At 39.3% G+C, this 115343-nt stretch carries 114 protein-coding genes, 1 tRNA gene, 3 pseudogenes and 1 other annotated feature (1 of these 119 running past the window's edge); of the genes and pseudogenes, 22 read left to right on the forward strand and 96 right to left on the reverse strand.

Going from position 1 to position 115343, the window contains the following annotated elements:
* Positions 1-67: 67 nt before the first annotated feature.
* The 32 genes and pseudogenes from nusG to ACLNCS_RS05465 all read right to left on the reverse strand — a co-directional run bounded on the left by nusG (position 68) and on the right by ACLNCS_RS05465 (position 32625).
* The gene (gene nusG / locus ACLNCS_RS05310) at positions 68-604 is read right to left on the reverse strand and encodes a transcription termination/antitermination protein NusG (RefSeq protein ID WP_004254102.1); all 537 of its coding nucleotides are present in this window, start codon (positions 602-604) and stop codon (positions 68-70) included.
* 50 nt (positions 605-654) lie between these two features.
* On the reverse strand, positions 655-831 hold the full coding sequence (secE, locus tag ACLNCS_RS05315) for a preprotein translocase subunit SecE (protein WP_004254104.1): 177 nt from the start codon (positions 829-831) through the stop codon (positions 655-657).
* 9 nt (positions 832-840) lie between these two features.
* A complete protein-coding gene (rpmG, locus tag ACLNCS_RS05320) occupies positions 841-993 on the reverse strand; it encodes a 50S ribosomal protein L33 (protein WP_001809375.1) in 153 nt (50 codons plus the stop codon).
* Between the two features lie 120 nt (positions 994-1113).
* Positions 1114-1806: a phosphoglycerate mutase gene (locus tag ACLNCS_RS05325; protein WP_070679035.1), complete on the reverse strand. Its 693-nt coding sequence runs from the start codon at positions 1804-1806 to the stop codon at positions 1114-1116.
* A 133-nt stretch (positions 1807-1939) separates the two neighbouring features.
* The gene (locus ACLNCS_RS05330) at positions 1940-2308 is read right to left on the reverse strand and encodes a hypothetical protein (protein ID WP_070679033.1); all 369 of its coding nucleotides are present in this window, start codon (positions 2306-2308) and stop codon (positions 1940-1942) included.
* Positions 2309-2408: 100 nt separating this feature from the next.
* Positions 2409-5201: an isoleucine--tRNA ligase gene (gene ileS, locus ACLNCS_RS05335; protein WP_424847632.1), complete on the reverse strand. Its 2793-nt coding sequence runs from the start codon at positions 5199-5201 to the stop codon at positions 2409-2411.
* Between the two features lie 46 nt (positions 5202-5247).
* Positions 5248-5460, reverse strand: a binding site (T-box leader).
* Positions 5457-6263 carry a DivIVA domain-containing protein gene (locus ACLNCS_RS05340; RefSeq protein WP_424847634.1) on the reverse strand — a complete coding sequence of 269 codons (807 nt, stop codon included), beginning with the start codon at positions 6261-6263 and terminating at the stop codon, positions 5457-5459. Its footprint overlaps the feature before it by 4 nt.
* A gap of 16 nt (positions 6264-6279) precedes the next feature.
* Positions 6280-6534, reverse strand: a complete 255-nt coding sequence (locus ACLNCS_RS05345) for a DivIVA domain-containing protein (protein WP_004254113.1) — start codon at positions 6532-6534, stop codon at positions 6280-6282.
* An 8-nt stretch (positions 6535-6542) separates the two neighbouring features.
* On the reverse strand, positions 6543-7328 hold the full coding sequence (locus ACLNCS_RS05350) for an RNA-binding protein (RefSeq protein WP_414256274.1): 786 nt from the start codon (positions 7326-7328) through the stop codon (positions 6543-6545).
* Positions 7325-7585, reverse strand: a complete 261-nt coding sequence (locus ACLNCS_RS05355) for a YggT family protein (RefSeq protein WP_004254129.1) — start codon at positions 7583-7585, stop codon at positions 7325-7327. The genes ACLNCS_RS05350 and ACLNCS_RS05355 overlap by 4 nt, the downstream gene beginning before the upstream one ends.
* On the reverse strand, positions 7585-8133 hold the full coding sequence (locus ACLNCS_RS05360) for a cell division protein SepF (RefSeq protein ID WP_004254130.1): 549 nt from the start codon (positions 8131-8133) through the stop codon (positions 7585-7587). The genes ACLNCS_RS05355 and ACLNCS_RS05360 overlap by 1 nt, the downstream gene beginning before the upstream one ends.
* Before the next feature lie 9 nt (positions 8134-8142).
* Positions 8143-8814, reverse strand: coding sequence for a YggS family pyridoxal phosphate-dependent enzyme (locus ACLNCS_RS05365; RefSeq protein ID WP_049495979.1), 672 nt, complete (start codon positions 8812-8814; stop codon positions 8143-8145).
* A gap of 5 nt (positions 8815-8819) precedes the next feature.
* The gene (gene ftsZ / locus ACLNCS_RS05370; RefSeq protein WP_424847638.1) at positions 8820-10073 is read right to left on the reverse strand and encodes a cell division protein FtsZ; all 1254 of its coding nucleotides are present in this window, start codon (positions 10071-10073) and stop codon (positions 8820-8822) included.
* 16 nt (positions 10074-10089) lie between these two features.
* Positions 10090-10275: a cell division protein FtsA C-terminal domain-containing protein gene (locus ACLNCS_RS05375; protein ID WP_424847961.1), complete on the reverse strand. Its 186-nt coding sequence runs from the start codon at positions 10273-10275 to the stop codon at positions 10090-10092.
* Positions 10266-11457 (reverse strand): annotated as a pseudogene (ftsA, locus tag ACLNCS_RS05380) (cell division protein FtsA); the annotation flags it as partial. The gene ACLNCS_RS05375 and the pseudogene ftsA, both read right to left, overlap by 10 nt.
* Before the next feature lie 392 nt (positions 11458-11849).
* Positions 11850-12905: a galactofuranosyltransferase gene (locus tag ACLNCS_RS05385; RefSeq protein ID WP_424847640.1), complete on the reverse strand. Its 1056-nt coding sequence runs from the start codon at positions 12903-12905 to the stop codon at positions 11850-11852.
* A gap of 15 nt (positions 12906-12920) precedes the next feature.
* Positions 12921-14018 (reverse strand): UDP-galactopyranose mutase, encoded by a 1098-nt coding sequence (gene glf / locus ACLNCS_RS05390; RefSeq protein WP_424847642.1) that lies wholly within the window; start codon positions 14016-14018, stop codon positions 12921-12923.
* A gap of 129 nt (positions 14019-14147) precedes the next feature.
* On the reverse strand, positions 14148-15296 hold the full coding sequence (locus ACLNCS_RS05395; RefSeq protein ID WP_424847644.1) for a polysaccharide polymerase: 1149 nt from the start codon (positions 15294-15296) through the stop codon (positions 14148-14150).
* Positions 15297-15513: 217 nt separating this feature from the next.
* Positions 15514-16929 carry a flippase gene (locus tag ACLNCS_RS05400; RefSeq protein ID WP_424847646.1) on the reverse strand — a complete coding sequence of 472 codons (1416 nt, stop codon included), beginning with the start codon at positions 16927-16929 and terminating at the stop codon, positions 15514-15516.
* Positions 16930-16935: 6 nt separating this feature from the next.
* Complete coding sequence (locus tag ACLNCS_RS05405) at positions 16936-17901, reverse strand: glycosyltransferase family 2 protein (protein WP_424847648.1); 966 nt, start codon at positions 17899-17901, stop codon at positions 16936-16938.
* Between the two features lie 5 nt (positions 17902-17906).
* Entirely contained in the window at positions 17907-18995 is a 1089-nt protein-coding gene (wecB, locus tag ACLNCS_RS05410) for a non-hydrolyzing UDP-N-acetylglucosamine 2-epimerase (RefSeq protein ID WP_424847650.1), read from the reverse strand.
* Positions 18992-20077 (reverse strand): glycosyltransferase family 4 protein, encoded by a 1086-nt coding sequence (locus tag ACLNCS_RS05415; protein WP_424847652.1) that lies wholly within the window; start codon positions 20075-20077, stop codon positions 18992-18994. Before ACLNCS_RS05415 ends, wecB begins: the two co-directional genes overlap by 4 nt.
* Entirely contained in the window at positions 20052-20774 is a 723-nt protein-coding gene (locus tag ACLNCS_RS05420; protein WP_424847963.1) for a WecB/TagA/CpsF family glycosyltransferase, read from the reverse strand. Before ACLNCS_RS05420 ends, ACLNCS_RS05415 begins: the two co-directional genes overlap by 26 nt.
* Positions 20775-20793: 19 nt before the next feature.
* Positions 20794-21579, reverse strand: a complete 786-nt coding sequence (locus ACLNCS_RS05425; RefSeq protein WP_424847965.1) for a LicD family protein — start codon at positions 21577-21579, stop codon at positions 20794-20796.
* Positions 21580-21583: 4 nt separating this feature from the next.
* Entirely contained in the window at positions 21584-22954 is a 1371-nt protein-coding gene (locus ACLNCS_RS05430; RefSeq protein ID WP_424847654.1) for a sugar transferase, read from the reverse strand.
* A 15-nt stretch (positions 22955-22969) separates the two neighbouring features.
* A complete protein-coding gene (locus ACLNCS_RS05435; protein ID WP_424847656.1) occupies positions 22970-23671 on the reverse strand; it encodes a tyrosine-protein kinase in 702 nt (233 codons plus the stop codon).
* Positions 23672-23681: 10 nt separating this feature from the next.
* Positions 23682-24374 carry a CspC family polysaccharide chain length determinant protein gene (locus ACLNCS_RS05440; RefSeq protein ID WP_070679008.1) on the reverse strand — a complete coding sequence of 231 codons (693 nt, stop codon included), beginning with the start codon at positions 24372-24374 and terminating at the stop codon, positions 23682-23684.
* An 8-nt stretch (positions 24375-24382) separates the two neighbouring features.
* On the reverse strand, positions 24383-25114 hold the full coding sequence (cps4B, locus tag ACLNCS_RS05445; protein ID WP_074324982.1) for a capsular polysaccharide biosynthesis protein Cps4B: 732 nt from the start codon (positions 25112-25114) through the stop codon (positions 24383-24385).
* Position 25115: 1 nt separating this feature from the next.
* On the reverse strand, positions 25116-26564 hold the full coding sequence (gene cpsA / locus ACLNCS_RS05450) for an LCP family glycopolymer transferase CpsA (protein ID WP_424847659.1): 1449 nt from the start codon (positions 26562-26564) through the stop codon (positions 25116-25118).
* A 195-nt stretch (positions 26565-26759) separates the two neighbouring features.
* Entirely contained in the window at positions 26760-28718 is a 1959-nt protein-coding gene (locus tag ACLNCS_RS05455) for a peptide ABC transporter substrate-binding protein (protein WP_424847661.1), read from the reverse strand.
* A 161-nt stretch (positions 28719-28879) separates the two neighbouring features.
* Entirely contained in the window at positions 28880-30847 is a 1968-nt protein-coding gene (locus ACLNCS_RS05460) for a peptide ABC transporter substrate-binding protein (RefSeq protein ID WP_424847663.1), read from the reverse strand.
* Between the two features lie 167 nt (positions 30848-31014).
* Positions 31015-32625 carry a glycoside hydrolase family 13 protein gene (locus ACLNCS_RS05465; RefSeq protein ID WP_424847665.1) on the reverse strand — a complete coding sequence of 537 codons (1611 nt, stop codon included), beginning with the start codon at positions 32623-32625 and terminating at the stop codon, positions 31015-31017.
* Between the two features lie 150 nt (positions 32626-32775).
* Here ACLNCS_RS05465 and ACLNCS_RS05470 point away from each other — a divergent pair, with 150 nt between their 5' ends.
* Together ACLNCS_RS05470 and ACLNCS_RS05475 are read left to right on the forward strand one after the other, a co-directional pair.
* Positions 32776-34260, forward strand: coding sequence for a DUF1846 domain-containing protein (locus ACLNCS_RS05470; protein WP_004250902.1), 1485 nt, complete (start codon positions 32776-32778; stop codon positions 34258-34260).
* A gap of 157 nt (positions 34261-34417) precedes the next feature.
* A complete protein-coding gene (locus ACLNCS_RS05475) occupies positions 34418-35893 on the forward strand; it encodes a M protein trans-acting positive regulator PRD domain-containing protein (RefSeq protein ID WP_004250901.1) in 1476 nt (491 codons plus the stop codon).
* A gap of 77 nt (positions 35894-35970) precedes the next feature.
* Here ACLNCS_RS05475 and ACLNCS_RS05480 read toward each other — a convergent pair whose 3' ends face one another.
* The 7 genes from ACLNCS_RS05480 to ACLNCS_RS05510 form a co-directional block, all read right to left on the reverse strand.
* Complete coding sequence (locus ACLNCS_RS05480) at positions 35971-36498, reverse strand: hypothetical protein (protein ID WP_070678996.1); 528 nt, start codon at positions 36496-36498, stop codon at positions 35971-35973.
* Between the two features lie 104 nt (positions 36499-36602).
* On the reverse strand, positions 36603-38411 hold the full coding sequence (gene glmS, locus ACLNCS_RS05485; RefSeq protein ID WP_414256290.1) for a glutamine--fructose-6-phosphate transaminase (isomerizing): 1809 nt from the start codon (positions 38409-38411) through the stop codon (positions 36603-36605).
* A gap of 248 nt (positions 38412-38659) precedes the next feature.
* Entirely contained in the window at positions 38660-38950 is a 291-nt protein-coding gene (locus ACLNCS_RS05490) for a DUF5960 family protein (protein ID WP_424847668.1), read from the reverse strand.
* On the reverse strand, positions 38943-39305 hold the full coding sequence (locus ACLNCS_RS05495; protein WP_414256292.1) for a hypothetical protein: 363 nt from the start codon (positions 39303-39305) through the stop codon (positions 38943-38945). Before ACLNCS_RS05495 ends, ACLNCS_RS05490 begins: the two co-directional genes overlap by 8 nt.
* The gene (locus ACLNCS_RS05500) at positions 39302-40717 is read right to left on the reverse strand and encodes a Y-family DNA polymerase (RefSeq protein ID WP_424847671.1); all 1416 of its coding nucleotides are present in this window, start codon (positions 40715-40717) and stop codon (positions 39302-39304) included. Before ACLNCS_RS05500 ends, ACLNCS_RS05495 begins: the two co-directional genes overlap by 4 nt.
* 3 nt (positions 40718-40720) lie before the next feature.
* Positions 40721-41407, reverse strand: coding sequence for an XRE family transcriptional regulator (locus ACLNCS_RS05505; RefSeq protein ID WP_424847673.1), 687 nt, complete (start codon positions 41405-41407; stop codon positions 40721-40723).
* A 143-nt stretch (positions 41408-41550) separates the two neighbouring features.
* Positions 41551-42063, reverse strand: coding sequence for a GNAT family N-acetyltransferase (locus ACLNCS_RS05510; RefSeq protein WP_070678984.1), 513 nt, complete (start codon positions 42061-42063; stop codon positions 41551-41553).
* Between the two features lie 125 nt (positions 42064-42188).
* On the opposite strand from ACLNCS_RS05510, the gene ACLNCS_RS05515 reads away from it, so the two are divergent.
* Positions 42189-42320: a hypothetical protein gene (locus ACLNCS_RS05515; protein ID WP_261674156.1), complete on the forward strand. Its 132-nt coding sequence runs from the start codon at positions 42189-42191 to the stop codon at positions 42318-42320.
* Between the two features lie 40 nt (positions 42321-42360).
* Here the strand turns inward: ACLNCS_RS05515 and ACLNCS_RS05520 are convergent, their stop codons facing one another.
* The 3 genes from ACLNCS_RS05520 to ACLNCS_RS05530 form a co-directional block, all read right to left on the reverse strand.
* On the reverse strand, positions 42361-42858 hold the full coding sequence (locus ACLNCS_RS05520; protein ID WP_414256295.1) for a DUF6287 domain-containing protein: 498 nt from the start codon (positions 42856-42858) through the stop codon (positions 42361-42363).
* Positions 42859-43306: 448 nt separating this feature from the next.
* A complete protein-coding gene (locus ACLNCS_RS05525) occupies positions 43307-44254 on the reverse strand; it encodes an AEC family transporter (protein WP_414256296.1) in 948 nt (315 codons plus the stop codon).
* 77 nt (positions 44255-44331) lie between these two features.
* Positions 44332-45957, reverse strand: coding sequence for a malolactic enzyme (locus ACLNCS_RS05530; protein ID WP_424847676.1), 1626 nt, complete (start codon positions 45955-45957; stop codon positions 44332-44334).
* Positions 45958-46315: 358 nt separating this feature from the next.
* On the opposite strand from ACLNCS_RS05530, the gene ACLNCS_RS05535 reads away from it, so the two are divergent.
* Together ACLNCS_RS05535 and ACLNCS_RS05540 are read left to right on the forward strand one after the other, a co-directional pair.
* Positions 46316-46666: a helix-turn-helix domain-containing protein gene (locus tag ACLNCS_RS05535; RefSeq protein ID WP_424847678.1), complete on the forward strand. Its 351-nt coding sequence runs from the start codon at positions 46316-46318 to the stop codon at positions 46664-46666.
* Between the two features lie 124 nt (positions 46667-46790).
* On the forward strand, positions 46791-47669 hold the full coding sequence (locus ACLNCS_RS05540; protein WP_424847680.1) for a LysR family transcriptional regulator: 879 nt from the start codon (positions 46791-46793) through the stop codon (positions 47667-47669).
* Positions 47670-48288: 619 nt separating this feature from the next.
* On the opposite strand, the gene ACLNCS_RS05545 is transcribed toward ACLNCS_RS05540, so the two are convergent.
* The 15 genes and pseudogenes from ACLNCS_RS05545 to pbp2b form a co-directional block, all read right to left on the reverse strand.
* Positions 48289-48573: a hypothetical protein gene (locus ACLNCS_RS05545; RefSeq protein WP_014334291.1), complete on the reverse strand. Its 285-nt coding sequence runs from the start codon at positions 48571-48573 to the stop codon at positions 48289-48291.
* A gap of 69 nt (positions 48574-48642) precedes the next feature.
* Positions 48643-48777: a hypothetical protein gene (locus ACLNCS_RS05550; protein ID WP_023024363.1), complete on the reverse strand. Its 135-nt coding sequence runs from the start codon at positions 48775-48777 to the stop codon at positions 48643-48645.
* Positions 48778-48820: 43 nt separating this feature from the next.
* The gene (gene cadX, locus ACLNCS_RS05555; RefSeq protein ID WP_000711078.1) at positions 48821-49159 is read right to left on the reverse strand and encodes a Cd(II)/Zn(II)-sensing metalloregulatory transcriptional regulator CadX; all 339 of its coding nucleotides are present in this window, start codon (positions 49157-49159) and stop codon (positions 48821-48823) included.
* A gap of 11 nt (positions 49160-49170) precedes the next feature.
* Positions 49171-49785: a CadD family cadmium resistance transporter gene (locus ACLNCS_RS05560; RefSeq protein WP_002911684.1), complete on the reverse strand. Its 615-nt coding sequence runs from the start codon at positions 49783-49785 to the stop codon at positions 49171-49173.
* A 299-nt stretch (positions 49786-50084) separates the two neighbouring features.
* Positions 50085-52148: a heavy metal translocating P-type ATPase gene (locus ACLNCS_RS05565; RefSeq protein WP_002893754.1), complete on the reverse strand. Its 2064-nt coding sequence runs from the start codon at positions 52146-52148 to the stop codon at positions 50085-50087.
* 1 nt (position 52149) lies between these two features.
* A complete protein-coding gene (locus ACLNCS_RS05570; protein WP_002893755.1) occupies positions 52150-52428 on the reverse strand; it encodes a DUF6110 family protein in 279 nt (92 codons plus the stop codon).
* A gap of 180 nt (positions 52429-52608) precedes the next feature.
* Positions 52609-53199: pseudogene (locus ACLNCS_RS05575) on the reverse strand (IS256 family transposase); the annotation flags it as partial.
* Positions 53200-53322: 123 nt separating this feature from the next.
* Positions 53323-53715 (reverse strand): 30S ribosomal protein S9, encoded by a 393-nt coding sequence (gene rpsI / locus ACLNCS_RS05580; RefSeq protein ID WP_061852918.1) that lies wholly within the window; start codon positions 53713-53715, stop codon positions 53323-53325.
* 18 nt (positions 53716-53733) lie between these two features.
* On the reverse strand, positions 53734-54180 hold the full coding sequence (gene rplM, locus ACLNCS_RS05585; RefSeq protein WP_219575130.1) for a 50S ribosomal protein L13: 447 nt from the start codon (positions 54178-54180) through the stop codon (positions 53734-53736).
* Between the two features lie 158 nt (positions 54181-54338).
* Entirely contained in the window at positions 54339-55046 is a 708-nt protein-coding gene (locus ACLNCS_RS05590; protein WP_070460365.1) for a YwaF family protein, read from the reverse strand.
* A 122-nt stretch (positions 55047-55168) separates the two neighbouring features.
* Positions 55169-55780, reverse strand: a complete 612-nt coding sequence (locus ACLNCS_RS05595; protein ID WP_424847702.1) for an NUDIX hydrolase — start codon at positions 55778-55780, stop codon at positions 55169-55171.
* Positions 55767-57140, reverse strand: coding sequence for a UDP-N-acetylmuramoyl-tripeptide--D-alanyl-D-alanine ligase (locus ACLNCS_RS05600; RefSeq protein WP_424847704.1), 1374 nt, complete (start codon positions 57138-57140; stop codon positions 55767-55769). Before ACLNCS_RS05600 ends, ACLNCS_RS05595 begins: the two co-directional genes overlap by 14 nt.
* Positions 57141-57193: 53 nt before the next feature.
* Entirely contained in the window at positions 57194-58237 is a 1044-nt protein-coding gene (locus ACLNCS_RS05605) for a D-alanine--D-alanine ligase (protein WP_424847706.1), read from the reverse strand.
* 165 nt (positions 58238-58402) lie between these two features.
* Positions 58403-58999, reverse strand: a complete 597-nt coding sequence (recR, locus tag ACLNCS_RS05610) for a recombination mediator RecR (protein WP_000966747.1) — start codon at positions 58997-58999, stop codon at positions 58403-58405.
* Between the two features lie 10 nt (positions 59000-59009).
* Positions 59010-61052 carry a penicillin-binding protein PBP2B gene (gene pbp2b / locus ACLNCS_RS05615; protein WP_424847709.1) on the reverse strand — a complete coding sequence of 681 codons (2043 nt, stop codon included), beginning with the start codon at positions 61050-61052 and terminating at the stop codon, positions 59010-59012.
* Positions 61053-61244: 192 nt separating this feature from the next.
* Here pbp2b and ACLNCS_RS05620 point away from each other — a divergent pair, with 192 nt between their 5' ends.
* Positions 61245-62096: a MurR/RpiR family transcriptional regulator gene (locus ACLNCS_RS05620; protein ID WP_414256302.1), complete on the forward strand. Its 852-nt coding sequence runs from the start codon at positions 61245-61247 to the stop codon at positions 62094-62096.
* Between the two features lie 87 nt (positions 62097-62183).
* On the opposite strand, the pseudogene ACLNCS_RS05625 reads toward ACLNCS_RS05620, so the two are convergent.
* The 24 genes and pseudogenes from ACLNCS_RS05625 to nrdR form a co-directional block, all read right to left on the reverse strand.
* Positions 62184-64292 (reverse strand): annotated as a pseudogene (locus ACLNCS_RS05625) (alpha-L-fucosidase); the annotation flags it as partial.
* 206 nt (positions 64293-64498) lie between these two features.
* A complete protein-coding gene (locus tag ACLNCS_RS05630) occupies positions 64499-65383 on the reverse strand; it encodes an ROK family protein (RefSeq protein WP_414256303.1) in 885 nt (294 codons plus the stop codon).
* Positions 65384-65398: 15 nt separating this feature from the next.
* A complete protein-coding gene (locus ACLNCS_RS05635; RefSeq protein ID WP_414256304.1) occupies positions 65399-66316 on the reverse strand; it encodes a dihydrodipicolinate synthase family protein in 918 nt (305 codons plus the stop codon).
* Positions 66317-66479: 163 nt separating this feature from the next.
* On the reverse strand, positions 66480-67130 hold the full coding sequence (locus tag ACLNCS_RS05640; RefSeq protein ID WP_414256305.1) for a YesL family protein: 651 nt from the start codon (positions 67128-67130) through the stop codon (positions 66480-66482).
* 19 nt (positions 67131-67149) lie between these two features.
* Positions 67150-67602 (reverse strand): YhcH/YjgK/YiaL family protein, encoded by a 453-nt coding sequence (locus ACLNCS_RS05645; protein WP_004250815.1) that lies wholly within the window; start codon positions 67600-67602, stop codon positions 67150-67152.
* Positions 67603-67802: 200 nt separating this feature from the next.
* Positions 67803-68642: a carbohydrate ABC transporter permease gene (locus ACLNCS_RS05650; RefSeq protein WP_004250812.1), complete on the reverse strand. Its 840-nt coding sequence runs from the start codon at positions 68640-68642 to the stop codon at positions 67803-67805.
* Between the two features lie 16 nt (positions 68643-68658).
* Entirely contained in the window at positions 68659-69525 is an 867-nt protein-coding gene (locus ACLNCS_RS05655; protein WP_033630848.1) for a carbohydrate ABC transporter permease, read from the reverse strand.
* Positions 69526-69761: 236 nt separating this feature from the next.
* Positions 69762-71078: an ABC transporter substrate-binding protein gene (locus tag ACLNCS_RS05660; RefSeq protein WP_424847714.1), complete on the reverse strand. Its 1317-nt coding sequence runs from the start codon at positions 71076-71078 to the stop codon at positions 69762-69764.
* A 116-nt stretch (positions 71079-71194) separates the two neighbouring features.
* The gene (locus ACLNCS_RS05665) at positions 71195-71893 is read right to left on the reverse strand and encodes an N-acetylmannosamine-6-phosphate 2-epimerase (protein ID WP_006152943.1); all 699 of its coding nucleotides are present in this window, start codon (positions 71891-71893) and stop codon (positions 71195-71197) included.
* 290 nt (positions 71894-72183) lie between these two features.
* Positions 72184-75861 (reverse strand): SIALI-17 repeat-containing surface protein, encoded by a 3678-nt coding sequence (locus ACLNCS_RS05670; protein WP_424847716.1) that lies wholly within the window; start codon positions 75859-75861, stop codon positions 72184-72186.
* A 353-nt stretch (positions 75862-76214) separates the two neighbouring features.
* Complete coding sequence (locus tag ACLNCS_RS05675) at positions 76215-77198, reverse strand: acetylxylan esterase (RefSeq protein WP_424847718.1); 984 nt, start codon at positions 77196-77198, stop codon at positions 76215-76217.
* A gap of 311 nt (positions 77199-77509) precedes the next feature.
* Positions 77510-79525: an ATP-dependent DNA helicase RecG gene (gene recG / locus ACLNCS_RS05680; protein WP_424847720.1), complete on the reverse strand. Its 2016-nt coding sequence runs from the start codon at positions 79523-79525 to the stop codon at positions 77510-77512.
* 24 nt (positions 79526-79549) lie between these two features.
* Positions 79550-80653: an alanine racemase gene (alr, locus tag ACLNCS_RS05685; RefSeq protein ID WP_424847722.1), complete on the reverse strand. Its 1104-nt coding sequence runs from the start codon at positions 80651-80653 to the stop codon at positions 79550-79552.
* Entirely contained in the window at positions 80643-81005 is a 363-nt protein-coding gene (acpS, locus tag ACLNCS_RS05690) for a holo-ACP synthase (RefSeq protein WP_424847967.1), read from the reverse strand. The genes alr and acpS overlap by 11 nt, the downstream gene beginning before the upstream one ends.
* 45 nt (positions 81006-81050) lie before the next feature.
* On the reverse strand, positions 81051-82082 hold the full coding sequence (locus ACLNCS_RS05695; RefSeq protein WP_424847724.1) for a 3-deoxy-7-phosphoheptulonate synthase: 1032 nt from the start codon (positions 82080-82082) through the stop codon (positions 81051-81053).
* A gap of 1 nt (position 82083) precedes the next feature.
* Positions 82084-83115 (reverse strand): 3-deoxy-7-phosphoheptulonate synthase, encoded by a 1032-nt coding sequence (locus tag ACLNCS_RS05700; protein ID WP_414314533.1) that lies wholly within the window; start codon positions 83113-83115, stop codon positions 82084-82086.
* Positions 83116-83195: 80 nt separating this feature from the next.
* Positions 83196-85709, reverse strand: a complete 2514-nt coding sequence (secA, locus tag ACLNCS_RS05705) for a preprotein translocase subunit SecA (RefSeq protein WP_254731139.1) — start codon at positions 85707-85709, stop codon at positions 83196-83198.
* Positions 85710-85888: 179 nt separating this feature from the next.
* Positions 85889-86482: a LemA family protein gene (locus ACLNCS_RS05710; RefSeq protein WP_004250792.1), complete on the reverse strand. Its 594-nt coding sequence runs from the start codon at positions 86480-86482 to the stop codon at positions 85889-85891.
* 38 nt (positions 86483-86520) lie between these two features.
* Positions 86521-87363: a TPM domain-containing protein gene (locus ACLNCS_RS05715; RefSeq protein ID WP_424847727.1), complete on the reverse strand. Its 843-nt coding sequence runs from the start codon at positions 87361-87363 to the stop codon at positions 86521-86523.
* A 192-nt stretch (positions 87364-87555) separates the two neighbouring features.
* Complete coding sequence (gene der / locus ACLNCS_RS05720; RefSeq protein ID WP_004250788.1) at positions 87556-88866, reverse strand: ribosome biogenesis GTPase Der; 1311 nt, start codon at positions 88864-88866, stop codon at positions 87556-87558.
* A 13-nt stretch (positions 88867-88879) separates the two neighbouring features.
* Positions 88880-89593, reverse strand: coding sequence for a nitroreductase family protein (locus ACLNCS_RS05725; RefSeq protein ID WP_049495356.1), 714 nt, complete (start codon positions 89591-89593; stop codon positions 88880-88882).
* A complete protein-coding gene (gene dnaI, locus ACLNCS_RS05730; RefSeq protein WP_424847730.1) occupies positions 89590-90486 on the reverse strand; it encodes a primosomal protein DnaI in 897 nt (298 codons plus the stop codon). The genes ACLNCS_RS05725 and dnaI overlap by 4 nt, the downstream gene beginning before the upstream one ends.
* A complete protein-coding gene (locus tag ACLNCS_RS05735) occupies positions 90487-91656 on the reverse strand; it encodes a DNA helicase (RefSeq protein WP_424847732.1) in 1170 nt (389 codons plus the stop codon).
* Positions 91657-92130, reverse strand: a complete 474-nt coding sequence (gene nrdR / locus ACLNCS_RS05740) for a transcriptional regulator NrdR (protein WP_004250782.1) — start codon at positions 92128-92130, stop codon at positions 91657-91659.
* A gap of 142 nt (positions 92131-92272) precedes the next feature.
* Here nrdR and ACLNCS_RS05745 point away from each other — a divergent pair, with 142 nt between their 5' ends.
* From ACLNCS_RS05745 to ACLNCS_RS05755, 3 genes are read left to right on the forward strand one after another with little or no spacing between them, the layout of a single operon-like run.
* Positions 92273-92638, forward strand: a complete 366-nt coding sequence (locus tag ACLNCS_RS05745) for a GntR family transcriptional regulator (protein ID WP_424847734.1) — start codon at positions 92273-92275, stop codon at positions 92636-92638.
* 3 nt (positions 92639-92641) lie between these two features.
* Positions 92642-93337 (forward strand): ABC transporter ATP-binding protein, encoded by a 696-nt coding sequence (locus ACLNCS_RS05750; protein ID WP_424847736.1) that lies wholly within the window; start codon positions 92642-92644, stop codon positions 93335-93337.
* Positions 93338-93352: 15 nt separating this feature from the next.
* Positions 93353-94084, forward strand: a complete 732-nt coding sequence (locus tag ACLNCS_RS05755; protein ID WP_424847738.1) for a hypothetical protein — start codon at positions 93353-93355, stop codon at positions 94082-94084.
* Between the two features lie 69 nt (positions 94085-94153).
* Here ACLNCS_RS05755 and ACLNCS_RS05760 read toward each other — a convergent pair whose 3' ends face one another.
* On the reverse strand, positions 94154-94849 hold the full coding sequence (locus ACLNCS_RS05760; protein ID WP_414287816.1) for an LrgB family protein: 696 nt from the start codon (positions 94847-94849) through the stop codon (positions 94154-94156).
* Entirely contained in the window at positions 94846-95220 is a 375-nt protein-coding gene (locus ACLNCS_RS05765) for a CidA/LrgA family protein (RefSeq protein WP_004250774.1), read from the reverse strand. The genes ACLNCS_RS05760 and ACLNCS_RS05765 overlap by 4 nt, the downstream gene beginning before the upstream one ends.
* A 180-nt stretch (positions 95221-95400) precedes the next feature.
* Between ACLNCS_RS05765 and ACLNCS_RS05770 the strand changes: the two genes are divergently transcribed.
* The 7 genes from ACLNCS_RS05770 (at position 95401) to queF (ending at position 98946) form a co-directional block, all read left to right on the forward strand.
* Positions 95401-95781, forward strand: coding sequence for a MarR family winged helix-turn-helix transcriptional regulator (locus ACLNCS_RS05770; protein ID WP_254731168.1), 381 nt, complete (start codon positions 95401-95403; stop codon positions 95779-95781).
* 96 nt (positions 95782-95877) lie between these two features.
* Positions 95878-96099, forward strand: a complete 222-nt coding sequence (locus tag ACLNCS_RS05775; RefSeq protein ID WP_424847741.1) for a DUF4649 family protein — start codon at positions 95878-95880, stop codon at positions 96097-96099.
* A gap of 14 nt (positions 96100-96113) precedes the next feature.
* Complete coding sequence (gene trxA / locus ACLNCS_RS05780; protein ID WP_001029581.1) at positions 96114-96428, forward strand: thioredoxin; 315 nt, start codon at positions 96114-96116, stop codon at positions 96426-96428.
* Between the two features lie 202 nt (positions 96429-96630).
* Positions 96631-97284, forward strand: coding sequence for a 7-cyano-7-deazaguanine synthase QueC (queC, locus tag ACLNCS_RS05785; RefSeq protein WP_004250769.1), 654 nt, complete (start codon positions 96631-96633; stop codon positions 97282-97284).
* Positions 97284-97727, forward strand: a complete 444-nt coding sequence (queD, locus tag ACLNCS_RS05790) for a 6-carboxytetrahydropterin synthase QueD (protein ID WP_000464566.1) — start codon at positions 97284-97286, stop codon at positions 97725-97727. Before queC ends, queD begins: the two co-directional genes overlap by 1 nt.
* Positions 97720-98436, forward strand: coding sequence for a 7-carboxy-7-deazaguanine synthase QueE (gene queE / locus ACLNCS_RS05795; protein WP_060955237.1), 717 nt, complete (start codon positions 97720-97722; stop codon positions 98434-98436). The genes queD and queE overlap by 8 nt, the downstream gene beginning before the upstream one ends.
* A gap of 18 nt (positions 98437-98454) precedes the next feature.
* Positions 98455-98946 (forward strand): preQ(1) synthase, encoded by a 492-nt coding sequence (queF, locus tag ACLNCS_RS05800; RefSeq protein ID WP_000082589.1) that lies wholly within the window; start codon positions 98455-98457, stop codon positions 98944-98946.
* 216 nt (positions 98947-99162) lie between these two features.
* Here queF and ACLNCS_RS05805 read toward each other — a convergent pair whose 3' ends face one another.
* Positions 99163-99831 carry an MIP/aquaporin family protein gene (locus ACLNCS_RS05805; protein ID WP_004250764.1) on the reverse strand — a complete coding sequence of 223 codons (669 nt, stop codon included), beginning with the start codon at positions 99829-99831 and terminating at the stop codon, positions 99163-99165.
* 272 nt (positions 99832-100103) lie between these two features.
* Between ACLNCS_RS05805 and ACLNCS_RS05810 the strand changes: the two genes are divergently transcribed.
* Positions 100104-100868: a (S)-acetoin forming diacetyl reductase gene (locus ACLNCS_RS05810; protein ID WP_004250763.1), complete on the forward strand. Its 765-nt coding sequence runs from the start codon at positions 100104-100106 to the stop codon at positions 100866-100868.
* A 313-nt stretch (positions 100869-101181) separates the two neighbouring features.
* Here the strand turns inward: ACLNCS_RS05810 and ACLNCS_RS05815 are convergent, their stop codons facing one another.
* The 5 genes from ACLNCS_RS05815 to ACLNCS_RS05835 are packed head-to-tail and all read right to left on the reverse strand — an operon-like array spanning position 101182 to position 104162.
* Entirely contained in the window at positions 101182-101925 is a 744-nt protein-coding gene (locus ACLNCS_RS05815) for a 16S rRNA (uracil(1498)-N(3))-methyltransferase (RefSeq protein ID WP_125391594.1), read from the reverse strand.
* 1 nt (position 101926) lies between these two features.
* Positions 101927-102877 carry a 50S ribosomal protein L11 methyltransferase gene (gene prmA / locus ACLNCS_RS05820; RefSeq protein ID WP_424847746.1) on the reverse strand — a complete coding sequence of 317 codons (951 nt, stop codon included), beginning with the start codon at positions 102875-102877 and terminating at the stop codon, positions 101927-101929.
* Positions 102856-103257: a hypothetical protein gene (locus ACLNCS_RS05825; protein ID WP_036758379.1), complete on the reverse strand. Its 402-nt coding sequence runs from the start codon at positions 103255-103257 to the stop codon at positions 102856-102858. The genes prmA and ACLNCS_RS05825 overlap by 22 nt, the downstream gene beginning before the upstream one ends.
* Positions 103254-103682, reverse strand: coding sequence for an NUDIX hydrolase (locus ACLNCS_RS05830; protein WP_075229766.1), 429 nt, complete (start codon positions 103680-103682; stop codon positions 103254-103256). The genes ACLNCS_RS05825 and ACLNCS_RS05830 overlap by 4 nt, the downstream gene beginning before the upstream one ends.
* A 9-nt stretch (positions 103683-103691) precedes the next feature.
* The gene (locus ACLNCS_RS05835; protein ID WP_424847749.1) at positions 103692-104162 is read right to left on the reverse strand and encodes a DUF3013 family protein; all 471 of its coding nucleotides are present in this window, start codon (positions 104160-104162) and stop codon (positions 103692-103694) included.
* A gap of 115 nt (positions 104163-104277) precedes the next feature.
* Here ACLNCS_RS05835 and ACLNCS_RS05840 point away from each other — a divergent pair, with 115 nt between their 5' ends.
* The 4 genes from ACLNCS_RS05840 to ACLNCS_RS05855 all read left to right on the forward strand — a co-directional run bounded on the left by ACLNCS_RS05840 (position 104278) and on the right by ACLNCS_RS05855 (position 107131).
* Entirely contained in the window at positions 104278-105549 is a 1272-nt protein-coding gene (locus tag ACLNCS_RS05840; RefSeq protein WP_371500416.1) for a replication-associated recombination protein A, read from the forward strand.
* 262 nt (positions 105550-105811) lie between these two features.
* A tRNA-Lys gene (locus ACLNCS_RS05845) sits at positions 105812-105884 on the forward strand.
* 96 nt (positions 105885-105980) lie between these two features.
* A complete protein-coding gene (locus tag ACLNCS_RS05850) occupies positions 105981-106397 on the forward strand; it encodes a helix-turn-helix domain-containing protein (RefSeq protein WP_260467130.1) in 417 nt (138 codons plus the stop codon).
* A 218-nt stretch (positions 106398-106615) separates the two neighbouring features.
* Positions 106616-107131: a DUF308 domain-containing protein gene (locus ACLNCS_RS05855; RefSeq protein ID WP_424847751.1), complete on the forward strand. Its 516-nt coding sequence runs from the start codon at positions 106616-106618 to the stop codon at positions 107129-107131.
* 701 nt (positions 107132-107832) lie between these two features.
* Here ACLNCS_RS05855 and ACLNCS_RS05860 read toward each other — a convergent pair.
* The 5 genes from ACLNCS_RS05860 to ACLNCS_RS05880 form a co-directional block, all read right to left on the reverse strand.
* Positions 107833-108177: a lipopolysaccharide assembly protein LapA domain-containing protein gene (locus ACLNCS_RS05860; protein WP_004250751.1), complete on the reverse strand. Its 345-nt coding sequence runs from the start codon at positions 108175-108177 to the stop codon at positions 107833-107835.
* Between the two features lie 746 nt (positions 108178-108923).
* Positions 108924-110012: an AI-2E family transporter gene (locus tag ACLNCS_RS05865; RefSeq protein WP_004250750.1), complete on the reverse strand. Its 1089-nt coding sequence runs from the start codon at positions 110010-110012 to the stop codon at positions 108924-108926.
* 9 nt (positions 110013-110021) lie between these two features.
* Entirely contained in the window at positions 110022-111311 is a 1290-nt protein-coding gene (locus ACLNCS_RS05870; RefSeq protein WP_261274733.1) for a DUF308 domain-containing protein, read from the reverse strand.
* Positions 111312-111956: 645 nt separating this feature from the next.
* Entirely contained in the window at positions 111957-112616 is a 660-nt protein-coding gene (locus tag ACLNCS_RS05875) for a hypothetical protein (RefSeq protein ID WP_281137496.1), read from the reverse strand.
* 76 nt (positions 112617-112692) lie between these two features.
* On the reverse strand, positions 112693-113391 hold the full coding sequence (locus ACLNCS_RS05880) for a hypothetical protein (RefSeq protein ID WP_142558723.1): 699 nt from the start codon (positions 113389-113391) through the stop codon (positions 112693-112695).
* Between the two features lie 220 nt (positions 113392-113611).
* Here ACLNCS_RS05880 and ACLNCS_RS05885 point away from each other — a divergent pair, with 220 nt between their 5' ends.
* A complete protein-coding gene (locus tag ACLNCS_RS05885) occupies positions 113612-114145 on the forward strand; it encodes a hypothetical protein (protein ID WP_373113815.1) in 534 nt (177 codons plus the stop codon).
* A gap of 59 nt (positions 114146-114204) precedes the next feature.
* On the opposite strand, the gene ACLNCS_RS05890 is transcribed toward ACLNCS_RS05885, so the two are convergent.
* Positions 114205-114873: a hypothetical protein gene (locus ACLNCS_RS05890; protein WP_223338310.1), complete on the reverse strand. Its 669-nt coding sequence runs from the start codon at positions 114871-114873 to the stop codon at positions 114205-114207.
* A gap of 164 nt (positions 114874-115037) precedes the next feature.
* Positions 115038-115343, reverse strand: the 3' portion of a protein-coding gene (locus ACLNCS_RS05895) for a thiol-disulfide isomerase (RefSeq protein WP_424847755.1). Its footprint extends 228 nt past the window's final position; only the last 306 of its 534 coding nucleotides appear in the window; its start codon lies beyond the right edge, outside the window; the stop codon is at positions 115038-115040.

A 115343-nucleotide genomic window follows, 5' to 3' on the forward strand; every position in this document is an offset into this window, starting at 1 on the left:
CTGTCAACTAGTTTTTTTAAAATTAGTTGACAGAATTCTAGATTCACAAGTAGATGAGTAACTGATATTACAATTCAGCAATTTGATTCAAGTTTACTTCTGCTACTGTATCATTACCAAACATTGAAATAATCATTTTCACTTTGTTATTATCAATTTCAGTAATTTTTCCTGTGTAATCAGCAAAGGCACCATCAATGATTCGAACTGTTTGACCAACTTCAACATTGATATCGAATTCTTGAACCGTTTGTCCCATTGATACCAAGATATCTCTGATTTCTTGTTCCAAAAGTGGAGTTGGTTTAGATCTGTTCCCGTGTGAGCCGACAAATCCCGTAACGTTTGGTGTGTTACGAACTACAAACCAAGCTTCATCAGTCATAACCATTTCCACAAGGACATATCCTGGGAAGCGATTTTCTTCAACTTCTTTTTTCTTCCCATTTTTTTCAACTTGCACAGTTTGAGTTGGTATTTCCACACGTAGGATATTATCCAACATATTGTATGTTTGTGCACGTTGCAAGAGATTTTCTTTTACTTTATTTTCATAACCAGAATATGTTTGTAGGACAAACCATCCTTTATCAAAACTATCCATCTTTTTTTCCTTTCTTAATGGTAAACTTCTTTCAGCCTATTTATATTATCTTAAAAAATGTTAATGAATCGAATCAATCCGCTAACGATTAACTGGTCAAAAATATAAATGATGACAACAAAGAAGGCAGTATATTCCATGATAGATTTGAAATCTACCCAACTTTGTTTTCGAGTTGGCCAAGTTGTATCTTTAAGAAGTGTAAAGATATCCTTAATAAAACCCATTCTTATCTCCTATCTCGTTTCTCGATGTGTTGTGTATTTACCACAATGTTTACAAAACTTATTTACTTCTAAGCGAGTCGGTTTTGGATTCCCACTAATTTTAATTGAGTAGTTTCTTGAACCACAAACCGCACAGGCTAAACTTGCTTTTTTAAGTGCCATAGCGCCTCCATCCTATCTATTATAACAAGAATCCTTGTCTTTGACAAGTTAAATTGCACTCTGCATTTTCCTATTTTCAAAATAAAAAAGCCTAGGAATCATCCTAGACTCTATTTTACATTATTTACCAAGGTAGTATTCAGAAACTACGTTCAATTTTTCGTCAAATTCGAATACCAATGGTGGGAAGTTAGGGATTTCCACATCCATGATTTCGTCGTCTGACAAACCTTTGATGTGTTTTACAAGAGCACGAATTGAGTTACCGTGTGCACCTACGAATACGTTTTTACCATCTTTAAGTGCTGGAGCGATTTTATCTTCCCAGAATGGAAGGGCACGTTCCAAAGTCACTTTCAAGTTTTCAGCATCTGGAATTACTGAGTCATCAAGTGAAGCATAACGACGGTCAGTGTGAGCTGAGTACTCATCATCACGAGGCATTGCTGGAGGCAATACATCGTATGAACGACGCCAGATGTGAACTTGTTCATCACCAAATTGTTCAGCAGCTTCAGCTTTGTTTTTACCAGTCAAACCACCGTAGTGACGTTCGTTCAAGCGCCATGATTTTTCAACTGGAACCCAAAGTTGGTCAGATGCTTCAAGTGCAAGGTTAGTTGTTTTGATTGCACGTTTCAATACTGAAGTGTAAGCTTGGTCAAATTCAATACCAGCTTCTTTGATCAATTTACCAGCATCGATAGCTTGTTGAGTACCTTTTTCAGAAAGATCTACGTCAGCCCAACCTGTGAAAAGGTTAGCTTTGTTCCATTCAGACTCACCGTGGCGAGCGAAAACCAATTTTACCATTAGTTGGATTCTCCTTTTATTTTTCGAGGTTTCCCTCGTTTATCTATTCTATTTTACACAATTTTTCACAAAAAAGCTAGTTAAAATCAACGAAAAAGAGAAGAGCGCTTGAACTCTTCTCTTAGACAATCATTTATCCTTCAATTTTAAATTGTTTCAAGCTTGCTAGGTACAGAGCTCCACCAATCACAAGAACAATTCCACCAATCCATCCAAAGAAAGGAATCAAGGCAACTACAGAACCAACGATAAATAGAATCGATGGTGCTAGCGAAATACGTTTGTCATCCTTATAATAGACAAGTGAGAGAATTCCAAGAATGAGGGTCGCAATTTTCACCAATGAGAACACAATGAAAATAATCCCCAATACCACTCCTGCAAAATCTTCATCCTCAGAAATAGCTGCAAGAAAAATAATAAAAAATGGTAAGAAAGCCAAAATAGCTCCTGCAATAATACCAATAAATCCATCTACTTGTGCAAGTGTTTTTGTCTTCATAAATGTCTCCTTTTATTTTGATAAAGTATATTATACCATATTTTTATTAAAGTTTTAATTTTTAAAAAAATACAGGAGTAACTCCTGTATTTTTGTTAGACTATTTAGCTTCAAATCCTTCTGCTACTGCATCCGCAAAGTTTTCTTCAACGATGCTTGCACAGTGATCGCAGATAGTTGCATGGTAGCTACGTTCTGCTGTACTTGGGTCGATACGACGACAACGGTCACAAACTTCACCAGCCGCACGGTCAACTGTGAAGGCTACATCTTCAAAGGCCACTGCAGCTTCTGGAGCTGATCCTTCAGCGATGGTCAATTCAGAGACGATCAAGAGTTGGGCTACATTGCTATCAACAGCTCCAAGAAGAGTTTTCACTACTTCATTTGGATAAACTGTCAAGTGAGCTTCAAGTGATTTACCAATCACTTTTTCATTACGTGCTTCTTCCAAGGCTTTTTGAGCTTGTCCACGGAAGTCCATAAAGGCTGCCCATGTATCCAAGATTTCCTCTTGGTTGGCAAAAGTTTGAGCTTCTGGTAATTCTGATAATTGAACAAAGTCTTCTGTTTCAAACTCGAGATATGACCAGATTTCTTCTGCAGTGTGAGGAAGAATTGGTGTCAAGAGTTTGGTAATTTTCACAAGGATGTCATAGAAGACTGTTTGCATCTGACGGCGTTCGAGAGATTTTGCACCTTCGATATAGACAACATCTTTGGCAAAGTCAAGATAGAAAGCAGACAAATCAACGTTGATAAAGTTCACTAGGGCTTTATAGATTGTCAAGAATTCGAAGTTTGCATAAGCGTCACGAATGGTCTTAACAAGCTGATTAAAACGGATAGTCATGTACTTATCAACAGAACGAAGTTCTTCGTAAGCTACTGCATCTTCAGCTGGGTTAAAATCAGAAGTGTTAGCAATCAAGAAACGAAGGGTGTTACGGATCTTACGGTAAGTTTCAGAAACTTGACTCAAGATATCCATAGAGATACGTACGTCGTTGCTTGAATCAACACTTGTTACCCAGAGACGCAAGATTTCCGCACCAAATTGTTTTTCAACATCGCTTGGAGCAATGGTATTCCCAAGAGATTTAGACATCTTCTCACCTTTACCGTCAAGGGCAAAACCTTGCGACAAGATTTGTTTGTATGGTGCTACACCATGATTAGCCACAGATGTGATGAGAGATGAGTTGAACCAACCACGATATTGGTCAGAACCTTCTAGGTAGAGGTCTGCTGGATATTTAAGTTCGGGGCGATTAACTACGACACCATTCCATGATGAACCTGAGTCAAACCAAACGTCCATGATGTCTGTTTCTTTCTTGAACTCGCCATTTGGTGAACCTGGATGTGTAAATCCTTCTGGCAAGAGGTCTTTGGCATCACGTTCCCACCAGATGATTGAACCATGTTCTTCAAAGAGTTGAGCTACATGCTCGATGGTTTCAGCTGTCATGATTGGTGTACCATCTTCTGCGTAGAAGATTGGAAGAGGAACTCCCCAAGCACGTTGACGAGAGATGACCCAGTCACCACGGTCACGAATCATGTTGTAAAGACGGACTTTCCCCCATTCTGAGTGGAACTTGACTTTTTCAATTTCGTCCAAGATTTCTTGGCGGAATTTAGATACAGAGGCAAACCATTGAGGCACTGCACGCCAGATGATTGGTTTTTTCGTACGCCAGTCAAATGGGTAGGAGTGAGAGATTTCTTCTTGAGCAAGAAGTAAATCACCAAGTTTTTCAATAACCGTTGGCACAACCTTGTCGTAGAATTGACCTTCGAACTCTGCACCTGCATTGGCCATCATGATCCCGCGTTCGTTAACAGTCACAGCAACTTCAAGTCCGTTTGCAATACCGACATTGTAGTCATCCTCACCAAAACCAGGGGCTGTATGGACGATACCTGTACCGGAGTCTATTGTAACGTGATCACCAAGGATAACGAGTTCATCTACTGCTGTATCCCATGGGTGCTCTGTCACGATGTGATTCAATTCTGAACCACGGTAAGTAGCCAACACTTGAACATCTGCCCAGCCAAATTTTTCAGACAAACTGCTCAACAATTCTGAAGCGACCACAAACTTACGAGCTTCGCCAGCTGGTTGCACCAAGACGTAATCAATATCTGCACCGACTGTCAAACCGCGAGAAGCTGTGATGGTGAATGGAGTTGTTGTCCAAACGACGATATAAGTATCAGTGTCTAGAACACCTTTGCCATCTTTGACCTTATTGGCATAGTAAAGGGATGTTGAAACCAAGTCGTGGTATTCAATTTCCGCCTCAGCAAGGGCTGACTCTGATGACCATGACCAGTAAACAGGCTTCGCTCCACGGTAGATATAGCCTTTATTAGCCATTTCACCGAAGACACGGATTTGCGCTGCTTCATAGTCAGGAGTTAGTGTTACATATGGATTTTCCCAGTCACCAGAAACACCCAAACGTTTAAAGTCTTCGCGTTGTTTATCTACTTGAGACAGAGCGTATTCACGGCAAAGTTTCAAGTATTCAACAAGGTCCATTTCTTTGCGTTTAACACCTTGTTTTGCCAAAACTTGCTCAATTGGCAAACCATGAGTATCCCAACCTGGGATGTAAGGTGCATAAAAGCCTGACATAGACTTAGAACGAACAATGATATCTTTAGAGATCTTGTTCATGGCATGTCCTACGTGGATGTTCCCGTTGGCATACGGAGGACCATCATGAAGCGTGAAATGCGGTTTTCCTTCATTTAATTCTTGACGACGTTGATAAAGTTTAGCTTCATCCCATTCCTTTTGCCAAACTGGCTCTTTGGTCGGAAGACCAGCACGCATTGGAAATTCTGTTTTCCCAAGATTGAGGGTTTCTTTAAGTTTCATGTTTACTCCTTTAATGTAAATTGATAATATAAAAACCACGACTCGCAAAAAGGACGAAAATCGTGGTACCACCTTTGTTCGGAAAAAGACCTAGTCTCTTTCCCTCTTTTCCCGTAACGTGGGCAACGTCAAATCTTACTATTTTCAGATTTGATACTAAGAGAGGATAAATTTACCAACAGGGATTGTAGGACTTCCACCATCTCCTACTCGCTAGAAATTTGATTGATAAATTCTTGTTCTCTAATGAGATTCTTATAAAATTAGAACTGATTCTTGTTGAGTGTCTGCATCATCTTGAGGTCCTTCCTCATGTGCTGGCTCAACAGGAGTTTCAGCAGCTGGCTGAACTTCAACTTCAGTTGACTCTTCAGCAGCTTGTTCAGCCTCTAACAATTCTTTGTTAGCAGCTTCAATACGCGCTTGAAGTTCTGCAACTTCTTCTGGAGAAAATTGACGAGTCATGTCAATTGGTTCTTCATCATGATATGAAGATACATCTTCACCTAGAACCTCTTGGACGACTTCCTTGAATGCTTCGTCGCTCGTTTGAAGATAAGTTGCAGTCGGACGCAAAATTTCTTCCCAATCTGATGAATCAACAATAGCCAACTGACTTTCGATTGTTGATTTCAAACGTTGGTGGAAGACGCGACTCTTGTTCTTCAACTCTTCAGTTTCTACAGCAACTTTTTTTGCATTATCTGTTGCTTGTCGCAAAATTTCATTGGCTTTGTATTTTGCTTCATCAAGTAAACGTTGAGCATCTTGCTCAGCCTGCTTAATGATATTATTAGAACGGTCATTCGCAGCTTGTTTTACACGTTCAGCTGTGTCTTGGGCAATCAAAACTGACTGACTCAACGAATCTTTGATTTCGTCAAAATAAGATAGACGCTCTTCTAAATTTTTAATGTGCTGATCTTTTTCATGATTACTACGAACCAAATCTTCATAGTCACGAACAACAATATCTAAAAATTCATCAACTTCTTCACGGTTAAAACCTCTAAACTGAACACCAAAGGTTTTATCCTTAATTTCTAACGATGTAATTGGCATATTTTTCCTCACTTATTTAATAAAAAATAGAATCATGAATTGCTTCTGGTTCTTGCTCGTTTGTTACTGTTCTTTTAGGAATATCAGTCGTATAGTCGGAAAGACGTTCTTCTAGTTTTTTGATGTAGAGTTCAGTTTCCTCTTTGTTTCGGATTAATTCCTCTAATTCAAAATAAATCTTATCTAGAAATAGGTCAACTTCTTCCTGATCGTAGCCTCTGAATTTTCTTGAGAATTCTTTATCAGTAATTTCTTGTGGTGTAATCGACATGTTTATTCTCACTTGCTTAATAGTAGCTGGACTGTTAATTTTTTCTTATCCTTTTTGGTTTGACCGTTTTCTTTAAGTAAGATAATTCGACCAAAGCGTCTGACGCTGATTAAATCACCAATTTTTACCGGATAGTCCGATTTTTCAACTATATGATAGTTGACTTGAACCAACTTTTTTTCAACCATGGCCGAAGTTTGGGAACGAGATGATTTCAATATGCTAGATAAGAAGGTATCCAGACGAAGACTTGAAACCAAGACTTCTTTTTCTTGATAGTCATCTTTGGATTCTATCATATCTGAAAAAGGACGTTCTACTAAACTTACAGGCAACTTGGAAATCTTTTGAATTCCATCTTGGAAAAGAGTGGTAAATCTTCGATCGACAATAATTTGGGCTTTATCTTCTGTCACCAGAATGTCTCCGAATAACTTACGGTCAATACCTAATCGATTGAGAACTGTACCCAATATCTTTGAATGGGTCAGTTGCTGAAACTTGCTGGGATACACGATCTCAAGCAAGGTCATTTCAAAATCTTCCAAACTTGGCGTGAAGTAATCGGGCGCTAAAATAACCCTAGCGTATTCCGAAGAGATATAACTCGTACTAGAGAAGACTTTTATCCCTCTATTATTTCCTAAAGTTTCCAAGATAAATACTTGGTGAGGATTTATAAAAGGAGATAAAATCGGTGCATAGTGCTCCTCGACTTGATTCAACCATTCCAAGCCCTTATCGATGAATGGAATATCCTCCGTTGCGAAATGTTGGTAAAGTTCCTTGCTCATAATATGACTAGCAAATTGATAAGATAGCGACTAATCATGCGCAAGAGAATTAGAGCTATCCAAACAGAGAAATCCAAACCTGCGATTTGAAGAGGTAGACGTTTTAGAGGTTCAAGAATTGGTTTACACAAAGTCTCTAAAAATTTCCCCAACTGTGTGTTATAGGCATTTGGAAACCATGATAATAGAGCAAAAGCTACAAGTATCAGTGAATAGATATCTGTAGCATTTTGGATAAAACGAATTATTAGAAACATTAACGTACTCTATTTCTCTTCATGTCAAAGTCGTATTCTTCGCTTTGAGCTTCTTCAGGTAAACGAATATCTTCAATGTTTACCACAACACCAACAGGTGTCAAAAGATACATTGTGTTCGCTACTTTTCTTAACTCACCAGCAAGGACATGACGTGCTCCATCCAAGTAATCCAAACAACGACGAGCTTGAACTTCTGTCATATATTGGAAGTCAATCAAGATACTTTCATTTCCAGCCAACAAATCAACAATATCTGTTGCATCTTCATAACGACGTGGGTAACGAACATCGATGGTTACTTTTTCAGTAGAGTGATGGCTTTCAATTGCTAGTTGTTGCTGACGGGCATGAAGTTTTGTAATATTTTTCTCTTTTGTTTCGACTGAAGAAGAATCTTGAGCAGCAGCTTGCTTTGGCAATTCTCTTTTTTGAGGAACCGAAGCTAGTGAACGTTCAGGTTGTGCAGCTACAACTTCTGAAGCAACTTCATCTCCATCTTCTGTAAAGTAATCTATAAATTTATCAAATTTATCTTTTAATGACATGATTATTTCCTATTTAAAAAATGCTGTACCAATCCGAACAAAAGTTGAGCCACACTGAATCGCTTCTTTATAGTCACGGCTCATTCCCATACTTAGTTCTGTCATTGGCATATTGGGGAATTGTTGTTCACGAATGTATTGTTGCAACTCTTGCGTTTCTTTAAAGATTTTTTGCAACTCTTCTGTTTGGGCCTCAAAGGGAGCCATGGTCATGAGACCAACATACTCGATTTGATCCAAGCTAGACAAGTCGGGCAAGACTGTCAATAGTTCTTCTTTTGAAAAACCATGCTTGCTTTCCTCTCCAGAAATATTGACCTGCAAAAAACATTTAACTGTTCGATCGGCACGTTTTTGAATCTCTTGAGCTAATTTCAAAGAATCTAAAGCGTGAAAATAATCAACAAAAGGAATAACATCCTTGACTTTTCTTCTTTGTAAGCTACCAATCAAGTGCCAAGTAACATCTTTATCACTTAAAGCATGATACTTTTCAAGAAATTTGTCAACACGGTTTTCACCGATGTGTTTGACTCCTTGGTCAATCAAATTTGCTGCAGTTGCAATATCAACATATTTTGTTACGGCAATTACAGAAACCGAACCGTCTTCACGGCCGGTTTCTTGAATTGCTTTTGTAACCTGTTGAAATACCTGATTTGTATTTTCTTTTAAATCCATCTCTATTAACGGTTTTTAAAGAATGGTGGTGTTTCCAACTCATCTTCGTCAGAAGATGGTGCTTCAAAACGCTCAACTGGTGATACGACTGACTCACCTTGACGAACAATTGAATCACGTCTCAAGTCCCAATCACCAAAAGCTGATGCTTTAGGCGCTTCAGTGTGACGTTGTGAAGGAGTTGGAAGTTCAGCTGTTTCTGCCAAATCAAAATGGCGGTCATAAGTGTGTGTATGTCCAGATTTTACTGGTTCACGGAATGACGCTTGTCTTGGTTGTGGCGCTACAACTTTTTCGACTGCATCTTGACGAACTCCAGTAGCAACAACAGTTACACGGATTTCATCTTTCATTGATTCATCAATAGAAGTACCGAGCCAGATATTTACGCCATGTCCAGCAGCTTGATTGACGATTTCAGAAGCTTCTTCCGCTTCAATCAAAGTCATATCCAAACCACCAGTTACGTTAACGATAACATCTTCTGCTCCATCAATAGTTGTTTCAAGAAGTGGTGAGTAGATAGCTTTACGAGCCGCTTCAATAACGCGCTCTTCTCCGCTACCGATACCAATACCCATAAGGGCATTTCCTTTATTGGCCATTACTGTCTTCACGTCTGCGAAGTCCAAGTTGATCAAACCAGGATTTGTAATCAAATCTGTAATTCCTTGAACACCTTGACGAAGAACGTTATCTGCTTCAGACAAAGCTTCAAGAAGTGGAGTTTTCTTGTCAACAATTTCTAATAAATTGTTGTTTGAGATAATCAAGAGAGTATCAACATGTTCGCGAAGTTCGTTGATCCCTTGGGCTGCGAATTGGCCACGTTTGCTTCCTTCGAAACCGAATGGACGTGTCACAACACCGACAGTCAAAGCACCTAAACCTTTAGCGATACGAGCGATAACTGGTGCAGCACCTGTACCAGAACCACCACCCATACCAGCAGTGATGAAGACCATATCTGCACCACTGATAGCTTCAGTAATCGCTTCTTCGCTTTCTTCAGCAGCCTTACGACCAACTTCAGGCTGTCCTCCAGCACCAAGTCCGCGAGTTAATTTTGGACCAAGTTGGATAACTGTTTCAGCTTTTGTACTGCTCAAGGCTTGTACATCTGTGTTGGCTGCGATGAACTCAACACCTGAAACGCCTTCGTCAACCATGCGGTTAATGGCGTTTCCACCGCCACCACCGACACCAATTACTTTAATTACTGCACCTTGTGCTGCTGCTGTATCAAATGAAAATGTCATATTTTATTCCTCTATCCTATTCATCAAACATGCTTCCGATTAAGCTACGGAATCGCTCAGTTAATTTTGGTTTTTCTTCTGATTGATTTGGAGTTGCTGATTCAGCAGTATAAGTTGGTTCTACTGATTCAGTTGAAGTTGTACCAAACACTGAACGTTGAGAAGCTGCAGGTTTTTCCTGACTTGAAGTTCTGAAATCAATTGGTTGTTGACGTAGAACTTGATCTCCTCTGATAGCTCTTTGAGCCAAAACATTCACTTCTGTAAGACTTCCAGCAAATTCTGACAAACTAATCACATGAGCAAATGCAGGATTGCGGATACCTACTTGGTTTGGAACATAAAGTTTCACACGAACTCCAAGTACTTCTTGGGCAAGCTCAACGATACCTGGCAGAATAGCATTCCCACCAATCAGAGCAATACCTCCTGGCAAGTCCAACAAATGTCTTCTTTCCAAATCTTGTTTGATTTGTTCAAAGATGTGTTTCAATCTAGCTGAAATAATTTGAGCCAAGTATTCTTCTGTAACTTCAACAGGTTCTACTTCACCAATCACTTCAACTTGGAAAGTTTCTTTGCTTGCAAGTTGCGGATAAGCTTCACCGTAGTTAAGTTTCAAACCTTCTGCAATCTTTTTAGAAGTTTTAAGAACTTTTGAAATGTCTTTAGTGACGTAATCGCCACCTTCTTGGTAAACATTTGTGTATTGAAGTTCTTGATTACGGATAGTAGCAACACTTGTTTGGCCACCACCCATATCAATAACAGTCGCTCCAAACTCACGTTCACCTTCGTTAAGAACAGAGTTTACAATTGCAAGTGGTGAAATAATCACATTATCAACTTGAACTCCAACACGTTCTACAGTTTTACGAAGGTTGTGAAGAATGGTTCTTGGACCTGTATAGAGAAGCCCACGCATTTCCAAACGAACACCCATCATACCACGTGGGTCACGAATACCTTGGAAACCGTCTACTACAAATTCTTCTGGCACAAACGTAATCACTTCACGATCAGGTGTCATGCTCTTAGTCAAAGCGGATTTGACAACATTCTCAACATCTTGATCTGTAATTTCTTTTGTATCTGATGTTACAGGAATCATTCCTTGAGTTGGTTCCACTTGCAATAAGTTTGCTGGAAGTCCAACGTTTACTGATTTGATTGAAATTCCTGCTTTTTCTTCTGCTTGAGAAATAGCAGATTTAATAGCCGTTGCTGCGGCTTCGATGTCAACGATAATCCCATCCTTGACACCTTTACTTTTGGCGTTACTAACACCGATTACATTTACTTCACCATCTACAAGCTCAGCAACTAACACTTTAATTGAGCTTGTTCCAATATCTAAGCCTGTAAAAAAACCATTTCTAGTCATTACATTGCGTCCTCTCTATCTTCCAAGTTTCACACTTTGATTTTTTAACAGCTACAAGAAGGCATAGCTATTCACAGAATATTATATCACAAAAATCCGATTCGTGCCTAATTTTTTGTGATTTTATAGCATCTTTTTGAAGAAAAAAAGGTAAAAATTTCTTAAAATGAAACTTTATTATAAAACTTAATTTAAAAATAATACTAAAATGTGTCAAATTATTATCAATTGGATTAAAGTTTGCTTTTTCTAACTGCGGGGAGCCTCTTTTTTTGATCTTGTTTTTTACGTAACTTTCAGCTGTTATTTTTGAAATTATTCGTTTTTTAGAAATGTGTCCTAAAGTAACTAATTACAGAACAATAAAAAGAAGCTAGGGTTTCTAACTTCTTTTAAAGGCTCAACTGTTTTAATGCAGTACGTAAATAATATCCTTCTCGAATCTCTTTTCCTACACGCTTGGTGTTTTCTAATAGAGTCTGGTAGTCATCTAAAGTTAACTCCTCTATTACTCGCGACAAGTCATGTAGTGACTCGACTGCGACACCACACTCTTTCTCTAGAACAAAATGAGAGAGAGCTGACTGCTTCCACACTACAAGCGGGAATCCAGATGCCAAGTAAAGGGATGCCTTGTGAGAGTTGTTGTAGCGAAGGTACTCACCAAAAACTCCACTACAGGTTTCAGCACTATCCCCATCCCATACGAGTCCAAATCCACCCTCAAGGGCTACAGGAAGCTCGTCAGGCAAGAAAGAACCAAAGTAAGTTTCATTCTCTAAAGCTCTACTCTCATCAAAACCTACACCATAGAGGTTATAGACTGGCGCTTCTGGAAGAGTATAAAGATAACCGGCTTTTTCCTGGGCCAAATTACCTGCCACAATCATCGGCTGGTCTTTTGTTTGACCGCTCTTCTCTTGGAAATCTGGAATCAGATAGTCGAAAATGCCAAGGCTGACAATCTTATCTGCCACAATTCCTTTATCCACCAAAACAGACTTCATAATTGGATTATGGGCGATAATACCATCAGCTGTTTTGAGAAAACTTGCTTCTTGAAGGTACATCCGAATTCTGTGTTTTAAAGGAAGTGAGGTCATGTTGGCATGGCGGAGGACTTCTAGGTCATGAATCAAAAGATAGACTTTAATCCCTCTTTTTTGCACTTTTTTGACCAAATGGGTGGAAAAAAAGCTATGGTGAAGCATTGGAAACTGGATCAACAACTCATCTCCTTGCTTTAGTTGATCCAAGGCTTGTCCAAAAGCCTTTGCCTTATGGCGTTGAGCCGCAAGGGTACTCATTTGATACCAATTGACGACGGACAAGACCAAAGGGTGATAGCCTTCTTCTTTCACAATACTTTCTACGTCATTGCGCGCTTTATTTCCCGCATTCTTTGCGTTGACATCATGCAGGAATTCTTCTTTTAAGTAGTATTTCATAGATTATTGTTTCTTTCAGTCAAACTCATTTGCTACGACTTCTAAGGCACGCTCAATGACCACATGCATATCATAGTATTTATAATCTGCCAAGCGACCACAGAAGATAACCTTGTCATTTTTGGCTGCTTCTTCTTGATACTTGGCAAACACGGCATTGTTTCTCTCATCATTGATTGGATAATATGGCTCATCTCCACGTTTCCAATCAGCTGGATATTCACGAGTGATAACCGTCTTTGGTTGAGTACCATACTCAAAGTGTTTATGCTCAATAATACGAGTATAAGGAATTTCACGTTCTGTGTAGTTAACAACTGCGTTTCCTTGATAGTTTTCCTCATCCAGAACTTCGTGTTCAAAACGAAGACTACGGTATTCTAACTCACCATGTTTATAATCAAAGTATTGGTCAATCATCCCTGTAAAGACAACCTTTTCAGCAGAAGCCTCTAATTCTTGACGATTGGCAAAAAAGTCAACGCCAAGTTCTACTTCTACATCCTTCAGCATATTTTCGATGATAACGTTATAACCCCCAATTGGAATCCCCTGGTAACGGTCGTTAAAGTAGTTGTTATCAAAGGTCAAACGCACTGGAAGGCGCTTGATGATAAATGGAGGAAGGTCTGTTGCAGAACGTCCCCATTGCTTTTCTGTATAACCCTTGATCAATTTTTCATAGATATCCGGACCAATCAACTTGATGGCTTGTTCTTCCAAGTTTTTCGGCTCAATATCTTTCATATCAGCCGTTTGCTGGGCAATCTTATCCTTGACTTCTTGTGGTGTCTTAGTTCCCCACATAGCGTAGAAGGTATTCATATTAAATGGAAGATTGTAAAGACTTCCCTTATAGTTAGCTACTGGTGAATTGATATAGTTATTAAACTCCCCGAATTGATTAACATAATCCCAAACCTTTTTATTGGAAGTATGGAAAATGTGGGCACCATACTTGTGAACATTGATACCTTCAACCTCTTCACAATAGATATTCCCACCAATGTGATCACGTTTGTCAATCACTTTTACTTTTTTGCCACGTTTTGTAGCTTCGTGTGCAAAGATTGCTCCAGACAAACCTGCACCTACAATTAAATAGTCATACATATTAAATTAAAACTCCGTTAATGAACTTTACATTTCTTATTATTGCCGACTCAGGATCAGCAAAAGTTAGTTGTTTTTTAGAAAGGTATCATATCATGTATTAGACCCACCTAAAATCTAGTATTAGAGCTAGGTCTCATTTATTGCAATAATATCATTTGATTTTTTTTTGCTAAAAGTATTTGTTGTAAATAGTAAAAACATGAATATATTATATGTAGGAACAAACCAGAAGGCTTCAATCATACAGTTAAAAGCAATCAATGATAAAATCGCAACTAATAAATATTGACCATCCTTATACTGTTTCTTTGAGGCGACAACATAAATTATTATCAATAGAACTACAGGCACTATTCCATATGTAAATAACATCTGCACATAAGAGGAATCTACATAGTTATACCCTATTACAGATTCTGTTTTTCCACCTGATCCTATAAATTGAACGTTTCTCGTCCCAAATAGATGGACTCCAAATGTATCAAATGCATTCCTACCTAGAGCTAGCCTTCCCGTGATTAATTTGTTTATCGATACCAAAAATGGATTAGACCAAGAAAACTTGTATGACAAATAGGTAACAGTTGATGCAAATACAACAGCCGAATAAGGCAACAAGGCAAATATTTTTAGTTTTTTCCCATTGCTATAATAAAAATAAATGAAAATAACTGTCGCTAACAAAATTGACAAAGCATTTAAACGTGCATCGCAGTATTTTATAATAAAAGCTGATAGCAAGACACCAAACAGAGATCTGGTCCATATAAATTTATCTTTTAAAAGATAAGAAATTGCTAAAAATAGATAGAAGCAATGTGATGCAAAATCCGTAGGATAAATAAACCCAAACGAATTTCGAATAACTCCCGCACGATTATATTGCAAGTTAGGAACCATGCCAACCAGCGATAAAAGAAAAACACCAACTACGAGAATACCAGCTACAACTACATAGTTCCTCAAAACTACTTTCATATCTACATTAACCAAGAGAACTAGTAGCATCGAATAGACTAGAAAATTAAGTCTGTTCGTTTGAAAATACACTAAAACCCCCGAAAGCAACAATAGAATAGAAAGTATTAGATATTTGTATGAGACCCGCATTTTATACAAAAAACGAAGCCCTAAAAGCAATACAACCAAAAATAGGAAATTTACTTTGACTTGAAAAAAAGTCCTATCCAGCATCGTAGTTGATATGGTATTAAAAAATACCACTACAGATACAACAATGCTGACTAGTAGGTTTTCAAATTTAATTTTTATCATATTTTTTGAAAAAGAATCATACAGAGTGAATGATAAGAAAAAGAAATATGGAATTGAATGAGAAAAAATAATATTTCTTTAATCTTCTAGTTCACTTATACTCTTCTATCCTCCCTTTCCTAACTATTTTATCAACCAAAGCGAATTTAATCTATACAAGAGTTCATTTTACAATAAGACTATAAGCTACTGAAATTTTTATTTATTCCTTTCAATTTCACTTATTCAATAACTGCTGTTTCAACTCTTTTGGACTAATTACCTTTAAGAATAGTATTTGAAAAATGTAAAGTATCGCTCCTATTGTAGCAAATACCATAACATTTATAACAGGCGTAAAATTCACTGTAGTTTTTACAACGAATAGTACACCGTACATAAGAGCTGATGCTCCTATAATTTTAAAAGTCGAAGCTAGAAGAGGCACTTCCTTTAAATAGTTTCTTGTAAAATACAGTTGAATAGCCCATACTAAGGCTTCTGTTAATACAGAAACAATGGCTGCTCCGATATAACCTAATTTAGGTAGTAATAATAAATTTAAACCGACACTCACAATAGCTGGAATAGTTGTCGAAATCATAAATTCTTTATTTTTATTATGTGGAATCAAGATTTGAATACCCATAATATTTGTCCAGCCAATAAAGAACATTCTAAAAATCATAATTGCTATCGCATATTTAGCATCTTGGAAATCCTGTCCTAAGAAAAATTGCACGAAATCATCATTAACAATTAACATTCCTGCTATTATAGGAAAAATGACTAAATTGTATATTAAGAAAGACATCTGATGCATTTTGTTTACAGCCTTGTGATCTCCAGTTGATAGGAGATTGGCAACACGAGGAAGCATTACGCTTCCTAACGAAGTCACTAGTGTAAGCAAAATATTGACCAATTTTAAGGCTTGGTCATAAATTCCGACGTCTTTAGTCGAAGCTAATGCCCCTAGCATAGTACGATCCAAAGTAACATATAGCGAAATAGCTATTTGCGGCAAAAACAAGAGAACAACTGGTTTCAAGTGTTGTTTAGCATAGGACCAATCAAAATGTGGTTTCCCGATAAATTCTCTAGCTGGCAACCACATACTAAACTGCCCCAATAATTCAAATATTGTTAGCAAAAACACATAAAGATATAAATCATTTGCTGATTTTACAAATAAGAAAATTGAAATAACACCGACCAGTTTAACAGTAATATTTCTAACTGTTATCTTGCGAAAATCCTCTAACCCTTGAAATAACCAAGAGATATCCATCCCCTTAGATACCAGACTCAAGCCCAAAATATATGCAACGGGATTTTGCATAAATGACAAGGACAGACATAAGAGAATGTATAAGCATATCGACAGAATGGTCGCACCAAATTGCAAGGTGTATATGCCCCAAAAGTTTTTTCTGATATCTTTACGATGGCCTGAAATTTCTTTTGTACCATAATTGGCCACGCCCAATGTCGCCAATAAAATAAAGTAGGTTACAATGGAATTGAAATAACCATAAGTACCTAAATCAGTTGAACTAAATACCCTAGTTACATAAGGTGTTGTTATAATAGGAAGAATTATCACTAGTAGCTGGTAAGAGAGATTATATGCATAATTTTTTAAAACCTTCATTCTTACCTAACTCATCTTCTCTCTAATTTTTTCATACAGTTTTGGAGAAACCAAAAGCATCAAGTATTTCACTTTATTTTTCCTTGTAACATTTGAATTCAGAATAACATCTTTGAAATATTGAATGTATTCTTTTCTAATTTTATTAACTTCAGCATACATATCTGAACTAAGCATAGCATGTACAATATGCAGACCATTAAAGACGTAGCGGACGTTTAAAGCTCTTCTCATTTCCTTATCATTAGGATAGTCTCGTTCGATATAACTTCTATTCCATTCCATGGCCTTGTAAAAATCTAAGAGACGATCACTATACTTAGAATTTACAATACTTCCTGGTCTTCGATAGTATTTATATAGATTAATGTCTCCTACCGCAATGTGTTTACAAGAAGCAATATGCTCGTAAGCTATTGCTAAGTCTTCGTAAAGCATTCCTTTAGGATAAGGGAAACGTGACAGAATCGTCTTCTTATAAAGTTTCCCACCCGAATGAGTCCCTACACGATTTCCATAGAACATCTCTTTTAAGGCTGTATAGCGATCTAATTTTTCAGAAGATTTCTCCGTTAAAGAGCCAGAGAAATCTTTAGATTCATAATCTCGAACTTCAATTACTGGAGTTGCTACTAGTTCAACTCCGTATTTATCTCTAAGTCCTACTAAATATTCTACAGTTCTTTTATCGTAATAATCATCTGAATCAACAAAGATAATCCAATCAGTTGAGGCTTCTTTAACTCCTGTATTTCGAGCATTGGATATTCCTCCATTTTCAATATGGAGTACTCGTACACGCTCATCTTCTTGAGCATGTTGATCACAGATTTCTCCAGAAGCATCTGTCGAACCATCGTCTACCAGTATAATTTCTATATTTTTATAAGTCTGTTGTCTTAAACTGTCTACACAATAACTTAAACAATCTTCGACATTGTATACTGGTACAACAATAGAAACCTTATCCATTATGCCTATCCTTCCAAAATGATATCGACGATTCTTTCACAAGCTTTTCCATCTCCATAAGGATTGCTTGCCTTACTCATCTTGTTGTATTCTGCTTCATCTTTCAAAAGTAGTTTAAAATTCGTATAAATATTTTCTTCTTCTGTTCCTACCAATTTCAAAGTTCCTGCCGCAATCCCTTCAGGACGTTCTGTGGTATCACGCATGACTAAAACTGGTTTCCCTAAAGATGGAGCCTCTTCCTGAACACCGCCAGAGTCTGTTAAAATCATATAGCTTTGGTTCATAAAATTATGGAAATCAATAACTTCTAAAGGTTCAATGATTTTCATGCGTTCATTATCCCCAAAGACTTTACTTGCCAACTCACGAACCTTAGGGTTTTTATGAATTGGGTAAACAACTTTTACATCTTCAAATTCATTTAAAATACGATTAACAGCATTAAACATATTTTCCATTGGTTGCCCAAGATTTTCACGTCTGTGAGCTGTCAGCATAATTAACTTACTGTCCTTAGCCCATTCTAAAATTGGGTGGTCGTAATTTTCCTGAACAGTTGTCTTCAAAGCATCAATAACGGTATTCCCAGTCACAAAGATATTTTTTCTTCCTTCTTTCAGAAGATTCTCCTTGGCCGTTTCTGTTGGTGCAAAATGATAATCCGCAATAATAGAAGTTGTTTGACGATTAAACTCCTCAGGAAAAGGGCTCTGGAGATTATAAGTTCGCAACCCTGCTTCCACGTGCCCAACTTTTATTCCCATGTAAAAGGCAGCCAAAGCTGTGGCAAATGTTGTGCTGGTATCCCCATGTACCAGAACAATATCAGGCTTTTCTTGTTCAAGAACTGCTTGAATCTTGTCTAGAATACTAGTCGTAATTGTAAAGAGAGTTTGATTGGCCTTCATAATCACCAAATCATAATCTGGAACGACCTTAAAGACATCTAAAACTTGCTCCAGCATTTCTTTGTGTTGGCCAGTTACACAGACAATAGTCTTAATTGAATCATTTTTCTTCAACTCATTTACTAATGGACACATTTTTATTGCTTCTGGACGTGTCCCAAAAACCAACATTACTTTTTTCATTTTGGTTCTCCCTGTATCTCTCTATACAACGCTCGATAATTTTCTAAAAACATAGGATAACTAAATTTTTCGTCATAGGTTTTTTTGGCTTGGAAAGCTAGACTATTTCTTAATGCTACATCTGTTGCTAATTTGTTTATAGCACCAGCTAGGGCAATCGGATCTTTTACTGGGACTAAGATTCCATTTTCATTTGTAACAACTTCGTTTAATCCCGGTATATCCGTGGCAACTAAGGTTTTGCTATTCATAAATGCCTCAATGGCAACTAAGCCAAATCCTTCAAATACTGAAGGCAAAACACAAAAATCAAAACTGTTGATACATTCCACAATATCCTTACGATATCCTAAAAATGTTACCGAATCTTGAAGATGAAGCTCTTTAACCTTATTCTCAAGTTCATTTCTAAGCTCACCATCACCAACGATAAACAATCGAATATCCTTAACGGTCAGTAGAGACATTGCATCAAGGAGATAAGTCAAGCCTTTTTGTTCAGATAGTCTAGCAATACAGCCAAGTTTAATCCCATCATAACTTATGATCTCATCGACCTGCTCATCCGTTTCTTTTAAAACGACTCCATTATAAATAACCCGGCTATCAGTAATGCCTACGTCTTCTTTTAAGTTTTTATTTACAGCTTCTCCCACAGCTATACTTTTTGCATTTCCTAAAGCAAATTTATATAGAGGTAATTTATCTTTGAAGACATTGTGGGCAGTATAAACGTGTTTTAATTTTGAATTAAAAAGCTTTAATAAACGGATATAAAAAGCAGCCATACGATGATGAGTATGAACTATAGTAATCTCATTATTTTTGATAATCTGGTGAATAGAATATAGAAGCTTTAATACTGTCAGTGGATTTTTACTATCAATATCTAAAATTTTATGATGTTGAATACCTTTAGCAGCAAGATCGCTCTCCCAAATTCCACCTGTAGATGCGACATGAACACTGTCAAACTCATCTTTCAAATCTGAGCTCAACTGGTAAACAATACGCTCTGCACCACCGATATCCATGGTACGTGAAATATGTAAAATATTATTTTTTTGATTTTCGTTTTTCATCTAAAACTCGCTTAATAAAAGTGGCATTCCCTACAAAATAACGTTTAAAGAGACGTTTAGGTTCATTTGCCACTCGGAACAGCCATTCAAGATGCACATTTTGCATCCAGAGAGGAGCTCGTTTAATATGGCCAGATAAAACGTCAAAGCTACCTCCAACTCCCATAAATACCGAATTTACACCATGATCCATGAACTTTTGGATAATGTATTCTTTCTTAGGAGAGGTAATCCCGACAAAAACAAAATCCGGATTTTTTGCTCGAATATCTTCTTGAATGCCATATTCATCTTCTTCAGAAAAATAACCATTACGATGTCCAAGGACTCGTAAATTTGGATAATCTTTCTTAAAGATTTCCAACATATCTATTAAAACTTCTTCCTTGGCACCAAAAAAATAAACCGAATATGACTTTTCATTGGCTAAATGGAGCAACTTTTGCATCAAATCAATCCCAGCAACTCTCTCAGGAACTTGATAACCCAAAAAGCGAGAAGCTAGAACAACTGAAGCTCCATCTGCATTAATGATCTCAGAATCGTTCACTATCTTTTTAATCGATTCATCTATCTGACATTGATTAATTTTGTCTGCGTTCACCCCCATTAGATGGAGTGGGCGTTGCTCAAGAACAAATTTTTCAACAGCTTGGACAGTTTCGTCCATTGTTAAGGGGTCAATTCTGACCCCCATTAAATCAAAACTATTCAATTTAATCTCCCCACGTAGACTCAAAATGACCCTTCCGTTCAGCTTCTTTTGGTAGTTGCATGTAATCACCATATATTTTTGTCAAATATTCATCAGGATTTGCATGACAACTTATTTGTAAATTTTCAAATTCTAGTAATTGTGGTTCCCCAAACACTTCTTTTCTTGCGAGTTCTCGCTCGCGGTAGGAACCCAAGACATTTCCGACTATGGTACTAGTTTCGTAATCATATTGTTTAATGATACTTTGTAATTTTTTGTTAATTTTTGAAGTGTTTAAGAGCTTATTTAATTTAAAGATTTTTGAAATTTTCACAATTGCATTTTCGAATGAACCCCTATCTCTCTCATGCAAACGATCGATGACAGAAATTTTAGACAAGGCACGATAGAACTTTATTTTATTTGTATGCACCCAGTAATGGATTCCGTCTTCTGGGTAACCGTCTAAGGGAAAGATATCAATAAAAGGACTACACCATTCATTGCCAAATTGAATTTGGATTGAAGTATCCATAATCGAAGTATTACCTAGATTATCATCGTGAAGTCTTAAAATAACACTTTCAGGAAGCTCTTTCTCACAAATTGACAAGAATTTTTCATAATCTTTTCTAGGCATTCCTAAATCCATATCGTCATCCCATGGGATAAATCCTTTATGACGAATGGCACCGAGTAATGTCCCACCCAAGGCGTAATAACGCAAATCATGTCTTTTACAAAGATCGATATAACTTTCTAAAAGAGTTAACTCTCCTAATTGAATTTCTCTCACTTTATTCATAGAATCATTTTGCTCCATCTCTCATCAGCACTACTTTTATTGTTTTTAATAAAATTTCGAAGTCTTTCCAAATTGTCCAATCATCGATATAAGCGACATCTAGTTTGACAACATCGTCAAAGTTGGTAATTCCACTTCGACCACTAATTTGCCATAGCCCAGTAATTCCTGGTTTAAAGCTCAATCGACGTTTCTGCTCAGGCGTATACTTTTCGTACTCATCCACTGTTGGAGGGCGAGTTCCTACTAAGCTCATATCCCCAATCAGTACGTTCCAAAACTGTGGCAACTCGTCAATACTAGTTTTACGTATAAAGCGACCAATTTCTGTAACTCGAGGATCATTATCCATTTTAAACATACCACCTTGCATGGTATTTTGATCCATCAATTGCTGCTTGATTTCTTCTGCATCTACCCTCATAGATCGGAATTTATAAAAAGTGAAATAGCGACCATTTTTACCGACTCGGGTTTGAGAAAAGATAGCTGGCCCGCCATCTTTTCGAATCATTGGAACAAGGACTATGCTTACCAGTCCACAGATGATTAGCCCAACAATTGCCCCTAAAATATCAATAATTCGTTTGGCAACTATGTGGCTTGGTTTATATAAGTTTGTAGAAAAAGTTACTACATTCAATCCAGCCATCTCATGGATCTGTTTATTTCTACCTAAATTCTTATCAAAGGCATTTAAATTTACAGTAACATCAATTCCCATTGTTTCAAATTGTGAAATAATGCTACCGATATCATAATCCTCACTAGGTAGATTCACAAAGACTTCGTCTACTACCTCATGAGTTGCATAATTAATAAGATTTTTTGATGGAACAGACTTAACTTTATCATGTCTAAAATCAGGTTTATCTAGTACACTTACAGCTACTAACTTACCCGTGACGTCACTAGCTGTTAAAAGACGCTCTATTACCTTCTCAATACGAGATGTCGCTGTTATCAAAAGAATTTTTCGGCTCCCTTTTAAATTATGATTAAATTGAACCCAATATTTTTTAATAACAAAACTAAGAATATAATTTAGAATCCCGTATAAAGAAAGGAAATAAATCATTCCCCTTCTAGAAATAACAAATTGATCTTTAAGAAAAAAACTAGAGAAACTAATTAACAAGGCAAAAAAGATGATGTATTTTACTGTCTCTATCAATTCAACCGACTGACTTCGCTTGAAAAAATCCTTACCATAGCCACTAATGTAGAAGGCAGCAAAGTGAAGAAAATAAAGGACAAACACAGTTTTTGCAACAATCTCTGTCTCTGTAACAGAAATCAGTATATAAGCTAATACACTAACGAGTATACTCTGCAAAAACGCTAGAGTTACGTTATAGAAACCCCTTCCTTCCATATTTCCTCCCTAAACTTATTTTTTACCGTAGACACCGTAATTCCCATATCCACCATATGTACCATAAGTACCATACTTTTCAAGATGGATATTGAATTTATTCAAAATAACTCCCAAAAACGGTACACCTGTTTGCTCTAATTGTGTCTTAGCTTTTTGAACTTCTCTACGTTTCGTAGCAGAAGCCTCCGTTACTAGAATAGAAGCATCGCATTTTTGAACAATAATCGCAGCATCGATAACTACTCCAATCGGAGCTGTATCTACAATGATGTAGTCAAAATACTTACGTAGTGTTTCTATCATGACTTCAAATTTTTCACTTTGAAGAAGGGCTGTTGGATTAGGAGAAATAGCTCCAGACTGGATAACAAACAAATTTTCCACATTTGTCTCACACAAACCATGTGACAAATCTTTTGTACCTGACAAGTAGTCTGTTAAACCAGTGATTTTTTCGGTTGACATGAAGACCCCAGACATAACAGAATTTCGAATATCTGCATCAATAAGGAGTGTTTTGTAACCAGCACGCGCAAAAGCCCAGGCAATGTTGGTTGATGTCGTAGATTTTCCTTCTCCAGGTCTAACTGAAGACACCGCAATAACCTTTAACTTATCTCCACTCAATTGAATATTTGTGCGTAGAGCGTTGTAGTATTCTTCTGCTTTTTTTACTAACGCTTGGCGTTTTTCTGATAATTCTAACTTTGCCATGTTTACTCCCTTACTTTAATTTCTCTAGATTTGGAATAACTCCCAAAAGTGAGAGATGCATTACTTCTTCAATATCTTCTGGACGTTTCACTCGATCATCCAATAGTTCAACTAATAGAGCCAATAGAATCACAACACTTGCTCCTGCACCTACACCCAAGATTGTGTTGCGACGAATGTTTGGAGAAGATGGTGATACAGCAGGACGAGCTTCTTCTAAGGTCGTTACATCTGACACGCGTGTTACTGAAATGATCTTTTGAGCAGCTACTTCTCTGAGGGCATTGGCAATACGGCTTGCTTCTTCAGGTTTACTGTCACGTACAGAAATTGACACAATACGTGTATCTGCCGGAACTGTTACTTGAACTTTTCTAGCAAGAGCTTTCGCATCAAAATTTAATCCTTGCTCAGCCACTACTTTTTCCAATACATCCTGAGAAAGGATAATCTCACGGTAGTCTTTTACTAAGTAAGAACCTGCTTGCAAATCTTGGTTAGTTAATCCAGGTTTATCAGCTTGATTTCTATTAACAACGTAGATACGTGTAGTACTTGTATATTCAGGTTTAACCACAAACGAACTATAGGCAAAAGCAATAGCTCCAGCAACAATAGCTGCTAAAGCGATAAATAATTTACGCTTCCACAATACTTTTAACATTTGTACTACATCAATTTCGATTTTATCTTTGTCTTTCATTATAACTCCTATAATATTTGATTTTTAATCAATTTTGCAGGATTGGTTGTGAAAAGCTCACGGGCTTTTTCTTGGCCGTACTTTTTACTAACCAATTCGTAGGCTTCCTTCATATAAGGTCGTCGATCAACTAGGTTATGCATGTCACTTGCCACGATATGAACTAGATCTCTATCTAGAAAATAGCGAGCTCGTTTTTTCATAAACTTATAGGTATCACCAAATAGTTTTGGCTTTAGAATACTTGAACTATTAATTTGCGTGTAACATCCCATATTGATAAGCTCTCTCACTCTTTTTTCATCATTTTCCAAGGCGTGGTAGCGTTCGATATGAGCAATCACAGGCGTTATTCCTAACATGAGAACCTTAGACAAGGCACTGTGAATCTCACGATAAGGTGTATTCATGCTAAACTCAATCAAAGCATAACGAGTGTCATTGAGTTTTGGGATGATATTTTGTTCAAGTTTTTCTAAAACATCACTAGAAAAGTAAATCTCAGCTCCGTACACGATATTCAAATCCGGTGCAATTTCTTGAGCCAACTGTTTGACTTCGCTAAAATTAGCTGCAATTTTGTCTTCTGGTGTTTCAAACATCCCTTTTCTACGATGAGAGGTCGAAACAATAGTACGTACACCTTGTGCGTAAGCTTCCTCAAGGAGGGCCTTGCTCTCAGCTTTATTTTTAGGTCCATCGTCAACATCGAAAACAATATGTGAATGAATATCAATCATCTTAGTTTCCTTCCATGGTATCTTTAATGGCCGCCTTAACAGTCTCCAAGTTTGTTGGATCGATTTCCAACATGTAAAGATTGCTATCTGGCATAGCGTAAGATGGAAGATCCATACGTCCAGTCCCTTTCAAATCTTGATTGGTAACGGTATATTTCCCACCACTTGCCAACTGAGTATTGACAAGACTAACCATTGTTTCTGGCGGCATATTGGTTTGAATCGAATCCTGCAAACTTTGAATAATATTGTCATAGTTTTTCAAAGATTCTGCCGAGGTTAATTTCTGGATAATCGCCGCAATAACTTTTTGTTGGTTACGACCACGATCCCCGTCACCATTAGCAAGCGAATAGCGTTCACGAACAAATCCCAAAGCTTGCTCAGAATCCAAATGAACATTTCCGACTGGAAAATGGTATTGTCCATGACGCGATGTAAATTCTTGGTCGTTATAAACATCAACACCGCCGAGAAGATCAATCAACTTCAAGAAAGAGGTGAAATTGAGACGAGCATAGTAGTTTAAGTCGATACCATAAAGATTTTCTAAGGTATGGATAGAAGCATCAACACCATAAATACCTGCATGCGTCAACTTATCATTTTTGTTGTTCCCTCCATCTGCTATCGGGACATAAGCATCTCGAGGAGTTGTCGTCAAAAGAATCTTTTTAGTATCTTGATTGACTGTCATGATGATATTAACGTCTGAACGCGAAACAGAACTGATAGGACCATAGGTATCAATCCCGCTGATGTAGACATTGAAAGAATTTCCTGTAGCTACCTTAGGTGCTTCCACTTTCTTAGTCAAGTCCTTGGTATAGATTTTCTTGATCTTTTTAGCGTGGTCGGGATATTCCTGCTCAATCAGATTTTCAAAAACACCATTTAAGACGATTGCTTTGGTTTCTCCATCTAACAAACTCTTATAGGTTGCTAGGTAAGACGAAGCTTCCTCAACTGTCAATTCCTTGCTTTGAGTTGTTTTAATGTCATCTATCAATTTTTGAATATTCTCAGCATCTGTTCCTGTTGGAGCAGTTACACTAGAAAGTTGAGAAACGTTATTAATCTCACTGTCTGCTAGCACTGCCACACTCATAGAGTAGCTTGAATAATTTGAAGTTGCATTAAATTGATTGGCGAGCCCTACAAATCGATTGACAGCTACTAATGCTACCGAACTAAATAAGACTGAGACTAGCAGTATTATCAAGGTAAAAATTTTAGCTTTTCGATTTACTATCAGCAACAGAGACAATAACGCGATAAGAACTAAAACCACTGCCAAGATAATATTAAAATAGCTAACCGCTAAAATCTGGTATTTAAAAATCAAAAACAATAAAAAAGAAGCTAGAACAGCATAGATTAGCAGCAAACCTACATTTAAACTTTGCTGAAATTTACCAGATTGACTTTTTTTTATACGTCTATTTTTCATGGAATACCTCTTCAAAACATTTTAGTTTAATTATATCATAAATTGCCTCTCAAGACCATCAACACCAATCAAGAAAGCGCTCGCTTTTGGGAAGTGTTTCGTTTTTTATATTTACTATAGTTTTTGCTGCTTTTTGTGTTTCCAAAATACAACTATAATAAAAAAATAGAGCTCTTAAAAAGCTCTATTTTTTTATTATTTAACGTGACTTTCGAATTCTTTTTGACTCTTTTCGACTGAGTTTTTACGTTCTTGTTCCCATTTGGCTTTAGCTTCGTCAAATTGAGCAGTTGTTACGACTTCGGTTTGCAATTTCATGTACTTGTAGTTACTTCCAGTACCTTTGATTCCGACAAGTGAGTAAGCTCGTGTAAATGGTGTCACACGTGTTACTGAAGCTCCACCACCGTTTGAATTTACAGGGAGCAATAGTGAACTATCAATCAGCCAAGCTTGTGCATCTGCATAATTTTCATAACGTTTGGCTACGTTTGTATTTTCTGCATCTGCCGTTTTCAATTTTTGAGTATATTGGTCCAATCCGATACTTGTAATCTTATCAGTATCCTTGCTTGGATCAAGTCCTAAAATCTTGAGATAGAATCCATCCTCAGCGTTGAAAGGATTGAGATAAGTCGATGGATCTTGGTAGTCTGCAGACCAACCATCCAAGTTCAAGTCATAGTCATGATCAGCTGTGATTGGCGCTTGGAATGTCGCATTGGCATAATCTTCTGTTGAAATTTGAACGACATCAATCACTACATTTTCTGCCCCAAGAGTTGATTCGACAGATTGTTTAAGCGAATGAATCTTTGGAAGCAAGGTTTTGTTAACTTGGTCTACAGGCAAGTCCAAATGAATTGGGAAGGTCACACCTTGTGCTTCTAATTCTTTTTTAGCCTCTGCAAACTGAGCTTGTGCTTTTTCTTTATTGAAGTAGCCGTCCTGGGCGTCTTCAAGATTCATATTCGACCACTGTGTACCATAGTTTACCAACTTAGATGAAACTGTCTCACCAAAAGTCTTGTCACCTACTTGCACGAAAGTTGGTGGCACAAGTGTGTTACGAAGAGTGTTTTTAGCTGCTTCTTCTCCATTAGACTGAGCCGAATAAGCTGTACGGTCAATTGCAAAGTTGATTGCTTGACGGAAATTTTTATTTAAAATCGCAGCTTGGGTAGCTTGTTTTTGCTCATCACTAGTCTTAGCTGTATGATTGTATGTTTGGCGATTAACGTTAAAATTATAGTACCAAGAAGTCGCATCCTGCAAGCTATAGACGATGTTGTCCTTGTATTTTTCCTTTGTCTTAGCAAAGTTTGAACTATTTGGGTAGACACCAGCAGACGAGTAGGCTCCGCTTTCGAAATTACGGATCGTCATATCTTGATCAGAACCATCAACATAAGCCAATTTAACTCTTTCAATCGTCACTTTTTCTTGGTCATAGTAATGAGGGTTCTTCATGTACTCGAGTGATGATTTTGATGTGAATTCTTTTAACAAATAAGGACCACTGTAGAGAATGCTATCTGGTTTCAATTCCCCAAATTCTTTACCTTTAGAAGTCAAGAACTCTTCATTGACAGGGAACAAGATACTATTGGTAGTCTTAGAGTTCCAGAATGGTTCTGGACGTGTCAAAGTATATTGGACAGTGTAATCATCTACAGCTTTCACACCAACATTTGAAAAGTCAGTATTTGCGCCTGTCACATAATCATCTAATCCCTTGATTGAGTTCTGAATCAAATCGAGAGCTTGACTCTTGTTATCAGCTGCATACTTGATACCTGTGACGAAATCTTGTGCTTTAATTGGGGCGTACTCTTCCCCGTCAGCAGTAAACCATTTAGCATCTTGACGAAGTTTATAAGTGTAAGTCAAACCATCTTTTGAAACACTCCAATCTTCTGCAAGAGCAGGAATGAGATTTCCATAATTGTCATTTTCAAGCAAACCATCTACCAAGTTGGTTACAACAGCGGTATTATCACCAGAGTAGTCCAACAGGTAGTTGAAGGTTGTCGGGTCGGCACCAAATGTTGACGAGTAGGTTTTAACATCTGATGCTGACTTCCCACACGCTGTCAATAAGATCACCGCGGCAAGCGTCAACCCCGTTCCAATCAGTCGTTTTTTGAGTTTCATGATTCATTTTCTCCTTAAATGTTAGGTTTTATGACATAAGTCTATTTTATCAAATTTCACCCTAAAAGTAAAGTTATTTAATTTTTTATCCATTCGTCAATAAAAGGAGAAAAGAAAGAAATCCTGCTTTAAAACAGGATTTCTTTCATCGTTATTTAAGATTATTTAACGTGGTTCGCTAACTCTTTTTGATATTTAGCATTTGTTTCAAGTTTCTCTTTTTGCCATTTCTTAAGAGCTTCTTCGTATTCTTTAGTGGTTACAATATCATTTTGCAACTCTAAACCTTTAAATACAAACGGATCTCCCTTGATACCAACTTGAGAGTAGGCTTTCGAAAATGGTACTGTACGACTAACTGTAGGAGAACCTCCTGAAGATGCTACAGGAATGAGGAGTGAGCTATCAGATACCCAAGCCTGTGCTTTCGCATATTTTTCATAGCGTTTGTTAAGGTCGGTTGTTTCTGATGCTGCATCATCCAAGAGTTTCTTGTACTCATCAAGTCCAACTTGAGCCATGACTTCTGGATCTTTACCTTTTGTGATACCCAAGTGTTTAAGGGCAGAACCCTTCTTAGCATCCAAGATATTTAGATAGGTAGCTGGATCTTGATAGTCTGGTCCCCAACCAGTTCCATTCAAGTCATAGTCTTTTTGAGAAGGAACCTTAGCTTGAGAAGTAATACTCATTTTCTCATTATCTGTCATTTGAAGCACATCGATGACAACATTTTCAGTTCCAAGCGCTGCTTCGACAGATTGTTTGAGGGAGTTGGTTTGTTGAACAGCAATGACATCTGTCTGTTCAACTGGAATATCCAAATGGATTGGGAAGGTTACACCTTTAGCTTGCAATTCTGATTTTGCTTTTTCAAAGGCAGCTTTTGCTTTTGTTGGATTGTAAATAGTATCTTTACCATCTGTCAAAGCTACATCTTTCCACTGGTCTCCGTATGTTACCAGTTGCTCTTGAGCCAGTTCACCGAAGGTCTTTTCACCGATCTGAACATAGTCATAAGGTACAAGACTGGTACGAATAATCTTGTCCGCTCCTTCTTCACCATTCATCTGAGCAGAGTAAGAATGACGGTCAAGAGCAAAGTTGATTGCCTGGCGGAAGTTTTTGTTGAGAAGCGCTTCTTTTGTAGAAGTCTTTTGTGCTTCATCTGTCTTTGCTGTTTTATTGTAAGACTGACGATTCACGTTGAAAGTAAAGTAATAGCTGGTCGCTTCTTGCGGACTATAGACAATCTTATCCCCATATTCTTGCTTAGTTGAATCAAAGTTTGAACTTGTTGGGAAGAGACGAGCTGTTGTATAGGCTCCTGATGAGAAACTACGAATCAATGATTCTTGGTCAGATCCATCGTAGAAAGTAAGTTTGACGTGGTCAATCTTAACATTGTCTTTATCCCAATAATTTGGATTTTTTTCGTACTCGATCACTGATTTTGAAGTGAAGTTCTTCAAAATATATGGTCCATTATAGAGAATACCTGAAGGTGTCGCTGCACCATAATCTTTACCTTGAGAATTCAGAAATTCTTCATTAACTGGGAGCATAGTCGCTGTTGTTACCTTGGAATTCCAGAAGCTTTCTGGCTGGTTCAAGGTGTATTGAACAGTGTAGTCGTCAACCGCTTTGACTCCAACTGTTGAAAAGTCATTGCTTTCACCACTGACGTATTCTGCCAAACCTTTGATAGAATCTTGGATTAGACTTAAGCCATCTGACTTACCATCAGCAGCATGTTTCAAACCAGTCACAAAGTCTTGAGCCTTGACCTCGGCGTACTCCTCACCTTCAGAAGTATACCATTTGACACCTTTACGTAGTTTGTAAGTATAGGTCAAACCGTCTTTTGAAACCGACCAGTCTTCAGCAAGAGATGGAATCAAGTTTCCGTATTTGTCATTTTCCAAGAGTCCGTCGACCAAGTTAGCAATGACGTCCGATGTTGAACTTTTACTAGTAACGCTATAGTCCAATGTTGATGGATCGATGGCATATACGTATGAAAATGTTGTAGGAGCATCTGCTTTTTTCTCTGTCTTGCTACAAGCTGCCAAAAGAAGAGCTGCACTCATCGTTATCCCTGCTACTGCGAGCAACTTTTTCGATTTCATCGGTATTCTCCTTTAAAATACTATTTTTCACCATTATACCCTATTTTTTTATAAAAGCAAGGGTTTTAAGGGTATTTTTTAGAAAATTCAAAATAATATTTTTTTAAGAAATTTCTACACTTATTTTAGAAAAACTCAAGCATCTTGGATACTTGAGTTTTTTAGGTTTAATTGGCCAATTCGACACAGAATGCATCCCAAGGAGCCAAGAGTTGTTTCTCTAAAGCATCTTCTACTGAGGTATTTTCAATCAAGATAGACTTGACTGGCTCTTCTACTGTAAACTCTTGCTGTTGGTTGGATAAATTGGCTATCACTAGGAAACGGCGTTCCCCGTCCTTACGGATATAGGCAAAGACTTTTTCAGCCGTTTCTAGCAGTTCAAAGTCAGCACGAATCAACCAGCTATTTTCCTTACGAAGTTTTACCAATTTTTGATAGGTATAGAAGATAGAATCTGGATTTGCTGAAGCCTCTTCTACATTAATCTTCGCATAGTTTGGATTGACTCCTAACCATGGTTTCGCGCTTGAAAATCCTGCGTAGTCTGTCGTGTCCCATTGCATTGGCGTACGAGCATTATCGCGTCCAATCACACGAATGCTATCCATAATTTGCTCTAGCGGTACACCTTGTTCTAGCGCTTCTTTGGCATAGTTGAGGGATTCAATATCTTCTACTTGCTCCAAGTTTTCAAATGGGAAATTGGTCATGCCGATTTCTTCGCCTTGATAAATATAGGGTGTTCCTCTCATAAGATGAAGCAAAATTGCATACGCTTTAGCAGATTTTTCGCGGTATTCTCGGTCATTTCCCCAGATAGAAACGATTCGTGGAAGGTCATGGTTATTCCAGAAAAGGGAATTCCAGCCATCCTCAACTCCTAACTCTGTCTGCCACTTGTTGAAAATCTCTTTTAATTTCCCTACATTTAGCTCTTTTTGGTAGTGCCACTTAGGTTGTCCTTCCTGATACTGAAGACAGATATGTTCAAATTGGAAGACCATAGACAACTCTTGACCTTCTGGATTCGAATATTTCTTGGCCTCTTCTGGATTTGCTCCCCAAGTTTCCCCTACTGTCAAAAGGTCTTTGCCGCCGAAAGTAGCCTGATTCATTTCCTTGAGGTAAGTATGAAGCATGGGACCATTGTTGACAACCTTCTGGTCAGGTATCTTCCCAATCATGTCAATAACGTCCATACGGAATCCACCAATCCCTTTATCAATCCAGAAATTCATCATCTCATAGATTTTATGACGGAGCTCTTCGTTTTCCCAGTTGAGGTCTGGTTGTTTCTTACTGAAAAAGTGCAGATAATATTGGCCAGACTTTTCATCGTATTCCCATGCAGAACCACTAAAAGTAGAGGTTAAATCATTGGGTTTATCTCGCCAAATATAGTAGTCACGTTCGGGACTTTGAGGATTTTCACGCGCTTCAATAAACCAAGCATGCTCATCGGATGTATGATTGACAACCAAGTCCATGATGATTCGAATATCTCGTTTTTTGGCTTCAGCAATCAGCTGGTCCATGTCTTCCATGGTTCCAAAGATAGAAGCGATGTCTTGATAATTGGCAATATCATAACCATTATCATCCATTGGACTGTCATAAACTGGAGAAAGCCAAATTGCCGTAATTCCTAGCTTAGCTAGATAGTCTAACTTGCTAGTAATTCCTGGTAAATCACCAATCCCATCTCCATTACTATCCTTGAAGCTTTTAGGGTAGACTTGATAGACAACTGCATTATGCCACCATTTTTCTTGCATATTTTCACCTCTTTTAAATTCACTTTACTCCATCATAGACTTTTTTCCTCGTTTATGCAAGCGTTTGCTTTATCTTTTTTTCTTACTTTTGTGACTCTCTAGTTTCTTATCTTCTATTTTTTTTATATAATAGAAGTCAGAGGTAAAAAAATGAAAAAACAAGCTTTTAGTTCTGAACAATATTTGAATCTGCAACGCGACCATATCTTGGAACGCATCAACCAATTTGACGGCAAACTCTACTTGGAGTTTGGTGGCAAAATGCTAGAAGATTTCCACGCTGCTCGTGTCCTTCCTGGATATGAACCAGATAATAAAATCAAACTCTTACAAGAATTGAAGGAGCAAGTTGAGGTTGTTATCGCTATTAACGCTAGCAATATCGAGCACTCAAAGGCTCGTGGTGACTTGGGCATTTCTTATGACCAAGAAGTGCTTCGTTTGATCGATAAATTCAATGAACTTGGTATCTTTGTTGGTTCAGTTGTCATTACTCAATATGCAGGCCAACCGGCAGCTGATGCCTTCCGTAATCAATTAGAGAAAAATGGGATCGACTCTTATCTCCATTACCCAATCAAGGGTTATCCGACAGATATGGACCATATCATCTCTCCTGAAGGTATGGGGAAAAACGACTATATCAAAACGAGTCGCAATTTAATTGTCGTTACTGCTCCTGGACCTGGTTCAGGTAAGTTGGCAACTTGTATGTCTAACATGTACCACGACCAACTGAATGGCATCAAATCTGGTTATGCTAAGTTTGAAACCTTCCCAGTTTGGAATCTACCTCTCCATCATCCGGTTAACTTGGCTTATGAGGCTGCTACTGCAGACCTTGACGATGTCAATATGATTGACCCATTCCATCTCCAAACTTATGGAGAAACTACCGTCAACTACAATCGTGATATCGAAATTTTCCCTGTTCTCAAGCGTATGCTCGAACGTATCTTGGGTGAATCTCCTTATGCATCTCCAACTGACATGGGTGTAAATATGGTTGGTTTTGCAATCACTGATAACGATGCTGCAATTGAAGCATCGAAACAAGAGATTATCCGTCGCTACTACCAAACAGTTCTCGACTTCAAGGCTGAAAAAGTTGCTGAGTCTGCTGTCAAGAAAATCGAACTTCTTATGAATGATCTCGGCATCACGCCAGCCGACCGTAAGGTTGCTGTTGCCGCTCGACAAAAAGCTGAAGAAACAGACGGGCCTGCTCTAGCACTTGAGTTACCTTCTGGTGAAATTGTCACTGGTAAGAACTCGGAACTCTTCGGTCCAACAGCAGCTGCCGTGATCAATGCTATCAAGAAGTCAGCGAACATCGATACCGAAACAAAATTAATTGAACCAGAAGTGGTGAAACCAATCCAAGGTTTGAAAATCAATCACTTAGGTAGTCGCAATCCACGTCTTCATTCTAACGAGATTCTTATCGCTCTTGCAATCACAGCTATGCAGAATCCTGATGCAGACCGCGCTATGAAAGAACTCGGGAACCTCAAAGGAAGCGAAGCTCATTCTACGATTATCTTAACAGATGAAGACAAGAATGTTCTCCGTAAATTGGGAATTAACGTAACCTTTGATCCCTACTACCAATACGACCGTTTATATCGTAAGTAGATTGAAGACTAGTAAGAACTTCTTATCAAGTATCACCCCTCTTCGATAGACTTCGAATCTCTCTTAAGGGGTGACTTTCTTTTATGCTAGAATTCTGACAATCTCCAATTATCTTCTTTTCTAATTATTCTAACATTACTTCGGGAGTTTATTAAAAATGAGAGAATTACTCAGTCAAAAAGAGCAAAGGCAATTAAAGATTTTAGAATATTTGTTTGAAAATCCTGATTGGATTTACCTAGATGATTTATCTAAAACCATTGGACACAATGCTCGCATCATTAAAAGTGATATCAAAGAATTACGTGAAATCTTTCCTGATTTTGATATTCGACACTCAACTGCGGGGATTATGATGGTGAATACGAAAAATAATGGCATCGAGCGAATTTACCAATATTTTTTACAGACGTCTGAGTATTTTCAAATTTTAAAAGCATTTTTCCTTTTGGACAGCCCCTTTACCTATGAGCATCTTGCCGAATCTCTGGATATTTCCCTTCCTTCTTTGAGAAAGAAAATTGCGGATATCAATAAGACACTTGATGGAACTTACCGCTTCAAGCTCAAGGTAACCCCAATCTCTATTATTGGAAATGAAAAAGATATTCGATTTTTCTTCTCCCAATTTTTCCACGAAGCTTATAATTTTCTGGACTGGCCCTTTGAGGAGGTTAAGGAAGAAAAAATAAATGATTTTGTCTCTTTCTTCATCAATTTGGCGAAATTCCCTGCAAAATATCAAAATCTTTACCAAATCAGAACGCAGGCTACAGTCGATTTGCACCGAATGAAGAGAGGATATTTCGTTCAGTTATCAAAACAAAACATTTCCTGGTTAAATCCTATTTTCGACCAACTACCCGATTTTCAACATCAGTTACAAGAATTGGCCCAAGCACTTAACATTGATATCAATCCGGAAAATCTCTATCAAATCTTCAGTCCATTTGCTGAACCTAGTCTCTTCTTCACAGTCGAAGACTTTCTAGCTGCTCGTCAATCTGACGAAAAAGTTAATTTGTCCTATCATGCTGCACGAGACATTCTGGACAACTTAACTCGAAGATTTAGTGTTCAATTTTCAAATACGGATACTTTAATTTGGAACTTGCACAATACTGCCTTACTCGAGCGAAGAGAAATCAACTCCGAATCGATCATTTCACAAAATAAAGACTATACACTTGGAAAGATTAAAAAATTCTTCCCTAATTTTTATGAAGCAACAGTCTTTGAAATGATGCGCTATAAGAATATTATGGGACAAAAGGAGAAGATACCTGCTCTTTCTCACCTGATCTACACGCTGTTCACTCACGCAGAGGGGCTTACAGATCAATTATTTGAACATAAAAAGAAAGTCAAAGTCTTAGTTCTCAGTGAGTATGACTTTGCTCATCCAGAATTCTTGATATCTCTCTACGAATTCCATACTTCAAATAACATCCAGTATGAAACTTGGGATAAAGAAACCCTAAATATCGAAGAAATTAGGCAAAGTGACTATGACGCTATTATCACTAATTTTGATATTAAAGAAATCGATAATAAGCGAATCATGAACATTAGCCGACTATCTATTCTGCAAGTTGTCAACGAACTCAATAAGATTTCTATGCAAGATTTATAATTTTAAAAACCTCCTAGAAAGAATCTAGGAGGTTTTTAGTAATCTATGTTTTTCTAAAGAATCATGAGCCAATCACATTATTCAAAATCAACAGTATTATTCTTAATCACAAGCTTGGTATGAGCTGTTATATATTGTCGGTCAAGGGTTGTTGTAACTTCCCCTTCACCATTTATAATATGCCAAGCTCCATCTTTATGAACCACCATAGCAACTTCTTGTTTGTTTTTATCTTCATTCTTAACAGCCAAGGCATAGGCGTCATCGACCCCTTCTAGCAAGAGTTCTTTGTTGCTACTGAGTGTCAGTAGATAATAGGCTCCGTCTCGAACACCAATATCGTATTGTTGATTCACAAATATGGTTTTGTCGTAGCTAGGTCTTGGTTCAGAAGTCCCTGATCCATTTCCAAGAATACTTTTAAAAGTACTTTTTTGTTTTTCTGACTCTGCCTGTTCTTGAGATTTGATAAATTCCTGAACTGCAGCAATCTTTTCACTCTCTTGTTTCTTTGCAGCTCTCATTTGATGAATAATGACAGTCCGAATCAAAAACGAACTTGCTAACAAGAGTCCTATGATAGATGAAATTTTCCCCTTTTTCATTTCCGCTCCAATCTCCTTATACTTCACTATTAACGACTTTTCTATAGTATAACAAGATTTTTATAGGATGACAAGAAATGTTGGCATTTAGTAACAGGACTTCCTTATTCTACCGTTACAGACTTAGCAAGATTACGTGGTTTATCCACATCGAGTCCACGGTGAAGGGTTGCAAAGTAAGCGACTAGTTGCGTTGGTACGACCATTGAGATTGGTGAGAGGTAAGGGTGTACGGTCGTAAGAACGATATCGTCTGTATCTTTGGCAACATTTTCTTCTGCGATTGTGAGGACCTTAGCGCCACGCGCTGCCACTTCTTGGATATTTCCACGAGTGTGGTTAGCAAGAACTGGGTCTGACAAGAGGGCTAAAACAGGTGTCCCATCTTCAATCAAAGCAATGGTTCCATGTTTGAGTTCTCCAGCCGCAAAACCTTCACATTGGATGTAAGAAATCTCTTTGAGTTTGAGACTGGCTTCCATAGCTACATAGTAATCTTGACCGCGTCCGATGTAAAAGGCGTTGCGTGTTGTTTCAAGAAGATCACGAACTTTGGCATCAATCAATTCTTTTTCTGAAAGGGTTGACTCGATAGACTGAGCCACGATAGACAACTCATGAACCAAATCGAAAGCTTGGGCTTTTTCATTGCCATTTGCTTCACCAACTGCTTTTGCAAGGAAGGCAAGGGCTGCGATTTGCGCAGTATATGCCTTGGTTGAAGCTACGGCAATTTCAGGACCTGCATGAAGCAACATGGTATGGTTGGCTTCACGTGACAGAGTTGAACCAGGCACGTTTGTAACTGTTAAGCTTGGGATTCCCATTTCATTGGCCTTGACCAAAACCTGACGGCTATCAGCTGTTTCACCAGATTGGCTGATAAAGATGAAAAGTGGTTTCTTGCTGAGAAGTGGCATCCCATAGCCCCACTCAGATGAAATACCGAGTTCAACTGGCGTATCTGTCAATTCTTCTAGCATCTTCTTAGAAGCAAATCCTGCGTGGTAAGAAGTCCCAGCTGCAAGAATGTAGATGCGGTCTGCATCTTGAACAGCCTTGATGATAGCTGGGTCTACCACTACTTGACCAGCCTCATCTGTGTAAGCTTGGATGAGTTTACGCATCACAGTTGGTTGCTCATCGATTTCCTTGAGCATGTAGTAAGGATAAGTTCCCTTACCGATATCAGACAAGTCAAGTTCAGCAGTGTAGCTAGCACGCTCACGACGATTGCCATCATAGTCTTGAACTTCAACGCTATCAGCTTTCACGATTACCAACTCTTGATCATGGATTTCCATGTATTGGTTAGTTTCACGAATCATAGCCATGGCGTCTGAGCAGACCATGTTATAGCCTTCTCCAAGGCCAATCAAGAGAGGTGATTTATTTTTCGCTACATAGATGACATCTGGATTTTCAGAGTCTATCAAGGCAAAGGCATATGAACCACGGATGATGTGAAGAGCTTTTTTAAAGGCTTCAAGTACTGACAATCCGCCTTCTTCCGCAAATTTTCCAATCAAGTGAACGGCGATTTCTGTATCCGTTTGTCCCTTAAAGTGGTGACCTGCAAGGTATTCTTCCTTAATTTCAAGATAGTTTTCGATCACCCCATTGTGGACCAAGACAAAACGTCCTGTCTCAGAGCGATGCGGGTGAGCGTTATCTTCTGTTGGTTTCCCATGAGTGGCCCAACGAGTATGTCCGATACCAGTTGTCCCCTCAACCCCAGCTGTCTTGGCAGACAATTCTGCGATACGACCAACAGCCTTGACCAAATGGCTTTCAGCACCACCTAGAACAAAAATTCCCGCAGAATCATAACCACGGTATTCGAGCTTTTCAAGCCCTTGAATCAAAATATCAGTTGCATTTGTATTTCCAACAACACCAACAATTCCACACATAGTATATACGACACAGACCAGCTGTGCTTTCTCCTTAAAATTGGTATAGTCTGATTTTCTGTTTTTAGAATCAGCGAAAACAGTATATACTTGTTTTTTTCACTTGTCAAGAATAAAAATTGGTATAGTTCAATTGCTTTTAAACAGCAAACAAAAAACCATTCAAGAAACAGCTCTTGAACGGCTGGAAATTATAGTTGTTTTCAGTGTTATTATTGCAACAAATATATCTAAGATAAGAATTTTTACTAATGATTTCGTCCCAGCTCAAGATAGGTATAGGTTCGAGTACGTGGACAGTCTTTTTCCATCCTCACTCTAAAATAAAACCGATGTTCCCTACCGTCCTTGGAATTTTCCTTGTTCAAGACAAAGTAGTCCTTTTGGTTCATAGCCATGGTTCGTAGAATGTCGTCAATCAAGAAAGTCAAGGGTACATTCATGGCAGAGTATTTTTGGAAATCTTCCTCAAAACGAATATAGTCATCTGAGAAGTAATCCATCTGCAATTTGTTTTCATATAACTCTTTTCTAGTCATCAACTTCCTCCTGACAAAGTTGGATTGTGAGAATATCATCTAGTCTGATTAATCGATAGCCTTCATCCGTTCTAACAGAGATTTCTTTAGGAGATAATTCTCTTACTTCACCCAATATCGTGCTTTTATGATTTTTCTCCTTGACCATAAAAGAGCCTTTTAGGCGTCCAACGTAGAGCTGGGAAAGTAGCAACAACTTCTCGACTGGATTCAAATCTGTTGATAAATCGACACGATTTTTTTCTGCACCGAGTGAACTGGTATGCTCCGATAGAAAAAAGCCCATCCACTTCTGCATGCCTGGATCCTGATAATCCCTCGCGGATTGGAAGGGCAAATAAGAGCGATCAATCATTTTAGTCCATCTAATCCTCCAGCAGAGTGCCCTCCGATGAGCTTACTTCTGGCAATACTTCTCGATGCGTCCTCTAAGGCAGTCGCCTTCAAAAGGGAAGTAAAGCCGAATTGCTCTCGAATAGAATCAATGGCAGTCTGGAGCCTTTCTTCTTTTTCTACTTTATCAACATCATCAAAAAGGGAAATCAAACCAAAGGATTCATCCACAAACCCTGAATAACTAACGGCAACACTCCTGACAGCCCCAGAAGTATATTTGCTATGGAATAATTTCAGTACATAACTGACCAAAAGACCGGTATTATTGGTCGGATCCACCTTCATCTGGGTATGGATGGAGCGTTTTTGTTCCTGCTTAGAAAAACCAAGATGAATAGACACAACTGTCGTCTTCTTTCTGGCCCGTCGAAGCCTGATAGCCACCTGCTCAGCCATCTCTCGAAGGATAATTTCGATGTCTCGCTGCTTGACATAATCTCTCGGTAAAATTTGCGAATTGCCCAAGCCGTGAGATTTGGCTTTATAGGGCTTATGAACATTACTCTCGTCTATTCCATTGGCATGAAACCACAAGCGAAGTCCAGCTTGGCCAAGTTCCTTCTTCAGGAAATCCGGATTGCTATTGGCTAATTCCTTAATCGAATAAATCCCCAAGCTATTCAAGCGCTTCTCCATCCGATGCCCAATCCCCCAAAAGTCGGTCATCTTTGGAATGGACCAGACCTTGTCTTCCACATCCTGGTAAGACCAATTGGCTCGCATAGTCGGTGTGTGCTTGGCTTCATTATCCAAGGCCAACTTAGCAAGCAAAGGATTGGCATTCGACATGCCGACCGTCGAGTAAATCCCCGTCTGCCGCCAGATATCTCTCTGGATCCGAGCCGAAAGCATATCTAGCTTATCTTTGCGAGAAATCTGCTGATCTGGGACAAAATAATTGAGCGAACTGGTTAGATCAATAAAGCCTTCATCAATGGAATAAGGATAAATATCATCTGGACTGCCATAATTCTGGAAAATGCGCTGAATTTCCATATTGACCGCGATATACTTATCCATCCGGGGAGGGACAATGACGGTCACCCGAGCCCAATCTTCGATAAATCTCACATAGGCTGGGTCTGTCCGTAAGCCTTGTTTTTTGGCATTATAGTAGGAAAATTTACGCGTCTTGATATCAAAGGGGAGGTCATAGGCACGCCCTACATTTGCTTTCCCAAAGACCTTTTTAAACATAGGTGAGGAGGCAAGAATAAGCCCAACAGAATTATCCGCCCGACTCATGACACAAAGGGAGGTTTTGAGGGGATGGAGCCCTCTTCCTACACACTCAACGCTAGCATAAAAGGACTTCATATCGACAAAGGCAATATCACTTTTGGGCTCTCTGGAATAATCAAAGTAGCCCATAGACTATCCCTCCATGGGGACAAAATTACCTACGATGATTCCCACAATCCGCGGATCTTCTTCGTAAGAAATGTGAATATCCTTATATTTAGGATTGATGGAGACCAAACGCAGACCATCTTCTTCTCGATAGACCCGTTTGATATAGGTCTGATTGTTGCAGACCACTGCATAGACAGCACCCTCATAATCAAATCCGGTCTCTCGAATCAGAGCTACTGAACCATTTTGATATTTGGGTTCCATGGAATCTCCAGACACCCAGGAAGCAAAATCGTGAGCCAGTTCTTCATTGAAATAAACCGTATCAAAGTTTCGATCATCATAAACCGAAGCACCAATCCCAGCTGACATGCGTTCATAGACATGATACTCGTAGAGTTTTTCTGAAATAGCAGTCACCTTCTTGGCTTGTTCTTCTTGAGCCAGATTGCGAGCATAGACTATCACCTTTTCTTTTCCTTTATTGGAAAGGCTATTATAGAGACGGACAATTTCGATTTGGGTAAAATAGCCTTTTGGTACTTTTAAAATCTCTTCTAGCTGTTTAACTTTTTCTTTAGAAGGCTCCTTGACTCCACGCTCCCAAGCCGAATAAGCCTGAAAACTAATCCCAAGTTGCTCTGCAATTTCTTTCTGTGTTAGCTTTAACTCTTTTCTCCGAGCTTTGAGTTTTTCTGGTTGGTACATGTTTTACCTCCTAGTGGGATATTTCATCGTAGGTTGAGTTTTTTCGAAACTCAATCATTTTGGTTTAGTTTTATTATATAAAAAAAGTAGACGAATGTCTACTAGAAATGTTGAGTTTTGGCAAACGACTGGTAATGATGATGCTATAGATTCCTTATCTCAAATACTGCCGTATGAATCCACTCGTTATGCATTTGAAAGTCATTCTCTATGATTCTACTAAAGGTGAAACCATTTTTTAAAAGCACTCTCTGAGAGATCAGATTGTCCGTTGCCGTCCCTGCGATAATCTTATGTAAACCATAAGTAGTAAAGGCCTTTTCTAAAACGAGTTTAACCGCTTCACTTGCATAACCTAAATTAGTAACATTTTCTCCGATCCTATATCCAAGTTCTGCTGTTTTTCGATCATCCTCTAAGACACTTAAATTGATTCTTCCGACCATAGTACCTTGTGCATCTCTAATAAGATGCATGTAGACATCATGATTCTCTTGTTCCCTTAACAATTCCCTTGTAATTTCTTTAAAACCTTCTGAATCAAAATAGGTAGCTGGTCTAGGAGGTAAATTCCGCTCAAAATACTCCCGATTTTCTTTTTCAAAAGAATAAACATCTATGCTATTTTCTTCAGACATCAGCTCTAAACTTATCATTGTAAACCACCTCCTATCATTCTATAAATTCAAATGTACTCATGTTCACACAAAGTGATATTTACAGAATTTACAGAGCTATCTTAATTTATTCATATCGTATCTACATTATAACACAACATACTATGAAGAAAAATAATACCCGTCAAGGTCCTCATAAATTCCAACATCTTGCTAAACAGGCTGGAACGCCTATGGAAGCTATTTTTGAAGCATACTTGATTAACCTTCATAAAATGATCACAACTCACAAATAAAGAAGAAAACCACCTCAAATTTGATGAGATGGTTAATCATTTAGTCTACTTTATAAAAAACTTGTTCTGAGCTAGTTGGAGCAGCTTGACCAGCAGTAAGTCTGTTTTTACTTAAGTCAGAATCTAACCCATCTATAATAAGTCCAGCAGGGTAAACACTCATTCCATACCCTGTAAAACCAGATCTAACACTGAATTCAATAGTTCCATGGTTACCCATGCTCACTTTCTCAATGTTCCCACTGTTTACTAATCCATTTTTATCAAATGTAAACTCTTGGCCAAGTCCATTTCTCCACGTTCCAACTAGAGTAGAGAAATCTCCATTTAGAATGGCTTGCTCATCTATTTTTTGTGATTTAGCATTCGTTTGCTCTTCTTGTGTCGAGATTTTTTCCTCAGTAGTCGTAACACTATCTTGAGTAGTCGTTGAACTAGTGGTTGTTGTACTAGTCGTTGTCGTACTAGTAGTAGAGACCTGTTCTGTTGTAGTATTTACTGCTTCTGCATCATGCTTCTTATGATTAAAGAAAAACATAAAACTTATCAGTACTATAGCAATTAAGCAACTTAACAGAATCAAAATCCAATTGATACCTTTTCCTATTCTCATTTATAACTCCTTTATATTATTCGTATTTAATTATATCATACTAAACTGATACTAGGAACAAATTATATAAGACAAAGACTAGTGGTGTGATTTTTGGGGGTGAACTCTCTTATTGAGGCTTAAAAAAGAACACCCCGAAAGGTGCTCTGTGTAAGTATAGTCATTCTTTCGAAGAACGTCTACTAAATTGTAATACTTTACAAGCTTTTTTCAATCCTGGTTTGAAAAGTCTGGCTTTTAGGACAGCTCAAAAGCGCTTGATAGGAAACGTCCGAAGAGTTTCTGCCGATTTTGATTTCAAGAAATAGGAATAGATGTATCTATGATAGTGCAATTTCTTAACGCAAAACTTTCAATCCTATCCTCTTCCTTCTTATCCTAACAAAGTTTGTAATATTGGAATAACAACGATAAATAGAACCGTACTTAGAGTCACCACATTCGTAGAGAATTCCACATCTCCTTTTCCCTGATTAGCAAGGATTGGGAGAACAGCTAAAGCTGGTGTAGCGGACTGAATCATAAAGGTCTTAAATTCTACTGTCTCCATATTTGGCGCAAAGAACTTCAATACGAGAAGCATGATTAGAGGAGCTAGGATAAAGCGTCCAACTAAAGTGACAATTGTATCTTTATCAAAAGTAATAGTATTCAAGCCTGCCTTTGCAAGAACGATACCAATATAAATCAGAGATAGGGGAGTGACGATATTTCCAACATAGGTTAAGATATTCGTTGCGAAATCTGGAATAGAGATTCGGAGAATCAAAAATAGCAGAGCCACAAGAAAACCTACAAGCGGAGCTGGTAGCAATTTCTTCCAGTCAAATTTACTTGTCTCCTTGCTTTGACCCGATTTACTGTCACTCGTCATCAAATACACGCCCAATGTCCAGGTGGAAATCGTGTTGGTGATATAGTAAATTAAGAAATATGGAAGAGCCTGATCCCCAAAAAGAGCAACGTTTAAAGGTAAACCAATAAAAATAGTGTTGGCATTCACAAAGGTATTAATCATGGTTCCTCGTCGTCCTGGACGAACCTTGAAAAGCCTAACTGCAATATAAGCTACGATATAGCCCAAGATAAAGGCCACAAATGTATAAAGGAGACCTCCAGAAAGACTGATTAGTTTATCTAGTGTTAGGTATTTCATCACCGACACAAAGATTGACGCTGGCAAGGCTACATTCATGATCAAACGAGATAGGTTAGGTCCAAAGGCATCTCCAAACCATCCCTTCACCTGAAGAATATACCCCAAAACAATAATAGCGATAATCGGAATGATACTCGTAATCGAGGTTAAAAAGAGTGACATAGGTATCCTTTCTAAATTACTTAAGTACACAGCCCATACAAATCTGTCGCTAGTGAAGGATAGACAGCAGCAATGAATTATTTATACTCTGGATACCACTTCAAATCACGAACTGCTTTAGCCATATCTGTTTCCTTAGCACGCGCAAGACCTTGCTCTTGTGCTTTTTTAGCGACTGCTTCTGCTACTTTAATAGAAACATCTGCTACATACTTGAACGGTGGCAAGACAGGAGCTCCTGGTTGGCCTGGATTGACAATACCACTCAATGAATGAGCCGCTGCTCCAATCATTTCATCAGTCAAAAGACTTGCTTCAGAAGCCAGCATACCTAGACCAAGACCTGGGTAAATCAAGGCATTATTGGCTTGACCAATCACATAGTCGACACCTTTATAAGAAACTGTATCAGCAGGAATTCCTGTTGCGACAAAAGCTTTGCCATCTGACCATTCAATCAAATCTTTGGCACTAGCTTCTGCTAGTTTGGTTGGATTTGACAAAGGGAAAATCATCGGACGTTCTGTGTTTTCACACATAGCCTCTACTATTTCTTTAGTGAAGGTATTAGGTTGAGTTGAAGTTCCTACAAGAATGGTTGGCTTCACAGTCTTCACTACTTCAAGCAGGTCAGTCAACTTGTCTGCGTTACTAAAGTCAGCACGTTTCTTAGCAAACGGTTTTTGCTCTGGTGTCAAGTCATCCATGTCATCAAAGAGAAGACCTTGTTTATCAACCATAAAGAAACGTTTATAGGCTTCTTCTTCAGAAAGACCTTCACTCACCATTTCACGAAGAACACGAGAGGCAATTCCTGCACCCGCAGTACCACCACCATAGCAGAGATAAACTTGAGCTGTTAATTTTTCACCACTAATATCCAGTGAACCAAAGATACCACCTAAGGTAACAATTCCTGTACCTTGAATATCATCATTAAAAGTTGGAATTTGTTTCCGATATTTTTCAAGAATATTGGCAGCATTCAAGCGGCCGAAGTCTTCCCAGTGAAGGTAGAGTTTAGGAAAGAGACGTTCTGCTGTTTGAACAAATTGGTCAATAAAGTCGTAGTAACAATTACCGCGAACCCGTTCGTGACGATTCCCTAAGTAATTAGGATTGTTACGAAGTTCTTCACGGTTAGTCCCTGCATCAATAACTAAAGGAAGGACCATCGAAGGATCGATTCCAGCAGCACCCGTATAGACCATCAATTTCCCAACAGAAATATCGACACCATTTGTTCCCCAGTCACCGATTCCAAGGATTCCTTCTGCATCTGTTACAACAATGAGACGAATCTCGCGATCCCCAGCAGCATTTTTCAAAGTGGCTTCAATATTTTCAGGATGATTGATATCAAGATATCCCGCATATTGGGGATCTACAAAGAGGTCACTATAGCCTTCAATGGTATCTGCAATGGTTGGATCGTATACAATTGGATTAAATTCCTCCAAATGTTGAGAAAAGAGGTAATAGAAAAGAGTTCGGTTGGTGTTAAAAATTTCCATTAGGAAAAGACGCTTTTCCAAATCATTGGCTTTTGTTTGCATTTGTGCATAAGTTTGCGCCGCTTGCTCTTCAATCGTTTGAACATACGGTGGCAGTAAACCAATAAGACCTAGTTCCTTTCGCTCCTCTAAGGTAAAGGCAGTACCTTTATTGAGGAAAGGGTTGTTTAAAATATCATGTGCAGTCATAGTGCAACCTCCTTTTTACTTCTATTATAACACTTAAAATGAATTGTTTGGAAAACTTTGTTGTCTAAAAAATACAATCATGTACGCATATGTTATAATGAGTCTACGAAGACAATTTTCTAATAAGCTCTTTATACTTAAAACACTATTGTTAATGGCACTTTAGGTTGTTATATTTTATAAAGTTCTGAACTCATAAAACTCTCGATGATCACTCTTTACTAAAAGTTTCGAGTAAAAGAAACTAATCATACAAATTGGCAATCCGAATTAAAATAAATATTATATAAGTTCGTTATACAATACTTTGTATTTTTTAAGATGTTTTTTTGTCATGCAAAACTTGTATTCTATTTATATGACGAATAAAAACTATTTACAACAATATATTTCCAAAAAAGTGAAATATTTTCGAACACAGAAAAAAATGAGCCATGAAGAACTTTCGGAACAAGCGGGGCTCGGGCTTAAGTATATCAATCAACTTGAAAACCAAAATGTGAATCTGACCATTCACAGTCTTGAAAAAGTGATTGTCGCCCTAGAGATGACCCCAGAGGAATTTTTCAATTTTGATAGCCTTGAATCAACCTCTGATAAGACCGACAATCTTTCACTCAAAAGAATCAACATGAAGATTAAACAGCTTCCTATTGATAAACGAGAAAAGATGTTGGTCATTTTTGAAAGTATCTTAGATAATCTTTGAGATTCCTGACTCACTTACATTTTAACCAGCGAATACTCGTATAGTCAAATTGTAGGATACGGATAAAATTTATTTATCTGGTGATTTCCACTTATGTTTCTCCAATTAATGAAAGTGAGCCCATATGAATTTAAAAGATCTACAATATTTTTATGACCTCTGCCAGCTTCAATCCTATACGGAAGTAGCAAAACTACATAAAGTCAGCCAACCATCTATTTCTTATGCCATCAAGCGCTTAGAGGAATCTTTTAATTGCAAATTGATTCACCATGATCCTTCACATCGTTCCTTTAAATTAACTCCTCAAGGTCAAATCCTTCTAAAGCATACAGAAAAGATCTTATCTGAGGTTATTTCTACTCGCAAAGAAATTAATCGCTCCTTGGCACAATACTCTACTGTAGGATTCCCTCCTATTATCATTCAGTATCTCTTTGCTGCCTTAAACGAAAAAGATAAATTCGATTTTTTAAAAAAAGTACGCCCTATCCGCGGTGGCTCCGTAGAGTTATTAAATCTTCTCCTCAAGGGAGACCTTGATGCAAGCCTACTCGGCTTGATTGAACCACTCAATCATCCTTCAATAGAGACACATGAACTCTTTCATAAAGAACTGTATGTCGTTTTATCAAAGAACCATCCTCTTGCTGCTGCTCCTTCCCTCACTTTTGAAGATTTAGTAGATCAATCCTTTATACTTTTAGACGAACACTTTGTTCACCTGAAAGCTTTTGAACTGCTTAATCAAAAGCATCAAAACAAGGCAGAAATATTCTTCAAGAGTGACGACATTGTCATCATTAAAGAACTTTTAAAGAAAGGGATTGGCCTTAGTTTACTGGCTGATATCGCACTTTCTGATGAAGATGATGACTTAATAAAAATCCCTCTAATACCGGAGGACCAGATAACATTTACAGTTTATTATGCTTATCTCAAATCAGCTACACTGTCATCAGAAGTAGAAGCCTTATTTAATCTCATTAAATCATATGAATAGAAAAAAACTCTAACTATCAACTACCTGATAGCTAGAGTTTTTTTACATTATAGGTATTAGACTAAAGCACGAAGAAATAGGATATAATCGCCGAATTTTTCATTTACCCGATACCCTTCAAGGAGATTTCTAATTATAAATCTACAAGATATCAATAAAAAAGAACACCCCGAAAGGTGCTCTTTGTAAGTATAGTAATTCTTTCGAAGAACGTTTTGAGTGCAGTGGTTGCCATCCAATCAAACATCGCTTCGCTTGTTTTCTTGGGGCAACTGTGCATAGCATATCTCTATGCGACTAAAGTCGCTAGAGCTATCCTAATTGAGCACCACCAATTCTCATAAAAAAAACACCTTGCAATATGCAAAGTGTTTTCGTTTGTATTCTGCTGTCCAGCAACGAATTAACGTTTAGAGAACTGGCTAGCTTTACGATCTTTCTTAAGACCTGGTTTGGAAAGTATGGGTTTCAGTTGGACTAAAAACAGCGTATTATCAAGGCTTTTCAGAACGATATCTACTGATTAATTTCATAAAATATGAATCAATAGATTATAAATAGGGGAATAGTTTAGGTCTCTAAGCATTAAAATAATACACCTAACTTTGGTCACCGTTTTTTAGTTATTCACTCTTTTTTCGGATAGTGTTTTTAAAGTTATGATGTAAAATGCCGCAATTAAAACACTATACATCATAATCGGAGGATAGAGAATTAAGGATAGAATCAATCCCACTCCTTTAATTATTAGGTCAGGTATCAATAACTTCCTATATTGTGCGGTAGCTTCAAGTAATTCTTTCTGATCTATATTGGGTTTATCAATTACTTTATGTAAAAACCAGTTTGCTACCGTTGAAACAATAACGATCAGTCCATAAAAGAGCTGTGCCGTATGATTCATGAAATGACTACTAACTATTCCAGTAGCATAGGGCATAAATGAAACAAAAAATAAAAGATACAAATTCTTTCAAATTTCTCCCTTTTCAATTTGCCTAACTTGACCTGCATTACCTAGGTCGCTTTGCTTTAAATTATACTTTTTTCTTAAACATTTAATACGAGTAGGTATTTCTTGTGAGTAATTTTCATCAAAAAATTTCATATATAATCTCCCTATAATCATGGAAAAGTAGTAAAAATAGTTGTTATCCTAGTTGATTAAAAAAATCTCTGATTTCCTCATCTTTTATAAAATAATATATAATTTTCCCCTCTCTTCTAGTGTCCAAGATGTTTTGATTGGCTAGTTTACGAAGATGGTGGGAGGCAGATGCCATACTGAGATTTAATAAACAGGCTATATCGCAGACACAGAGTTCTTCGACGGCAAGGAGATAAAAGATGATATTTATCTGTTTATTATCGGTAAATTTTGATAAAATGCGAAGTGATTTTTGGACTTTTTCCTTTTCAAGGTAGTTCGTTGCGGTTGTAACATTTTGTTGATTTATAACATCCACTTGACAGATACTATCTTTTTTCATAATTTTTTCTCCTAGCCTAACACAGCCCATAGCATGTCAAAGCTGTTGTTTTCAATCAGGATATACATCCCCAATCCTAAATAGACAACGGCAATAAACCATCTGCTATATTTTTCCAAAGTTTCTCCAACAGAAGGGACTTGTGCTAATTTTTGGGCAGAAAAAACCAAGAGATAAATCATGACTAGAAAAGTAAGTAAAGTCACTATCAAATTCGCTAAATTTAAGGTGGTAAAATATGGGACAAAGACACCAATATTGTCAGCGCCACAACTTGCAAAAGTAATCATAGCGACTAGAAAAATCAGGTTTTTATTGTCTTTTCGCAAACCATCTTTTGCAATAGCTTCTCCATCAGAATCTCCTAAAAGCAAAACTTTGAGGCCTAGGAAAATTGGAATCAAACCGAGTAAACCTAAAATCTCTTTACTAGGAATATAATTTAAGACAAATGCAAAAAGCAAACTTAGGAATATTAGACTAACAGAGCCTAGAAATTGTCCTAAATAGATGTTAATGATGTCCTTTCTGCTTTTTCTTTTGGCAAAAAATAACATTAGGATAATAAGTAAGTCTACGGCTGTCCCAGAATACAGGATTATTGAAGTAACAATATTTTGAATCATAAAACACCTTATTCAAATATATTTTTGAATGTATTCTAACATTAAACTTTGTAGATGTCAACTTAAAATCCACCAATTAATAATTGCATGTCAATATTTGTATTGTGAAACTAGTTTCAGAAATATATAGTCTTAAAGTATGTCCACTGCCAATGGTTTTTTCAATATTTAAAAGGAGAGAACCAATTTGGTCCTCTCCAGGGTATAATTTTCCATCAACCCACTACAGTTGACAAAGAGCCGTTATTCTCAAATGAGACAACTCCTTTTAGTTTTTATAACCTCAGCTTCTCGGTCTCTTACCTACTTTTAATAGAAAGACTACGAAGGACGATTCTTAAAGTAGTCAGATTGTGCAATATCGAAAGATTAGATGGGCTTAACCAATTTAACAACCCAAATCCAATTAAACTTCCATTTATTACAACTGTTTCTTGAATATTTCTTTGAATTAATTTCTGCAACGATTCAGATAAAGAATTCAATTCCTCGAAGAAATCTAAACGATTATCTAATAATAAAATATCACTCATCTGCTTAGAAATATCAGCACTTTCATTCATCACAACCCCAATATCTGCAAGCGTCAAGGCAGCAGAGTCGTTTAACCCGTCTCCAACCATCAAAATAGTTCGGCCAGCTTTCTGTAATTCCTGAACCAACTGAAACTTACCATCTGGTTTTAAATCAGTATAAACGTTGTCAAATGGCAGATCTTTAACCAACTCTTCTGTTCTAGCCAACGTATCACCAGTTGCCAGAATCAGTTTTTTCCCTTGGCGCTTTAGCTTTTTCAATGCAACTTTCGCCTCGCTTCTCAAGGGAGTGTGGATACAAAACATCCCAATTAATTCTTTCTTATAAGCCAAAAACAATAAATTGTAATGAGTCTTATATTGCTCAATCAAGGCCAGCTGCTCAGAACTAATTCTTACCTGTTCGTCTTGCATTAGTACATAATTTCCAATGACAACCGATTGACCATCAATTTGCGATTTAATCCCTTTGCTTGCAACATACTGAAGCTTGCCATGCATTTCTTCGTGTTCAATGCCTTCAATTTCAGCTTGTTTAACAATTGCATTGGCAATAGGATGATAGATATGTTCCTCCAAACATGCACTTATTCTTAAAATATCTTTCTCAGTATAATCTCCGAAAGGAAGAACCTTTTCAACCAAAGGATAACTCGTCGTGATGGTACCCGTTTTATCAAACAAGAAAGTATCCACTTCCAGATATTTTTCTAATACATCACCATCTTTAATAACCATTTCTCGATTTAGACCTTCCTTTATGGCCGTAAGGTAGGCTACAGGTGTGGATATTTTTAGAGCACATGAAAAATCCACCAATAAAAAGGAAATGGCTTTTGAAAACGAACCTGTTAACAGATAAGTCAAACCAGCACCTAAGAAGTTATATTTTACAACCTTGTCTGCCATCCTAATAAAATGACGTTGTTTTGTCTTCTTACTCTCTTCAGATTTTTTCATCAGATTGATGAGTTGCAAAATACGACTGTTTATCTGATTATCAGTCACACGAATTCTTAACTCTCCTGTTTCCAAAACAGTATTCGCACATACAGAATCTCCCTCTTTCTTTTCAACAGGGAAGCTCTCTCCAGTCAAGGAACTCTCATTGACCATGCCTAATCCTGAAACCACTTGGCCGTCAAACAAGATTTCATTCCCTTGGGAGACAACTAATACATCACCTACTTGAACATCAGAACTCTTGATGCTGATGACCATGTCTCCCCGCACTAAGAAAACATCACTTTCTTTAGCAAGAAGGCTTTGTTCCAAATCTGTTGCTGTTTTTTTTAAAGACCACTGATCCAGATGATTACCCAAATCAAGCATAAACATGATGTTGCTAGCTGTCTTGGATTGGTTCATAAACAAGGACAACAAAATGGCCGAACAGTCCAAGACCTCCATGGTTAGTTCCTTGCGCGCTAAAGTTTGATAGGCTTCTTTGACATAACCCAAAGCCTGATAACAAGTCCAAATATAACGAATAGGGTAGGGTACAAAACTTCGAAACAGCAAACGCTTAATCGCTGCACCCGATACAATTGAATAAGCACTCTCTTCTCTACGAATGGGAAGAGTCATCAAGTCCGAAACTTTCCCCTTGTCAATTTTTTTTAAAAAGGCCTCTGCATTTTCTAATACAGAGAAGCCTTCTTTCATACGTAGAGTAAAGTGCTGCTGATCCATATAAAACTGAATAGAGTCGATCCCTTTTTCATCTTTAGCCAAGGAACGAAGATAATCTTGAATATCCAAGGTCAGTGAAAACGAGGACGATAATCGGATATGTTGATATCCTCTGTGTAGCACTTTAAAAGACATATTATTCACCTGTCAGGCTATCTAATTGTTCTTCTTTCTTTTCCTGTTCGTATAAATATTTAGCGTCTTGTAAAACATCATCACCGTGTTGTTTTACAACAGAAACAGATGCATCCAGTCCATCTTTCAATTTGTAAGCTTTAGCCAAGGCCTTAGAATAGCCTTTCTTAGCTTCTTTACTTGCTAAGACTTTCAAGCCAAGCGTCCCAAATGCTACCCCTCCTAAGAAGAGAGATGATTTTTTCGCAACTTTTGCGACGTTTAATACTTCTTTTAACATGTTTATTTCCTCCTTGTAACTATTGTAGCGAAAAATGACAGCAAAAGCAATTGCTGATATCTGATATATAGATAAAATTCTCTATACTGATATTTAATTATATTATGATGAAAACAATATACTTTATTTTTTGATACTGTAAATAATTATGTGTAAACACTTAAGTAGAGTTACGGAGTGTTAATTAAATAAGCTTTCAAGTGTATCAGAACATTGACCAAACCCTTTATGGATTCGTTGACTTTGCTTGAAATTATAATCTTCAAACAACGTAACTAAGTAACGTTCCAGAGCCTCCTCATTAGGAAAAAGAACCTTCTTTTTCGTTTGATGTTTGATTTCTTTGTTAAGAGACTCAATGAGGTTTGTCGAATACATGCTGTGCCAAATCTGGTAGGGAAACTGATAAAAAGTTAAAAGATTATCCGTCTTCTCCAGACTTTCCATGACTTTCCTATACTTTGGTTTCCATTCGGCGAGAAAGTCCTCTAAAGCTTGTCCTGCCATTTCTAAATTTTCAGCACGATAAATCATTATAAATTGCCCCAGAATAACCGCTCTATCTGCTCGTTTCACTTTACTAGCTAGATTTCGACTAATATGAATTAAGCAACATTGTTGTTTAGCTAATGGGTGAGCCTGACTGATAATCTGCTCAAGCCCCTTAAAGCCATCTGTAACTACAAGAGAAATCTGTTGGATTCCTTGGTTTTGAAGCTTGTCTAACAGGGTGGACCAAGAAGCATTGTTTTCTTGAGGCAACTGTGCATAGCATATCTCTATGCGACTAAAGTCGCTAGAGCTATCCTAATTGCGCACCGCCAGTTCTCATAGAAAAAAACACCTTGCAAGATGCAAAGTGTTTTCGTTTGTATTCTGCTGTCCAGTAACGAATTAACGTTTACTAAATTGTGATGCTTTACGGGCCTTTTTCAAGCCTGGTTTCTTACGCTCAACTTTACGTGAGTCACGTGTAAGAAGTCCTGCGCGTTTCAATGAATCGCGGAAGTCTGGGTCTACTTGAAGAAGGGCACGAGCGATACCGTGACGGATAGCTCCTGCTTGACCAGCGTATCCACCACCTACAACGTTAACGAGAACGTCGTATGAACCTACAGTTGAAGTAACTGCAAATGGTTGGTTGATGACAAGACGAAGGTCAGCGTGTGGGATGTACTCTTCAACATCTTTTTTGTTAACAGTGATTTTACCAGTTCCTGGAACAAGGCGAACGCGTGCAACAGCGTTTTTACGACGTCCAGTACCTGCATATTGTGCTTGTGACATACTTTATTGTTCCTTTCCTTAGATAAGTCCTGAAATATCAAGAACTTCTGGTTGTTGTGCAGCGTGAGTGTGCTCAGCTCCAACGAATACTTTCAATTTCATACCTTGAGCGCATCCAAGAGTATTGTGTGGAAGCATACCTTTAACTGATTTCTCGATCAAACGAACTGCGTTTTTAGAACGAAGTTCACCAGCAGAGATTTGTTTCAATCCACCTGGGTGGTTTGAGTGAGTGTAGTAGATCTTATCAGTTGCTTTTTTACCAGTCAATTTAACTTTTTCAGCATTGATAACGATTACGAAGTCACCTGTATCAGTGTGTGGTGTAAATGTTGGTTTGTTTTTTCCGCGAAGTACGCTAGCAACAACTGCTGAAAGGCGTCCAAGAGGTACATCAGTTGCGTCAACAACGTACCATTTGCGTTCTACTTGGCCTGGTTTAGCCATGAATGTAGTTTTGTTCATGATTTCTCCTATATGAATATCGTTTTTGTTTACAGGGCGGATGTTCCGGTCCGCGGGGTATTTGAAAGGTTCCGGGGCCTTACAAATGGGGTAAACAATACCGCCTACTATTGTATCAAAATTATCAGATAAAAGTCAAGCGGTTGGGAAAATATTTTTTATTTCTGCCAGATTTTCAATCTTCTTTCTGCCTTCTCCTGAGTGATGACTTGAAAACCTTTAGAGAAGAGGAAAATAGCACAAGTCAAAAATAGAGTGACAATGATATAATTAACCACAAGACCATGGTCTCCCACCAATGGTGGTTTTGTCATAAAACCGTAATCTCCACCCGTCAATAAATTGACTATAAAAATCAAACCATTAAGTAAAGAGGTCAGTATAAGAATACCTTTGAAATCCAACAGACGAGCATCGTAGTTGTTTAAAAGATAAATCAAGGAATTTCCAAGAAGGGCTAGATGTCCGAAAATAAAGGACAAAATAACGATGTGTGGGAAAGAGTAAGCGTCTGGTATTGGATAAACAAAGGCTGCAATCGTCCCGAAGGTTCCAAGCAAAGCAAAATATTGTTTGGTTTTTGAAACACCTGGCAGTAGTAGAACTACAAACATGGCTAATCGACAATGATAAAAAGGCAAGCTTTCTGACAGTGGGAACTGATTGATCCAATACCAGCTGTAAAGCGAGATTAACTGTATTGCCTGTATAATCTGGAAGAATCGTTGACAAACCTTATTATCACGATAGCGATAAGCAAGATAAATTGTCAAAAACAGTAAGGCAAATGTGCTTGCGTACCAAGTAAATCCAAATTGGGGTGGTTCCGTCGGATGGGTGGTAAATAAAGCATCCCAAATATTCATATAACTTTCCTCATTTTCATATAAGCAGGCCTCTTACTTATCTCCATAGAGCCTAGCTTACATTTATTTCTTATAGTTTTGTGTTCAAAAGAAGCTATCGGCCTTAAGATAAAGCAAAGCTTCTAATCGATATATTGTTCCCGCTCACCCTTATAGACCTGCCATAGAATCTCCATTTGTTCCTTGGTTATTCTTTTTTCAGATAAGGGAGGGAGAGCCGAAATGTCGAAAAATCCTAATTCAGCAACTTCTTGATTTTCTTGAAAGTCCCCATCCAATAGTCGACAATCAAATACAAACTTGGCATACTGCTTACTCTGCATTTGAAAGCGATTGGTATCAAAAATAGCCAATAAAGAGCCTACTTCTGCAAAAAAGCCTGTTTCTTCCTGAACTTCTTTTCGGATATTTTCCTTAGGCGAATAGCCTACTTCACCAAAGCAACCAGGTAATGCCCAAGTATCTTCTCCTTGTCCCCTAACCAAACAAATCTTCTGGTCTTGAACAATCCAAGCCCGCACATCCATCAAGGGAGTTGCATAGCTACCTGTTGGTTTTAAAATTGCAGTCAATTCCTCTTGATTGAGCTCTGTTTGATCCTGCAAAACACTCCATAAAATCTGACGTAAATCCTCATAACGTTCACGATCAAATGGATCCTTTGTATAGGTCAATCCAGTATCGGTAATCGCTAACATTCTCTGCATAGCTTTGGCGAAATCAGTTGTGCTCATTTTCTAGACTTTCTACTAGCTTGGCTAGATTCATAGAGTTGGAACCTTTAAGTAGAATTTGGTCATTTGCACCAAGACTTTCCTTGACCTGCTTAACCATGGCTTCAAATTGGTCTTCCTCAGCTGTTTTCTTGAAGTAGTAAACATGGCCGATGGGGAACATTTGACTGGCTAATTGAGCCAATTCAGCAATGTCTTCACCGTAGAAAATAACGGTATCAAGGGCATCGGGTGTAATGCTCAAAATCATTTGATTGTGGAGTTGAACAGACTGGTCTCCAAGTTCTTTCATGTCCGCTAGAACTGCAATTTTCTTGCCACCTTCATTAGCTGGGATAGCAGAGAAAGTTTCTAAAATCAACTTCATAGCAGTTGGGTTGGCATTGTAAACATCTGATAAGATGTCTGCTCCATTGGCAGCCTTTTTCCACTCGGTACGATTGCGGGTCAATTCTAGATTCTGGAAGGCTTGAGCAATCTGCTCCTCAGTCACTCCTTCTTGCAGGGCAACATAAGAAGCAATCATAGCATTAGTCGCATTGTACTTACCTGTTACTGGTAAATCAAAGGATTTCTCCAAGAAATTAGCCTTAAAACTCAAGCTATCCTTGCGCTCAATTAAGTCTGTAATTTCGAGTTCTGCACCCGGACCAAAACGAACTACCTTTTGGTCAGCAGGTAGATAATCCTCTACAATGGGATCAGCTGGCGCCAAGAGCAAGCTACCGTTCTCCATTCCATCAGCAATCTGTAATTTACCTTTGGCAATCTCAGAACGATCCTTGAAGAAGGCCAAATGTGCTTCTCCGACCAGAGTCACAATAGCTGTTTTCGGATGAGCCAGTTCAGATAAAAGATGAATATCTCCCAAGTGATCCTGTCCCATTTCCAAGACTAACTTCTCAGTATCATCCGGCATATGGAGAACTGTATACGGCAGTCCAATCTCGTTATTGTAATTTCCTTGCGTTTTGTAGGTTTTGTAGCTTGTAGAAAGTAAATGAGCCAACATATCTTTGGTCGTTGTCTTCCCATTTGAACCTGTAACAGCAAAGACATCTACTCCTGTCTTTTGAAGGTAATAAGCTGCAAGAGCTTGAAAGGCTGTCAAAACATCCTCTACTAAAATGTAAGGATGACCTGCTACTTCCTTCTCTGACAGGGTTACAGTAGCGCCGTTTTCAAAAGCCGTCTCGATAAAGTCATGACCATCACGCGCCCCCTTGAGTGGCACAAATAAATCACCAGGTCCAATCAAACGACTATCAAACTCTGCCTTAACTAGTGGACTGTCCGCATAGCTTGTCACATCATTTTTTGCACCGACAACACGCGCAACTTCGTGAATCGTAAGTTTCATGTTTACTCCTTTAAAAAGGGGCAGGGAGTTTTGCCCCGCCCTTATAGCTATCTTTATAATAGATGCGCTTCACGCTTGTTAAAGCTTTCTTTAGCAAGCTCCACCAAACGCTCGATTAGTTCTGGATAGCTAATCCCCATATTGTCCCAGAGCAATGGATACATAGACCACTGGGTAAATCCTGGCATGGTATTGAGCTCATTTAGGAAAACTTCTCCCTTATCTGTATAGAAGAAATCACAACGTGAGAGACCAAGCCCGCCAATAGCACGGAAGGCAGCTTCTGCATTTCTACGCATGACTGCTACTACATTATCACTGATCTTGGCTGGAATATCCATCGTAATCTTGTTATCAATGTATTTTGCTTCGTAGTCATAGAAGGCTACGTCCTTGACAACTTCACCAGGTATAGTGCTCTTGACATCATAGTTTCCTAAAAGTCCAACTTCGATTTCACGCGCATTGACGCCTTGCTCTACCAAGACACGACTATCATATTTAAAGGCGAGTTCGAGAGCTTGATGGAGTTCCTCTTTATTTTCAGACTTAGAAATACCAACACTAGAACCCATATTGGATGGTTTAGTAAAGACTGGATACCTTAATTTTTCTTCAACTTCTGCAATCTTAGAAGCCAAGTCATCCCCTTCAACGATGGCTACATAAGGGACTTGGGCAATCCCAGCAGATTCCAAGACACGTTTAGTCGTGATTTTGTCCATAGCAAGGCTTGAAGACAAGATGTTGCAACCGACATAAGGCATTTTCAAGACTTCTAGGAAACCTTGAACGGAACCGTCTTCTCCCATAGGTCCATGAAGAACTGGAAAAACAACTGCGCTTTCTTCGTAGATGGCACTTGGAGCAATTTTCTTGTCCCAATCAATCGTTTCATTGGTCATGAGACGTTCATCTTGGCCAGGAGTTTGGGTAAATTCTTGGGTTTTGATGAAATCACCAGACTGGCTGATAAAGAAAGTTTTGACTGCAAAATGGTCATAGTTAACCGCACGCATGACACTCTCAGCTGACAACACAGACACTTCACGCTCTGCACTGCGTCCACCATATAATAGAATAATTGTTTGTTTCATATGATTGTCCTATTTCTACTAGAATACTCGCCTTTTAGTATATCACATTTGTTTATTTTTTTAAACTTGAATAGCACAAAAGAGACTGGATTAAAAATAAATCCAGTCTCTTGATTTCTTAAAGTCTTATCTGCTAACTAATTACCCGTTCTATATCCTTACAGACTAAAGTTCGGTACGATTTTCAATGGCTCTTAGGAGCGTTACTTCGTCCGCATATTCGATATCAGCTCCGACTGCTAGACCTCGTGCTAGACGAGTGACCTTAATCCCTGCAGGTTTAAGAAGTCGAGAGATATACATGGAGGTCGCCTCACCATCTGCTGTTGCATTAGTGGCCACGATAACCTCTGAAACTTCGCTATCCATGAGGCGAGTCATGAGACTTTTGAGATTGATATCATCGGGACTAATCCCATTCATAGGGGAAATCAAACCGTGTAAAACATGGTAAAGTCCGTGGTATTCCTGGATGTTTTCCATAGCAGCAACATCTCGGCTATCCTCCAGAACCAGAATCGTAGACTGGTCACGGCTAGGATCGGTACAGATAGAACAAGGATCATCATCTGTCAAGCGTCCACAAATAGAGCAATAGGTCAATTCTCGCTTGGCTGCAAGAAGATTTTTTGCAAATTCATTGACGTCATCATCCGACATCCCAATAGTATAAAAGGCCAGTCGGGTTGCTGTCTTAATCCCGATACCTGGAAGTTTAGAATAACTGTCAATCAGCTTTGCTATAGGTGTTGGGTAAAGCATGGCTTCCTTTCTAATTCATTGGATGGTGTTGATTATATAAATTGATAATGTCGCGAGCAATTGCTGGCCCAACATTTTTGGTTAAATTGGTATTATGAGGAAAGACTACTGCAACTGCAATTTGAGGATTTTCTGTTGGAGCATAGGCCACGGCATTGGTATTATTAGCTTCTTGACCACCAGCTACATAGCTTTCAGCTGTACCGGTCTTACCACTGATAGAAACAGTGGCGCCATCTGAAAACGCCCGTCCTGTCGTTAGGGGACTAGTTCCATGCGATACTTGGTAAAATCCTTGGTGCAGGATAGACATGTCAGACTCAGAAATATTAATCTTATTCATTTCTGTGCTGTCCGTTTGCTTAATGAGTTCTCCCAAACCACCTTGTTCATTGTTGTCGTAGACTCCTTCCACGATATGAGGAGCTAAGCGGACACCATTATTGGCAATAGTTGCTACATACTGAGCTAACTGCATCGGTGTGTAGTTGTCGAACTGTCCAAAGGCATTATTTAGATAGTTGGCCAAATCATAGTCTTTAGGGATAAATCCTGTTGATTCCTCGGGCAAGTCAATACCTGTAGAAGCACCCAAACCATACTCACTAAAAGTCGCGCGTAGTTTTCCCATGGCAGACTCAAGTTGGTTGGTTTTGACTGTCATATTTGGTTGATAGGTCTGACCCATCATTCCTAGCGCAGTTTGAACCATGTAGGCATTAGATGAATATTCTAGAGCCTCAACGGCTGTAACCGGAAAGGAACTGTAATAAGGGGTATACCAGGAATTGATAGGCGCAGAACCTTGGAAGACGATTGGTTGATCTGTCAAGGTTTGATTTCCTGACAAGACCCCATTTTCCCAACCTGAACTGATGGTAGCTGCCTTAACGACAGATCCTGGTACGAAGACATTGGTTACTGTACCAAGTGAGTCTGGTGTCAAGTCTCCTGTTTCTAGATTGTGTTTTATTCCTGACATTGCCAATACAGCACCTGTCTTAGGATTAAGGGCTACTGCATAAACACCTTCTGAGTATTTAGCACCACCATTTGTAAGTTCAGAATTAAAATAACTCTTCAAAAGGCTGTCTACGCTATCTTGGAAGGACAAATCAATGGTTAATTTGATGTTTTTCCCCTTGCTACCTTCTTCGATATTTTCTACGCTCTCCATGTCTCCGTGCTTATCCAAATGGATTTCCTTGACGGTCCGTTTCCCTTGCAAGACCTCTTCGTATTGCTTTTCAAGATAGGAAGTCCCGACTCGGTCATTGAGCGAATAGCCTTTTTTCAAATAAGTGTCTACTTCTTCTGCTGGAAGACCGGATTTTTCACTAGAAACAGTTCCGACAATAGATGAAAGAGAGGTTTCTAAGACTTTTCGGTCCCATGAAGTAGAGATGGAAATACCTGGTAATTCCTTAGAAGCAGATGCAATCACAGCTACCTGTGTATCACTTAATGGATCGGTTTGAATATTCCCGGTCGCAAAATTAGCAACTGCATTGAGCTGGTTAAAAAGGTAGATAATCTTCTTTTCATCCTCTGAATAGTTCAGCTGATCAGAAGTGATACTCTCAGCGGCATTGTTATAAAGTTGAGCTTCAGATAGCTGATTGCCATCTGAATCATACCGTTTATCTTTTGGAAGAGCTTCAACTGTTTTCTTATAAGCTTCGGCATCCGCCAAGTAGTAGTCTGCCATTTGTCGGTCCGTCAACTCTGGAGAGGTGACTGTGACATAGGTCAACAATTTTTTAGAAATATCCTTCAAATCAGCCGCAGTCATCTTATTGCTTCGTGTAAAGGAAACAACTTGTTTAACGGTATTTTGGACTAAAGGTTTCCCTGTTGCATCATAGATTTCTCCGCGAGCAGAACCCATGGTTACTCGAGTTTGGCTAGCAGAAGCGAGTTTGTTTTCATAAAAATCCTTATGAAGAACTTGCATATAAAGCAAACGACCAATAATTGCTAAAAAGAGCAAGATGACGATTGCAAATAACAAATTAAGCCGTGTCGGTATCGAGTGGCTATTGAATTTTCTCATACACATCAATCTCATTTCTAATCAAAATCACACTCTTCATTGTACCATAATTTAGGTAGAAAATTATGGAAAAAGAAAAGACTTTTCCTTTTTGGTCCAAAAATTAGTTTCTATGATATAATGGTAGTAAACGCTATTTTATTTGTTGGATTTGTCAAAGTAATTTTGGCAAATAGCTATAAAAGGAGTTCCATGAATAAGCAAGATATCTCTACGATTATCGACCTTCACTTTGAAGAGATGACCGATTTAGAGCAAGAAATTGCCCGCTATTTTCTGCAGGCAGATACTATAAACGATGACTTATCCTCTCAGCAAGTTACTCAAAAACTTCATATTTCCCAGGCAGCGCTCACTCGTTTTGCCAAGAAATGTGGTTTTAAGGGCTATCGAGAGTTTATCTTCAAATACCAACAACAAAAAGACACTCTTTCTGCTCCTCAACAGGATATGAATCCTTTGACTCAACGAGTTCTCAGAAGTTATGCAAATGTGCGAGATTTTTCTCAAGGATTGATTGACGATGAGCAGTTGGAACGTGTAGCTCAGATGATTGAGCAATCCGAACGAGTGTATTTTTTCGGAACTGGGAGTTCTGGTCTAGTCGCACGTGAGATGAAGCTACGTTTTATGAGATTGGGTGTCGTCTGTGAAGCCTTAACAGATCCAGACGGTTTTGCCTGGACGACTAGTATCATTGATGAAAAATGTTTGGTCTTTGGTTTTTCCCTCTCAGGAACAACACCGTCCATCATCGATAGCCTATTAGATGCCCAGGACATGGGAGCTAAGACGGTTCTATTTACAAGTTCACCGAATAAGGATACTCAAGCCTTTACAGAAACTATTTTAGTCGCAGGTCAAAACCAAGCCTCTTATATCCAACGAATTTCTGCTCAGATTCCAATGCTGATTATCATTGATTTACTCTACGCTTATTTCCTAGAGATTGATCGTGAAAGTAAAGAAAAAATCTTTAATAGCTATTGGGAGAATAATAGACTGAATGGTTATCGTAGAAATCACAGAAAGGGAAAATCCTAAATTGATTTTAACAATTTAGGATTTTTTATCATTCAAAATTTTTTGTATAAAATCTCGATAGACATTTATCTATACTCGCTAATTTTTCTAAAATAATTCAGCTTTCATCACTCGAATCGTAGCTTCTGAAGCAAAACCAAGAAGGGCATTGTCAGAAATGCTAGTCATTTTCACTTTGAAGTCAAAGATTGAATCAGCTTGCTCTGTAAAGTCGATCGTTGGAATCGTGATTGTTTTCTCAGTTTCACCATCTTGGAAGGTTAGGTCAGCTGTTGTGTCCTTGTACACTTTACCATGAACCCCTGTTCCTGGCTCTGTTACAACATGGACTGTTGCTGTTCCTTTGCTACCACCAACACGCTTAATTGTTACAGTAACCGGTTGACCTTTTTGAACTTCATAGGTCGTTTCTTTCATCTCAAACATACCTTTACCAGCATTGTTGAGCGTGTAGATACCTTCCGTTGCAATAGCTTTACCAGTTTTGTTAACGAGTTTGATGGTATGTTCACCTGGAGCCAAGTCTTCAGTTTCATAAACCATCTGGCTACGTTTACGAGCTGCATTATTGGTTTGTACGTCTGCAACCTTTTGACCATCCACGTAAACGGACATTTCACCGTGGTTTGAATCAACTGTAGACACTACATATGCTTTTGTTCCAGTGAAACGGTATGTAACACTAGCATCTTTTTGGTTAGTCCACATAGATGTTCCGCGGACGCCTTCAGATTCATCATACCAAGTTGTATTCTCTTTATCAGCAGTTGTATTTGAATGGTAATCTAGTCCTAGAGGGTAACCATCTGTTTTCTCGATACTACTTGGTGTCTTATAAACAGAGAAGTTTGTCAAGATTGGAGTCGCTTGTGCACCAGTAATGGTTACACGAATCTTTTGCGTCTCTACTGGTTGACCTTGGATAAGACGACGATAGCCAACAGTCGAACCTTCACCGTATGGTACCCAACGTCCATTAAGTTCAACTTCAACCTTGAAGCCAGAGATACGTTGACCCTTAGCGATATCTTCTTTGAGTTCGACTACGTCAAAACGTCTCTTTTGTCCAAGATCGACAGTAAATTCACCTGTCTTAGCATCATTTGCTAGTGCCCAGCTCGTATCATCCTTACCATCTGTCAAATGACTTGCTTGATACAAGTGATTCTTACGAGTAGAACTTGCAGTTACAGTTGCACCCTTAGCGAAGTCAGTCGCATACATTTGATCCAAGGTTGCTCGGAATTCTTGCAAGCGAGCGACATCTGCTTCTGCGAATTTACCTTCTTTATTAGGTGGAATATTGAGGAGAAGTGGCGTTCCACGACCAACAGACTTGAAGTAGATATCCATCAAATCTTTGATTGATTTTGGCTGTTGATTGTCATGGTAGAACCAACCTGAACGGATAGAAACGTCTGCTTCACCAACTGAGTACATGTCTCCTTCTGGATCTCCATGGTTGAGATATTCATTCTTCACATCATCAGTGATTTTAGCTTTCCTGACCTTATGCCAAACCGGATCTCCGGCGATACCACGTTCATTACCGATCCAACGGACACTTGTCGGTTGAGCAGAGAAGATAGCGATATCTCCTTCAGTTTCCTTGATGTACTTGAACCACTCATCAAAGGTATAAGTTACTTTTTGAGCTCCGCTACCACGCGCACCGTCCATCCAAACTTCGATAAACTTACCTTTGTTTCCGTATTTAGGATTGCCAAGGATTTCCTTGAGTTGGTTGAGGTAGTATTCGTTGTACTCTTTCTCAGTTGCAACACGATATTTAGGATGGTTGGCATCCCATGGTGATAGGTAAACACCCATATTCATGTCATACTTAGTCGCTGATTTAGAGATCTCTTCGAGAAGGTCTCCCTTACCATCTTTCCACGGACTAGCAGCGACCGTATGGTCTGTATATTTAGATGGATAAATCACAAATCCGTCATGGTGTTTTACAACCATGATTGTTCGTTTGAACCCAGCATCCTTCAAAGTCTTAATCCACTGATCTGTATCAAGGTTAGTTGGATTGAAGTACTGAGGATTTTCTCTACCGTTCCCCCACTCAGAGTTAGTATAGGTGTTCATACCATAGTGGATGAAGGCAGCCAATTCTTCCTTGTGGTAGTCCAATTGAGCCTTGCTTGGAAGTGGACCGTAAGCAGCAATTTCTGTTTCTTGATCCTCAAGGGAGCTTACTTTACTGTTATATTTTTCTTGTTGATTATAGGTCAATGATTGCTCTCCTTTAGTTCATATCTATTGGTATTACTGATATATATTTGAATTAACTTAAATATACTATATCGAAGTCAAAAATGCAAGATACCTTGCCAGCAGTAAGCAAGTTAGTATTTGCCTTTATTTAAAAATCCTAAATTGGCAAGGCCAATTTAGGATTGTTTTGTTTTGAAATGATAATAAGCACCGAGCATGCCAGCAGTATTCTGATGGTGGGCAAATTCAAGTCGAGTCTTGTCTGCTAAGCTTGGAACAAGCGAATCTTTCAAAGCCTTACGGATTTTTGGTTTCAAAATTGCTTCTTGCCCCATGATCCCACCACCAAGGATGACAACTTCTGGATTGGCAACATAACAAATATTTGCGAGACCCTTACCAAGGTAATCCACCATACGGTCAATCCCCTCCATACAGAGTTTATTGCCTTCGGTAGCTTCTTTGAAAATTCTGCGACCGTTCCACTGTTCCACTTCATCTCCATGTGCATCAGCCACATACTTAACAAGAGCTGTCGTAGACGCTAAGTCCTGGAAGGCTCCATCCTGCATGTGCAGATAACCAACTTCACAGGCAGAATTACTAAAGCCATGGAAAACTTGCCCATCAATGATTAAGCAACCACCGATACCAGTCCCAATCGTCAAGCAAAGGGTAATACTTGCACCCTTTCCTGAACCAGAGACAGCTTCAGCAAGCCCTGCACAGTTAACATCATTTTCAATTTCACAAGGAATGTTAAAGCTTTCTTCAATTTCCTTTTTAAATTTGGTTCCGGCATAATTTGGAATCTGTGGACCAGCGTAGAAAATCTCACCCTTATCAGGATCAACCATTCCCGCCGAGGAAATTGCTACACCTGACACTGGTCCTTTTTCTAGATAGCTAGCTACGATATCTTTTGTTTTCTGTAAGATGTGTGGACCACCCTTGTGAGCCTCAGTCGCTACTTCGTTAGACTCTACAAGTTGTCCATCCTGATCAATTAAACCATATTTGATATTAGTTCCACCAATATCAATTGCAACGTAATTAGTCATAAAGCCTCCTATTGATTAGAGGAAACGCTCCTTAGATTCACGAATCAATTGAGCAGCTGCTTCTACAACTGGACGATCTTCTTCGGTCACTGGTGTAAGTGGAGAACGAACTGATCCGATGTTAAGTCCTTCATTGATTTTCAAGACTTCTTTGATAACGCCGTACATATTTCCATGAGCTGCAGTTAATTTACCGATGATAGAGTTGATAGCGTATTGCAATTCACGTGCTGTTTCTAGGTCTTTATCCGCAATCAATTGGTTGAGTTTCAAGAAGAGTTCTGGCATAGCACCATAAGTACCACCGATACCAGCTTTTGCTCCCATGAGACGTCCACCTAGGAATTGTTCGTCTGGACCATTAAAGACGATATGATCATCACCACCAAGACTTACAAAAGTTTGAATATCTTGAACTGGCATTGAAGAGTTTTTAACACCGATAACACGTGGATTTTTCAACATTTCTGTATAGAGACTTGGAGTCAAAGCGATACCTGCCAATTGAGGAATGTTGTAAATAACGTAATCTGTGTTTGGTGCTGCAGCACTGATGTCGTTCCAGTATTTTGCTACTGAATATTCAGGCAAACGGAAGTAAATTGGTGGAATTGTTGCGATAGCATCCACTCCCAAACTTTCTGCATGACGAGCGAGTTCGATACTATCTTTTGTATTGTTACAAGCAACGTGAGCAATGATAGTCAATTTACCTTTAGCAACTGCCATAACTTCTTCCAAGATCAATTTACGGTCTTCTACACTTTGGTAGATACATTCACCTGAAGAACCGTTGACATAAAGCCCTTGAACACCTTTATCAATAAAGTATTGTACCAAGGCACGAGTACGTTCTGGGCTAACTTCACCCGCATCATCATAACATGCGTAGAAGGCAGGAATGACACCTTCATATTTTTTTAAATCTGACATAGATTTCTCCTAAGATTTCTTTTTTCTGCTTTGAGCAGATGATTTTTTACTATTTTAGTATACACCTTGTAAAAAGCGCTTTCAATACATCTTAGCCACTTAGATTTTAATTTCTATTCATCTCCCATAGCTTTTCTTGTTTGAAAGTAGTTTCATATCGTTTTCAATCTGCTTGATATTTAGCAAACAATTTTTCCATTAATCCAACTTGGCAAAAGGCAAGAAGACCAAAGCCAAAGAGTAGAAATGCTGAACCACCAAGCACTAGAGTAAAGCCTGATAGATAGAGAAGCATAATGATTAACAAAATAATCGCAAGCATCAAGAAGAACCAAACGAAGTTAAAACTTACCAAAAGTAAGCCCTTTTGGAGCACTTCTTTCCAAGTTAATTCATAGCGTGCAGCAATTGGATAGCTAGCCAACATAACTAGTGTTAAAAATATCAGAATTCCCAAGCAAATAGCTTTAATGAGCTGAAAGGCAACACCAGTTTGACTCCAAAATAGTGATAAGTCAATCACACTGATCAAAAAGATTCCTAATTCCAGCAAACCTAACTGAAAACCTAATTTCAAATTTTGCTTAAAGGCTCTAATATAGATTTTGAAAACAGGAATACGACGGCTGCGCTTCACTTCAAAGATTGTCTGATAGAGACTGATTTTAGCTACTCCAATAGTTACAATAGGTAAACAAGACACAACAAAGAGTAGGTTAACCGTCACGATATCTAAAACTTTCTCGCAAAAACGCATCAGAAAGTTATCCGTATCGAATGCCGCTTTTATCAATCCAGATCCTTTATGTGCCATTGTTTCTCCTCCTAACTGACTAATCGATTAAAATTTTAAATAAATATTTGCGAACTTTATCTTCCATACCTGCATAACCGTTAGGCTGATGAGGTTCTCCTGGGAAGAAAACTGCAAAATTGTGATATCCCAACAAGAGTGGGTATTGTTCGTGACAATGAACAAAGCCAATATCGCTAGCTTCATCAAAGGCTACAGCCTCATCTTTTATACGAGAACCGTAGCTAGAATACTCATGTCCTTCAACTAACAAATGTAAGTCTGCATAGTTTTTATGATGCTCAAAGCGATCATTTTCTTCTTTGTTGAGAACATTTTCTTGCACAACTAAGAAGACCTTATCTCCATCAATATCGTATTTCCCTAATTCAAAGTTATCTTTACGATGCTCATAGAGATAATCGATGGCCTTATCGAGATTTGGGTGAATTCCCTTGTAAAAGCTAATGTTTTTTAAATCATCAAAAATCATAGTAATTTCCTTTACCTGATTGTTATCTTCAGACACAAAATGTCTAGCCAGTAAGTTTATAAGTGTCTAACAAAACTTCGTGAAGTAACCAACTCCTCTCCATTTTGTAGACACTTATATATCCTGTATTCTCTTAGTCTATCAACTATACTTCTGCATACTGATAAACAGATTGTACTATATTCAATTTTCGCAGAGTATTAACCTTTAACGGCTCCCATAGTAATACCTTGAGTGAAGGATTTTTGGAAGACAAGGAAGACTGTTACGATTGGCACAGCTGCAAGAGCAGCCCCTGCCATAATTAAACCATAGTTGGTTGCCATCTCAGCCTGCATAGTCGCAACCCCGAGTGAGATGGTCAAGTTGTTACGAGATGTCAACATAACCAACTGCATAAAGTAGTCATTCCATGTATTGATGAAGGTAAAGATTGCAAGAGCTGCAAATCCTGGCTTCACGATTGGGAAGGCTACGCTCCAGAAAGTACGAATCTCACCACATCCATCAATCTTAGCAGATTCGAGCAATTCTGTTGGAATGTTTTCACTGAACTGTTTCATGAGGAAGACCCCAAATGGCCATCCGATTAAAGGCAAGATAACCGCCCAAAGAGTGTCATGGATTCCCATGAAGTTGACGATACGTACCAATGGTACTAGGACAACTTGTTTTGGAAGAGCCATGGCAGCGATAAAGATAGCGAATAGAATGCGTTGTCCATAGAAACGTTTCTTAGCCAATACATAACCTGCTAGGGAAGAAGTTGCACAAACCAAGAACATAGTTACCAATGAAATGAAGACTGAGTTCCACATCCATTGTAAGGCTGGGTTTTGCACCATCAATTGTTGGAAGTTCTCCATTGTTGGAGCTTTAGGGAACCATTGTGGTGGAATCATAATGGTATCTGGTTGTGATTTGAATGCACCTGTCAAAATCCAGTAGAATGGAAAGATAAACAGTACAGTCAATAAAAGCAAGAAGATGGTTGAAATAACAGTGAAAGCTGTTAAAGGTTTCTTTTGTGTAGATTGCATAGCTGTCTCCTTTCTATTAATATTCTACGTCGTTTCCAAGTACTTTAAATTGAACAAAGCTGACAATTGCGATCATAACTGCCAAGAATACACCAATAGTATTGGCATAGCCATACTCAGTCAATTGGAAGGCTTTCTCGTATAGGTAGTACATAAGTGTACTTGTTGAGTAGTTTGGACCACCTGAAGTCAAAAGCTGAATCAAAGCGAAACACTGGAATGAGTTGATGGTTGTAATGATTGCGATATAAAGAGTTGTTGGAAGGAGGCTTGGCCATTTAATCTTCCAGAAAACTTGTAACTCAGTAGCTCCGTCGACACGCGCCGCTTCAACAAGTGAGTTATCAATATTACCCATTGCAGCGATGTAAAGGATGATTGGCTGACCAACTGATGTTGTCAAAAGAATAATCATAATCGCCATCAAAGCCCAGTTTTTATCACCCAACCAAGAAATGTTTTGGCTAATGATATGGCTTGACTTAAGTACGAAATTCAAAATACCTGATAGAGGATCATAAATCCATTTCCATACAACCGTTACAGCAACACTACCTGTTACAACAGGAAGGAAGAATACGAAACGATAGAAGGATCTAGCAACTGCATTTTGTTGGTAAGTTTGTGATGCCACAAATAGTGAGAAGAGTACAACGACTGGTACAGAACCGATAACTAAGATTACGGTATTAATCAAAGATTTTGTAAAGACAGGGTCTTTAAACATGCGGATGTAGTTGTCCAATCCCACAAACTCAAAGCTAGTCATCGAGTAGTTAAAGAAACTAGTGATGAATCCCATGATCATTGGAGCTAGGACAAAGACGATAAAGAAGATTAATACTGGTGCTAAGAATGCATAAGAAACAATTGTTTCTCTCATGCGAATTTTATTGACTTTCACAGTCGGCACCTCACTTTCAAATAGTTTTTGTTTTTTGATTGTTATCTGACATTGATGTAAAATCAAAATGAAATTTTTTCCAAGAAAAGCCTATGTAAGAACTTCATTTTAATTTTGACCTGTCAGTTCCTTACTTTTTTTAAACAAAACCCCCCTTTTCGTACACAGATGTGCACAGGGAAAAGGGGGTGATTTTACTTTTTATTTAGGGCTTATTATTTAGCTGCTTTTTTGATTGTTTCATTCGCTTTTTCAGTGAATGTCTTCAAAGCTGCAGCAGGTTGTTCGTCACCGTTAGACACTGATTGCAACATTGGGAACCATAGAGTTCTCATTTCAGCAAATCCGTCGATTGTGTTGTAGTATGGAGAGTAGTATTGAGTCCAACTACTGATTGTTTCCATACGTTTGTCGTCGTAAAGTTTTCCAAATGAAGTGCGAACTGGGAAGGCACCTGTACGAACTACGTCTTTAGGACCCCACTCTTTATCATCTGCGATGAATTGGATGAATTTCTTAGCAGCAGCAACTTTCTTTTCATCCTTGTTGTTAAATACTGCAAATCCGTTTACAAGGTACTCAAGAGCTGGTTTGCCTGAATCAGATGGGAATGGTACTTCTACCACTTCAACTTTACTTGCTTCCAAGAGTTTAGCTTGGATACCGTTTTGAGCTGGTGCCCAAAGGATTGTGTATGATGTTTGACCGTTTGCAAAGTTTTGGATGTCTGCTCCACCGTCAAATTGTGAACCGTTGTTCAACAAACCATCTTTAATCCAGCTAGTTGCTTTTTCAAGACCTTTGACGAACTTAGGATCGTCAGTTGTGTATTTAGTAACTTCTTTGTCTGTTACAGAACCGCCGTATAGGTTAGCGATGAAGGCACGTGTTCCTTGGTCTCCCCCTTGACCAGAACTGAACAATGAACCTGGAGTGTATCCTTTGTCTTTAAGTGCTTTCAAGACTTTTTCAAAATCATCTGTTGTCCAACCTTCTTTAACAAGGTTAGCTACACCAGCATCTTCCAACATTTTCTTGTTCATAGCCATGTAGAATGGTGCAGAACTGATTGGATACATGTATGCTTTATCACCAGCTTTACTTGCTTGAATGATGTTTTCATTGTTAACATCTTTAACAAATTCATCTGTAAAGAGGTCATTCAACTCAGCTAATTTACCATTTTTACCGTAATTAATGATACGACCTGGTGCATCGAAAAGTACATCTGGAGCAGTTCCAGCTTCAATAGCTGTCGTGATTTTTTCTGGACCAGATTTGAAGTCGATTGTTTCTAGTTTAACTTTGATATCTGGGTTTGCTTTTTCGAAAGCTTCGATGATAGATTTTTCATAAGTTCCTACACCGTCACCAGATTTTTCTTGAGTGAAGACTGGGAAAGCCCACCAAGTGATTTCAGTTTTCCCTGCATCACTTGCAGCGTCTTTTTTAGCGTCTGATTTGCCACAAGCAGCAAGAGATAGAACAGCAGCACCCGCAAGTACTGTACAAGCTAGTTTTCTAAATTTCATTAGTATTCTCCTAAATGATGATATGCGTATCCGAAACGGATAATGAGTATTGACAACTTTGTATACGTTTACATTTTATTTTACTAATCAACCACTCTCCTCGTGTTTTAATTGTCTTATTTGAGACCTGCAACAAATCGTTCCGTGATCTCTTTTGGTCTAGTAATAGCACCACCAACTACGATGCCTCGCACTCCGTAACCTAGGATTTGCTTAGCCTGTTCTGGTGTATGAATTTTTCCTTCTGCGATGACGTCTACACCTGCATCGCATAGTTTCTTGATGAGTTCAAAATCTGGACCATCCACTTTTGGACTATAAGATGTGTAGCCTGACAAGGTTGTTCCGACAAAATCGATTCCCGCCTCAACTGCTGTTAGTCCTTCTTCAAAGGTACTTGTGTCAGCCATCAAGAGTTGGTTTGGATATTTTTCTTTGATTTGACGGATAAATTCTTGAATCTCTAGGCCATCATGGCGTTCTCTCTTGGTACAATCTAGAGCGATTACCTCAATATCTAGAGCTGCTAGTTCATCAACTTCTTTCATAGTAGCTGTGATGAATGGTTCCTGTGGTGGATAATCACGTTTGATAATTCCGATAATCGGAAGATTTGTGACCTCTTTGATTTCCTTAATATCTCGAACACTATTTGCTCGGATACCGACGGCTCCACCTTGCTCAGCCGCTTTGACTAGCAAGGGCATTACACCTCCCGCTTCTGTATAAAGCGGTTCGTGAGGAAGTGCCTGACAAGAAACGATGATCCCATCTTTAATCTGCTCAATCAAAGCTTCTTTACTGATCTGTGGCATCCACTTTCCTCCTTTTCTTTTTTCTTATGAGCCTATTATATATCATTTTTAAAGCGCTTTCAACAACTTGTGCTAGAATAGATTGAAGTTTCAAAACAATTTTATGAAATAGAATCTCCTGAAAGTAGTTTCAGGGGAAAATACCCGAATTTGAATTGCCTCCCATCCGCTTATTTCCACTAGAATCTTTGCTTTCTGCAAATAAAGAGCCTGTAACGAATGAACGTTACAGACCCTTCTAATATAAGTCTAAACCTTTTTATAGAGACTTTTTAGATTCAATGTTGCCATTAATCTTCTTTTTTCTTAGCCATTCCAAACAAACCGAGAAGCATTCCAACCATTCCTACAGATACTAGAGAAGTTGAAACCTCACTTCCTGTTGCAGGGAGGGTTGGTTGTTGTGCTTGAGCTGCTGGAGCTTGATAGGTCTTGTCTTGCTGTGCTACAAAAGTGACAAGCGATTTTTCTTCAAACTTATATTCCGGAAGTTCGTTTTTGGCTGCTTCAACTGCATATACTCCGCCTGTGAATTCTGAAAGTTCATGCTTAAGGGCTTGAACTGCATTTGCTCCACCTGCAAATTCTGGAAGCTCATGCTTGAGCGCTTCAACTGCGTTTACTCCGCCTGTGAATTCTGGAAGCTCATGCTTAAGGGCTTGAACTGCGTTTACTCCGCCTGTGAATTCTGGAAGCTCATGCTTAAGGACTTGAACTGCATTTGCTCCACCTGCAAATTCTGGAAGCTCATTTTTGAGCGCTTCAACTGCGTTTACTCCGCCTGTGAATTCTGGAAGCTCATGAACTGCAGCTTCGACTGCATTGACACCACCTTCGAATTCTGGGACTTCTACTGTTGGCGCTGCTTCGTCACCTACTGTTCCAATAGGTTCAGTGTACTCAGGGAGCTCTGTTACAGCCGCTTCGTCGCCATTTACACCACCTTCAAACTCAGGGACTTCTACTGTTGGTGCTGCTTCGTCACCTACTGTTCCAATAGCATCAGTATACTCTGGAAGCTCTGTTATAGTTGCTTCTTCGCCATTTACACCACCTGTGGATTCCGGAACTTCTACTGTTGGTGCTGTTTCCTCACCCGCTGTTCCAATGGCTTCTGTATACTCAGGCGCCTCTGTTACAGCTGCTTCGTCACCATTTACACCACCTTCGAATTCTGGGACTTCATGTACTGCCACTTCGTCACCATTGACGCCTCCAGTGAACTCTGGAACTTCATGAATAGCAGGTTCTTTACTATTAATTCCACCAGGAATTCCTGCCTCATCAAGGCTAACTGGCAAATTATGCATGCTCTCAATCGCACCATCAACTATCTCTGTAACTTCTTGGCCAATATCTTCTTTTTTGACAACAAATAGCAGTGTTTTTGTATCGTACTGAGTTAAGAAGGTTGCTAGGTTTCCATTCGCTAATTTAAGAACAGGAGCTTGGTTTACCAAGACTTCTGAATCAAATTCTAGTGCAACAATATTGTTACCCATATCTACTGCACTTTTTACTTTTGCTTTAGTTGGAGCAATCATATCCTTGCTCAAGAAATCCCAGTTGAATTTCTTATAAGACAAAGTATATTCATTTTGATTGGCATCTGCATGCTCATAAAGTAAGCCAAATTCACCATTACCAAGATCTTGCAATGAGTTATAGGCAAATTTACCGCTTTGAATTGGATTGTGTTTAAGCCAAGTTAATTCTCCGTTAGCTTCCACACGTGCCAAGTGTACCAAACCGTTGTAACGTCCTGGCCCACCTGCGTTACTGAGGACAATATATTCCTTACCATCTTGTACAGTATGAATAGCTGACATTTGAACATATACATCTTTGACATCTGAATAGCGTTTTACATCTTTTTCCCAAGTAGCTCCGCCATCTTTACTTGTTGCAACCTGCAAATCTCCTGTCAACCCACGCATGAAGAGTTTGAGGTCTCCGTTGTTCAACTGAACAACAGTTGACTCAGTATTTTGAGCAACTGGATTATTCATAGTTGAAGAGTGAATTGTTTGGTTACCTACTGGGCGGTTATCATTGACAGCTTCACCTGCTTGCCAAGTTTCACCATGGTCATCCGAGTAAATGACGCGTGAAGACTGAGAACCACTCAAGTAAGATACGTTATTTGTAGTATAGACTGGGATAACGAGACGACCTTTGTGAGGTCCTGAATGCAAGGCGATCCCTGTACCAGGTCCAGTACCTAAGAAGTGCATCCAGTTCTTGCGGATACCGTATGTAATATCTTTAGGTGCAGACCATGTTTTTCCATCATCATCACTATAAGACATCCAGAGATAGTTGGTATTTGAAACTCTAAAGATATTCTTGTCACTGTATTCGAAATAGACATTACCAATTAGTTCTTCACCCTTGTATAAATCACCCTTATCGCTATAAGCTGGTTGTTTAGGAGCAACTACAACACGGTATTCTGTTTTTCTATTTTCAGGGTCAAAAACTTCACCATTTTCACGGATAGTATAACGTCCCGCATCACCTTGTTTGTACAAGACTTGGTAAACCTTATCACCGATTTGCTCATAGGCTTGTGGTGCTTTCCCTGGTAGAGAGAATACTGCCTTCCCTTCGAGGAACATATCATAAATTGAGAAGATTCTCTTAGTTTCAGGATCTTGGACTAAAGCCATGTCAATATTAACTGGTGATGGCCATTCTGGATTTTTAGCTTTCTCATTGTCACGAGGATTAGAGATGGTAATTCTATCTCCCCATGTCTTCCCATTGTCATCACTACGACGAACGACCATACCGATATCACCCCAGTCAGAGTGATGCAAGCGTCTTTCATCCGTTCCGGCAATCAAGGTACCTTTATCTGTCTTAAGAAGTGCAGGTATACGGTAACTTGCAATACCATCTTTATTTGGCTTGCGGTTCACACCACCTTCAAATACATCCAGTTTATCCGTAACTTTTGCTCCTTCAGGAAGTTTCTTCTCTAACTCTCCTCTTTCAAAAAGTTGGCTACGTTTTTTAACTTCTTCTGGAGAAAGGGCACGATCATAAACAGTTAGATTACGAACATTAAGATTTGATCCCCAGAAGTTTTTGCCTGTACGTTTTGTTGTACCGATTTGAACATGATTAACATCTGGCATATCTTGGATAAAACGACCAGACTGAGGACTTGTTCGAGACAAGACACCATTTACATAGACGCGAACTTGACCTTTTGGTTGGTCTACATTTGGTCTTTCAACTGTAAAGGTTACAGAGTTCCACTGACCTGGCTTAATCTTCAAAGGAGCAGTTTTATAATCACCATAGAATTGGTTTCCATTTGCATCACGACCTTCAACGATAGCCGTGTTATCAAGGATGGCCATTGTGAAGTACTCATTTACTTTGGTATCACTGGAGACTGAGAAGAGGTTGTAAAAACGTGGAGCAGACGTATCTGGCTTAAACTCCATATGAACGGTAGCATTCTGAAGTTTTTTCAGTTTATCAAGTTCATCATTCAAATCAACTCGTTGACCATTTGTTGCATTGGTCTCTACATCTTCTTTTTCAACGACAACATTGGCATTTCCCAATTCTCTTGAGTAATAATCACGAGCGATAGCTTCTTGTTTCTCAGTTTCTTCTGTCTTATCAGTTTCAGCTGATGGAGTTTCAGTTTCTGTTGGGTTTTCAGAACCTGGATTTGCTTGCAGCTCCTCACGGTTTACCTCAGTTCCTTTATCTGTCGCTGCTGCCAACTTATCAGCAAGTTCCTTATCTATGTTAGCCAGATTTCCTGATTCTACTTCTTTTGGCAATTCTGGCAAAGCTTGTCCAGTTGTTTCACCACCGGTTGCTGGGGCTTCTTGGGCTAAAACTGGTGAAGCACCAAAAACAACTGCTCCAATGACAACTGATGCAGCTCCTACTGTAAATTTTCTAATTCCAAAACGTTGTTTCCGTTCAAAATCTCTCTGTGTCATATATTTCCTTCCGTCTTTCACAAAAAATAAAGCGCTTTCTTTTTTATTGAAATTTTTTTGCCTCCAGGGCATAAATCATGTAAAGAAACTGTATTGTTGATGGGTTTTTCCCATTCTTTTCATCTGAATTTCTGTTGCATTTTTATACTTTATATCTTAAAGCAAGCAACAATTTTACTCCTTTCAAATTGATACTACACTTATTATATAATAAATATTCTAAATAATAGCCTTAGTAATCTATAATAGAATTTACTTTCATATATATTTCTATGCTTCAAACTTTTCGAAACTACTTTCTTTAATCTCTCAAAAAGAAAGCCCTGTTTTAGCAGGGCTCTTTTTACATATTTCTAACGACCTACATAGGTAAAGGGAATCTCACTACCACATAACCAGTTGTAAACCTGGTCATTGACATGGACATTCATAGCCTCGTGGGCGTATTCTGGCATGAGACGATAGCTCTTTTCACAAGTCAAACGATTGTAAATAGCAAACTGGGTGATTGGATAGCAGACATCGTCATCAAGCCCTGTAATCATTCTCACCTCACCTTTAATACGATGGGCAAGATTTTTCACATCGATATAGCCAAGTGTCTCCATAATCTGTTCTTCTGTCTCATGGAAAGGATCATGAAACTTAAAGTAACGAAAAAGCTCATCATAAGCTTCGCTGGTATTCCCAATTTCTAGCACTCGTCTAAAGTCTGACAAGAATGGATAGATGGCAACTGTTCGCTTGATACGTGGATTGAGACCAGCAGCCACTAAAGCCAAGGCTCCTCCTTGCGAAGCTCCATAACTAGCCAACTGCTCCTCATCCACTTGTGGTAAGCTAGCGACGATTTCAACCAATTGATAAATATCTAGATAGACATCTTTATAGAAGAGTTGCTCTTTTCCTTCTACTACACCTCGAATGATTTGACCCTTAACTGTATTTCCGAGAGGCGAACGCAAGCCATCTTGTGAGTAACCAGATTGCCCACGAACATCCATCGATACAACCCCATAACCAGCGACGGTAAAGGCTAGCATATCTGTCCAATCCCAGCAACGTCCCATATAACCATGGAAGTGGAAAATAATCGGTACTTTATTTTCTGATTTTGGTAAGACTACACGTGCATAAACAAGTCCATCACGTGTACCTTTAAAGGTTAACTCATAGCACTTAACATTTGGAATATGAAAGTCACCTTCCTCTAGTTGGTAATCTGGCAAGACCGAAACCTTGTCAATCTCCCCATTCCAAAAAGCATCAAAATCCTGAGGGACTTCATCTCTTCCTTGATATGTTTTCATTTCTTCTACTAATGCTGGATTTCTCATAGAATTCTCCTTTGTTTTGTAACCGTTATCATAACTGTAGCACATATGGGGAAGCAATGCAAGAAAGAAAGGGAAACGGAAAGTGGATTTAATGTCCGACCCCAGCAAGAATCCTCTTGAAAGTAGTTTTAGATATATAAAAAAGAGCGTTGCCACTCTTTTTCTTAGTATTTAGGAGAAGGTTGAGTTTCCTTTTGAAATATCTTTTGGTAATTTACTTTAATAGTCATGAGAGAGTCCTCATTTCTTTTTGATGACTCAAGTATAGATACTCACCCTAAAAGCAAACTTAGCATTTTCTTAGAAAAAGCTTAATCCAGATATTCTTTCTTCTCTAGATGTAAGGCAATCATGTGCCACTCTGGGTCCTCTCGCCAATTTGGGAGGGAGCTGATATAGCTAGCTACCTTTCTAGCTTCCTCAAGGATTGGGAAGTCTTCGATGATATCAGCTACATGGAACTCTGGTAAACCTGACTGTTTGGTCCCAAAAATTTCACCAGAACCCCGCATTTTCAAATCTTCTTCTGCAAGGACAAAACCATTGGTCGTTTCCGTCATGATACGCATGCGGTCTTTCCCAGAGTCAGTTTTTGGATTGGCCACTAGAACTGCATAGGACTGCTTGTCTCCCCGACCGACACGACCTCTGAGCTGGTGAAGTTGACTAAGTCCGAAACGGTCAGCATCCATGATAATCATGACTGTCGCATTTGGCACATTGACCCCAACTTCGATAACCGTTGTAGAGACCAGGATATCTGTCTTTCTCTCTTTGAAATCCTGCATAATCTGATCTTTTTCATCACTCTTCATCTTTCCATGTAAGAGGGCAACTTTTGCTTTCCCAGCAAAATGAGTTGTTAACTCCTCTGACAGAGCGATAGCATTTTTAAGGTCCAGAGCTTCAGATTCTTCAATCAGAGGAGAGATAACATAGACTTGGGAGCCTTTCTGAATCTCACCCTCCAACCAAGTCAAGACCTGTGGTAATTGCTCATGCTTGATCCAACGAGTTACGATCGGCTTACGCCCTGCTGGCATCTGGTCAATAATAGAAACATCCATATCCCCAAAGGCAGTGATGGCTAAGGTCCGTGGTATGGGAGTTGCCGTCATCATGAGGACATCTGGATTTTCACCTTTTTCCCGTAAAATACGCCTTTGCCCTACACCAAAGCGGTGTTGCTCATCGATGATAATCAAGCCGAGTCGGGCATAGTCCACGCCGTCTTGTATAAGAGCATGGGTTCCGATAATCACATCGGCTTCCCCCTTAGCAATGGTTTCCAAGACCTTTCGTTTTTCTGCAGCTTTCAGTGACCCTGTCAGGAGAGCTAATTTCAAATCTGGAAAGAGACTCTCTAAACTTTCAAAATGCTGCTCTGCAAGAATCTCTGTTGGAACCATGAGGGCAGCCTGATACCCTGCCGTTACAGCTGCATACATAGCAAGACCTGCAACCACTGTCTTCCCGCTACCGACATCCCCTTGTAAGAGTCGATTCATGTGATGGTCCGACTTCATATCTGTTAGAATTTCTTGCAGGCTTTTTTCTTGGGCTTGGGTCAAGGCAAAAGGCAATTTCTCTTTAACTGCAGTTAATGTTTTCTGAGACCAGTTCAAGACCAGACCACTTCCATGGACCTTATTTTCAGACTTGAGGGTCTGTAATTGCATTTGGAAATAGAAGAGTTCCTCAAATTTGATTCGACGGAGCGCCTGTTTGTATTCTGCCAAATCCTTAGGAAAATGCATGGCACGAACAGCCTGACTACGAGGCATGAGTTTGTATTTATCTAGCAAGGACTGGGGGATGTTTTCTTCTATCAAGAGGTCCAGTCCTTGATCAAAGGCTGTCTTGATGACTTTAACAAGTCCTGCTTGACTGACGCCTTGCGCTAGGCGATAGACAGGCTGGAGATCATCCTCAACTTGGGCTAAAACCTTCATACCTGTGAGACTAGCTTTAGCACGATCCCACTTGCCAAAGACAGCCAAGGTTGCTCCTAGTTCAATCTTGTCAGCTAGGTAGGGTTGGTTGAAGAAATTAACTGCAAAAACAACCTCCCCCTGCTTGAGGCTAAAACGTAAGCGATTACGCTTAAAACCATAATACTGAACACTGGCTGGTGTCACTACCTGACCAGATAAAACAGCCTTTTCACCGTCTTCTAGCTCTAGCACCTGCTTAGTCTTAAAATCTTCATAACGGAAAGGGAAGTAGAGCAAGAGATCTTGCAAGTTTTCAATTCCTAGTTTGGCATATTTCTCTGCTGATTTAGGTCCTACTCCTGGTAAGACATGCAAGGGTCGATGTAAATTCATGCTCTACTCCTTTCCTTCTATTTCTTAATAATATTCTCTTGGAATTCGATCACTGAGGAGACAAACCACCTCATAATTGATGGTTCCTCGGTAAACTGCTACATCTGTTGCAGTAATTTCTTTATCACCGTCTGAGCCAATTAAAGTTACCTTGGTACCCAATGGGTAAAGCTTAGGTAAGCGAATGGTGATTTGGTCCATGGATACACGCCCTACAATGGGACACAATTGGCCATTCACCAGAACTGAAAAATTCTGCATGTCTCGTGTCCAACCATCTGCATAACCGATTGGCAAAGTGGCAATGACTTGCTCACTGTCTGCCTGATAAGTCGCTCCGTAGCCCATACAAGCACCAGTCTCTACTGTTTTTATATGAACAATAGCTGTTTCTAAGGTCAAGGCTGGTTTTAATTCATAAGGCAATTCCAATACTTGTCCACTTGGATTGAGACCATACATGGAATCTCCCATGCGAACAGCATTAAAAATCGTTTCCGCATGCCATAAAGTCGTTGCGGAGTTACTAGCATGAACGAATTTGGGCAATTCTTGCAAATCATCTAGGATTCCCTTGAAATACTCTAGCTGTTGCTTAAAGTAGCTATCTGACTCTTCATCTGCAGTAGCAAAGTGCGTAAAGATTCCCTCGACAGAAGCACCATGGTTTTTGAGCATAGCTTGGGCTTGTTCGATCTCACTAGCGCTTCTAAAACCAATTCGTCCCATGCCTGAGTCAATTTTAAGGTGAACGGTTAAACCAGCTAAGTCTGACTCAGCAGCAAGGAGATTATCAATCCATTCCAATCCTGCCACTGTCAAGGTAATATCAAAATCCTTAGCCAATGAAAAAGATTCAACCTCAGATACTCCCAAAATAAGAATTTTCTTAGCGATACCTGCCTGACGGAGTTCGATGGCTTCATCAATATTTGACACACAAAAGCCATCTACATCATCCTGGATAGCTCTTGCAACAGCTATCGCTCCATGTCCATAGGCATTGGCTTTCACAACCGCCCATTTGAGGGTGTCTTTAGGAATATGTGCTCCCATCTGTTGGATATTGTAGCGGATTGCTTCTAGATTAATAAGGGCCTTGGTTGGTCTATGTGGACTAGTTTTCATGATTTTCCTCCAAAATAACACTAGCTGTCACAAACTGTTCTGTATGGCTAATCGATAACCAAACATTTCCTGAAAATGGGGATTTGCTGAAGTAGGGAGCTCCCTTCTCATTGTTCAAGACTTCCAAATCCTGAAAGCCTAGCTTCCCAATTCCCGTTCCCATAGCCTTTGAGAAAGCCTCTTTAGCTGACCAACGACCAGCCAAATACTCGACCTGTCTGCGACCTTTGAGACTGGTAAAGCGCTCCATTTCCTTGTCTGTCAAGACACGCTGCGCAAAGCCTTCTCTTTTTTCAACTGCATTTTGTATTGATGCTAATTCTTCGATATCGATTCCGTGTCCAACTATCATTTTCATCAAAAGGAGTTGAGATTCCCCCAACTCCATCCTTTTCACTTATTTTGTTAAGGTAGAATAGATTTCTTCTACTAAAGCTACTGTATTTTCCCAGCCCAAACATGGGTCTGTAATAGAACGTCCAAAGATTTCTGGCTGGTTTTGGCGCCCATCTGCTAAGTAAGACTCGATCATGAAGCCTCGAATTGTCTTCTTAATCTTTTCATTCCAGGCACGGTTGAGAAGAGTTTGGCGAACAATGCGAACTTGCTCCATATATTGTTTCCCTGAATTATCATGGTTGGTATCAATCATGATAAAGGGATTTTCGAGCCCCATAGACCCGTAACGCCCAATAGCATCTAGAAGAGTTTCATAGTAGAAGTTAGGTTCATTTTTCCCATATTCATTCATAGCTCCACGAAGGATGACGTGAGCCAAGGGATTTCCTGAAGTTTCAACTTCTTGACCATGAAAGAGAAAGGTTTGTTTGTTTTGTGCAGCATAGATGGCATTAAACATCACAGATAGGTTTCCAGATGTTGGGTTCTTCATTCCAACTGGTGCATCAATTCCCGAAGCTACAAAACGGTGTTCTTGGTCTTCTACTGAACGCGCACCCACTGCATGATAACTTACCAAGTCATCAACCAAGACGAGATTGGCTGGATAAAGCATTTCATCTGCTGTAGTCAATCCTGTTTCTGTAATCACCCGATAATGAAGCTGACGAACAGCCTGTAAACCATTGATTAAGCTTGGGGCTTTAGAAGTATCTGGCTGATGAACCAAGCCCTTGTAGCCATCTCCATTGGTACGTGGTTTGGCCGTGTAAACACGCATAACCATGAAAATCTTATCTGCCACTTTTTTCTGCAAGTCTGCTAAACGACGGGCATACTCTAGGACTGCTTCTTCATTATCAGACGAACAAGGCCCAATGACCAAAAGGATACGATCATCCTTACCTGAAAGGATATCTGCTAATTCTTGATCACGATTTTCCTTATGTTGCAAGGTTTCTGCAGATAGCCGTGTTTCCGCCTTAATCGCTTCAATATCGATTTCTTGACCTTTCTCGATAAATGCCATATTATTCTCCTAGTCTTTGGTAGATTTCGCGAACAAGAGCTTCCGTATTTTCCCATCCTAGACATGGATCGGTGATAGATTTGCCAAATACCTCTGGTTCATTTTGACGACCGTCTTCTAGATAAGACTCAATCATGAATCCACGAACATATTTTTTAATCTTTTCATTCCAATCACGGTTAATTAAAGTCTGGCGAACGATACGAATCTGCTCCATATACTGTTTACCTGAGTTATCATGGTTGGTATCAATAATGATGAATGGATTCTCAAGTCCCATCTTTTCATACTGAGCAATAGTATCCATCAAATTATCGTAGTAGTAGTTAGGAATGTTTTTCCCGTACTCGTTAAGAGCTCCACGGAGAATAGCATGCGATAGAGGATTTCCAGTAGTTTCGACTTCTTTCCCTAGGAAAAGAAAACTCTGCTTGTTTTGAGCTGCATAAATACCGTTGAACATCACATTGAGATTTCCAGAGGTTGGATTTTTAAAACCTGTCGCAAAATCTGCTCCACTGGCTACAAAACGGTGTTGTTGGTCTTCAACTGAACGGGCTCCAACTGCCATGTAAGAAATCAAATCATCTACCAAGGGAAGGTTCTCTGGGTACAACATCTCATCCGCTGTCGTCATTCCTGTTTCAGAAATAACACGGTAGTGCAGATGACGAACCGCCTTGATCCCATTGATGAGGCTAGGCGCTTCTTTGGCATTTGGTTGGTGAATCAAGCCCTTATATCCATCACCATTAGTACGTGGTTTAGCAGTATAGACACGCATGACCATAAAGACGCGGTCTTTGACTTCTTCCTGAAGTTTTGACAAACGCTTAGCGTACTCTAGGACTGCTTCTTCATTGTCAGACGAGCAAGGACCAATCACCAACAAGATGCGTTGGTCTTCCCCACGAATAATTGATTCAAGCTCTTGATCACGTTGGAGTTTGTTCGCAAGTACTTGTCCTTCTAGTTTAGACAAACTACGAACTTCATCAATATTAATTTTAGGGCTTTTTGCTGTAAATACCATTATCCATCTCCTTATAAAGCAAACGGACGCCAAGCGAAAATTCACTTTTCACTAGGCATCCGCCTGAAAATTAATCATTCTTAACGTCGTTTACCGTGACAGTTTTTAAATTTCTTACCAGATCCACATGGGCATAAGTCATTACGTTTTACTTGACTGAGATCCAAATCAGCTGGAAGATCTTTCTGTTGCGCAGCAATATTTCGTGTTGCTGTCGTACTGATATGATGCTCAGTTTGTGGTCGTTCTTGTTCATGAATTTGTGCTTTCATCATCAAGCGAGTCACATCAAACTCAATCGAACCAATCATATCATTAAACATACGGAAGCCTTCCGCTTGATATTCCACGACAGGGTTGTTTTGGGCATAACCACGAAGACCAACTGCATTTCTCAACTGATCAAGGGCATCGATATGGTCAGTCCACTTGTTATCTACAACACGTAGAATCAAGACTTTTTGGAATTCTTTCACAGCTTCTTCATCACGAAGTTTAGCAACTTGGCTATCGTAGACTTTCAATGCACGTTGGTATAGTTCATCTTTGATAGCTTGGTCAGACAAACCTTCTAGGTCTGAAAGTGAAATCGAATCTTCTGGAAGCAAGTTGTACTTGGCAAAGTTCAAGATCGCTTCAAGTTTTTCATCTTGTTTAGAACGAGCATGCCCATCGACAATTCGTCCAATCGTACGGCGAATCATGGCGTGAATTTCAGGAGCCAAGTCACGTTCTGCAGTGATAACATCATAGCGTTGTGCGTAGATGATCTCACGTTGTTCACGCATAACGTCATCATATTGGAGGACTTGTTTACGAGTATCATAGTTATTTCCTTCAACACGTTTTTGCGCTGCTTCGACCTGACGTGTCAACATACGAGATTCGATGGCTTCGTCAGACATATTTAGACGTTCAAAGACACCTTTCAAACGTTCTGAACCGAAACGCTTCATCAAATCATCTTCGAGTGACAAGTAGAACTGTGACTCACCTGGGTCACCTTGACGACCTGAACGTCCACGAAGCTGGTTATCGATACGACGGCTCTCATGACGTTCTGTACCGATGACACAAAGACCACCAAGTTCACGAACTCCTTCACCAAGCTTAATATCGGTACCACGACCGGCCATGTTGGTTGCGATAGTGATCGCACCACGTTGACCAGCGTTCATGATGATTTGCGCTTCTCTGTAGTGGTTTTTAGCATTCAATACTTCGTGTGGTACGCCTGCTTCAACCAATTTCTTAGAAAGAAAATCACTGGTTTCAACAGCAACAGTACCTACCAAGACAGGCTGACCTTTTTGGTAACGCGCCTTAACATCTTCTACTACAGCCTTGAATTTTGCATCAAGACTAGCGTAAAGAAGGTCTGAATGGTCGATACGTTGGATCGGACGGTTAGTCGGAATTGGAATAACACGAATGTTGTAGATTTCGCGGAATTCTTCTTCTTCTGTTTTACCAGTACCTGTCATCCCTGCCAATTTTTTATACATACGGAAAAGGTTTTGGTAGGTAATCGATGCTGATGTCTTGGTCTCATCTTGGATTGGCACACCTTCTTTAGCTTCAATCGCTTGGTGCAAACCATCAGAGTAACGACGACCTTCCATGGTACGACCTGTAAATTGGTCGACAATCAAGATTTCTTGTTCTTCGCTGACCACATAGTCAATATCAAGAATCATGATGTAGTTGGCACGAAGGGCGTTGTCGATAAAGTGAGTCAAAGCCACATTTTCGATATCATAAAGATTTTCTAGTTTGAAGAAGCTTTCAGCCTTGTCGATACCAGAGTCAGACAAACCGATTGTCTTAGACTGAATATCAATGATGTAGTCATCTTTATCCAAAGACTTCACAAAGTGGTCAGCCATATGGTAAAGTTGGCTTGTTTCAACTGCATTAGCTCCTGAAACGATCAATGGTGTACGAGCTTCGTCAATCAAAATAGAGTCAACCTCATCGACCAAGGCATAGTTGAGCGGACGTTGAACCATGTTCTCTGCACGAACAACCATGTTGTCACGAAGATAGTCGAAACCAATTTCTGAGTTCGTTGAGTAAGTAATATCACAGAGATAAGCTTCTTTTTTCTCCATTGGAGATTTCGCAGCCAAGTTGATCCCTACTGACAAACCAAGCCATGAGTACAACTCACCCATTTCAGTCGCGTCACGTTCTGTAAGATATTCATTGACGGTAACTACGTGTACACCTTTTCCTGAAAGGGCATTAAGGTATACCGGCATTGTCGCTGTCAAGGTTTTCCCTTCACCTGTACGCATTTCTGGAACGTCACCGTGGTGAAGAACGATACCACCCATAACCTGAACCTTGTATGGGAAAAGTCCAAGAACACGCTTAGCTCCCTCACGTACAACCGCAAAGGCTTCGTACAAGAGTTGATCAAGCGTTTCACCATTTTGATAACGTTGCTTAAATTCTTCTGTCTTAGCTTGCAACTGCTCGTCTGTCAAAGCAGCCATTTCATCTTCGTATTTGAGGACTTTATCAGCCATCTTTTCTAAGCGGCGAAGTTCCCCTTTATCATTTTCGATGATTGTTTTTAATAAATTTGCCATTTTTTTCCTTACTTTAAATTCTGAATATTTTAGAATGTTCTTTTTATTGTAGCATATTTGCCCAGCTTTTTCAAGAAAGAATCCGTGTTTATACAAGCTAAAAAAGGCTCATTTAGAGCCTTTTGTTGTAAATGTTCAAACTATTGCTAATCATTGATTTTCTTTTAGAAATTTCAAGCCTATTCTTTGGTTGTAGAAGTACTAAAGTCAACCTTTGGAGCTGTCTTAGCTTCTTCGCTTTCTTTAAAGGTTTCTGCCTCTTTAAAGTTCATCATATTAGCGAAAAGAACTGTTGGGAAGCTTCTTAATTTTTGATTGTATTCTGTTGCCACTTTGTTGTAATCCTTGCGGGCTACAAAGATTCGATTTTCACTTCCAGCCAATTCCGTCATGAGTTGTTCCACATTTTGATTGCTCTTGAGTTCTGGATAATTTTCTGTTAGCGATATCAAACGTGAAATAGCTGAGCTTAACTCTCCTTGAGCCTCTTGATTCTCTTTTGAAGTCACGGAGCCATTCCCAATTTTAGCGCGAGCTTCCGCAATCTTGGTGAAAACCTCTGTCTCATGGTTCATCTGGCCCTTTACAGACTCTACCAAATTTCCAATCAAGTCAGAACGACGTTGAAGAGCTGTCGCTACATCAGCTTGCGCTTGTTCGACCTTGGTTTGTTCAGAGACAAGACCATTATAAGTGCCTACTACTGAGCAACCGCCAAGCAAGATAATAGCCAGCAAAATGCTCAACACATAAATAATTCCTTTATTTTTCATATCTAAACCTACTTATTTCCTTAAATTTTATACGAGCATCACCAATCATCGGATGAACCACCGCCATCGAAGCCGCCACCGTCCCAGCTACTAGAGGAGTCTGATCCTGAGTCGGACCAAGATGAACCTGAGTCAGATGAGTCACTAAACCACCATCCTCCGTCAGAGGAATCTCCTCCTCGGCCACCGCCGCCTCCTCTAATAATGGCTATAAATACGATAATGAAATAAATGATTATCCCGACTCCGAACACATTGTCCATAGGGTCACTGTTCTTACGATGACTAGACGAGCTACTATTGCCACTCGATTTTTTGCCACTGATACTTTCAGAATAACGTTTGATATCAGAGGAGTCATCATCAGACGAGAAGGTCCCAGTTCCTCTATAAAACTGATTGTCCAAGCCTTTGGCAATTGCTAGAATTCCTTTACCATAGTCACCAGTTTTGAAATCTGTACGGCTGGCTGCCAAGATCTGCTTGGTTTGATAGTCCGTTATTCTAATGGCGGTGTTATTACTGGTTTCAATTCTTGATTTTCGGTCTTGAACGGCTACTACAATAAGACTTCCAAAATTATCTCCTGAATAGCCAATCTTCCAAGCCCTGGCAGTTTCATTAGCCACCGTTTCAATGCTTTCTCCTTCCAGACTATCTACGATATAGACACCTATTTGAAGCTTTTCTGCCTTTTGACTATTAGCTTCATTCAAATCACGAATCTGAGTAACTACTTCCTCTGTCAAAAAATGATTTGGGTCATAGATACCATAGTCTGGTTTCTCAGGTGCTGTGAATGCTGATAGGAAGAAAAATGCCATCAGCAATCCAAGTAGACGCACCAAGAAAGGATTCTTTAACAATCTATCTTTTTTCATAATAACCTCCTTATGCAAGGAAAATTGTTTAGAGCATTATAGCATTTTGAATCTTACAAAGAAAGTACGTTTCCATTACAAAACCGTGACAAGGACTAGGAAAATGATGTTAATTTGATGACAAATTTAGATCTACGCTCTTGGTATCATCTACAAAAAAGAAGGTCTGTTAACCTTCTTCTTTTTATCATTTTATTTCCGTTTTCTTGCGATCAGATGAATTGGCGTTCCTTCAAAGACGAAGGCCTTGCGGATTTGATTTTCCAAGAAACGCAAGTAAGAGAAGTGCATCAGTTCTTCTTCGTTGACAAAAATCACAAAGGTCGGTGGTTTAGTTGCCACTTGAGTCGCATAGAAGATCTTGAGACGTTTCCCTTTGTCTGTCGGTGTTGGGTTGATGGCGATAGCATCCATAATGACATCATTCAAGACTGCTGATGGGATACGGGTATTTTGACTCTCGCTGATTTGTTTAATCATCTCTGGAAGTTTGTGGAGACGTTGCTTGGTCAAAGCCGAAACAAAGATAATCGGTGCGTAAGGTAGATATTGGAACTGTTCACGAATATCCTCTTCCCAGTTTTTCATGGTGTGGTTATCTTTTTCAAGAGTATCCCACTTGTTAACTACGATGATCATCCCTTTACCAGCTTCGTGGGCAAATCCAGCGATACGCTTATCATACTCACGGATGCCTTCTTCGGCATTGAGGACCATCAAGACTACATCTGAACGGTCAATAGCTCGCATGGCACGCATGACTGAGTATTTCTCTGTGTTTTCATAGACTTTACCAGACTTACGCATACCAGCCGTATCAATCATGGTAAATTCTTGGCCATCCGCATCTGTAAAATGTGTATCAATGGCATCACGAGTTGTACCAGCAACAGGACTAGCAATTACGCGGTCTTCTCCCAAAATGGCATTAATCAAGCTAGATTTTCCGACATTCGGGCGACCAATCAAGCTGAATTTAATGACATCTGGATTTTCATCTTCGACTTCATGTGGAAGATTTTCGACGATGGCATCTAGTACATCCCCTGTACCAATCCCGTGCACAGATGAAATTGGCAATGGTTCTCCCAATCCAAGAGCGTAGAAATCATAGATATCATTTCGCATTTCCGGATTGTCAACCTTGTTAACTGCAAGGATAACAGGTTTATGGGTTTTATATAGTTTACGGGCTACGTATTCATCTGCATCCGTAATTCCTTCTTTACCGGAAACTACAAAAACGATGACATCAGCTTCTTCCATGGCAATCTCTGCCTGGTGCTTGATTTGTTCCATAAACGGAGCATCAACATCATCAATCCCTCCAGTATCAATCATACTGAAAGAACGGTTGAGCCATTCACCAGTAGCATAGATACGGTCTCGTGTTACTCCTTCGACATCTTCTACGATTGAGATGCGTTCCCCTGCAATACGGTTAAACAGGGTTGATTTCCCAACATTGGGACGTCCTACGATGGCAACAGTTGGTAAGGCCATGTTTTCTCACTTTCTATAATAAGTTCTTTTGTTCAAGATTTTCTCTAGTTGAGCTTGGTTCAGGCTGACCGAATTGCTCTGCAAGACGTTGACTCCAAGTGGTAGTCGCACGAGCTCCTGCATATTCAGTCTGCACACGGTCATAGGCTTCAATAGCCTCAGTTGTTTGTTCTTGGTATTCTTCCTCAAAAACAACATTCTCTAGTGGCAATCTTGGTTTTACATCATGTTTTTGGTTCGGCACACCGAGTGCAATCCCAAAAACTGGGTAGGTATAGTCAGGCAGCTTGAACAATTTTGCCACTTCAACAGATTTGTAACGCACCAAACCGATGATTACTCCACCATAGCCAAGGCTTTCTGCCGCAAGCAAGGTATTCTGTCCAGCCAAGGCTGCATCTACTGAAGTAATGAGGAGTCCTTCCACCCCTTGAGGTTGGAAAGTATCGGTATGGAGACGAGCCCCTTTTTCTGCACGGTTTAAATCTCCTACAAAGAGGAGGAAGGCGGCAGACTGACGAATCGCTTCCTGAGGAACTAGCTCAAAAAGAGCATCTTTCTTTTCTTGACTTCTGACTAGAATCACAGAATAAGATTGGAAATTTTTCCAAGAAGAAGCCATTTGAGCAGCTGATAAAATCTCATTCAAGTCCTCTTGAGGAATCGCTTCTTCTTTAAATCTGCGAACCGAAGCATGAGATTTCATTAAGGTGATTGTTTCACTCATCGGCGATTCTCTCCTTCTAGCCGTGTTTCTTCTGCTAAATAACGGATACGCTCCATAACGCGTCTAGCTTCCCATGTTTCATCGTTTCCGTTCTTGCCTTTAGCAAAATGTTTTTCCAAATCTTCAAAATTGAAATTTGAGGTAAAGAAGGTTGGCAAATCTTCCTGCATACGATACTGGAGAATGACTTGCAAGACTTCATCACGAACCCAAGGTGTTGATTGCTCGGCGCCAATATCATCCAAAATCAAGACTTCAGCTTGCTTGATTTCATCCACCAAGGTCTTAACATTTCCATCTCCGATAGCATTTTTGACATCAATGACAAAGCTAGGATAGTGAAGAAGAGTTGATGAAACCCCACGTTTTTCTGACAAATCATGGGCAAGGGCAGCAACCATAAAGCTCTTCCCAACACCAAAGTCTCCATAGAGATAGAGACCTTTACGGATTTCTGGATATTGCTCAACAAAGGTAAAGAGCTTTTCAAAAACTGGCAAACGTCCCAAATCATCCAAATCAACTTGAGCCAAACTAGCTTTTTTAAGACTAGCTGGAAGATTAATCAGTTTGAGACGGTTCTTGATAGCCGCTTCTTTTTCAGCCGCAATCAGTTCCGGAGTTTCCTCATAGGATACATCTGCGTAACCATGATTCATAACTAGAATGGGCTTATAACCACGCGCGATATAGTCAGTATCTCCGCGAAGAAACTTATCTCGCTCGGTGATGTATTGGTTAAACTTAGAGATACTACGATTCAATTCCTCTTGACTGAGAGATTCCTTCTGGATAAAAGCCGCAACATCAGGATCTTTTACAATCTGCTGAACCAAGTCTTGGTATTGAAAACGGCTGGGATGATCTTTAAGCACATCTCCTACACTTTCCATCTAGTCTCCTCCTTTTCCTAATCGATCTAACATTTCTTTTTTCTTACGTTCTAACTCCAAGCGAGTTTCTTCGCTGGTTTCATTTTTATATTCTGGATTACTCCATTTTGGGACATTGCTTTTGGCTTGGCTTGGCTTCGCTGATTTTTGTTCTTGCCCCTTTTGATTCTTCTCTCTGATTCGAAGCACAGCTTCTTCAGCAGAACGAATCTTGTTATAAGAGTAATCATTAGCCACTTTCATGGCATATTTTTCATTGAGATTGGCCGAGTCAACCTTGTTGAAGGTCAAAAGTATAACAACATTAATGACTTCATCAAGCAAGCCCAAGTCTGCCATCTGTTTTAGCAAATCGCGTTCGGCTTGGATAATCCCAGCATTTCGGGTTTGTTTGATTCCCGCTAAGAATTGCAAGGCAGTTTTACTTTTAGCTTCTCGGATAATGGTCGCTTCTTGGGGACTAAAGTCCGATGAAACAGGCTTTTGCGCTAATTTTTCACGCATACGTTTGACAGAAATAACTTGTGAAACAGCTGTTGATTTGGCCAATTGATAAGTCTCAAACCAGGTCCATTTTTTCTCATCAGCAATTTTAAATAACTCTAAGACATCTGACTGTTCATCTTGGAAACGGAGATTATCTCTCGCCATGAGCTGACGAAAATGCTCCAAATCAAAATCATTTTTAAAATCAGATTTTACTGATATCTCGTCATGACTAGCCAATTCTTCTATCTCTGGAAAGGCCTGACTCAAAGGAACAGTCAAAGGCTCTCCGCCTGCCTGCTCTTGGCGCAAATCAGAAACTGCTGGCTCACCAATTTTTTTCTCCAATAAGGTACGATAAACCGTATGACGCAAGAAATCCGAGCTAGAAAGCATTGGATGAATAGCAAGTTCATAGCCGTCACCCTTTTGATAGAGGGTAACCAAATTGAAGGCTGATAAGATTTTAAAAGCCTTTAACAGCCTGTCCATCCCAAAATTGAGATGATTGAGGATAGTTGCAAACAGGTGTTCTTTTTGTCCATCATCCCAAAAAGCTAAGGTATAAAGGTAAAGACTCAGCGCATCCTGACCGATAATCGGGAGGTAGCACTGCACCAAAGTTGTGGGATCTTGCGACACCCGATTATTCTTTAGAAAAGAAAAACGATCATTAGGCTTCATTTATTTTTCCTTTTTCTTCTTTGAAGATTGCGTAATTTGTTTGAGAAGATTTTCGAGCTCACTCACGTCTTTAAAGCTACGATAGACGCTAGCGAAACGAACGTAAGTGATTTCATCCAGTTCAGCCAATTCTTCCATGACCAGAGAACCAATATCTTCACTTTGAATTTCATTATCATTGCGACTGAGGAGTTTTTGTTCGATACGATTGACCACCATGCCAATCTCATCACTAGACACCGGACGTTTTTGAGCCGAACGAATAATCCCGTTAAAGATTTTATCTCTGGAGAACTGTTCCCGTGTGCCATCTTTTTTGACTACAACCAGCGTTCTCTCTTCTACACGTTCATAGGTCGTAAAACGATGCTGACATTCTTCACACTCACGTCTTCTTCTAATCGTATTTCCTTCTTCAGCCTGACGGCTATCGATAACACTTGATTTTGTAGCGCCACATTTTGGACAACGCATGCCTTCCCCTCCTTGTCGTTTTCTTTTCATTATACCATTTTTTAAGCAATTCCCAAAATAATTCTCCTTTTGGCTTGACAAGTTTTTTGTTTAGTTGTATTATTTAAGTGACACAAAAAGAAATTGTTGAAAGGAGACCGTGATGTCCTGGACATTTGATAACAACAAACCCATTTATTTGCAGATCATGGATAAGATCAAACTGCAAATCGTTTCTCATAAACTAGAACCCAACCAACAACTTCCAACTGTCAGAGAACTGGCTAGTGAGGCTGGCGTCAATCCTAATACCATCCAACGTGCCCTATCAGACCTAGAAAGAGAAGGCTTCGTATACACCAAGCGGACTGCAGGGCGTTTTGTCACCGAGGATTTGGACCTAATCCTCCAATCCCGAAAGCAACTATCTGAAGAACAACTGCAGCAGTTTGTAACAGGCATGGTAGATTTTGGCTATGAGAAAGAAGAACTACCAACTGTTTTGAGAGATTATATTGAAGGAGTTTAGACTATGACCTTGTTAACGTTTGAAAATGTTTCAAAATTCTATGGAGCAAGCCCTGCTCTTCAAAATGTTTCCCTTGAAATTCCAGCAGGAAAGATTGTGGGTCTCCTTGGCCCAAACGGCTCTGGAAAGACAACCTTGATTAAACTAATCAACGGTTTACTCCAACCAGAGCAAGGGCGTATCCTCATCAATGGCATGGAACCAAGCCCAGCAACTAAGGCTATCGTTTCTTATCTACCTGATACGACCTATCTCAACGAACAGATGAAGGTCAAAGAAGCTCTTACCTTTTTCAAGACCTTCTATAAAGATTTTAATCTGGAACGTGCTCAAGGTCTTCTTCGTGACCTTGGTATCGACGAGAATAGCCGTTTCAAGAAACTCTCAAAAGGGAACAAAGAAAAAGTTCAGTTGATCCTTGTCATGAGTCGTGACGCTCGTCTATACGTGCTTGACGAACCTATCGGTGGAGTCGATCCCGCAGCTCGTGACTACATCTTGAACACCATCATCAACAACTACTCTCCAACTTCGACTGTCTTGATTTCAACTCACTTGATTTCCGACATCGAACCAATCTTGGATGAGATTATTTTCCTAAAGGATGGAAAAGTTGTCCATCAAGGGAATGTGGATGATATTCGTTACGAGTCAGGTGAATCAATTGACCAGCTCTTCCGTCACGAATTCAAAGCCTAGATAAAGGAGATTATTATGTTTTGGAATTTAGTTCGTTATGAATTTAAAAATGTCAACAAATGGTTTTTAGCCCTCTATGCAGCTGTACTATCCTTATCTGTCATCATAGGTATTCAGGGCAGTAGCCTCTCAAACACCTATTATCAAGATAAGGGCGTTGTCATGTTAGTGTTTCTATCTCTGGTTTTTGGGGGTCTGGTTATTACTTTGAGTATCTCAACCTTGATTTTGATTATTCAACGATTTAAGGGAAGTGTTTATGATCGTCGTGGCTATCTAACACTCACCCTGCCAGTATCTGAACACCAGATCCTCTCCGCTAAACTGCTTGGAGCCTTTGTTTGGTCTTTGGCGAGTACAGTGGTCTTTCTTTTTAGTCTTTACATCATCATTGTCATGGTTTATCCAGGCGCTTACCTATCTACCTTTGCCGAGTATATTCTAAAAAATTATCAAGATAATTTCTGGTTAGCCTTGATTTCCTATATTTTTAACACTCTTGCAAGTATCCTTTGTATCTACTTGTCTATCTCTATCGGTCAACTCTTTAATGAGTACCGTACAGCTCTTGCGGTCGTCGCCTACATCGCCATTCAAGTTGTTCTTGGATTTATCACCCTCAATCTTCGCATCGATTTCGACTACAATTGGGTATTATCCTTTGAAATTTTCAAAGACTTAATCCTTAGCGTCGGTTTCTATCTCGGAACCTACTATATCTTAAAGAACAAAGTAAACTTACAATAATGAATAAAACCCCTAGCAAATAAAGCTAGGGGCTTCTTTTTACACAAAGAAATATAACATTCTTATTTTTTAACTCAATATCAAACCTGCTACGATGGGACTTACAAATACATAGAGAATACCGGTGACACCGATAGCCAGGCCACCCATAGCCCCCGCAACAGCTCCATAGCGAAAAGCTGTTCCAGTCCCAACTGCGTGACCAGTTCCTCCAAGAGCAAGACCAACAGCTACTGGATCGTCAATTTTTAGCCATTTTAAAAGTGTTGGTCCAATAACGCTAGTCAAAATGCCAGTTGCTACCACAACTACCAAGGTGATCGTCGCTATCCCTTGTAGCTTATCCGTAATTCCAACTGCCATGGCCGTCGTTACAGACTTTGGGAAAAGCGAAATCGCCAAGAAGAAATCCATGCCGAAAAATTTTGCAACTAAAGCTGTAAAAACTGTATTTACAACAACAGCAAGGAAACTACTGAGTAGAATACTTCTAACATGGTGTTTCATGAGGTGAAAACTCTTATAAAGAGGAATTCCTAAAGCTACTGTTGAGGGAACAATCAAGTTATTGAGGTAGACCCCACCTTGATAATAGGCAACATAAGAAATACCAGTCAGTTTTAGAAAAATAATGATAAATAAAGTTGCTAGCAGCAAGGGAGTGGTCAGAGGATGAGGGTACCGTCTAAAGATAATCATGCCTCCAAGATAAGCCAAAATAGACAAGGCTATCCCAAAAAGTGGATTGGATACAAATTCGCTCATTTGGCACCTCTTTCTTCGTAATCACCTTCATAACGCTTTTTGATAAACTGAACTACAAGCGCAATCAAGATAATATTGATAACTGCTGCAAAAAAGACAATCAAGACAATGGGCAATAAATAGGGAGCAATCACATCAAATTTCTCCATAATCCCAACTGCAGGAGGCAAAAATAGAATAGTCATATTAGCTAGGAGAAAATTCCCAACCATGTTGACATGACGTACCCGCAACCACTTGAACTGTAAGGCTAAAAATAAAATAATCAAACCGATAATGCTTCCAGGAATAGGCAAATGGAAAAAGCTAGAGATTCCCTCACCAATCAGTGAAATGACAAAGAGAATCATTAACTGAACATATAATTTCATCGTTTACTCCACAAATAGACTTTCTGCATACCAGTTTACTCTTTTTTCAGAAAATTTCAAGGAAATACACAAGAAACATCCTTCTTGCTATCTATTCCAAAAAGTTGTATACTAATTGCGTGCGCAAGCATCTCAGATAGGCAAATCTGTTTATAACTACTATATAGAAAGGAGATTGATATGACTTACTTAGAAAAATGGTTTGACTTCAACCGCCGACAAGTAGAGCTAGAAGCTCTTTTAGAGCAAACGATTGCTGAGCAGAGTGACCAAAGCCTAACGCTCAAAGAATTCTATCTCTTGCACTTTTTAAATCAGGCTCAAGAAAAATCTTTGAGACAGATTGACCTGCCGGACAAACTCCATCTGAGTCCAAGCGCAGTATCACGAATGGTGGCACGCCTAGAAGCCAAAAACTGTGCTTTACTTAGTCGGAGATGTTGTGACCAGGATAAGCGAGCTAGTTTTATCTGCCTCACTAAGGAGGGTCAGACAACTCTTGCCTGTCTACAAAAAGCTGTAGAAGAAAGCCTTGAAACAAAAGCAAGTTGGCTTTCCTAAAATTTTTACAAAAAAACTTGCGTGCGCAAGCAATTTTCTTGACATTCCTTTTTCCAAGGAGTAAAATGAAGATATGATTTAGCAAAGGAGAATCCTATGATTGAAATCACTTATCTTGATGCCAGCAAGCAAGAGAGAACCATGACCTTCGAGTCATACGAAGAATTTGAACGTTCTCAACATGCCTGCCTGATTGGTGTCGCAGACTACTACCCTGTCCAAAAAGTGACCTACAAGGGACATGATTTGGACTACCATGGGACTTATGGAGATGTTTTCTTCTATCTCATGAAACAAAATTTAAGCCAATATAATTAAAAAGGAGAAATACTATGGCAAAAGCAATTACAGATGCAACATTCGAACAAGAAACTAAAGACGGATTGGTCTTGGTAGACTTCTGGGCAACTTGGTGTGGTCCATGTCGTATGCAAGGTCCAATCTTGGACAAATTGTCTGAAGAACTTTCAGAAGATGTCTTGAAGATCGTTAAAATGGATGTTGATGAAAATCCAAACACAGCTCGTGCATTTGGTATCATGTCTATCCCTACTCTTCTCTTCAAGAAAGATGGACAAGTTGTTAAACAAGTGGCTGGTGTCCACACAGCTGAACAAATCAAAGCCATCGTTGCTGAATTAAGCTAATCAAAAAAGAGACCAAGTGCATTCATTTGGTCTCTTTTTTCTTGCCCTTTGCCATTTTTCAAAAAATATGCTAGACTGTAACTAGAATATTACGATGTTTGGGACATGCCATCGCTAAAAAAAACCTCTACTTGGTATTTTTTAGCTCCCTCTAGGGAGCTTTTTGCGTGCTCTGAACATTTCCCATTTTGGAAGGAGTACTATGAAACGTCAATCAGCCTTGGTCGTCTTTAGTGGCGGTCAAGATTCAACAACCTGCCTTTTCTGGGCCAAGCAACACTATGAAAGGGTCGAAGCTGTTACCTTTGCCTACGGTCAACGCCACCATTTAGAAATTCAAGTGGCCAAAGAAATCGCTGAGGAACAAGGAATTCGTCATCATATCCTAGATATGTCTCTGCTAGGACAAATTACTGAAAATGCCTTGACTTCAGATTTAGAAATTGAGCAAAAAGAAGGAGAGGTTCCTAATACCTTCGTTGACGGTCGCAATCATCTCTTTCTGTCCTTTGCGGCAGTCCTTGCCAAGCAGCGTGGAATTACGGATATCGTGACAGGAGTGTGCGAAACAGACTTCTCAGGTTATCCTGACTGTCGGGATGTCTTTGTCAAATCACTCAATGTCACGCTCAACCTTGCTATGGATTACGACTTTGTGATCCAAACGCCTCTCATGTGGCTAGACAAGGCTGAAACTTGGGAATTAGCTGACCAACTTGGTGCCTTTGACTACGTTCGTGAGAAGACCTTGACCTGCTACAATGGGATTATTGGTACTGGTTGTGGAGATTGTCCTGCCTGCCATCTACGCCAACATGGTTTAGAGGTTTATCTCTCTCAGAAAGGAGAGGCCTGATGTTTTTTGCCCCCAAAGAAATCAAACAAGAAACTGGGGAATCTCTTGTCTACAATCCTCACAGAACCTTAGTCTCAAAAGAATTTACCTTCGATGCTGCCCACCACCTCTTTCACTATGAAGGAAAATGCAAATCCCTACACGGTCACACCTATCATCTACAAATCGCTGTCAGTGGATTTTTAGATGATAGAGGTATGACCTACGATTTCGGAGACATCAAAGCTATCTACAAGGACTACTTAGAGCCCCACTTGGATCATCGCTATCTCAATGAAACCCTGCCCTACATGAATACGACTGCTGAAAATATGGTTTACTGGATTTTCCAAACTATGAGCCAGGAGTTGCCAGACGAGCGCGGTCTCCGTTTGGAATATGTTCGTCTCTATGAAACTCCGACTGCCTTTGCAGAGTTTAGACGGGAGTGGTTAGATGACTAAGGAACGTGTCCTCAAACTACCAGTTCTAGAAATTTTTGGGCCTACCTTTCAAGGTGAAGGTCGTGCTATTGGCCAGAAAACCATGTTTGTCCGCACTGCTGGTTGCGACTACCACTGCGACTGGTGCGATTCTGCCTTTACTTGGGATGGTTCTGAAAAGCCAACTCGCATGACAGCTGATGAAGTAATCGCTGAGTTAGACAAACTAGGAAGCTACGACTATGTCACCCTATCTGGGGGAAATCCTGCTATCCTAGCAGCCAATATGGCTCAACTGGTCACCAAACTCAAGGAACGTGGGGTCACTCTGGCTGTTGAGACCCAGGGATCCCGCTGGCAAAATTGGTTAAAAGATATCGACCAAGTCACTCTGAGTCCTAAGCCTCCTTCCTCCAAGATGGAAGTCAACTTTGAGACCTTGGACTTTATCGTTTCCCAACTAGATCCAGACAAAGTAACCTTTAAAATTCCTGTCTTTGATGATGCAGATCTAGCCTTTGCCAAAGGTATTCAAGAACGCTACCAACCAGATGTCCTCTTCTTATCGGCGGGAAATCCTGAGCCCAAGGCTACAGGCAATATTGTCCAAGACCAACTGGACCGCCTCAAAGAACTCTGGGAACGTGTCGCTGCCGACGATAGCTGGGGCAATGTCCGCGTCCTTCCTCAACTCCATACCCTCCTCTACGACAACCAACGTGGTGTTTAAGATTAGAAAGAAAAAATCATGTCACAACAAGAAGAAATGAAAAACCTCAGCCTCCTCGGCAACAAAGAAACCAACTACATTTTCGAATATCAACCCGAAGTCCTCGAATCCTTTGACAATCGTCATGTGGAAAATGACTATTTCATCAAGTTCAACTGCCCTGAATTTACCTCACTTTGTCCCATCACTGCTCAGCCAGACTTTGCAACTATTTATATTTCCTACATTCCTGACAAGCTCTGTGTCGAGTCAAAATCCCTCAAACTCTACCTCTTTAGCTACCGAAACCATGGAGATTTTCATGAAAACTGTATCAACACTATCGGGAAAGACTTGGTCAACTTGCTAGACCCTCGCTATTTAGAAGTCTGGGGAAAATTTACACCTCGCGGTGGCATTTCAATCGACCCCTACTACAACTACGGTAGACCTGGAACCAAGTATGAAGGATTGGCAGAACAACGCCTCTTCCAACATGACCTCTATCCAGAGAAAATTGACAACCGTTAAACTCATACTCAATGAAAATCAAAGAGCATACTAGGAAGCTAGCCGCAGGTTGCTCAAAGCACTGCTTTGAGGTTGTGGATAAGACTGACGAAGTCAGCTCAAAACACTGTTTTGAGGTTGCAGATAGAGCTGACGTGGTTTGAAGAGATTTTCGAAGAGTATCATACGAAAAAGCCCTGTTCCTCAAGATGAGAAGCAAGGCTTTTTAAGTTTCAATTATTCTTCAGTTCCAAGGAAGTTTTTAGCAACAAGGGCTGCAAGAACTCCACCAACGATTGGTGCAAGGATGAAAATCCAAACTTGTTGAAGAGCTGCGCCACCTACCAATACAGCAGGAGCCAAGCTACGAGCTGGGTTTACTGAAAGTCCAGTGATGTTCAAGCCAGCTAGAATCAAAGCTGTCAATGATAAACCGATCACCAAACCAGCGATTGCGCCATTTCCTTTGCTTGCTGAAGTTACAGTCATAATCACCAAAACAAACAAGAAAGTTGCGATTGTTTCAAACAAGAAACCACCAAAGACAGTTACACCATTTGCCAAGGCATTTTCACCAAGACTTGCAGTTGACATACCTGAATTTGCCAAGAGGAAGAATACAGATCCTGACGCAAGGAAAGCACCGACTACTTGACCAAGGATGTAGTTTACAAGCTCTGAAGATGACAAACGTTTGTTAACAAACATAGCGATAGAAACAGCTGGGTTCAAGTGAGCACCTGAAACAGTTCCGATTGAGAAAGCTGCAACTACGATTGCCAAACCAAAGGCAAGAGCAATTCCAAGGTGTCCAAGACCTTCAACACCATTTCCAAAAACAACAGCTCCTGTTCCGATGAACACAAGCATAAAAGTACCGATCAATTCAGCAACAAATTTTTTCATGTTAAGTCTCCTTTTTTCAAACTATGTATTAGTCTATCAGAAGAAGGAAAGGGTTTCAAGAAAAGTGCTTAGAAAATATCGTGCGCTTTCCCCTTTTACACGATAGTTTTATTTTTCTAAAAAACAGTCTTTGTTTGACACAAATTTCACAAAGGTATATACTAAAAAGTGATAGGGATTCTTTTAGAAACCTATCACGACTCACTTATAACCCTTTTGCTGTTCTTTTATGAACGTTTGAGTGGTATCACGGATACCAAAGGAGGAATCATATGTCTAAAGTAGCTATTGTTACAGGTGCAGGTCAAGGAATCGGTTTTGCAATCGCAAAACGCTTGGTCCAAGATGGTTTTAAGGTTGGAGTATTAGACTACAATGCTGAAACAGCTGAAAAAGCAGTTGCTGAGTTGTCAGCAGAGAATGCTTTAGCTGTTGTAGCAGATGTGTCTAAACAAGCGGAGGTTGCTGCAGCTTTCCAAAAAGTTGTAGACCATTTCGGAGACTTGAACGTTGTGGTAAACAACGCTGGTGTCGCTCCGACTACACCTCTAGATACGATTACAGAAGAACAGTTCAATCGTACCTTTGCTATTAACGTCGGTGGGGTAATCTGGGGCGCACAAGCTGCTCAAGCTCAATTCAAAGCACTTGGTCACGGTGGTAAAATCATCAACGCTACTTCTCAAGCAGGTGTTGTTGGAAATCCAAACTTGACTGTTTATGGTGGTACAAAATTCGCTGTTCGTGGTATTACTCAAACATTGGCGCGTGATTTAGCTGACTCAGGCATCACTGTTAACGCTTATGCTCCAGGTATCGTTAAAACACCAATGATGTATGATATCGCTCACGAAGTTGGGAAAAATGCAGGAAAAGACGACGAATGGGGTATGCAAACATTCGCAAAAGATATTACATTGAAACGCCTATCTGAGCCAGAAGATGTCGCTGCAGCGGTTAGCTTCCTTGCTGGACCAGATTCAAACTACATTACAGGTCAAACCATTATCGTCGATGGTGGTATGCAATTCCATTAAGATAAAAAAAAGAGGTTGGATAATAATCCAACCTCTTTTATCATCTCTATGATTTCAATTTCCAGAGTCATTTTTTTGTTAGTTAAACTAATCTTTCATCAAGACTAGGAATACTCTCCTGCTCTATATAGTATGATTTTCCCTGTTTTAATAGAACACAAGATTAGGAACAGTTTGGATATCCATTTTTTCTGCGAAATCATCAAAAAATTAAAGATTCCCATTGCCGCCATGGATACGTTTATTGACTCTTTCGCGCGCCATTTCAAGAGCATAAAAAATCACCTTTTCTAGGTGATTTTTTCATAGTCTCTTATTTTTCCAATTCAAGCAAAACACTAATGGCTGATAGAGAATAAAGTGGCGCTGTTTCTGCTCGTAGAATGCGAGGCCCAAGTCCTGCAAGGACTGCTCCTTTGGCTTCAAAAGATTCAATTTCTGCAGGGGATAAACCACCTTCTGGACCAAAGATAAAGAGCAGTTTAGCTCCCTTTTCTAACCCAGCAACAGCTTGGATAAGCGCAGCTGATTCTCCTTCTTTGGCTGACTCTTCATAAGCAACCACGACACGATCAAACTGATCAAGTTGTGCTAAGAAGTCTGATTTTCTCTCAAACAGCTTTATGCTCGGTACCAAATTCCGCTTGCTTTGTTCTGCTGCTCCAAGGGCAATTTTTTCTAGTTTCTCAACCTTTTTCCCCAATTTCTTGCCATCCCACTTGGCAACTGACCAGTCGGCAGGAAAGGCCCAGATTTGGCTAGCCCCCAGTTCCGTCACCTTTTGAGTGATAAACTCCAGCTTGTCCCCCTTGGGAAAACCTGATGCGATGGTCACTTGGACTGGCAGTTCCACATTGTCAGCTAGTTCTTCAACCAATTCAAACTGACGAGCCTCTACATCTAGCACGCGCGCCAAATGCTTGATCCCGTCATTAAAGACTAGGGTCACTTGGTCATCCTCTTTCAAGCGCATAACTTGAAACATGTGCTTGCTGGTTTCCTTGTCCTCGATAGTGACTGGTGAGCTAGCACTGCCTTTGACAAAATACTGTTGCATTCTAACCTCCAATCACACCAGAAATATCCTTGGTCTTCTTGAAGACACAGGCATTCCACTCCCCTTGGATCATATGGGTTTCAAGGAAAAATCCAGCTGACTCCGCCGACTCGCGCACCATGTCCCACTTGTCCTTGATAATCCCACTCATGATGAGGTAGCCTTCGTCCTTAACCAAACGATAAGCATCCTCTGTCAGATGAATGAGGATATCCGCCAAGATATTAGCTACAATCACATCTGCTTCAATCTCAACACCCTTAAGCAAGTCTCCTGCTGCTACATGGATGTTTTCCATGCCTGGATTGAGTTCAATATTTTCCTGAGCGACCCGAACTGCTACATCATCTAGGTCATAGGCAAAGATTTCCTTAGCACCAAGTAGAGAGCTAGCAATGGAAAGAACCCCTGAACCTGCCCCCACATCGATCACCGTTTCACCACCACGAAGGACCTGCTCCAAGGCAAAAAGACTCATCTTAGTGGTTGGATGCGTACCTGTCCCAAAGGCCATACCTGGATCTAGCTTGATAATCTTTTCGCCCGCCGTCGCTTCATAGTCCGTCCATGATGGCACGATGGTCAAGTCATGGGTAATGCGAGCTGGTTCATAGTATTTCTTCCAGTTGTCCGCCCAGTCTTCCTCAGCCAAGGCAGTCGTTCCCATCTTGACCTCTCCCAAATCCATAAAATCGGTCAATTCTGCTAAGCGAGCCTGCAAATCCGCTTCAACCGCTACCACATCAACCGTTTCGGGATAGTAAGCTGTCACCACGATTTCTTCTTGTTGCTCCACCTCAGGGAAAATCTCACCGAAGCGATCGACATTGCCCACATAGTCCTTGCTGTCTTCAATAGCAACCCCTTGGGCGCCTAACTCGATCAAGAGATTGGAAACTAATTCCTCTCCCTCACGCTTAACCGTTACTTTTAACTCTTGCCATGTTTCCATTTTGTATTTTCCTTATTCTTCTTAAATTCTTCAATCACATCTGTATAGTGTTCTTTCATTGCGCTATGAATCTGCTGTTTAAAAATACCAAACATAAGATAATAAACAAATAGAACAATTCCTGCAAGCAGTAGCAGTAATAAAAAATGTACTGAAAGGGGCAGTACGAGACCTTCACCACTCAGTAAGGGTAAAACAAGCATTAATCCCCAAATAACAGCCATAGAGATCCCAGCTACTTTCGTACCACTTTCTCTCTGCTTCTTTAACTTTAAATATTCCATGTAAATGAATGTAGCTTCTTCCCTAGAGTATTGTCCAGTTTTTAGTTTGCGTTTAACTTCCTTGTTTAACGTGGTTGTTGCAATCGCAAAAATCATTTCACTTCCTCCAAATAATCCCTCAATCTACCCTGCAACTGCGGAACTACTTGACTGGATGTCAAAAATTCCTCAATGTTCATCAATTTATAGCCCTGCCCTTCATCTCCAAAGGTGATACTGTCAAACTGTTCTTGACTTAGTTGCCCGACCATAAATACTGACTGTCTGCCTTCATAGAGCATGCTGGGATAGACCTTACTCCAGAGCAGGCAATCTTCGGTCAAGTGAATGCCTAGTTCCTCATAGACTTCACGCGCCGCGCATTCAAATGGGCTTTCGTCCCCTTCACAGCCACCACCTGGCAACTCCCACATATTGGGCCAAGGAATGCTGGACTTGTCATCACGCAGAATAGTTAGGACACTATCTCCACAAAGTAAGGCAATCTTGCAGCCTGTGAAATCAGAAATCTCTAGCTCCATGCTAGACTCCTAATATCTCGGATAAGGATAAAATTCTCCTTCTTCCAAGCCAACTTTTCCTTCTTCAAAGACTTCTTGGTTCCATTCCATGACAAATTCTTCTGCTTCTGGGTCTTCCAAAAAGTCCATGAGGGCATCTAGTCCAACCTCTGCAGTATCTTTGAGGAATAGTGCAAAATAAGCTAAAAATTCACGAGAAAAACCTTTCTTCGGCAGATAAGGGATGGCTGTGAGATACTCTTCTGCATTAACTGTTGACTTGGCAGGGTTATAAAAAAGCACCGCTTCTTCAAAGAGGATATCGTCTGATGACACCTCTCCATCCTCATCTAGCATCTCCACTCCTGCAGGATTTTGCGCCTCTAGCAGAAAACTCACTTCAACCGCATGATTACGCTTGTCCCAACTAATCTCATAATCAAAAGGAAAGTTCTTATCCAACTCTTCTTGTAAAACATCTAAAAATCCGTATGTTGCCATTTTGTCCTCTTTCTATACGACTCTTAAATCGCCCCGAATACTCGGAAATATGCTAAAATAGATACTACCATATTACCACATTAGTATCAGAAAATCTATGTTAGAAAGGACTGCTATGCCAGACAATCTCGCGCTTCGTATGCGCCCCAAAACCATCGACCAGGTCATCGGTCAGGAGCATCTGGTTGGCCCAGGTAAAATCATCCGCCGTATGGTGGAAGCCAATCGCCTATCCTCTATGATACTCTACGGACCTCCAGGAATTGGTAAGACCAGTATTGCCTCAGCCATCGCTGGAACGACCAAGTATGCTTTTCGGACCTTCAATGCCACTGTTGATAGTAAAAAACGTCTCCAAGAAATCGCTGAGGAAGCTAAATTCTCAGGTGCCCTTGTACTGCTACTAGACGAGATTCATCGCCTTGACAAGACTAAACAAGACTTCCTCCTTCCTCTCTTAGAAAGCGGTCTAGTCATCATGATCGGGGCGACAACTGAAAATCCTTTCTTTTCTGTCACGCCAGCCATTCGTAGCCGTGTTCAGATTTTTGAGTTGGAACCCTTGTCTAACCAAGATGTCAAAGAGGCCATTCAAATCGCCCTGACTGACCCTGAACGAGGCTTTGATTTCCCTGTTGAGTTAGATGATGATGCCCTTGATTTTATCGCAACATCTACCAACGGTGATCTCCGTTCTGCCTTTAACTCGCTGGATTTGGCAGTTCTCTCCACTCCAGCTAATGACAAAGGTATACGTCATATCACGCTTGACATCATGGAAAATAGTCTGCAACGGAGTTACATTACTATGGACAAGGATGGAGACGGGCACTATGATGTTCTATCTGCCCTTCAAAAGTCTATTCGCGGATCAGATGTGGACGCTAGTCTCCACTATGCTGCTCGCTTGATAGAGGCCGGTGACCTTCCTAGCCTAGCTCGTCGTTTGACTGTGATTGCTTATGAAGATATCGGTTTGGCCAATCCCGAAGCCCAGATTCATACCGTGACTGCTCTGGATGCAGCACAGAGGATCGGTTTCCCCGAAGCCCGCATCCTCATTGCCAATGTTGTGATTGATTTGGCCCTTTCTCCAAAATCCAACTCAGCCTATGTAGCTATGGACAAGGCTCTGTCTGACCTTAAAACCTCAGGTCACCTACCAATCCCACGTCACCTGCGAGATGGCCACTATAGTGGTAGCAAGGAATTAGGCAATGCCCAAAACTACCTCTATCCACATAACTACCCAGGTCACTGGGTCAAACAAGAGTACTTGCCAGAAAAAATTCGCAACCATAGCTACTTCTCACCAGAAGATAGTGGAAAATACGAACGTGCCCTGGCTCAACGCAAGGAAACCATTGATAAATTACGAAACTTATGAAATCCTTTTCAAAATTTTTAATTTTCCCTTGATTTTTTTTGAAAAAGTGGTATCATATAATCATAGAAACGCTGTGGTGTACGACTTCACATTTAAGTGTTGACCGACTATTTTTTGTATTATTAGGGAAACAAAAGTCTTCTAACAGCATGTAGGCCGTCTCACACGGAAACAGCTTCAGTTAGAGCGAGTTGCCCACCTGCTTAATTGCGCGGGTTCAATACAAACCGTGAAGTTTCGGCACCAATACAGCTTTTTATTTGCCTCCTTAGCTCAGTTGGTAGAGCAGTAGACTCTTAATCTATGGGTCACAGGTTCGAGCCCTGTAGGGGGCATCTAAATCAACAGGAAAAAGCCTTGATTTATAAGGCTTTTTTGCTTGTCTATAACTGATTTGCCCCATCATTTGCCCCACATTTTTTTTATGAGCAATCTTTCCAGACATCTCTGATTATGAAAAACAAAAAAGCTATCCTACCTTTGCAAATTTGGATAAGATAGCGGAATATTTTAATGCAACTCCAACCCAACTCTTTGGAACGAGTAAAGAGATTGAGTTAGAAAAGAGTGTTCTTGAATCTAATGAATACTCTGATAAAGTAAGTGAAATCTTAAAAGCTGTCAAATACATCGAGCATTTCCTACATACTGATGGACAGTACTTAGAGGATTTACTTTACTTAACAAGAGGCAACCAACTATACACAGAAGATGGAGATGAGTTGTATATTGATCCAACTTCTCAGAAAAGAACACTTCATAACCAATATGAACCTGGTTTTATTGAAGCAAGGGATAAATCTCCACTAGAACTCTTAATTGAAAATAAGGAATTGTTTGATAAATAGAAAAAGCGAGGATAACCTCGCTTCAGATTGAAGTTAAAATCTTTAGAAGACACTTTTATAAGGACTTTGTCTTCAATCTGTGAAAAGGAGTGAAAACTCCTTTTCTTTTTGTAAGTCAGACTGAAACTTCCAAATTGTTTATTTATTTTATTGACATTTTCTATAAAAATAAGTACAATAGTTTTATTAGAAAACTATACTATATAGGGGGTATTGAAATGAAATTTTCTAATCGTTTACTGCTATTCCTTGCAGGAGTTGTTTTTGTCCTTTTAGGACTTTTCCTATTTACAAACCCAGTAGCTAATCTTGTTGCTTACAGCTGGTGGATTTCATTTGGTTTACTGGTTTCTTCTATAGCAGCTATTTTAGGCCATTTCTCTGCACCAAAAGAGCTTCGCTCACCTGTTTATCTTTTCCAAGGATTTGTTAGTCTTCTCTTAGCTCTTTACCTCGTTGCTTATGGCTTTGTGACCCTGCCGGTCGTCATTCCGACCATTGTAGGAATTTGGTTAATTGTAGAAGCCATTATTGCTTTCTTTAAAGGCAATCGTCTAAGATTGATTTTCCCTATTATTGGTAGCAATATCACGTGGGTAGCCTTGCTTGAATTTTTACTAGGTCTAGTGATTCTGTTCAATCCAGTGGCTACAGGTGTCTTTGTCGTTTATGTCATTGCCTTTTCAGTTTTAGTTACTGGCTTCACCTACATTATTGAGGCCTTTCGTAAATAGTCTAGTTGCTATTTCTATCGCATTCAAAAAAGCTGGGAAATCATATTCTCAGCTTTTTTGTCTCTTTAATTATCACTTTTTCGCATTCCATTCTGCGTAGAAATTTGTTTTTCCATTTTATTCTCCAATTTGATCTCGCACTGACATTTATTTATAACAAAACTATATATCTAGAATAGCATAATCATTAGGTATTATAGGTTTTCAAACAAAATACGAGTCATTCGTTTTTGCCCCACTTTTGCCCCATTTTTAAATCCTGACATTGAAAATACCTAAAAGTATTTCCCTAAAATCAGCTATATTTCAACATTTTTGTTTATTTTCAATATGAAAAGTTCTTACAAATTCATGTCGTTATCCTGAGAATAGTTAGAATAAATTAAAATAAGGTCTTTATCTAACACGAAAGCCACATATGTTTATTTTTCATTAACTTGTGTAATGAAAAATAACTGAAAATCTTTTGCATCTTTCTGAGTCGGAAAGTCAATTATAATATTGTCCAACGCAGTACCAAACCACCTATTTGCCGACCTTTTTCTATTGCTTTTACAGATAGGAGTATTCTTCCCTTAGCCAGCCAACGGTTTATCGACTTCATCCTTGCTAATAAACACCTGCTCTGTTAAGACGGGACACTCTTATCCCAAAAAAGTTCCAAAGTCTCACCTGACTCTGGAACTTTTTGATTTCTACACTTATTGTTTGGCTTCCTGTTTTAATTGTTGCACCTGTTCCTCGTACTGGACAAGCTCCTTGTCTTTTATATTGATAGTCGCTTCTGCTTCAGCAATGCGGCTTCTCAGATCTTGAGTCTTGCTATGGTGATAGCTAATACCAATAACACTACCAGCAATGATTCCGATTACTAGACAAGTAAAAATCACCAAAATCAAGGAAGCAGATAGTTGTGTAAAGACAAGACTGACAGTTACTGTTTGACGATTGAGCAGACCAAAGCAGATCACAATGACTAATAAGATCAAACCGCCAATTAGATAAGCCTTATCTTTCAGTGACAATTCATTAAATTTTTTTAGCATAAGTTCCTTTCCTCCTGACTATGTTGATAGAAAACTACACAACATTTAGACATTAACCGAAGCCATTCTACCAGAAAAATTCGATACTGTCAATAATTATTTGATTAACACTCCGTAACTCTACTTGAGTATTTACACATAATTATTGACAGTATCCCGATTTGAACTCGCACTGACATTTATTTATAACAACACTATATATCTAGTATGGCATAATCATTAGGTATTATAGGTTTTCAAACCAAATGTGAGTCATTCGTTTTTGCCCCACTTTTGCCCCATTTTTAAATCCTGACATTGAAAACACCTAAAAGTATTTCCCTAAAATCAGCTATATTTCAACACTTTTGTTTATTTTCAATATGAAAAGTTCTTACAAATTCATGCAGGGGGCATCTAAACAACAGGAAAAAGCCTTGATTTCAAGGCTTTTTTGATGTCAAATAACTTTTTGTAGCAAATCATTATAAAGGTTTTCCAACCTTATCAAACTTATCATTTATTCTCAATCAATTGCTAGCAATATTTGATAAGACCAACTGTTTTTTACAGTACAGAGCTAGTCTATAATTAACTAAACTATACTAATTTGTGCCCATATTACATGGCCAATCCGCATAGAGATTAAAATGGGCTATTATGAATTCATAAATTTTCGCAACAGAACAAGAGCAAGTCATTTAGAAATAAAAGAGAAGAGAATCTTTCACTCTCTTCTTAGTATATCTTATTAAATTCAGTCTTTCTCAATCTACCTGATTTTCCTTTGCAACGACAAATTCTTTAACCAATCGATAGATAACAGCAAATATGGGTGTAAAGAATATCATCCCAAGTAAGCCAAAGAGATTGCCTCCAATACTAGCAGCCGCAAGCGTGAAAAGGGCTGGCAAACCAATAGACTGACCTACAACTCTAGGATAAATAAGGTTTCCTTCAATCAGCTGTATAACTTGATATAGAAGAAGAGAAAGTAAGGCTTGAGTAGGACTCACTGTGAAGATAAAAATCGCTCCCACAACACAAGCAATCATAGGCCCTACATAAGGAATGAACGATAGCACTCCTGCAAAGATACCTGTCATTACTCCATAGGGTATCCCAAACACGCTGTAACCAACCGCTATCATAACTCCTATGATAACTGCTTCAATCAGCTGACTCATCAAAAATTGGTCATAAGTCTCTAGTGCTACTTGTCCAATGTAAGTCAACTTTATCACCACCTTCTCTGGAAGAAAAACTTTTAGAAGTCGACTCGTCATCGCTGCCAAATGTTCCTTACTGGATAAAAATAAAAAGGTGAAGACTATAATCAAAAAGGCATTCATCAAACTTGAAAAAATATTGCCGATATTACTAGTCAGACCTGATAAAAAACCTATCAAAGCTTGGCTAATAGAGCTAGACTGTCCCTGAATTCCTGATACGATAGTTGACAACATGTCTTTGGTTACAAATTCCGAGCTGCCTAGCAATTTCCCAAGTTGAGTAAGGACTGTTGAAAGGACTGTTCCCAGCTGACTAATAGTCTGGGCTAGGGTTGGCAGCACCAAAACCAAAAGAGCAATCACGATTAAGATAAGAGCTAGGAAAACAAGTACCATGGCAATCGGACGACGCAACTCTGCCTTTACCTTCAATTTAACTAAGTACTGTTCAATTTTTTTCATGGGAACATTGAGCACAAAAGCAATAACAGCACCATAAATCAAGGTTGATATTACATCAAAGAGAGAGATTGCTCCTGATATAAAGCTCGATGCATTCAGAATTACAAGAGCAACCAGCCCTATAAAAAGTATTAACGGGGTGTATTTTTTTACTAAGTTCATAAATTCTCCTTAATAAACATGTTTAGATACGACTATACTATTTGGTTTTTCAAACTCTCGATTAAGGTAGGCTTGGTAAGTTCCTGGAGCGATAAATCCTTTGGGTGAGAGGATATCGGTGCCAGCCTGACCGACTATGGTATCAGCCAAGAGCACACAGTTTGTAGATAAGACAAAGTAGGATTTAAACTTAGATTTGATAAATTTATAAAGTTCCCCATCCGTCTCATGTCTGATTTTATAAGCGTAGGTGTAGTCTTCCTTACCATCTTCCGTTTTAATTTTATCTGCGCTTGGCTCCCAAGGAATCGTTAGTTGTTTTAATTCAGCTAATTTTTCCTGAACCGCTTCTTCCATTTCCGGTGTCAAATCTATTCCGTAACCAAATAGCGTTTTTTGACTCTCCCGTTTACATAAGTCAATGTACTTATCACGGTCGCAAAAATATAAAACACCATCTCCAACCATACCAAATAAGGTCTCAGATGACGGATCATAGTTTCCATAAGAAATCACACGTCCTTGATAACAAAGGTCCACATGACCAATAGCTGAAAATAGAGAAGTCTCCGCTGTATGAACGAAAATTTCAAGATCTGCTGTCTTACCAAACTTCACCATTCCAAGATAGATTTCCTCTTCCTCATCAGCATTTTCCTGCATGAATTTATTGATTTTTGCTAAAGTACTTGCAGGGATGAGAGCGGCTAGGGCAATAGGTAAGCTCATTCTGACACGACGTTTGAGATGGTTTTTCCCAATTTCCTTTTCAAATAAGAAACCGTCACGGATATTGGACACACCATAAAGGAAAAAATAAGCCCCTAATACAAAGAGTTGAAAGACAGAATTTCCTGTAGAGGACAAAAGACTAGTCCCACCAAGAAAAACTAGTACGAGACCATCTAGTAAGAAACGAAAACGAGGTCGAATTTTGTTTTTGCGGTAGAGAACATAGGTGACAAGGTTGATACTAGCATGAAAAATCTGAGAAATTCCAATCACAAGAGCCAAAATATAAATTGGCACATCAGTAGCAAGATTCGAGCCTAGCAAATATCCCATCACTAACAATTTAACCAGTGCAACTCCCAAGGTGTCCGTTGACTGACTTTTTTTGAAAATACGTAATACTAAATCTAAGACCGTTGCTATCCAAGCTAAAAACAGAACCAGTCGAATAACCGTCACTGGCAACCAAGTTCCCGTGACCATCAAGATAAGACCTAGCAGAACAAACAAGAAACCCTGAACAAGTAATTTCTTACCTGTCAGACCTAAAGAAAGAATTTTTTCCATAAAAGACCTTTCAAAAATAATAATTAAGCCCTTTGATCAAATTGACTGGTAAATAGCTGACGGCACAAACAGCCTGTGCCAGCAAGACATGGCGACTGACTGTAGCAATGTCACCATCTTGTCTTTTGCACTTCTGAAATTTGTTTTATTGATTCGAAAACAGAGCTTATAAAAACTAGCTAAACTTGAGAGATAAGTACAATTGAGACGAAAAAATGTCTAACCAATACTACTTGTAAAGGTAAGAAAATATTATTTCTATTCTATTAATGATTTATATACTATCTATTATGACACAATACTCACTATAGTTCAACTTTTTACCTATTTAAAACCATAAAGCCTACATAACTCTTTGAAGAGAACAAAAATCTGAATGTAATAAGATAGTACCCATTACCCATATTATAATTAGATTATGAATTGAAGCTTTTTGGAACTAAAATTAGGAATAATTGAGAAAGTAGGGAGGGAAATTTTGCTTTTACCCCATTTTGAAATAATTTCATTTTAGATTTTTCTAAGTTTCTTTCAAAGAGCCTGCAGGGGGCATCTAAACAACAGGAAAAAGCCTTGATTTACAAGGCTTTTTTGTTTTTCTAAAAGATTTTCTCTAGATATTTAGCAGAATCCCAAGATAGTTTCTCAATGTTCCACTTCTTCCTTAAATCGTACTTTTCCTTGGCTGTATAATCTCATAATCTTCACAAAGCGAACTGGATTGTTTTGGTTATACAAAAGAAATACTGAAAAGAATAACAAGCCAGCAAACCACAAACCATAGCCTTCATCACCAATCGGTTGGCCAAATTTTAGAGGAAGAATCAAGAAATACAAAAAGTAATAGATAGACACTATATTTACTACAAAGCGAGCAAATCGAAAAGGTAAAGCAGACAGTTGTCTAGGATCAAACTGGTTTTTCACAAACAAATTATGAGATGCGGCATAGTAAAAGGCTTTCTCTGTCGTCGGCTGTGCTCTGCGAACATTTTTATAGAGTGCTCGTTCAAGTAAAGCAACCAGCGAGAAAAACTGCATCAACCAAAATAGAAAAATACAAGCTAGACTAAACCAGTTATAGACACCAATAAACTTGAGGGAAAAGAAGCCCGAAATTGCAGGCCCACCTGCTAGTAAGAGAATTACCAATTGAGGAATAAAGGCATTCGTGTCACCAGCTTTTTCAGTATTGAGCAACCTACTCTTTGGAGCAGCTAGAGCCTCTCCTGTCTTTTGGTCATAATAAACAGCCTGTCCATCACATTCGCCGATAAAGACACGACGGCGTCCGAGAAAAAACATATTGACCTCTTTCTATTTATGAAAACAAATTCTCAAAGTCTCCTAACCATTAGGAATAAATCTATAGACGAGAATCCTACTCTTCATATTCTGGGTGTTTGCGTACATAACGCGCCGCCTGAACTCCATCCACTATGAGAGCTGGTAAAAAGAGGTTCATCAAGATGCCTAAGAACACACCAAAGATATTCTCAATGTAACCAGTAAGAATGACTGGCGCTAACACGACAGCAACAGAAGCAACACCAAAGTTGAACGATCGTTCGTGCTTCTTGTCATTGTCATCGCCACCATAAGTCTCCCATCTGTTGAAAGTCCAGATTTTCCCCTGATTTTTAGGAAGATAATACCAGGAGTAGAGACCAGTAGAAAAAAGCAGGATACAGAGAGCTACAAGATTGTAAATAAGTGCCCAGACTGAATAGATTCCGTCATTACCAACTAGCATAAGCAAGCCAATAAATGTCATGTCAACGTTTAAAATCAAAACAAGTATAGAAACAAAAAGATAGATAAAACTCTTAAATCTCACAATAAAACGATCGAAGAATGAGAGTGGGATTGCTACACCACTAATAAACATGCAAATAATGAACAAGATTTTATATATGCCAATACGATCGATATAGGTCGTCCCAAAAAATCCTATAAAAGAGACTCCTAGTGTAATCCAAGGTAGAAGCTTGATATAGCCTAAACTAACCCCATTTGTAATCAAAGGGCCATGGTAACGTTCTTCAATTACTACTTTCTTTTTCTTTGAAGCTTTTGACATAAATACACCTACTTATCTGGTCTGAATGATATTTTAACACTAGTATACCACAAACTATATGCTAGGCCATAGGATAGCTAAGGTTGCAGATTACTAAAAGGTTGACAGAACTTCGCTCCATAGGATATGATGGGAATACCTAGAAATTTTACTCTCCACGACCTATACTACTTCTACTGAAAAAGCGGTGGCGAGTTCAATTCTATATCTGGAGGTTTCTATGAAAATCTATTATTCAAAATTTGTCGGTGTCGGTTATCTAGTCTTTGCGGCGGGTGTATTCTTTCAATTTTTCTTTTTCCTTGCGCATGGATTGATCGACTTTTCCCAGCTTAGTCTTCTCACTGTGGTTCCAACCATCCTCTTTTTCGCTGCTATCTATTCAACGATTGCAGGCATCAAAAGACTGACTAGTCGTAGACTCTCCTTTGAATTCACCTTTGAAGGTATTTATGTCTATCCCGGGCTCTTCTTTTCCAAGGAAATTTTCATCCCCAAAGAAGAATTGTTGCGAGCATCGTATGTCGAAGTGGATGTCAGTGACCCCGACCATGTCAACAGCAAGGCTTGCTATTTAGACTTCGATCTGAGAGAGGTGACCCAGCTAGAAGATATTTCTAAGTCAAACGTCATCATCGATACAAGTGTTCTAATATTGCGGCTCGCCCTTAGCCTCTGTCGATTTAGAGAGGAAGAAAAAGCCGAGTTGGCGACCTATCTAAAAGAAAACTACGGAATTGATTTCTTATATTAGAAAGCAATAAAAAAAGCCCTGTTGTAGGGCTTTTTGTGTTGTTAGCGATTTAGCATATGCTACGTTCCGCTTTCATCCTGTTCTTTCTTAAATCGCACTTTTCCTTGGCTATATAATCTCATAATCTTCACAAAGCGAACTGGATTGTTTTGGTTGTACACTAACACGAGTGCAAAGATTACTAATCCAGCTACCCAGAATTCATAACCAAGTTCAATCTCCTGACCAAACTTTTGAGTGTAATTATAAAAAATATATAGCAAATAGATATTAGTGGCAACTATTAGAAAACGAACAATTCGGAAGATTTTAGTAGACAACTTAGCTGGATCAAAGTTATCTTCCCCCACCATCAGGTTATGAGAAGCTGCATAATGAAAAATCTTTTCTGTCGTCGGCTGGGCCTTGCGTACATTTTTATATAGAGCTCGTTCGAGTAAAGCAACCATAAACAAAAACTCAGCCAACCAAAATAATAGGATAAAGGTCAAACTGGTCCAGTTATAGACCCCGATACTCATAGCCGCAAGGAAGCCAAAGCCACCCGTTCCACCGGCCATGAAGAAAATCACCAATTCAGGAATGTAGGCGTTGGTCTTCCGAGCCCCTTCAGTATTGAGTAGGACACTCTTGGGAGCAGCTAAAGCCTCTCTCGTCTTTTGGTCATAATAGACCGCCTGACCATCACATTCGCCAATAAATACTCGACGCCGTCTAAGAAAAAACATTCTAACCTCTTTCTATTTCCTTTGTTATATTTACTTCTTAACTCGACTATTTCTGTACCGTTCCACTGCCTTCAGCCATCGGATCAACCAGACAATGTGTTTTCGATTTCCACGCGCAACATCTGTATTTAAGAGCTTACTTTTAGCAGTACCTATATCTATACTTAAGCATATAAGATCCGATACATATTTTCCATGAAGCCATCAATCTCTCCTCGAACAATTTTCAACAGACGATCTTCTTCGGATTGCGAGATAGAGACTCCTTCTCTTTTTCCACTGTCGTTATCCTGAGAATAGTTAGAATAAATTAAATTAAGGTCTTTATCTAACACGAAAGCTACATATGTTTGTTTTTCATTAACTTGTGTAATAAAAAATAACTGAAAATCTTTTGCATCTTTCTGAGGAGGGCTGATTTTCAAATGTACTTCTCCTTCTATTTCAAGCGGATAAATAACTCCATCTAG

The sequence above is a fragment of the Streptococcus sp. CL9.43 genome (assembly GCF_049737935.1).
In the GTDB taxonomy this organism is placed as follows: Bacteria; Bacillota; Bacilli; order Lactobacillales; family Streptococcaceae; genus Streptococcus; species Streptococcus infantis_I.

Coding starts and splice junctions, on each gene's coding strand:
- nusG (WP_004254102.1), bottom strand. CDS start 604: ATGGATAGTTTTGATAAAGGATGGTTTGTCCTACAAACATATTCTGGT.
- secE (WP_004254104.1), bottom strand. CDS start 831: ATGGGTTTTATTAAGGATATCTTTACACTTCTTAAAGATACAACTTGG.
- rpmG (WP_001809375.1), bottom strand. CDS start 993: ATGGCACTTAAAAAAGCAAGTTTAGCCTGTGCGGTTTGTGGTTCAAGA.
- ACLNCS_RS05325 (WP_070679035.1), bottom strand. CDS start 1,806: ATGGTAAAATTGGTTTTCGCTCGCCACGGTGAGTCTGAATGGAACAAA.
- ACLNCS_RS05330 (WP_070679033.1), bottom strand. CDS start 2,308: ATGAAGACAAAAACACTTGCACAAGTAGATGGATTTATTGGTATTATT.
- ileS (WP_424847632.1), bottom strand. CDS start 5,201: ATGAAACTTAAAGAAACCCTCAATCTTGGGAAAACAGAATTTCCAATG.
- ACLNCS_RS05340 (WP_424847634.1), bottom strand. CDS start 6,263: ATGCCAATTACATCGTTAGAAATTAAGGATAAAACCTTTGGTGTTCAG.
- ACLNCS_RS05345 (WP_004254113.1), bottom strand. CDS start 6,534: ATGTCGATTACACCACAAGAAATTACTGATAAAGAATTCTCAAGAAAA.
- ACLNCS_RS05350 (WP_414256274.1), bottom strand. CDS start 7,328: ATGAGCAAGGAACTTTACCAACATTTCGCAACGGAGGATATTCCATTC.
- ACLNCS_RS05355 (WP_004254129.1), bottom strand. CDS start 7,585: ATGTTTCTAATAATTCGTTTTATCCAAAATGCTACAGATATCTATTCA.
- ACLNCS_RS05360 (WP_004254130.1), bottom strand. CDS start 8,133: ATGTCATTAAAAGATAAATTTGATAAATTTATAGATTACTTTACAGAA.
- ACLNCS_RS05365 (WP_049495979.1), bottom strand. CDS start 8,814: ATGGATTTAAAAGAAAATACAAATCAGGTATTTCAACAGGTTACAAAA.
- ftsZ (WP_424847638.1), bottom strand. CDS start 10,073: ATGACATTTTCATTTGATACAGCAGCAGCACAAGGTGCAGTAATTAAA.
- ACLNCS_RS05385 (WP_424847640.1), bottom strand. CDS start 12,905: ATGAAATACTACTTAAAAGAAGAATTCCTGCATGATGTCAACGCAAAG.
- glf (WP_424847642.1), bottom strand. CDS start 14,018: ATGTATGACTATTTAATTGTAGGTGCAGGTTTGTCTGGAGCAATCTTT.
- ACLNCS_RS05395 (WP_424847644.1), bottom strand. CDS start 15,296: ATGATAAAAATTAAATTTGAAAACCTACTAGTCAGCATTGTTGTATCT.
- ACLNCS_RS05400 (WP_424847646.1), bottom strand. CDS start 16,929: ATGAAGGTTTTAAAAAATTATGCATATAATCTCTCTTACCAGCTACTA.
- ACLNCS_RS05405 (WP_424847648.1), bottom strand. CDS start 17,901: ATGGATAAGGTTTCTATTGTTGTACCAGTATACAATGTCGAAGATTGT.
- wecB (WP_424847650.1), bottom strand. CDS start 18,995: ATGAAAAAAGTAATGTTGGTTTTTGGGACACGTCCAGAAGCAATAAAA.
- ACLNCS_RS05415 (WP_424847652.1), bottom strand. CDS start 20,077: ATGAAAAACGAAAATCAAAAAAATAATATTTTACATATTTCACGTACC.
- ACLNCS_RS05420 (WP_424847963.1), bottom strand. CDS start 20,774: ATGGGGGTCAGAATTGACCCCTTAACAATGGACGAAACTGTCCAAGCT.
- ACLNCS_RS05425 (WP_424847965.1), bottom strand. CDS start 21,579: ATGAATAAAGTGAGAGAAATTCAATTAGGAGAGTTAACTCTTTTAGAA.
- ACLNCS_RS05430 (WP_424847654.1), bottom strand. CDS start 22,954: ATGGAAGGAAGGGGTTTCTATAACGTAACTCTAGCGTTTTTGCAGAGT.
- ACLNCS_RS05435 (WP_424847656.1), bottom strand. CDS start 23,671: ATGGCAAAGTTAGAATTATCAGAAAAACGCCAAGCGTTAGTAAAAAAA.
- ACLNCS_RS05440 (WP_070679008.1), bottom strand. CDS start 24,374: ATGAAAGACAAAGATAAAATCGAAATTGATGTAGTACAAATGTTAAAA.
- cps4B (WP_074324982.1), bottom strand. CDS start 25,114: ATGATTGATATTCATTCACATATTGTTTTCGATGTTGACGATGGACCT.
- cpsA (WP_424847659.1), bottom strand. CDS start 26,564: ATGAAAAATAGACGTATAAAAAAAAGTCAATCTGGTAAATTTCAGCAA.
- ACLNCS_RS05455 (WP_424847661.1), bottom strand. CDS start 28,718: ATGAAACTCAAAAAACGACTGATTGGAACGGGGTTGACGCTTGCCGCG.
- ACLNCS_RS05460 (WP_424847663.1), bottom strand. CDS start 30,847: ATGAAATCGAAAAAGTTGCTCGCAGTAGCAGGGATAACGATGAGTGCA.
- ACLNCS_RS05465 (WP_424847665.1), bottom strand. CDS start 32,625: ATGCAAGAAAAATGGTGGCATAATGCAGTTGTCTATCAAGTCTACCCT.
- ACLNCS_RS05470 (WP_004250902.1), top strand. CDS start 32,776: ATGAAAAAACAAGCTTTTAGTTCTGAACAATATTTGAATCTGCAACGC.
- ACLNCS_RS05475 (WP_004250901.1), top strand. CDS start 34,418: ATGAGAGAATTACTCAGTCAAAAAGAGCAAAGGCAATTAAAGATTTTA.
- ACLNCS_RS05480 (WP_070678996.1), bottom strand. CDS start 36,498: ATGAAAAAGGGGAAAATTTCATCTATCATAGGACTCTTGTTAGCAAGT.
- glmS (WP_414256290.1), bottom strand. CDS start 38,411: ATGTGTGGAATTGTTGGTGTTGTTGGAAATACAAATGCAACTGATATT.
- ACLNCS_RS05490 (WP_424847668.1), bottom strand. CDS start 38,950: ATGACTAGAAAAGAGTTATATGAAAACAAATTGCAGATGGATTACTTC.
- ACLNCS_RS05495 (WP_414256292.1), bottom strand. CDS start 39,305: ATGATTGATCGCTCTTATTTGCCCTTCCAATCCGCGAGGGATTATCAG.
- ACLNCS_RS05500 (WP_424847671.1), bottom strand. CDS start 40,717: ATGGGCTACTTTGATTATTCCAGAGAGCCCAAAAGTGATATTGCCTTT.
- ACLNCS_RS05505 (WP_424847673.1), bottom strand. CDS start 41,407: ATGTACCAACCAGAAAAACTCAAAGCTCGGAGAAAAGAGTTAAAGCTA.
- ACLNCS_RS05510 (WP_070678984.1), bottom strand. CDS start 42,063: ATGATAAGTTTAGAGCTGATGTCTGAAGAAAATAGCATAGATGTTTAT.
- ACLNCS_RS05515 (WP_261674156.1), top strand. CDS start 42,189: ATGAAGAAAAATAATACCCGTCAAGGTCCTCATAAATTCCAACATCTT.
- ACLNCS_RS05520 (WP_414256295.1), bottom strand. CDS start 42,858: ATGTTTTTCTTTAATCATAAGAAGCATGATGCAGAAGCAGTAAATACT.
- ACLNCS_RS05525 (WP_414256296.1), bottom strand. CDS start 44,254: ATGTCACTCTTTTTAACCTCGATTACGAGTATCATTCCGATTATCGCT.
- ACLNCS_RS05530 (WP_424847676.1), bottom strand. CDS start 45,957: ATGACTGCACATGATATTTTAAACAACCCTTTCCTCAATAAAGGTACT.
- ACLNCS_RS05535 (WP_424847678.1), top strand. CDS start 46,316: ATGACGAATAAAAACTATTTACAACAATATATTTCCAAAAAAGTGAAA.
- ACLNCS_RS05540 (WP_424847680.1), top strand. CDS start 46,791: ATGAATTTAAAAGATCTACAATATTTTTATGACCTCTGCCAGCTTCAA.
- ACLNCS_RS05545 (WP_014334291.1), bottom strand. CDS start 48,573: ATGAATCATACGGCACAGCTCTTTTATGGACTGATCGTTATTGTTTCA.
- ACLNCS_RS05550 (WP_023024363.1), bottom strand. CDS start 48,777: ATGAAATTTTTTGATGAAAATTACTCACAAGAAATACCTACTCGTATT.
- cadX (WP_000711078.1), bottom strand. CDS start 49,159: ATGAAAAAAGATAGTATCTGTCAAGTGGATGTTATAAATCAACAAAAT.
- ACLNCS_RS05560 (WP_002911684.1), bottom strand. CDS start 49,785: ATGATTCAAAATATTGTTACTTCAATAATCCTGTATTCTGGGACAGCC.
- ACLNCS_RS05565 (WP_002893754.1), bottom strand. CDS start 52,148: ATGTCTTTTAAAGTGCTACACAGAGGATATCAACATATCCGATTATCG.
- ACLNCS_RS05570 (WP_002893755.1), bottom strand. CDS start 52,428: ATGTTAAAAGAAGTATTAAACGTCGCAAAAGTTGCGAAAAAATCATCT.
- rpsI (WP_061852918.1), bottom strand. CDS start 53,715: ATGTCACAAGCACAATATGCAGGTACTGGACGTCGTAAAAACGCTGTT.
- rplM (WP_219575130.1), bottom strand. CDS start 54,180: ATGAACAAAACTACATTCATGGCTAAACCAGGCCAAGTAGAACGCAAA.
- ACLNCS_RS05590 (WP_070460365.1), bottom strand. CDS start 55,046: ATGAATATTTGGGATGCTTTATTTACCACCCATCCGACGGAACCACCC.
- ACLNCS_RS05595 (WP_424847702.1), bottom strand. CDS start 55,780: ATGAGCACAACTGATTTCGCCAAAGCTATGCAGAGAATGTTAGCGATT.
- ACLNCS_RS05600 (WP_424847704.1), bottom strand. CDS start 57,140: ATGAAACTTACGATTCACGAAGTTGCGCGTGTTGTCGGTGCAAAAAAT.
- ACLNCS_RS05605 (WP_424847706.1), bottom strand. CDS start 58,237: ATGAAACAAACAATTATTCTATTATATGGTGGACGCAGTGCAGAGCGT.
- recR (WP_000966747.1), bottom strand. CDS start 58,999: ATGCTTTACCCAACACCTATAGCAAAGCTGATTGACAGTTATTCTAAA.
- pbp2b (WP_424847709.1), bottom strand. CDS start 61,052: ATGAGAAAATTCAATAGCCACTCGATACCGACACGGCTTAATTTGTTA.
- ACLNCS_RS05620 (WP_414256302.1), top strand. CDS start 61,245: ATGAATAAGCAAGATATCTCTACGATTATCGACCTTCACTTTGAAGAG.
- ACLNCS_RS05630 (WP_414256303.1), bottom strand. CDS start 65,383: ATGACTAATTACGTTGCAATTGATATTGGTGGAACTAATATCAAATAT.
- ACLNCS_RS05635 (WP_414256304.1), bottom strand. CDS start 66,316: ATGTCAGATTTAAAAAAATATGAAGGTGTCATTCCTGCCTTCTACGCA.
- ACLNCS_RS05640 (WP_414256305.1), bottom strand. CDS start 67,130: ATGGCACATAAAGGATCTGGATTGATAAAAGCGGCATTCGATACGGAT.
- ACLNCS_RS05645 (WP_004250815.1), bottom strand. CDS start 67,602: ATGATTTTTGATGATTTAAAAAACATTAGCTTTTACAAGGGAATTCAC.
- ACLNCS_RS05650 (WP_004250812.1), bottom strand. CDS start 68,642: ATGCAATCTACACAAAAGAAACCTTTAACAGCTTTCACTGTTATTTCA.
- ACLNCS_RS05655 (WP_033630848.1), bottom strand. CDS start 69,525: ATGAGAGAAACAATTGTTTCTTATGCATTCTTAGCACCAGTATTAATC.
- ACLNCS_RS05660 (WP_424847714.1), bottom strand. CDS start 71,078: ATGAAATTTAGAAAACTAGCTTGTACAGTACTTGCGGGTGCTGCTGTT.
- ACLNCS_RS05665 (WP_006152943.1), bottom strand. CDS start 71,893: ATGCCACAGATCAGTAAAGAAGCTTTGATTGAGCAGATTAAAGATGGG.
- ACLNCS_RS05670 (WP_424847716.1), bottom strand. CDS start 75,861: ATGACACAGAGAGATTTTGAACGGAAACAACGTTTTGGAATTAGAAAA.
- ACLNCS_RS05675 (WP_424847718.1), bottom strand. CDS start 77,198: ATGAGAAATCCAGCATTAGTAGAAGAAATGAAAACATATCAAGGAAGA.
- recG (WP_424847720.1), bottom strand. CDS start 79,525: ATGAATTTACATCGACCCTTGCATGTCTTACCAGGAGTAGGACCTAAA.
- alr (WP_424847722.1), bottom strand. CDS start 80,653: ATGAAAACTAGTCCACATAGACCAACCAAGGCCCTTATTAATCTAGAA.
- acpS (WP_424847967.1), bottom strand. CDS start 81,005: ATGATAGTTGGACACGGAATCGATATCGAAGAATTAGCATCAATACAA.
- ACLNCS_RS05695 (WP_424847724.1), bottom strand. CDS start 82,082: ATGGCATTTATCGAGAAAGGTCAAGAAATCGATATTGAAGCGATTAAG.
- ACLNCS_RS05700 (WP_414314533.1), bottom strand. CDS start 83,115: ATGGTATTTACAGCAAAAAGCCCTAAAATTAATATTGATGAAGTTCGT.
- secA (WP_254731139.1), bottom strand. CDS start 85,709: ATGGCAAATTTATTAAAAACAATCATCGAAAATGATAAAGGGGAACTT.
- ACLNCS_RS05710 (WP_004250792.1), bottom strand. CDS start 86,482: ATGAAAAATAAAGGAATTATTTATGTGTTGAGCATTTTGCTGGCTATT.
- ACLNCS_RS05715 (WP_424847727.1), bottom strand. CDS start 87,363: ATGAAAAAAGATAGATTGTTAAAGAATCCTTTCTTGGTGCGTCTACTT.
- der (WP_004250788.1), bottom strand. CDS start 88,866: ATGGCCTTACCAACTGTTGCCATCGTAGGACGTCCCAATGTTGGGAAA.
- ACLNCS_RS05725 (WP_049495356.1), bottom strand. CDS start 89,593: ATGAGTGAAACAATCACCTTAATGAAATCTCATGCTTCGGTTCGCAGA.
- dnaI (WP_424847730.1), bottom strand. CDS start 90,486: ATGGAAAGTGTAGGAGATGTGCTTAAAGATCATCCCAGCCGTTTTCAA.
- ACLNCS_RS05735 (WP_424847732.1), bottom strand. CDS start 91,656: ATGAAGCCTAATGATCGTTTTTCTTTTCTAAAGAATAATCGGGTGTCG.
- nrdR (WP_004250782.1), bottom strand. CDS start 92,130: ATGCGTTGTCCAAAATGTGGCGCTACAAAATCAAGTGTTATCGATAGC.
- ACLNCS_RS05745 (WP_424847734.1), top strand. CDS start 92,273: ATGTCCTGGACATTTGATAACAACAAACCCATTTATTTGCAGATCATG.
- ACLNCS_RS05750 (WP_424847736.1), top strand. CDS start 92,642: ATGACCTTGTTAACGTTTGAAAATGTTTCAAAATTCTATGGAGCAAGC.
- ACLNCS_RS05755 (WP_424847738.1), top strand. CDS start 93,353: ATGTTTTGGAATTTAGTTCGTTATGAATTTAAAAATGTCAACAAATGG.
- ACLNCS_RS05760 (WP_414287816.1), bottom strand. CDS start 94,849: ATGAGCGAATTTGTATCCAATCCACTTTTTGGGATAGCCTTGTCTATT.
- ACLNCS_RS05765 (WP_004250774.1), bottom strand. CDS start 95,220: ATGAAATTATATGTTCAGTTAATGATTCTCTTTGTCATTTCACTGATT.
- ACLNCS_RS05770 (WP_254731168.1), top strand. CDS start 95,401: ATGACTTACTTAGAAAAATGGTTTGACTTCAACCGCCGACAAGTAGAG.
- ACLNCS_RS05775 (WP_424847741.1), top strand. CDS start 95,878: ATGATTGAAATCACTTATCTTGATGCCAGCAAGCAAGAGAGAACCATG.
- trxA (WP_001029581.1), top strand. CDS start 96,114: ATGGCAAAAGCAATTACAGATGCAACATTCGAACAAGAAACTAAAGAC.
- queC (WP_004250769.1), top strand. CDS start 96,631: ATGAAACGTCAATCAGCCTTGGTCGTCTTTAGTGGCGGTCAAGATTCA.
- queD (WP_000464566.1), top strand. CDS start 97,284: ATGTTTTTTGCCCCCAAAGAAATCAAACAAGAAACTGGGGAATCTCTT.
- queE (WP_060955237.1), top strand. CDS start 97,720: ATGACTAAGGAACGTGTCCTCAAACTACCAGTTCTAGAAATTTTTGGG.
- queF (WP_000082589.1), top strand. CDS start 98,455: ATGTCACAACAAGAAGAAATGAAAAACCTCAGCCTCCTCGGCAACAAA.
- ACLNCS_RS05805 (WP_004250764.1), bottom strand. CDS start 99,831: ATGAAAAAATTTGTTGCTGAATTGATCGGTACTTTTATGCTTGTGTTC.
- ACLNCS_RS05810 (WP_004250763.1), top strand. CDS start 100,104: ATGTCTAAAGTAGCTATTGTTACAGGTGCAGGTCAAGGAATCGGTTTT.
- ACLNCS_RS05815 (WP_125391594.1), bottom strand. CDS start 101,925: ATGCAACAGTATTTTGTCAAAGGCAGTGCTAGCTCACCAGTCACTATC.
- prmA (WP_424847746.1), bottom strand. CDS start 102,877: ATGGAAACATGGCAAGAGTTAAAAGTAACGGTTAAGCGTGAGGGAGAG.
- ACLNCS_RS05825 (WP_036758379.1), bottom strand. CDS start 103,257: ATGATTTTTGCGATTGCAACAACCACGTTAAACAAGGAAGTTAAACGC.
- ACLNCS_RS05830 (WP_075229766.1), bottom strand. CDS start 103,682: ATGGAGCTAGAGATTTCTGATTTCACAGGCTGCAAGATTGCCTTACTT.
- ACLNCS_RS05835 (WP_424847749.1), bottom strand. CDS start 104,162: ATGGCAACATACGGATTTTTAGATGTTTTACAAGAAGAGTTGGATAAG.
- ACLNCS_RS05840 (WP_371500416.1), top strand. CDS start 104,278: ATGCCAGACAATCTCGCGCTTCGTATGCGCCCCAAAACCATCGACCAG.
- ACLNCS_RS05855 (WP_424847751.1), top strand. CDS start 106,616: ATGAAATTTTCTAATCGTTTACTGCTATTCCTTGCAGGAGTTGTTTTT.
- ACLNCS_RS05860 (WP_004250751.1), bottom strand. CDS start 108,177: ATGCTAAAAAAATTTAATGAATTGTCACTGAAAGATAAGGCTTATCTA.
- ACLNCS_RS05865 (WP_004250750.1), bottom strand. CDS start 110,012: ATGAACTTAGTAAAAAAATACACCCCGTTAATACTTTTTATAGGGCTG.
- ACLNCS_RS05870 (WP_261274733.1), bottom strand. CDS start 111,311: ATGGAAAAAATTCTTTCTTTAGGTCTGACAGGTAAGAAATTACTTGTT.
- ACLNCS_RS05875 (WP_281137496.1), bottom strand. CDS start 112,616: ATGTTTTTTCTCGGACGCCGTCGTGTCTTTATCGGCGAATGTGATGGA.
- ACLNCS_RS05880 (WP_142558723.1), bottom strand. CDS start 113,391: ATGTCAAAAGCTTCAAAGAAAAAGAAAGTAGTAATTGAAGAACGTTAC.
- ACLNCS_RS05885 (WP_373113815.1), top strand. CDS start 113,612: ATGAAAATCTATTATTCAAAATTTGTCGGTGTCGGTTATCTAGTCTTT.
- ACLNCS_RS05890 (WP_223338310.1), bottom strand. CDS start 114,873: ATGTTTTTTCTTAGACGGCGTCGAGTATTTATTGGCGAATGTGATGGT.